Genomic DNA, 114,602 nt, shown 5'->3' with positions numbered 1-114,602 from the left:
CAACTCTTCCTGCGACTGTTGCTGCAGCAGGCTGGTTTCCGGCTTAAAGCCCGCAGTGACATCAGGGGTGAAGTGGTAGGCCGGTTTCTCGCCGGTGCCCAGCACTTTTTCGGCGATGATTTTACGATCGATAGCGTAAGACAAGGCTTTGCGCACCCGTACGTCATTGGTTGGCGCACGTTGGGTATTGAACGCGTAGTAATAAGTGCCGAGTTGATCCGGCGTGTAAACCTGGTCTGGGATATCCTTCAACAGCTTCTGGTACATGTTTTTCGGGAAGGATTCGGTAATATCGATATCACCAGCCTGATAACGCTTAGTGGCGTTAGATTCCTGGTTGATCGGTACAAAGGTCACCTTGGTCAACACCGTGTGTTTATGATCCCAATAATGGTTGTTCGGCACCAGTACCAGTTTCTCGTTAACCACTCGCTCTTGCAGTTTGAATGCGCCGTTGCCTACCAGATTACCCACTTTGGTCCAATCGTTGCCGTATTGCTCAACCACGGCTTTAGGGACTGGGAACAGGCTGAAGTTCGCCGTCAGGCTGACAAAATAGGGCACAGGCTTGTTCAACTGCACTTTTAGCGTATGGTCATCCACTGCCACCACGCCAAGCTTATCGATGGGGAGCTTACCGGCGATAATCTCTTCGGCATTCTGGATCCCGGCTAGCTGAGCAAACCAGGCAAACGGCGACAGGCTTTTCGGATCGACCAGCCGTTGCCAGCTATAAACGAAGTCTTTCGCCGTGACAGGGTCACCGTTGGACCAGCGGGCATCTTTGCGCAGCGTGAAGATATAGGTCTGGTTATCCGAGGTCTGCCAGCGGGTGGCGACACCGGGGATCACTTTGCCATGCGCGTCCTGATTCACCAGCCCTTCAAACAGATCGCGTGCCACCTGCGCTTCTGGTAGGCCCACGGCTTTAATCGGATCGAGCGACGCCGGCTCATCTTTGATGTGCCGCACGATCTCCTGTTTCTCCGCCAGAGCGGTACCAGGGGGAACCTGAGCTGCCATAGCACCACTAATACCCGCGCTGATGGTGACCGCGCAAAGCGTTAAACGAAAACTCGCCAGAATTTTTCTTCTCGTCATGTTAGATATGCCCCAGTTAACCCCATGAATTTTTTATCATATAGCACAAAGATGCCCGCCACCTATAGCCTGGCGTAACAAGAATGTAAAAAGTGGATGTTTGATCCAAAAAAAAGCCCGCAGCCATTATCGGCAATGCGGGCTGATTGCTTAGGCAGGATCAGTCGTAAAGATGAATACTGGCGATCTTATAGCTGAACTCTTCCCCTTCTTCTTCATCGAAGATGGTGAAATAGCCTTTCTCTACCAACGGGTTGAGATGGATATCGGTTTTTTGCAACTGGCGTGATTCGGCGTCGTCAAAACCATAATCGAGGAAAAACTCCCCTTTCTGATGATCCACGTGCAAGGTGAACGGATAGTTGGACTCGTCACCACGCCCATCGTCATTTTTCACTACGCCAAACCATTCACCCTGGCGGATCTGGTTTTCTGCATCCACGCCGCACAGTAGGGTGATGGTGTCTTTTTCGTTTTCGCTATAACGCGCGACTATTCTGGCAACTGGCATGTTAAATCCTCTTTATCGTTAGCACTTGCCGATAGTATAACAATAGACATCACTTTATTCGCTTAACAGACTGGGAAAGATGAGCGAAAGCGTAATACACTCAATAACATCGCATTTCTTTCTGACTTTGGCTTAAAGGGAAACCCCATGACCCAACACAGACCGCGCAGTGAGCGTGGCCAGCTGGCAGTTGCAGGTGAAACTTACGGTAAATCGATGTTAGGCGCCCCACTGCTGTATTTCCCGGCGGCCAGAAGCGGCCCGGATACCGGGTTGGTGATTGCAGGCACCCACGGGGACGAGACTGCCGCAGTGGTGACGTTATCCTGCGCATTGCGCAGTATCGCCCCCGCCCAACTGCGCCATCATGTGATCCTGGCGGTCAATCCGGATGGTTGCCAGCTTGGGCTGCGCTCCAATGCCAACGGCGTCGATCTGAACCGTAATTTCCCGTCGGCCAACTGGCGCTCAGGCGATACGGTCTACCGTTGGAACAGCGCGGCGGAGGCTCGTGACGTGCGGCTCTCCACCGGCGGCAGGCCAGGTTCCGAACCGGAAACCCAGGGATTATGCCATCTGATCCATCGCCTGAAGCCACGCTGGGTGGTGTCCTTCCATGAGCCATTGGCCTGTATAGAAGATCCGGAAAGCTCCGCGCTGGGCGTTTGGCTGGCGCATAAGTTTGCCCTGCCGCTGGTGACCAGCGTTGGCTATGAAACCCCGGGTTCATTCGGCAGTTGGTGCGCAGACTTGTCCTTGCCCTGCATCACCGCCGAGTTCCCGCCGATCTCAGCCGACGCCGCTAGTGAAGACTACCTTGCCGCCATGGTCGAGTTGCTGACCTATGCTGACTAGCGTGAAAGCTCAATAGCACCGCACTCAAAGGCCAAACCGGGCACTACGTCTTTTGCCAGCCAGGTTGGGCCATCGAGATCCACAAAACGGGCGCCAGGCACCAACGGCAACGCCGCCGTAATGGCTCTTGAGGTGCAGAGCATACAGCCAAGCATGATCTCGAAGCCCTGCGCGCGCGCCTGTGTGGCAAGCTGTAATCCTTCGGTCAGCCCACCGGTTTTATCCAGCTTGATATTGACCATCTGATAACGCCCCACCAACCGAGGCAGATCGCCGCTGGTATGGCAGCTCTCGTCAGCGCAAATCGGTAATGGATGGATGAAGTTTTCCAGGGCGCTGTCGTCGCTGGCCGGTAAGGGTTGCTCCAGCATCGCCACGCCTAAATCCGCCAGCAGTTGGCAACGCGATGCCAAACCTTCCGCCTGCCAGGATTCATTGGCATCGACGATCAACGTCATCTGCGGCACCGCCGTGCGGATCGCCACCAGCCTTTCGCTGATCAGGTGATCGTCGAGCTTGATTTTCAGCAGCGTCGCGCCCTGTTGTTCCAGCTCTTTAGCGGCAAACGCCATCGCTTCCGGCGAGCCAATGCTGAGCGTTTGCGCCATCACTACTCGTTCCGGCGCGGTAACTCCGCTCAATTGCCACAGATCTTTGCCCGCAAGGCGGCATTCCAAATCCCATAATGCCGAATCGACCGCGTTACGAGCCGCCCCTGCGGGCATCAGGCGCTGCAACTCCTGCCGGGTTACCCCTTGTGCGATGGCCGTGGACACTTCGGCCAGCTGCTCCATCACTGAGGTTTCGCTCTCGCCATAGCGCGGATAAGGGGTGCATTCACCGACACCGCACATCCCCTGCTGTTCAATCTCTACCACCACGACTTTGGCTTCGGTCCGGCTACCGCGTGCGATCACAAAGGCGGTATGCAATGGCCAGGCTTCAGGGTAAAAACGCATGCTTCTCATAACGGCTCCCGAGCGAAAAAACCACATAAAGTCAGTCCACTATACCTGCAGTTGATAAACTTTATCTATCCAAGGTGCGATTGTTGCCTTAAACTGCTTCGAGATTGTGAACCCGGTGTTAATCGGCTTCACATCTTTGTATAAACATCGTTGAAAGGAACCGAGCAATGACTCAGACCGTACATTTTCAAGGCAACCCTGTCACTGTAGCAGGCAAACTGCCACAGCAGGGCGAGCAGGCAAAAAGCTTTAACCTGGTTGCCAAAGACCTGTCAGACGTTGCCCTGAGCAGCTTCGTGGGTAAACGCAAAGTCCTGAACATCTTCCCAAGCATTGATACCGGCGTCTGTGCCGCATCGGTGCGTAAATTCAACCAGTTGGCGAGTGGCCTGGATAACACCATGGTCCTGTGTATCTCTTCCGACCTGCCGTTCGCCCAGTCACGCTTCTGCGGTGCAGAAGGCCTGAACAACGTGGTTACTCTGTCTACCCTGCGCGGCGGTGATTTCAAGCAGGCGTATGGTGTAGAGATTGCCGAAGGCCCGTTGGCCGGTCTGACCGCACGCGCCGTGGTGGTGCTGGATGGCCAGGACAACGTGCTGTATAGCGAGCTGGTAAACGAAATTACCACCGAGCCAGATTATGATGCCGCGCTTGCCGCGCTGAAATAAGCCTGCAAATACCAAAAAGCCCGGTTTATAAACCGGGCTTTTTTATACCTGAAATAAAGTAGCGCTATTCTTCGCTGTCGTCGGTCAGCTTGCGATTGCTCAGCCCGTATTCCCGCAGCTTATTGGCAATTGCCGTATGCGAGACGCCCAAGCGCTTGGCAAGTTTGCGGGTGCTGGGATAAGTGCGATACAGACGAGTCAGCACCGAGCGTTCAAAACGCTTGCTGATATCATCCAGCGAGCCTTCCATCACTTCATCCCCTAACGCTATCTCCACCTCAAAATCCGGCAGAATGATATCTTGCGGGCGCAGCTCGTAACCGTCCGTTTGGGTCAGAGCACGATAGATGGCGTTCTTCAACTGTCGCACGTTGCCCGGCCAGCCGTACTTGCAGAGGAAGCTACTGAGATCGTTGGCCAGTTTCGGCCTGGCGACCCCTTGTTCATCGGCAAAACGCGCCACAAACAGCTCGGTGAGCGGCATGATATCCTGCGGGCGTTCGCGCAGCGGTGGGATGGTGATGGTCAGCACGTTCAAGCGGTAATAGAGATCTTCACGGAATTCACCGCGCTGCACCAGTTCGGTCAGGTTTTTCTGCGTGGCACAGATCACCCGGACATCCACATGCACCTCATGCTCTTCCCCTACTCGACGGAAAGTACCATCGTTGAGGAAACGCAGCAGTTTGGTTTGCATGCGCGGCGACATTTCGCCAATCTCATCGAGCAGCACCGAACCACCGTTGGCCTGCTCAAAGAAGCCCTTCTTGCCTTCCAACGCATTCGGATAAGCGCCCGGCGCATGGCCAAACAGTTCGCTCTCCACCACATCGTCCGGCAAGGCGGCACAATTCAGCGCCAAGAACGGCTGTTTGCCACGTGGGCTGCGCAGGTGGCAGGCCCGCGCCAAAATATCTTTCCCCGTGCCGGTATCGCCCACAATCAGCAATGGGGCATCCAGCATGGCCAACTTGCGCGCCTGCTCCAGCACGTGGCGCATCTTCGGGCTGACGGCGACAATATGGTCAAACTCGGTATCATCATTGACCGACAGGTTCTGCAGTTGGCGGCCCATGCGGGCGGTGGATTTGAGCATGACCACGGCGCCCACAGGGGAATTCTGTTGTTGCTCATCTTCCAGATAGATCGGGGTGATATCCATCAGGAAATCCTGGCTGCGGATCACCACCCGCTCGGAATGCGGCTTAGTGTCTTCACTCTCCAGCCAGCGGCTGAAGTTATAGCCGCCAATCAGCTGGCTCGCCGTTTGATTGCGGATCTTGTCTTCGCTGAAGTTGAACAGCGTCTGGGCCGCCGGGTTAGTCAGCTCCACCTTGCCTTTCATATCGATGGAAAACACCGGTTCCGGCATCGACTCCAGCAACGCACGTAACGCACGGTGTTCACGTTCAGAAGGCATAAAGTTAACGGTGCGCACATCGGTCACACCGCTGATGCGCCGGATCTCCGCCATCAGCGCGCGGAAGGTATCAAAATCCAGCTGGGAAAAATTGAGGTAAATACGGCCGATAGGATCTATTTCGATGCCGCGCAGGTCGATACTGCGCGATACCAAAAGATCGAGTAATTCTCGAGTGAGACCGAGACGGTCTTCGCAAAATACTTCCAAACGCATCAGTATTGGCCTTATCTCTGCAGGTGCGGGGATGTCTGGTGATGATGATAACCTCTCCCCCCGGAAGGAAGAAGCGATCTGTCAGCAAAAGTTGACAGAGCTCCAGTTTATCACTGCTATTAGCGGTTTTAAACGCCAGCCAATAACACCATCGACGTAATTTTAGCTTATTTCTAGAGAGTTATTACATTCAGCATTATTTTGGCAGCGGATTATCACGCGATTACAGGCGGATGTTCTTTCGTCAATCTGTGGTTACAAACTAAAAAAAGCGACCTCACTGGTTACAAATGATAGTAATTCTCGTCTGACTATTTTATAGTTGCGCAGAGTAACTATTAACGGGAAATTGACCATGCTTAGAAAGCATACACTGGCAGCATTCTGCTGCACCACGCTGTTGTTGAGCGCCCCAACCCAGGCGCTGGACCTATCCTACAAGGCGCCGGAACCCAGCATTAAAGACGCCCCCGCCCCCAAGACGACACCAGGGCCCGCAGAAAAAACTGCCAAGGCACCAATGGTTTGGTCAGAATCAAAAGATGAAACCGGCTTCAGTGCCAATCTTGAATGCGACCATCCCAGCTGCAGCCGCCCACGCGACAAATCGTATTCTAGGCTTAATGGCCCGGTGAAAAAAACCGATCGCCTGCGCCAGTCCGATCCCTACTCCACCAATCAGGATCCTGATTACAGCGTGAACATGGGCTATAAATGGTAATGATGCTTTAAGCGTCCTGATAGAAGACCTGTTCAGCCGCATGATCGTGGGTGTCCAAGTAACCTTGCTTACCCAAAAGAGCAACCCCTCTCGCTCATTGAGAGGGTTGCAGGGGGAGGTCATTAATTGAGCGGCGTCTGGCTGGTTTCCTTGATGTACAGGAAGGCAAACAGCGATAAAACACAGCCAGCAATCACGTAAAACGCCGGAGCCGTAGTATTGCCGGTTAGCTTGATTAGATAGGAAGCCGCCGATAATGAGAAACCACCAAAGATCCCCACGGCAACGCTATACACCAACGATAACCCGGTGGTTCTTACCCGTCTTGGGAATATTTCCGGCAAAATGGTGATGGAAGGCGAAGCACCGATAATATTGATAATGCTCAGCACAATCATCACTGCAAACAGCATTTCAACACTGGGGTGAGTGCTGAGTAAATAAAAGGCAGGATAAATCAGTACAACAATCGCTATTCTCGCCCACGCAATCAACCGAACTCTGCCGACCTTATCTGACCACATCCCGGCCAGCGGGCCACCAATCAACGTAATCAAACCGGCGACGGCACCAATCAACATGCTATAGCTGGTATCCAGCTTTAATATGCTGATGGCGTAGTTGGGAATATAAAACATGATGATCATATGCGGAATGGTTCCCCCCATCGTCAGCAAAATTCCCGCCAAGGTTTCTTTATAGTAGGTAGTTATCACTTCCAGCAGGGGGATTTTGCTGACGCTTTCGCTGGCCGTTGGTAAGGTGTGAGTGGCGGTTTCTTCCAGCTTAAAGCGAATATACAGCCCGACCGGAACAATCACGATGCCAAACAGAAACGGAATACGCCAACCCCAGGCTTCCACACTCGCCTCTGGCATACAATTGACCAGGATCACCAACGTCATGGCGGCAAATACGTTGCCCGCACCTTGGCTCGCGACCTGCCATCCCCCGTAAAACCCGCGATTATGGGGTTTAGCATACTCCACCAGCAGGGTGGTTGATGCGCCTAACTCACCGCCTGCGGAGAAGCCTTGCATCAGCCTGGCCAGGGTAATAATGATCGGGGCCGCAGTCCCGATGCTCTCATATGACGGGGTGATACCAATCGTCAGGGTACTGAGCCCCATCAACAGGAACGTCAGCGTCATGGCGGGCTTGCGCCCTTTTTTATCGGCATAATGGCCGATGACCAGCGCCCCCAGCGGCCTGGCAAGATAACCCATCCCAAAGATCAGGAAGGTCATCGTCATGCTCACCAAAGGATCTGTCGCGGGGAAATAAGCTTTTGCAATGTAGGTCGCAAAAAATGCGTAAAGCACCAAATCAAAAAACTCTAAGCCATTGCCTAACGTGGTAGCCACAATGGCCCTAGCCGGGGACTTTCTTTCCTTGACGCTATCCATGGCCTGTCCTTTTATGTAGGAACGCCACATGCGGCGTCCGTCCAGATAATCGATGTTATGCCAGGATCAAACATGTTCGACCCCGACAAATTCAGTAGCATTAGCAAGTTATTAAAGGCCGAGGTTTATTCCTTCAGGAATTCCTGCGTCAACGCAGACCAATAGGCGATCCCTCTGAGTATAATTTCATCATTAAAATCATAGCCGGGGTTATGTACCATGCAGCTGTTTTCACCCTTGCCGTTACCTAATAGTAAATAACTGCCAGGGCACTGGTTCAGCATAAAGGCAAAGTCTTCGCTGCCCATCAACGGTTCTGGAATATCAATTACCTGCTGCGGATGGCTTTCACCCATTAAATTTTGCGCCACCTGCTTGGCAAAACGGGTCATCTCCGGTTGGTTAACCAACACGGGATAGGTGTGATCATAGTCAATATCGATCCTGGCACCATATGAGGCCGCCTGGGCCGCCACTAACGTCTTGATGCGCTCTTCCAACAGCTCCCTGACTTGCGGATCCAACGCGCGTACACTGAGTTTTAATACCGCAGAGTCGGCGATGACATTACTGGCCATGCCTGACTGGAATGAACCTACGGTGATCACGCCCGGCTCTTGCGCTCCCAAATTACGCGCGACGATCGTCTGCAATGCCATCACAATGCTAGCTCCGACGACCACGGCATCAACGGTGCCTTTCGGCATCGCTCCATGGCCCCCTTTGCCGTGAATGGTGATGGTGACCGTATCACTGGAAGCCATAAACGCCCCCTCACCAAAGACAAACTGCCCCTGCGGGAAGCCCGGCATGTTGTGCATGGCAAAAACGGCGTCACAGGGGAAGCGTTTAAACAGGCCATCGTCGATCATCTTCTGGGCACCTGCCAACCCCTCTTCTGCAGGTTGAAAAATGAGATGCAAGGTGCCATCGAAACAGGCGTGATCGGCCAGATAATGTGCCGCACCAAGCAACATCGCGGTGTGGCCGTCATGCCCACAGGCATGCATGATGCCTTCGTGCTGACTGCTGTAAGGGAGTTGCGTATTTTCCAGGATCGGCAAGGCATCCATATCTGCCCGAATACCTAACGTGCGGGGGCTGTTACCTCTTTTCAGCGTCCCAACCAGGCCGGTGATACCGAGCCCACGTGTCACCCGATACCCCCACGCCTCAAGCTTTCCCGCCACCAGATCGGCGGTTTGTCGTTCCTCAAATCCCAGTTCAGGGTATTGATGAATATGTCGACGGAGGGTTTGGCTTTCATCGGCATAGGGTTGGAAGGTCTCTAAATTCGGCTCACGGTGCGGCATGTTCATTACCTCCTGTCCTTGGGATTGATGTCTTGGTGCTGAAGCAGCAAGTGAATACGGCGGGATTACCCGCTGGCGTAGTCAGATATTCAGATTAATTGTTAGTCAAATATACCGTCTTCTTTGCCGCGGACCGTGGGATTTTTCGTGACCAAGACCGCAAAACAAACACTTGATTAACTTATCATTAACAATTAATGGGTGTTGCAGCGGTGTACAAAAAGAAGGGAGTTTTGGACGGTGCGGCCACCAGGCTGCGTCTGATTGACGCAGCCTGGTGGAGTCAGACCTTGCTTTGACCTTTTTTCATGGTGTCTTTCAGTTGGTTAATCAATTGACCACGGAAATCACCCAGTTTTGGCTTATCGCCTTCTAACCAGGGTAACGGGCGGCACAGTTCCATCGCCTTGATGCCCAATCGCGCCGTCAACAGACCTGCCCCAATCCCCTGCGCTGCCCGCGCAGACAACCGCGCCGCAATATCCTGCGACATCCAGTCCATGCCCACTTCCCGCACCAGTTCAGAAGCACCAGCAAAGGCGATATTCAGCAACACCAGACGGAACAGACGAATACGGCTGAAATAGCCCAGTTCGATGCCATACAGGGCCGCAATGCGGTTAATCAGGCGGATATTGCGCCAGGCGATAAAGGCCATGTCCACCAAGGCCAAAGGGCTGACGGCGATCATCAGCGTCGACTCTGCCGCCGAACGGCTGATTTCGCGCCGCGCCTGATTATCTAACACCGGCTGCACCAGCTTGGCATACAGCGCAACCACTTCGCGGTCGTTCTGGGTTTCATGTAATGAAGCCTGCCAGCGTTGCAATGCGGGGTGCCCTTGATCCAACCCGGCCTGACGCGCCAGCTTTTCACAAAACTCGCGCCCTCTCCCCAGGCCGTGACTGTGCAGCAGTTCCCGAGCTTCGTCACGCTCTTCTGCCCGTTGGCGTTGGCGGTATAGCCTGCGCCATTCCCCGACCACCGAACCGATACCGGCGAAGACGATCAACCCACCGGCGATCCCACCACCCAGCGCAATCCAATCCTGCTGCACCCAGGAGGTATGCACCCACTGGACACCTTGAGCTACTACGCTGACGCCAAACAGCATCAACCCGGCGTTAACCATTTTGCGCCACAGGCTGCGCTTGGGTTTCAACGCGGCGTTAACAATGCCTTCCGCGCGCCCTTCCTCCTCTTCCAGCTCCATCTCTGGCGCTGCCGGATAGAATTTCTCGGCTTGCTGTTCGTCAAATTCCAAGCCTGCGCGCAACACCGGTTCCTGTGGCGGCTGCAACGGCTCGGCAAAATCGATACGCGGTTTTAACGGCTCGCTCATCGTAATTTATCTCCCAATAAAAACTCCATCACCGCGTCCAGACGGATATGCGGTAACGGACTGTCAACGCTCATCATACGTGGGCGGAACTGGTCAAAATGGAACCCTTGTTGCTGCCAGAACGCCGGGCCAGGCAGGCGAGCAGGCACTTCGCCGGGGAAGACCGTCAGCGGTGCGCCATCGTCCAGACGGTGGCCTTTCAATGCCGGTATCGGCTGCCCATGATGATCGACAATGCCGCTTTCGGTCGCCTGTACCGAAGCCAGGCCGACGCAGTCCATGCTGATGCCTTCAAACGCAGCGTTCTGCCAGGCTTCCTGTACCAGTTGCTGTAACAGCGAAACCAGATTGGCATGCTGATCGGCGGTGATATGGTCCGCCTTGGTTGCCGCAAACATCAGTTTGTCGATGGTCGGTGAAAACAGGCGGCGGAACAGCGTGCGCTTGCCGTAGTGGAAACTTTGCATCAACTGAGTCAGCGCCAAACGCATATCATTAAACGCCTGCGGCCCGCTGTTGAGCGGTTGCAGGCAGTCCACCAGCACGATCTGGCGATCGAAACGCACAAAGTGCTCTTTATAAAACGCCTTGACGATCGACTGGCAGTAATAGTTAAAACGGGCGCGCAACATGCCCGCATTGGTATGTTTGTCCGCCTGTGCCAGGCGCGATTCCCCTGCCGCATCGACGTTCGGCCACGGGAAGAACTGCAGCGCAGGCGCTCCGGCCATATCGCCAGGCAGCACAAAGCGCCCAGGTTGGATAAAGTGCAATCCTTCGGCCTTACAGCGCAGCAGGTAGTCGGTATAAGCCTGGGCGATTGCCGCCAGCTTGTTTTCATCCGCCGGGGCCAACGGATCGAGATCTTTGCACAAGGCCAGCCAAGGCTCGGCCCAGCGCGCGCGGTCGCCCTGCAACAACCCAGCCATCTGACGTGACCAGGCCAGGTAGTCCTGTTCCAGCATCGGCAAATCCAGCAGCCATTCGCCCGGATAGTCGACGATCTCCAGATACAGCGTGGAGGTTTCTTTAAAATGGCGCAGTAGTGAATCATTGGAGCGATAGCGCAGCGCCAGGCGGATTTCGCTGACGCCACGGGTTGGCGTTGGCCAACTTGGCGGATTGCCATACAGCTGTGCCAGGCCTTCATCGTAGGTGAAACGTTGGATACCGAGGTCGCGTTGAGGAATGCGCTTCACCCCCAACAGCCTTTCTTCCCGCACAGGGGAAAACAGCGGCATACGTGCGCCGCTGTGAACATGGAGTAATTGATTGACCAATCCGGTGATAAACGCCGTCTTACCGCTGCGGCTCAAGCCGGTGACTGCCAGCCGCAGATGACGATCCATCCCGCGATTGACCAGCGAAGTTAACTCATTTTGCAGTCGTTTCATTGTTCTCCTTGGCATAGCGCCCGAACGCCTTGTTCAGCCCTTTGCGAACCAGCGGTTCCAGCAACAGGGCCAACACGTAACGCAGCGGTTTGCGGCTGACGGTTTTCAGCAACCACGCGGTTGCCCCCGCCGGGCCATAACTCATTAGCGCTATGATGATGACTTTCGACAAGGTCTTCAACAATGCACCTACTCCCCATTTTGGTGAAGCGGTTTTTGGGGCATTAATCGCATAGGTTTTACTCATGGTTGCTGCCCTCTGGCAAATGTTGGGGAAAAAGTCGGTGCAATGCCTGACCTGCGGCGTACGCAGGCCCGTGCATCGTTAAGAGTGGTTACAGTTGGCGAAAGCGGCTCTGCACGCCAAAGGTGTCAGACGTGACGTAGCGCTCAACCTTGCGCAACTGCTGCTCCCCGCTGCTCAATTCGTATTCCAGCTTATCGAGCAACTGGCGCGGTGTGGCCTGGTGTTCATCCTGATAACGGCTGGCTGGAGCCTCCTCAAGCACGAAGACCAAGGCGATATAGGCGACTACCGTAATGAAAAACAGCCCGAAGAACAGCGACAGCACGGCAATCACCCGGATCAAACGCACGGGCACGTCAAAATAGTGAGCAAGGCCAGCGCAAACGCCCTTCAGCATGCCTTCTTCAGGCACACGGTACAGTCTTTTACTGCCTAACGTGTTGCCCTTGTATGAACCGCTGTCGTCATTGTAGTAAGAACGATCGCGACGATCGCCAAACTTTCCTCTGTCCTGGTCTCTACGCATTACGACTGCCTCCAATTCGGGTGTTCCGCATCAAGAATGTCTTCCAACGCCTGAATACGATCGCGCATGCGTGAGGCCTGCTCCGCCAGCTGCGTCAGACGTTGCATCTCCTGATGACTCAGTTGAACGCCGCTCTGTTGCCGGTTGCTGTAATGCAACCAAAGCCAAATCGGTGCGACAAACAACACAAAGATTGTCAACGGGATGGCAAGTAATAGAGCACTCATCTCAATTCCTTCTTATTTGGCCGTAGTGTGGCGGCCACGCTGGGTGGCCGCTTAAGCATTATTCCGGGCGGTTCATCTTGGCTTTCATTGCCGCCAGTTGCTCACTGATGGCATCGTCCGCCTGCAGTTCGGCAAACTCCTGATGCAGGCTTTTCTTTTTGCCAATGCTGACGCTTTCCGCTTCGGCTTCCATATGGTCGATACGGCGCTCAAACTGTTCAAAACGCGCCATCGCCTCATCCAGTTTACCGCTGTCCAGTTGGCGACGCACATCCCGTGAAGAAGAAGCCGCCTGATGGCGCAGCGTTAATGCCTGCTGACGCGCGCGAGTTTCGGTCAGCTTGTTTTCCAGCTCGCCAATTTCACTCTTCATGCGGGCCAGCGTCTCTTCTACGGTAGCCACTTCCTGGCTCAGTGTAGCAAGCAGATCGGCCACTTTCTGTTTTTCGATCAGCGCCGCACGGGCCAGGTCTTCTTTATCTTTACGCAGCGCCAGTTCGGCTTTGTCCTGCCAGTCATTGATCTGGTTTTCACCCTGCTCAATGCGGCGCAGCAGCTGTTTTTTCTCCGCCAGGGCACGCGCTGAGGTGGAGCGCACTTCAACCAGCGTGTCTTCCATTTCCTGGATCATCAAACGCACCAGCTTTTGCGGGTCTTCTGCTTTATCGAGCAGAGTATTGATGTTGGCGTTCACGATGTCGGCAAAACGAGAAAAGATACCCATAATTTACTTCCTCTTGGTTCTGAAGGCGTCTGAAGCGCCGAGTTAAGTTATACAACTTGCCCAAAGAGTTAATCAAGAAGCGTGCCAACTTTTATTTTATTGAAATATAAAGATTATTTATTTTTGACTCTCGCTGCGCTTGCTGTAGAGTGAGTGTTTTCACCAAACATTGGCGAATTTCATCATGAGCGAACCGTTAGAGAACCTGTTGGGCGAGGCCAACGCCTTTGTGGAGGTGCTGGAGCAAGTTTCACAGTTAGCCAAGCTCAACAAACCGGTGCTGGTGATCGGTGAGCGCGGCACCGGTAAGGAGCTGATCGCCCACCGGTTGCACTATCTGTCCAACCGTTGGCAAGGACCGTTTATCTCCCTCAACTGTGCGGCGCTGAATGAAAATCTGCTGGACTCGGAGCTGTTTGGCCATGAGGCTGGCGCGTTTACCGGCGCACAAAAACGTCATCTTGGCCGTTTTGAACGTGCCGATGGCGGCACCCTGTTTCTGGATGAATTGGCAACCGCGCCAATGCTGGTGCAAGAAAAGCTGCTGCGGGTGATTGAATACGGCCATCTGGAGCGCGTGGGTGGCAGCCAACCGCTGCGGGTGGATGTCCGGCTGGTGTGCGCCACCAATGATGATTTGCCCGCGCTGGCCGCCGCCGGTAAATTCCGGGCCGATCTGCTGGACCGACTGGCGTTCGACGTGGTGCAACTGCCGCCACTGCGCCAACGCCAGCAAGACATCATGCTGTTGGCCGAGCATTTCGCCATTCAGATGTGCCGCGAGCTGTCACTGCCGTTGTTCCCTGGCTTCAGTGAACATGCTCGAGCGACGCTGCTCGGCTATTCCTGGCCGGGTAACGTGCGTGAGCTGAAAAACGTGGTGGAACGCTCCGTTTACCGCCATGGTTCAGGCCAGGATGAACTGGATGAGATCATCATTAACCCCTTTGCCAAGCGTTCAGCGCCGCTTGATGATGAGGCAACCGCGCCGACCAGTGAGTTACCTGCATTGCCGCTGGATTTTAAAAGTTGGCAGCATCAACAAGAGAAAACCCTGCTGGAAATGGCATTGAAACAGGGCCGTTTCAATCAGCGCAAAGCCGCCGATTTACTGGGGCTGACCTATCATCAGCTACGCGGCATGTTGAAAAAGCATGCGCTGCTGCAAGGTAGCGACCCTGAGGGAAGTTAAACCGACTGGGCGATCAATTCGCGTAACCATTGATGGGCGGGATCGCGATGCGAACGCTCATCCCATAGCATTGCCAGCTCATAGCCTGGGATCTCCACTGGTGGCTCGGCAATCTGTACTTCAGGGCTGTCTCGTACCAGGCGTTCGGGCAACATCGCCACCAGATCCGTCTTGGCGATCACCGATTTCACAAACAGAAAATGCGGGACGGAAAGCACCACCCGGCGCGAAAGCCCAACCTGATCCAGCGTGTGATCGGTGATGCCGCTAAATCCCCCGCCGTTTGGCGAAACCACTACGTGCTCCAGTTGGCTAAATTGCGCCAGCGTGGGGCGAGCCATCAACGCAGGATGACCGAAGCGGCCCACCAACACATACTTCTCCTTGAATAACACGCGTTGACGCATCCCCGCCGGTGCACTGTCCGGAGTGTGAAAGGCCAGATCGATCTCCCCCAACTCCGCCTGCCGGGCAATCCTGGTCGGTGCCAGTTCCAACACCGCCAATCGGCTGTTGGGGGCAGCCTGACGAAGCCGTGCCAATGTGGGTAACAGCACCGTGGATTCGCCATAATCGGATGCGGCAACGCGCCAGGTGATATTCGCGCTGGCCGCCTCAAAAGGGCTGATGGGTGAAACGGTGTGTTCGAGCACTTCCAACGCTTGCCGCAAAGGTTCACGTAATGCCTCCGCTCTGGCCGTTGGCCGCATTCCTCTTGGGCCAGGTAGCAGCAGCGGATCGTCGAAAAACGCTCTCAGTTTGGCCAGATGAGCACTTACCGAAGGTTGCGACAGCGACAACCGCTGCGCCGCGCGCGTAACATTCAATTCCATCAGCAACACATCCAACGTCACCAATAGATTGAGATCCAGTCTGCCGAAATTACTCATGCAAATACCTGTCATCATCTAAATCAATTTTAACTATACCTGGCGCTAACCTACTCTGTTGCTCTCTTTACAGCAATGGAACTTAATGATGAATATTCTGCTGGTCTACGCTCACCCGGAAGCTCAATCGCTTAATGGCTCACTAAAAAACTTTGCGGTCAAACATCTGCAGGACGCTGGGCATCAAGTACAGGTTTCCGATCTGTACGCCATGAAATGGAAAGCTTCTTTGGATGGCGAAGACCGTACGGATCGGGATAGCGCTGCCCGGTTTAATCCGGCGATGGATTCCCGGATCGCTCTGGAGCAAGGAACGCAAAGCGCAGATATTGCGTTGGAACAGGAGAAGTTACTCTGGGCGGATACAGTGATCCTCCAGTTTCCCCTGTGGTGGTTCTCCATGCCAGCCATCCTCAAGGGTTGGGTAGAACGCGTGTATGCCTATGGCTTCGCGTACGGCGTTGGCGAGCATTCCGATACGCATTGGGGAGATCGTTATGGCGAAGGTACGCTGGCAGGGAAACGGGCTATGCTGCTGGTCACTGCGGGCGGTTGGGAGTCTCATTACAGCCCACGCGGTATCAACGGCCCGATAGCGGATATTCTGTTCCCGATTCACCATGGCATTCTGTATTACCCCGGCTTTGACGTGCTGCCACCGTTTGTGGCGTACCGTACCGATCGCTTCGACGAGGCGAAATTTCCTGAGCTTTGTGCGGCGCTGGGGGAACGACTGGATACGCTGGCAAGCGCCGAGCCTTTGCCATTCCGTAAGCAAAACTTTGGCGATTATGCGATCCCACAGTTAACGCTGCGAGAAGACATTGCCCCTGGCCGCGCCGGTTTTGCCGTTCACCTGAAATAGAGGCAAAAAAAAAGCCAGCACCCGAGCTGGCTAAGTAAACACTGGAAGCAATGTGAGCAATGTCGTGCCTTCCACAAAGGGCCACAAGGTGTGGCCTTCCGTGAACTGCCAAATGATGATAATGGTTCTCAGTATCATCTGTAAAGCACTTTGTTGAGAATTTTTCTCATTACCACACTAAGCTTGGGTAATTATCCACCAGCACGGATTTCGGGCGGAGGCCGACACGCCAGAAAACAGCGGTAAGCTTAACCAAACCGCCGAAATTTCAGCCATTTTGCTCAAGGAATTGGGCTGTTGGTCAGAGTGCGATACACTAACGTTATTGCTTAATAACCCATGAAGCGTCTATGCGTGGTTTACCTCTTTGGATAATGTCGCTCGGCTGCCTGGCAACGTCTGCCATGGCCGCGACACCGGCTGTGCCCAGCGCAGCACCACCGCCAGCAGACATCCGCCAGAGCGGTTTTGTCTATTGCGTCAGCGGCATTCTGAACACCTTCAATCCGCAGATGGCCAGCAGCGGTCTGACGGTCGATACCCTGGCCGCCCAGCTTTACGATCGGCTGCTGGACGTCGACCCTTACACTTACCGTCTGATCCCGGAATTGGCGGAAAGCTGGGAAGTGCTGGACAACGGCGCCACCTACCGCTTCCACCTGCGCCGGGATGTGCCTTTCCAGACCACCGCCTGGTTCCAGCCCACCCGCAAAATGAACGCCGACGATGTGGTGTTCAGCTTTCAGCGGGTGTTTGACCAGAAGCATCCGTTCCACAACATCAACGGCGGTGAATACCCGTACTTCGACAGTTTGCAGTTTGCCGACTCCGTGCAAAGCGTGAAAAAGCTGGACCCATACACCGTCGAGTTCCGCTTGCAGGCGCCGGATGCGTCCTTCCTGTGGCATCTGGCGACCCATTATGCACCGGTGCTATCGGCAGAATATGCCGACAACCTGACGCTGGATGGTACCCAGGAAATGATCGATCGTGAGCCGGTCGGCACCGGTCCATTCTTGTTGAACGAATACCGTTCCGGGCAATATATTCGTCTGGCACGTAATGACGTTTACTGGAAAGGGAAACCGCGCATGCCGCAGGTGGTGATCGATATGGGCGCCGGAGGTACGGGCCGCCTGTCCAAATTGCTGACCGGCGAGTGTGATGTGCTGGCCTACCCCGCCGCCAGCCAGCTATCGATCCTGCGCGACGATCCGCGTTTACGCCTGACGCTGCGCCCTGGGATGAACATCGCCTATCTGGCCTTCAACACCCGCAAGCCACCGCTGGATAACCTGAAGGTGCGCCAGGCCATTGCGTTAGCCATTAATAACCAGCGCCTGATGCAATCGATCTATTACGGCACGGCAGAGACCGCCGCCTCGATCCTGCCACGCGCCTCCTGGGCCTATGATAATGATGCCCACGTCACCGAATACGATCCGGCCAAGGCACGAGAAATGCTGCGTGAAGCCGGTGTGGGGCCACTGGATCTGAAGCTCTGGGTGCCTACCGCATCACAATCCTATAACCCCAGCCCGTTGAAAACGGCGGAACTGCTACAGGCGGATTTGGCTCAGGTCGGCATTAATGTCACCATCGTGCCGGTAGAAGGCCGCTTCCAGGAAGCCCGGCTGATGGAAATGAACCACGATCTGACGCTCACCGGCTGGTCAACCGACAGTAACGATCCGGACAGCTTCTTCCGCCCGCTGCTGAGCTGTGCGGCAATCCGTTCGCAAACCAACTATGCTCACTGGTGTGATCCCGCTTTTGATGAACAGTTGCAGGACGCCTTGTTGTCACAGCAGTTATCACAGCGTATCGAGCATTATCAGCAGGCGCAGAAGATCCTCGAACAGCAGTTGCCGGTATTGCCGCTGGCCTCCTCTTTGCGTTTGCAGGCCTACCGTTATGATATTAAAGGACTGGTGTTGAGCCCGTTCGGCAACTCATCATTTGCCGGGGTATACCGTGAACCGGCGGAGGCCGCGAAAAAGTGATTATCTTTACCTTACGCCGCATCCTGTTGCTGCTGATCACGCTATTCTTCCTGACGCTGGTCAGCTTCAGCCTGAGCTACTTTACCCCGCGCGCGCCGTTAAACGGTGCCGCCTTGCTGGATGCCTACCAGTTCTATTTCGTCAGCCTGCTGCACTGGGACTTTGGCGTTTCCAGCATCAATGGCCAGGCGATCAGCGAACAGCTGCGCGAAGTGTTCCCGGCCACCATGGAACTGTGCATTTTAGCCTTTACGCTGGCCCTGTTTATCGGCATTCCGCTGGGCATTATTGCCGGTGTGATGCGCGGCAAGTGGCAGGATACCGCCATCAGTACCTTTGCCCTGCTGGGCTTTTCCATTCCGGTGTTCTGGCTGGCACTGCTGCTGATGCTCTATTTTTCACTGCATCTTGGCTGGCTGCCAGTGTCGGGCCGTTTCGATCTGCTGTATCAGGTCAAGCAGGTCACGGGTCTGGCGCTGGTTGACGCCTGGCTGTCTGACTCGCCTTATCGCAATGAGATGATTGCCAGTGCACTGCGCCATATGGTGCTGCCGATTGCCGCTCTGGCGGTGGCCCCAATCACCGAGGTGATCCGTTTGATGCGCATCAGCACCGACGATGTCCTCAGCCAGAACTACATCAAGGCTGCCGCAACCCGTGGCCTGTCACGCTTTACCATTATCCGCCGTCACGTGCTGCACAACGCGTTACCGCCGATCATCCCAAAACTCGGTCTGCAATTTTCTACCATGCTCACGCTGGCCATGATCACCGAGGTGGTGTTCAGTTGGCCAGGGCTGGGGCGCTGGCTGATTAACGCCATCCGCCAACAGGACTACGCGGCCATCTCCGCAGGGGTGATGGTGATCGGCACGCTGGTGATCACCATTAACGTGCTGGCCGACATTCTGGGCGCGGCGACCAACCCCCTGAAACATAAGGAATGGTATGCCCTTCGATAACGTATACCGCGAAAAGAAAATGCCTAGTCCGCTGCTCTATACCTGGCGGATTTTCTACGGCGACACTTTGGCGATGATTGGTTTTTATGGGGTGCTAGGCCTGCTGTTTCTCTCCCTGTTCGGCAGCCTGCTGGCACCTTATGCCCTCGATCAGCAGTTCCTGGGATATCAGTTGCTACCGCCGTCCTGGTCACGCTACGGTAATGTGTCGTTCTTCCTGGGCACCGACGATCTGGGCCGCGATATCCTCAGCCGCTTGCTGACCGGCGCCGCCGCTACCTATGGTTCGGCACTGATTGTGACCATTGCCGCCGCCATCTGTGGCGTGATCCTGGGCGTGTTTGCGGGGGTCACCCGTGGCCTGCTGTCTGCGATGCTCAACCATATTCTCGATACCCTGCTCTCCATCCCTTCACTGCTGCTGGCGATTATCGTGGTGGCCTTCCTCGGGCCGAAGCTGGAGCACGCCATGCTTGCCGTTTGGCTCGCACTGTTGCCACGGATGGTGCGTACCATCTACAGCGCAGTGCACGATGAGCTGGAAAAAGAGTACGTGGTCGCAGCCCGTCTGGATGGGGCTTCGACGATGCAGATCCTGTGGTACGCCGTGGTGCCGAACATTGCCGCCGTACTGATCACCGAATTCACCCGCGCGTTGTCGATGGCCATTCTCGATATCGCGGCGTTGGGCTTCCTCGATCTGGGGGCGCAGTTGCCTTCCCCGGAATGGGGAGCCATGTTAGGCGACTCGTTGGAGTTGGTCTATGTGGCACCTTGGACCGTGATGCTGCCCGGTGCGGCTATTCTGATCAGCGTATTGCTGGTTAACCTGTTGGGCGACGGAATACGCCGCGCGATCAATGCGGGAGTGGAATAATGCCGTTACTCGATATCCGCAATCTGACGATTGAATTTATGACCGCCGAAGGGCCGGTGAAGGCCGTCGATCGCGTCAGCATGACGCTGACCGAAGGTGAGGTGCGCGGCCTGGTAGGCGAATCCGGCTCAGGAAAAAGCCTGATTGCCAAAGCCATCTGCGGCGTGACCAAAGATAACTGGCGCGTCACCGCCGACCGTTTCCGCTTTGACGATATCGACCTGTTGCAGCTCAGCCCGCGTGAACGGCGCAAACTGGTGGGCCACAACGTTTCGATGATCTTCCAGGAGCCGCAATCCTGTCTTGATCCTTCCGAAAGTATTGGCCGCCAGTTGGCCCAGGCCATTCCCGGCTGGACTTACAAGGGCCGCTGGTGGCAGCGCTTTAACTGGCGCAAGCGGCGGGCGATTGAGCTGTTGCACCGCGTCGGTATCAAGGATCACCTCGATATCATGGGCAGCTTCCCTTACGAGCTCACCGAAGGGGAATGCCAGAAAGTGATGATCGCCATTGCGTTGGCCAATCAGCCAAGATTGTTGATTGCCGATGAGCCAACCAACGCCATGGAACCCACCACGCAGGCACAGATCTTCCGCTTGCTGGCGCGTCTGAACCAAAACAACAACACCACCATCCTGCTGATCAGCCACGATTTGCAGATGATGAGCAAATGGGCTGACAGGGTTAACGTGCTGTACTGCGGCCAGACGGTGGAGAGTGCGCAATGTGAAGACTTGCTTGCCGCTCCTCATCATCCTTATACCCAGGCGCTGATCCGCGCCATGCCGGACTTTGGCCGTTCACTGCCACATAAGAGCCGTCTGAATACGCTGCCGGGAGCGATCCCCTCATTGGAGCATCTGCCGATCGGTTGCCGCCTGGGGCCACGCTGCCCGTATGCGCAAAAGCAATGTATTGAAACCCCACGCCTGCGCCCGGTGAAGAATCATCTGTTCGCCTGCCACTTCCCGCTGAACATGGAGGAGCAATAACATGGAAACGCTGTTGGAAGTGCGCAACCTGACCAAAACCTACCGCTATCGTACCGGGCTGTTCCGCCGCCAGCATGTGGAAGCGGTCAAGTCAGTCAGTTTTACCCTGCGTGAAGGCCAGACGCTGGCGATCATCGGTGAGAACGGCTCGGGTAAGTCAACTCTGGCGAAGATGCTTTCCGGCATGGTGGAACCCTCTTCGGGTGAAGTGCTGATCGACGACCATGCGTTGGCCTATGGCGATTATCGCTACCGCAGCCAGCGCATTCGTATGATTTTCCAGGATCCGAGCACCTCACTCAACCCACGCCAGCGCATCGGTCAGTTGCTTGATGCACCGCTACGTTTGAACACCGATCTGGAAGCCGCAGAACGCGAGGTGCGGATCAACCAGACCCTGCGCCAGGTGGGGATGCTGCCGGACCATGCTTATTATTATCCGCACATGCTCGCCTCCGGGCAGAAACAGCGCGTGGCGCTGGCGCGGGCGTTGATCCTGCAACCCAAGGTGATTGTTGCCGACGAGGCGCTGGCTTCGCTGGATATGTCGATGCGTTCGCAGATCATCAACCTGATGCTGGAGCTCCAGGAAAAGCACGGTATCGCCTATATTTATGTGACGCAGCATCTGGGGATGATGAAGCATATCAGCGACCAGGTGATGGTGATGCATGAAGGGGAAATCGTGGAGCGTGGCAGCACCGCCGAAGTGCTGGCCGCACCGCTGCACGACCTCACCAAGCGGCTGATTGCCAGCCACTTTGGCGAAGCGCTCACTGCCGATGCCTGGCGACGTGACGGCGGCAGGTTTTAATTCCGCTAACACTCGATATCTTACTGTGCCGCAATTAGTTGCCAAAATCCGTGATAATTACCCATAACTGGCGCTAATCTAGCGCCATTACAACCATGGCACGGCGTAGTTATGCCGTGCCATGGTGCAAATCTTGAGCAAGGTTACATCATCTCAGTAAACGTTTAATTACCAGCCATGTTGTATGCTGCGGTAGTTGGAGCCTTGGGGATGCCATCTTGCTACTCATCGATCCGACCGCTAACTATTTTATTCCTTTACGTTATTAATTAGCACTTAACATTATTTTATCTCGCCAAACGAATCGGTGAGGATATCCGCTACGTTGAGCCATGCAAACAACAGGATATCGCGCTGATGAACAATGCTCGCCACCAACGCCTCTCACAACTGATGCTCATCTTCGCCGCCGGCTTTGCTATTTATGGTCATGGTCTATGCAGCCATGACTGACGCCTGCTCCGTGGTTTTTTACCCTGCCACCGTTGCCAACCGCAGCGGTGGCTTGTTGTATTGAAGAAGGATTTTATCCGATGGACCATCGCCTAACCCCTTTCCAGTGGTACCACGAAACCCAGCGTAGTTCAGGCGACAGTTCGCCACTCGAGCCTGCCGCCGCAAGCTTGCGGGAGCGTTTTTTGTTAGGCCTGGGTACGTTTACCGACGAGGGATTGAACGCCGCCCTCAGCCATCGCATTGACGTTTTTACTGCGTCTTCGGCCTGCTATTCAGTGCTGTTCCCCGAGCAAGTTATCGCTTCGCGAGAAGTGACATTGTCACCTTACGATCGTCTGTCGACGGCCCTGACGGTGGCGCAGGTCACCGGCGTACAATCGCTTTGTAGCCATTACGCCGCTCGCCTCGCCCCTCTGGACAGCCCGGATGCTACGCGGGAAAGCAATGTCCGCCTGGCACAAATCACCCAATACGCCCGCCAACTCGCCAGCCAGCCGACCCTGATTTGCTCCAAGGCTATACAACAGCTCGGCGAAGTTGGCCTGAGCACGCAAGATACTGTGACCTTTTCGCAAATCATCGGTTTCATTAGCTATCAAGCACGGGTGGTCGCCGGTATTGCAGCACTTGCAGGCAGACCCGCCGTGGTGTTACCCGGTTTTCCCCAAATCGAAGATGCCGCTCCGGCAGGATTTTCCTGTACGGAACGGTCATGGCAAGCTCGCCTGCCGGAGATCGTTGTCGAGCAGGCCCAGGCTCGGCAGCTCGACATTCTGGACCAAAGCCACCCGGACGCCCGCAGCGAGTCTTATTACCTGCTGTTGGCTCACGACGCGCCTGCCCTACATGAGCGCAATGCGGTATTTAACAGTATTAATCACCCAGTTAACGGACTATCTGCACGCCTGAAGGCTTTGGTTGCTCTGGTGACATCACGCATTAATGGCAGCCATTACTGTGCCGGCACGCTAGCCCATAACATTGCCGATCGGGAGTTGGCACTGGCATTAGTGGCTGGGATTGATAACGCGCTTGAGGTGGCCGACGACCCGGTGACCGCTGCCGTGATCGGCGTGACAGCCGATCTGACGCGAACACCTGAGAAATTCACGGCACAAAACGTGCAGCCGTTGCTTAACAGCGGATTGGATCGGTCGCAGGCGTTGGACGTAATTTTAACCGGCGCGCTGTACGCCTGGGAAAACCGGCTGCGTTACAGTCTTGGCGATGCAGTAGAAGTCGAGCTAGCGCAATAACCACGCCTGAGCCGCATCAAAAAAGTGCTGTGCCAGCGGCGTGGCCCTTGCTGGCTCGGCGATCACCAAGGCGGCATGACGTGACATCGGTGCAATGGCAACGCTGCGCCGTTGCAGCTGCGGCATCATTTCCATCTGCAAATTTCCGCTGGGGAATAACCCGCATCCCAAACCGACAAAAATCCCCTGTAGCAGTTGGAAGATCGAGGTGGTTTCCATCCGGGTATGCAACGTTAAGCCCTCCTCACGAAACTGCTGATCCAGGTAACGACGGAAGTAACGCGTTGGCTCAGCCAGGCATAATGGCAGCGCTGCCACGGTTGCCAGCGTTAGTGGACTTTCCCCCACCAGCTCGGGGAAATGCTGCGGATGAAACACCAGGTCAATGCCGCTGTCGGCCAAAGATTGGGACTGGAAATGCAGTTCCTTGAGCGTTGGTAGCTCAAAGAAACCGATGCCGATATCCACCGTGTGCGCGGTCAGCGCTTCCAGCAGTTGATCGGCGCTCAATACCGCTACGCGATAGTCCAACTGCGGGTAACGCTCGCTGACCGCCTTCAACATTTGCGCTAACGAAATGCTGCACTGCGGCACGGTGCCGATGCGCAACGTGCCGTTCAACCCGTGTTTCAGCGACTCTACTTCCAGCTTCAGCCCATGATAAACGGAAACAATTTCCCGCGCCCAAGCCAAGACCCGCTCACCTTCGGCGGTGAAGCCCTCAAAGTTGTTGCCACGGTTGATCAACGAGACACCCAGCTCTTTTTCCAGATTTTTCAGCCGCATGGATAAGGTCGGCTGGCTGACAAAGCTGGCCTCTGCGGCGCGGCCGAAGTGGCGTTCCCGCTCAAGATTACACAGGTAGATCAGTTGCTTAATATCCATGTATTGGCTCGGAAAATGGTTTCTGCACGAAGTATATCATTTGCTATGGCCTTGCTGGCAGTTGCGATAAGTGTCGTCTATCCCATCATTGCTCTATTCGATTAGACGCCAAGCCCTCACGCCCCTAGACTTGCCACATAAATACTCAAAATGCTTAAAAAGGCATTTACCTTTTAGCCACATTAATCACCTGCGAAGAAAATCATGAAATTTAAACCGTCAATCAAGCCTTATCGCGGCGCGGCGGGCGGCTGGGGCTCATTGGAAGCCACCACCCGCTATGTGTTCGACAGCAAACAGGCGCTGAAAAATCTGCGCAACCTGATGCGCGTTAACAAAGCGCGCGGTTTCGATTGCCCCGGCTGTGCCTGGGGCGATGACAACCACAGCACCTTCAGCTTCTGCGAGAACGGGGCCAAGGCGGTCAGTTGGGAAGCGACACGCAATGCGGTAGAACCAGCATTCTTTGCAACCCACAGCGTCAGCACCCTGCGCGAGCAAAGCGACTACTTCCTGGAGTATCAAGGCCGGTTGACACACCCAATGCGCTACGACGCCAAGACCGATCGCTATCAGCCCATCACCTGGCCGGATGCCTTCAAACTTATCGCCAGCCATATCCAGGCAATGGATAATCCCAACCAGATTGAGCTATACACCTCAGGCCGCGCCAGCAATGAAGCCTCCTACCTTTATCAGCTGTTTGGCCGGATGCTGGGCACCAGCAACTTCCCAGACTGTTCCAATATGTGCCACGAAGCCAGTGGCGTAGGCCTCAAGCAGAGCATTGGTGTCGGCAAAGGCACCATCCGTATGGATGACTTCGAGCAAGCCGACGCGATTTTTGTCTTTGGCCAAAATCCCGGCACCAACCATCCCCGCATGCTGCACAGCCTGAAACACGCAGCCAGCCGGGGGGCACGCATCGTCAGTTTCAATACCCTGCGCGAGCGCGGGCTGGAAAGGTTTGCCGATCCGCAAAACCCGATCCAGATGCTGACGCCCAAATCCTCCCCCATCAGTTCGGCCTACTTCCAGCCCAACCTGGGTGGCGATATGGCGGCAGTGCGCGGCATGGTGAAAGCACTGCTGGAAACCCATCGCCAGCGGATTGCCGCCAATAAACCAGGGCTGTTCGACCAGCCGTTTATCGATCGGCATTGCGTGGGCATCGAAGATTATCTGGCTCAGGTGGATGCCACCTCATGGCAACAGATCACCACGCAATCCGGGTTGAGCGAAACCCAACTACGTCATGCGGCGGCGATTTACCAAGGCGCAGAGCGTGTTATCTGCACCTGGGCGATGGGCGTGACGCAGCATAAGCACTCCGTACCGACGGTGCGCGAGATCACCAACCTGCAATTGCTGTTCGGCCAGTTGGGCAAGCCAGGTGCGGGCCTATGTCCGGTACGCGGCCACAGCAACGTGCAAGGCAACCGCACCATGGGCATCGATGAGAAAGCCCCCAAGGCGCTGTTGGATAGTTTGGAGCAGCATTTTGGCTTTAGCCCACGCCGCGAGATCGGTCACAATACGGTCGAGGCCATTGAAGCGATGCTGCGTGGTGAGGTCAAGGTGCTGATTGCGCTTGGAGGTAACCTTGCAGCAGCGGCACCGGATACCGAGCGTACCGCTCAAGCCCTGCGCCGTTGTGATTTGACGGTGCATATCAGCACCAAACTGAACCGCAGCCATCTGATCACCGGCAAAGATGCTTTGATCTTGCCGACGCTGGGGCGTACCGAGTTGGATATGCAGGCCAGCGGCCCGCAATACATCACGGTGGAAGATTCCTTCAGTATGGTGCACGCCTCCGAAGGCATCGGCAAACCGCTGGCAGACACCCAGCGTTCTGAAACCGCGATTGTTTGCGGCATTGCCGACGCGGTACTTGGCAACCAACAGTTGGACTGGCTGGAGCTGGCCGACGATTATTCACTGATCCGCCAGCATATCCAGGCCACCATTCCCGGCTTTGACGATTTTAACCAGCGCTGTGAGCAACCAGGAGGGTTCTATCTGGGCAACGCCGCTGCCGAATTGCGCTTTGCAACTCAGAGCGGCAAAGCTGAGTTCAGTGCCGCTCCACTACCCGATACGTTGTTCCCGCAAATCGGGGCAGAAAAAGCGCCGTTCGTGCTGCAAACCCTGCGTTCACACGATCAGTACAACACCACCATCTATGGACTGGACGATCGCTATCGCGGTGTTTACGGCCAGCGCGAAGTGCTGTTTATTCATCCCGAAGATTTAGCCGATCTTGGTCTGCAGGATGGGGAATTGGTGGAAATCGAAACCTTGTGGAACGATGGCGTAACCAGAAAGGTCAGCGGCTTCAAGCTGGTTAGCTACGATATCCCACGCGGTAATCTGGCAGCCTACTATCCCGAAACCAACCCGCTGGTGCCGCTGGCCAGTTTTGGTGATGGCACCGGCACGCCGACCTCCAAATCGGTTCCCGTCGCCATCCGCCGCTGCGCTCAAGCCCCTACGTTGCGTATCGTTTAGTTTGAACGGACGTGGCATGTCGCGTCCCTGGAGCAGTATTGCGTTAATAATCGCGAGCCTTCGTCGGAAAAGCGTGACGTTTGGCTTGCCCGCAAGGAGTGATTCGCGTAAAACTGTCAGCCGCAAATCTTGCCACTCACAACCCATTCACTGGACGATATGTTTCAAGATAACCCGCTGCTGGCGCAGCTTAAACAGCAACTTCACTCTCAAACCCCGCGTGTTGAAGGCGTAGTAAAAGGGACTGAGAAAGGTTTTGGCTTTTTAGAAGTCGACGGGCAGAAAAGTTACTTCATTCCGCCGCCGTACATGAAAAAAGTCATGCATGGGGATCGTATCGTCGCCACCCTGCATACCGAAAAAGAGCGCGAAATCGCTGAACCGGAAACCCTGGTTGAGCCTTTCCTGTCGCGCTTTGTTGGCCGGGTGCAGAAAAAAGACGATCGCCTGTCGATTATCCCCGATCATCCGTTGCTGAAAGACGCGATCCCATGCCGTCCGGCGCGTGAAGTCACCCATAACTTCCAGGCCGGTGACTGGGCCGTCGCAGAAATGCGCCGTCATCCACTGAACGGCGATCGCACTTTCAATGCCGATCTGACTCAGTTCATCACCGACGGTGAAGATCACTTCGCGCCGTGGTGGGTCACGCTGGCTCGTCATAATCTTGAAAAAGAAGCGCCAGACATGGTCGCGATCTCCGAACAAGAGACCGCTCTGATCCGTGAGGACCTGACCGCGCTGGACTTCGTCACCATCGATAGCGCCAGCACCGAAGATATGGACGATGCGCTGCACGTGCAAGACAACGGTGACGGCTCGCTGCTGTTGACCATCGCTATTGCCGATCCTACCGCCTACGTCGAGCAAGGCAGCAATCTGGATGAAATCGCCCGCAAGCGCGCGTTCACCAACTACCTGCCGGGCTTCAATATTCCGATGTTGCCGCGCGATCTGTCCGACAACCTGTGCTCGCTGCGCCCGAATGAGCGCCGCTCGGTGCTGGCTTGCCGCGTGACTATCGCCGCAGACGGTGCGCTGGGCAACGATATCCATTTCTTTGCCGCCGAAATCGAGTCCAAAGCCAAACTGGTTTATGACGAGGTTTCTGACTGGCTGGATGGCGTCGCAGGCTGGCAGCCACCGAGCGAGAGCATCGCACAGCAGATCACCTTGCTTAAACAGGTTTGCGATGCACGCAGCGCCTGGCGCCATCAGCATGCGCTGGTATTCAAGGATCGCCCGGACTATCGCTTTGTCCTCGGCGAGAAAGGCGAAGTGCTGGACATCGTGACCGAACAGCGCCGCACCGCCAACCGTATTGTTGAAGAGTGCATGATCGCCGCCAACGTCTGTGCCGCCCTGGTGCTGCGCGATCGTCTGGGCTTTGGCATCTATAACGTGCATAACGGCTTTGATCCGGCCCTGGTTGAGCAAGCGGTCGCCGTATTGCAGGCCAACGGCGTTGAAGCCGATGCCGAGAAGCTGCTGACCCTGGAAGGATTCTGCGAACTGCGCCGTCACCTCGACTCGCAGCCAACCCAGTTCCTGGACAGCCGCATCCGCCGCTTCCAGACCTTTGCCGAGATCAGCACCACGCCTGGCCCGCACTTCGGTCTGGGGCTGGAGGCGTACGCCACCTGGACCTCTCCGATCCGTAAGTATGGCGATATGGTCAACCATCGTCTGCTGAAAGCCATTATTAGCGAGCAGGCAGCGGAAAAACCGCAGGATGACGTCACCGTGCAACTGGCCGAGCGTCGCCGTTTGAACCGCATGGCAGAGCGCGACGTTGGTGACTGGTTGTATGCCCGTTTCCTCAAGGATAAGGCCGGAACCGATGAACGTTTCAACGCCGAGATCATCGACGTAACCCGTGGTGGCCTGCGCGTACGCCTGTTGGACAACGGCGCGATGGCCTTTATCCCTGCCCCGTTTATCCACGCGGTTCGCGACGAGATGGTGTGTAGCCAAGAGACCGGCACCGTGCAGGTGAAGGGCGAAGTGGTTTATCGCCAGAGCGATAGTCTGCAGGTGAACATTGCCGAAGTGCGTATGGAAACCCGCAGCGTAATTGCCAGACCGGTGGCCTAACGTTATCCGTGTTCGATCAAGGCGATACTTCGGTATCGCCTTTTTTTATGCCTGCAACAACCTATTCTGTCCCCGTATGGCACGCTTCTTTCAGCAAACTCCAACTGAGTTCACATTTCTGATCCGACCAGCCACCGTCCGCGTTCAAACCTCCTACGTTTAATGAGTCGTTAACGTTTTGACGGACTCACAAACTAAAAAAATCACCTTTCTACCTCTGCACAACAAGGAGTTGCGGAACATGAAAAACGTCAAGTCAGCCATAATCTGGCTCGCGGTGGCGCTGGTCGGTGCCTTCGCTTTCGGCATGCTTGCCTTGAGCCGTGGGGAACACGTCAACGCTGTCTGGCTGGTGGTGGCTTCCGTCGCCTGCTACAGCATTGCCTACCGCTTTTATAGCCGGTTTATTGCCAAGAACGTCTTTGAACTCGATGACCGTCGGTTAACGCCAGCGGAACGCCATAACGATGGCCTGGACTATGTACCCACCAACAAATGGGTGCTGTTTGGTCACCACTTTGCCGCGATTGCCGGTGCTGGCCCGCTGGTTGGGCCGATCCTGGCTGCGCAGATGGGCTTCCTGCCTGGTACCATCTGGATATTGGTTGGGGTGATGTTGGCTGGGGCGGTGCAAGATTTCCTGATCCTGTTTATCTCCACCCGCCGCGACGGACGCTCGCTGGGGGAAATGGCCAAGCAGGAGTTAGGCGCCTTTGCCGGTGTGGTAACCATGCTGGGCGCACTTGGGGTGATGATCATCATCCTCTCGGCGCTGGCGTTGGTGGTCGTTAAAGCGCTGGCAGACAGCCCTTGGGGTCTGTTCACCATTGCTGCCACCATCCCGATTGCGCTGTTTATGGGCGTTTACATGCGCTTTATCCGCCCAGGCAAGATTGCCGAGGTTTCGCTGATCGGCTTTGTGCTGATGATGATGGCGATCATCTACGGTGGCAACATCGCCATGCATCCATACTGGGGGCCGTTCTTTACCCTGCACGGCACCACCCTGACCTGGGTGCTGGTGATTTATGGTTTTGTCGCTTCGGTGCTGCCGGTGTGGTTGTTGCTTGCTCCGCGTGACTATCTTTCTACCTTCCTGAAAATCGGTGTGATCGTGGGGCTGGCGGTGGGCATTGTGTTCGCGATGCCGGAAATGAGAATGCCGGCGGTGTCACGCTTTATCGATGGCAGCGGCCCGGTGTTTGCCGGTTCACTGTTCCCGTTCCTGTTTATTACCATTGCCTGTGGCGCAATCTCCGGGTTCCACGCCCTGGTCTCCAGTGGCACCACACCGAAGCTGGTTGAGCGTGAGAGCCATATCCGCTTTATCGGCTACGGCGGCATGCTGATGGAGTCCTTCGTGGCCATCATGGCGCTGATTTGCGCTTCGGTGATCGACCCAGGCGTCTACTTTGCCATGAACTCACCGGCGGCGCTGATCGGCACCACGGTGGAAAGTGCTTCACAGGCAATTAACAGCTGGGGCTTTATGGTCACCCCGGAAACGCTGACGCAGATTGCCCATGATGTGGGCGAGAAGTCGGTGCTGTCCAGAGCCGGTGGCGCGCCAACCTTTGCCGTTGGCATGGCTCATATCATCAGCGAGGTGTTTAACAGCCGGGCGATGATGGCCTTCTGGTATCACTTTGCCATCCTGTTTGAAGCCCTGTTTATCCTCACTGCGGTGGATGCGGGCACCCGCGCCTGTCGCTTTATGGTGCAGGATCTGGTTGGCGTAGCCATTCCACGACTGGCGAACAACCGCTCCTGGCTCGGCAACCTGGCCGGTACCACCGTGGCCGTGGCCGGTTGGGGCTTCTTTGTTTATCAGGGCGTCGTGGATCCGTTAGGTGGGATCAATACGCTGTGGCCGCTGTTCGGCATTGGTAACCAGATGCTGGCTTCAATGGCGCTGATCCTGGGCACCGTAGTGCTGTTCAAGATGAAGAAACAGCGTTACGCCTGGGTGACCATTTTGCCGACCATCTGGCTGTTTATCACCTCAATGACGGCGGGCTGGCAAAAGATTTTCCATGAAAAACCAAGCATCGGCTTCCTGGCGCAGGCGAAGAAATTCTCTGCCGGGATTGAATCGAACACGGTTATCGCCCCGGCCAAATCCATTGCGGATATGCAGACCATCGTGTTTGCCAATCAGATTAACGCCGCGTTGTGCGCCTTCTTTATGCTGGTTGCGGTGACGATGCTGGTTTCGGCCTTCTTCGTGGTGCGCCGCGCGTTGGGTTCCAAAACGCCTACGGTACGTGAAAGCACTATTGTACTGCGTGAGGAAACCGGGCGCGTCTAACTGAACGGCCAGGCTACGGGATGAGCCAGTTGAAACAGTCTCATCGAATGCCTACAAGGGCGGCCAGGTGCCGCCCTTTTCAATGCACTTTAGCTTATCAACGTCGTGCCGAAAGCCCCCTGCCAATCCTGTTCAAACTTCTCTACCGCCGCCTGAACCGCCGGAGTGGAAATAAACTGTTCTGCCACATCCACCGGTAAAGTGATCGACTGGCAACCTGCCAACAGACACTCCAACGCCTGACGTGGCGTTTTAAAGCTGGCCGCCAGCACCTTGGCGTGCGGAGCATGCAGCGATAACAGCTGTTGCAACTCGTGTACCATTTCAACGCCGTCGCCACCCTGTGCGTCCTGACGGTTAACGTAAGGTGCCACATACTCTGCCCCGGCCAACGCCGCCAGCAGCCCCTGACCAGCGCCGTAAACGGCGGTACCCAAGGTGGGGATCGACATGGATTTCAGCTTCTTGATTGCCGCCAGCCCTTCTGCGGTGGTGGGGATCTTGACTACCAGGCCCGGCACGCGTTGACTCAGCAGGACGGCTTCGGCAACCATACGTTCTGCGTCGTTAGCCATCACCTGGGCAAACAGCTTACCGGTACCGCCTAACGCATCACGCAAGGCCGGCAGAACCTCCCAGATCGGCTTTCCTTCTTTGGCAACGATGCTGGGGTTGGTGGTCACGCCGTGCAGCGGCAAGACGCGCGCCAAACGTTTCACTGCGCTGACGTCGGCGGTATCGAGATACAGTTCCATAACCTTCTCCTGATTCTTTTGTGGGCAGATTCAAACTCTGAACATAATAAGCGAAAAAAGCCGCCATCATTTGATTAAAATCAAATCAACTTTCATTCGAAACCTATTTAATTTACGTAAGAAGATTTTAGACTTCACAGGTGACGAATGCTTTTCAATCTACAGCGCTACTCAACACATGACGGCCCAGGCATCCGCAGCGTGGTGTTCCTTAAGGGCTGCTCACTTGGCTGCCGCTGGTGCCAGAACCCGGAAAGCCGTTCCCGCCAGCAGGAGCTGCTGTTTGATGAGCGCCTGTGTCTGGCGGCCTGTACCCTGTGCAGTGAGAGTTGCCCGCACGCTATCACCCGCGTTGATGACAACACCCTAACCCTGCAACGTTCGTTACTGACTGCCGCCGATTATGACGCATTAAACGGCTGTTGCCCAACTGGCGCGCTGAGCGTCTGCGGCACGGCGCTCGACCTTGATGCGGTGATGGCCGAAGTGATGCGCGATAAACCTTACTATCTGCGCACCGGCGGTGGCCTGACGCTGTCCGGCGGCGAGCCGTTTATGCAGCCAGAGGTTGCGGCTGAACTGCTCAAACGCGGGCGCGAGGCTGGTATCAATACCGCCGTAGAATCTTGCCTGCATACGCCTTGGTCCTATATCGAGCCATCTCTGCCCTGGCTAGACCTGATGCTGGCCGATCTGAAACACGTCGACCAAGTTCGCTTCAAGCAATGGACCGAAGGCTCCGCCAAACGGGTGATGGATAACTTCCGCCGCTTAGCTACCGCTGGCACTCAGATCACCGTGCGAGTGCCGTTAATCCCCGAATTTAACGCCGATCGCGACTCAATCCGCGCCATTACCGACTTTGCCGCCGACGAGATCGGCGTCAAAGAGATCCATTTTTTACCGTACCACACGCTGGGGATGAATAAATACCATCTGCTCGGCGCGCCTTATTACGCTTCCCGTACCCCACTAGACGACCCCGAACTGCTGGCCTATGCCGAAGATTACGCCAGCGTCAAAGGTCTGACCGCCATTTTGCGAGGATAACACCATGACAACGCTGGATCTGACTACCCTGACCGAACGCACGCTAGCGCATAAGAACGCGCTGATCCATATCGTCAAGCCACCGGTCTGTACCGAACGCGCACAGCACTATACCGAAACGTACCAGCAGCATCAGGATAAGCCGCTGCCGGTAAGGCGTGCCATGGCGTTGGCCAACCATCTGGCCAAACGGAGCATCTGGATCAAGAATGATGAGCTGATTATCGGTAACCAGGCTAGTCAGCTACGTGCCGCGCCGATCTTCCCGGAATACACCGTCAGTTGGATCGAAAGCGAAATTGACGAGTTGGCCGATCGCCCCGGCGCTGGCTTCTCCGTCAGCGAACAGGATAAAAAGGTATTGCACACCCTGTGCCCATGGTGGCGTGGCCAGACCGTGCAGGATCGCTGCTACGGCATGTTCACCGATGAGCAAAAAGCCCTGCTGGCTACCGGTATCATCAAGGCGGAAGGCAACATGACGTCTGGGGATGCGCACCTGGCGGTCAACTTCCCGCTGTTACTGGAAAAAGGTCTGGATGGCCTGCGTGAGAAAGTGGCTGAGCGCCGTGAACGCCTGCACCTGACGGACTGGGACGACCTGCATAAGGAACAGTTCCTCAAGGCCATCGACATCTCGCTGGACGCTCTCAGCGAGCACATACTGCGCTTTGCCCAGTTGGCCCGTGAAATGGCCCAGGCAGAGCAACGCATCTGGCGGCGTGAAGAGCTGTTGACCATGGCAGCCAACTGCGAACTGATCGCCCATCAACCGCCACAGACCTTCTGGCAGGCGCTGCAACTGTGTTACTTCATTCAGCTGTTCCTGCAGATCGAATCCAACGGCCACTCGGTATCCTTCGGCCGCCTCGACCAATATCTGTATCCTTGGTATCGCCGTGACGTGGAGTTGGAGCAAAGCCTGCCGCGCGAAAAAGCCATCGAGATGCTGCACAGCTGCTGGTTGAAACTGCTGGAAGTGAACAAGATCCGTTCCGGCTCGCACTCCAAAGCCTCCGCCGGTAGCCCGCTGTATCAGAACGTCACCATCGGCGGCCAGAAACTGGTCAATGGCCAGCCTTGTGACGCGATCAACCCGCTCTCTTACACCATTCTGGAATCCTGTGGCCGTCTGCGTTCAACGCAGCCTAACCTCAGCGTGCGCTATCACGCCGGGATCAGTAATGATTTCCTTGACGCCTGCGTGCAGGTGATCCGCTGCGGCTTCGGCATGCCGGCGTTTAACAACGATGAGATCGTGATCCCCGAGTTTATCAAGCTGGGCGTCGAATCACAGGACGCCTATGATTACGCCGCGATCGGTTGCATCGAGACCGCCGTTGGCGGCAAATGGGGCTACCGCTGTACCGGGATGAGCTTTATCAACTTTGCCCGCGTGATGTTGGCAGCTCTGGAGCAAGGGCGCGACGCCACCTCCGGCAAGATTTTCCTGCCGCAGGAGCTGGGGCTGTCTCAGGGTAACTTTAGCCAGTTTGACCAAGTGCTGGATGCCTGGGATACGCAGATCCGCTATTACACCCGCAAATCGATTGAGATTGAGTGTGTAGTCGATACCGTGCTGGAAGAAAATGCCCACGACATTGTGTGCTCGGCTCTGGTGGATGATTGCATCGAGCGCGGCAAGAGTGTCAAACAAGGCGGTGCGAAATATGACTGGGTATCCGGTCTGCAGGTCGGGATCGCCAACCTGGGTAACAGCCTGGAAGCGGTACGCAAGCTGGTGTTCGATCAGGGGATTATTGGTCAGCAACAGCTGGCTCAGGCTCTTGCTAACGATTTTGCTGGCCTGGACGGCGAACAGCTGCGCCAACGCTTGATCAATGCGGCGCCAAAGTACGGCAACGACGTGGATGATGTCGATCAGCTGCTGGTACGTGCCTATCAGACCTATATCGACGAGCTGAAGCAGTATCACAACACCCGCTTTGGCCGTGGCCCGATCGGTGGTACCTACTATGCGGGCACCTCCTCCATTTCGGCCAACGTTCCGTTTGGTGCTGCCACCATGGCTACGCCAGACGGCCGTAAAGCGCATACGCCATTGGCGGAAGGGGCTAGCCCGGCTTCCGGCACCGACCATCTAGGCCCAACGGCAGTGTTCAACTCGCTGAGCAAACTGCCTACCGAGTCGATTCTGGGTGGCGTGTTGCTGAACCAGAAGCTGAACCCGTCCACGCTGGAGAACCCGCGTGATCGCGAAAAACTGATGCTGATGCTGCGCACTTTCTTCGAGGCTTACCATGGCTGGCACGTGCAGTATAATATCGTGTCACGGGAAACGCTGTTGGCCGCGAAGCAACATCCTGACCAATATCGCGATTTAGTGGTACGCGTAGCTGGATATTCTGCCTTCTTTACCGCATTATCCCCAGATGCGCAGGATGACATTATCGCGCGTACCGAACATACTCTTTAATCAGTGAATCGTTGCGGTCACCCTTTGGTGGCCGCCTATCAGGCCGCTATGAATTCAAGACAACAAACCATTTTGCAGTTGGTGAATGACCGCAGGCGCATCAGCGTTGGCGAACTGGCGCGCGCCTCTGGCGTTTCTGAGGTGACGATCCGTCAGGATCTCAATCTGTTAGAAAAACGCAGCTATCTGAAACGCGTTCACGGTTCTGCCGTTGCGCTGGAAAGCGACGACGTTGATGCCCGCATGATGTCCAACTTCACGCTTAAGCAGAAGCTGGCACAATATGCTGCATCGCTGGTCAACGATGGCGAAACCATCTTTATTGAGAGCGGTAGTGCCAACGCCTTACTGGCCCGCTATCTGGCCGAGCGCAAGCGCGTCACGCTGATCACCGTCAGCCATTACATCGCCCATCTGCTGAAAGAGACCGACTGCGATGTGATCGTTCTCGGCGGCATGTTCCAGAAGAAGAGTGAAACCGTGGTCGGCCCGTTAACCCGCATGTGTATCCAGCAGGTGCACTTCAGCAAGGCGTTTATCGGGGTGGATGGCTATCACGCGGAGACCGGCTTCACCGGCCGCGATATGATGCGTGCCGACGTGGTCAATGCGGTATTAGCCAAAGGCGTAGAGAACATAGTGCTGACCGACTCGTCAAAATTCGGCCAGATCCAACCTAATCCATTGGAACCCATGAGCCAGATTGGGCGGGTGATCACCGACTCGCGTATCGCCAACGACTACCAGCAGTTGCTTAAACGCCAGGGTATCAAGTTGGATCTGGTTAACGAATAACAGCTGCGGGGCCCTTCGGCCCCGTGATGAGATTACTGCCCATAATAGGCATGTGCTCCGTGCTTGCGCAGATAGTGCTTGTCCAACAGGCTCTGCTGCATATTGCCCAGCCCCGGTGCTAACTGACGCGAGAAGATCCCCATATAGGCCAACTCTTCCAACACCACGGCATTATGCACCGCGCCGTCAGCATCTTTGCCCCAGGCAAATGGACCGTGGGAATGTACCAGTACTGCCGGTATCTGAGCGGCATCCAACCCACGCTCTTTGAAGGTTTCGACGATCACCTGCCCGGTCTCCCACTCATAACGGCCGTTGATCTCTTCGTCGCGCATTAGCCTAGTACAGGGAATATCACCATAGAAGTAGTCCGCATGTGTCGTTCCCCACGCGGGGATGGCTAATCCGGCCTGTGCCCAAATGGTGGCATGGCGCGAGTGGGTATGAACGATCCCACCCGCTGCAGCAAAGTTCAGGTACAGCACCCGGTGGGTATCCGTATCGGAAGAAGGCTTTTTACTCCCCTCCACCACCTTGCCGCTCTCCAGTTCCACCACCACCATATCCTCACGGGTCATGGCATCATACTCAACGCCGGAAGGTTTGATCACCATCAGCCCCTGCTGGCGGTCTACGGCGCTGACATTGCCCCAGGTAAAGGTCACCAGATGATGGCGCGGAAGTTGAAGGTTGGCTTCCAGCACCTGTTGTTTTAGTTCGTTGAGCATGATCTTGTCCTTGTGGCTTGGTCTGCGACTATTGTCAGCAGGCATGCCACTGGGCGGTATGGGATAGATCGCTAAAGACCACGTAGATTTCTGCTGGATACACCAAGATGTGTGGCGGCGGATTCGGAATAATCGCCTGCCGACCCGGGCTAAATTAAGACTATTTCCCTATTTATCCCTCGTCAGAGATTTATACTGAAACAAGGCGAAAAAACCGCCCTGATTTTTTATTTGCCCTGTTTTGTGCAATAAATGCCATTTTTTATTTCAAGGTCGTCTGGAAGACAGTCTCAGGCCAGTTTGCTGATTACTGCCTATACTAAAGCTGTGCTATGCCAGTAAAGTAGTTCCATATAGCCGATGCTAAGGAGAATTCATTATGATCATTAATCAACGTTTGGCCACTGCCGCAGTGGTGATCACCCTGGCTCTGTCGCTGAGTGCCTGTTCGAATATGTCTAAACGTGACCGCAACACGGCGATTGGTGCAGGTGCAGGTGCGGTAGGCGGTGCGGTGCTGACTAACGGCAGCGCGTTGGGGACCGTCGGCGGTGCCGCTGTTGGTGGCATCATCGGTCACCAGGTGAGTAAATAAGCCACGGCTTGCTGATACCTCTGCCGATAGGCTGACAAAAGCGTTCACGCTTTGACGTCTAATTGAAAAAAACTTTCAGGTCTATTTTTACGTTTATCATTTCGATGAATGCAGCCGCAGTGACACACTGCGGCATATTTCATTTAGCTGCTCAACCGCCAGCCAGCTTAACCTTCATGCCCTTGGCTTCCAGTAATTGCTTTAGCAGGTCACGTTTGTCGCCCTGGATTTCGATCACACCATCCTTCACCGAGCCACCACAACCGCATTTCTTTTTCAGTTCGGCAGCCAGTTTATCCAGTGCCGCATCATCCAGATCGACACCGGTGATCAGGCAAACCCCCTTGCCTTTTCTGCCGCTGGTCTGGCGTTGAATACGCACGATGCCATCGCCTTTGACACGCTCTGGCTTGGCTTCTTCCTGCTTGATACGCCCGCTGTCGGTAGAGTACACCAGGCGGCTGTTATCATCATTCATGCTGGGTTCCTTAAACCAGTGAGGCTCGAATAGCGCTGAGCGCTGCCGCGGGATCGGCGGATTGCGTAATCGGACGGCCGATCACCATATAATCAACTCCGGCGGCCAGAGCCTGCACCGGTGTCATCACGCGGCGTTGATCGCCTGCGGCACTGCCTTCAGGGCGAATACCAGGAGTAACCAGTTGGAACTGGTCGCCACAAGCAGCTTTCAGGCGTGAAGCTTCCTGCGCAGAACAGACCACACCGTCCAGGCCACAGTCGCGCGTCAGGCGAGCCAGTCTTTCCGCCTGCTCTGCCGGGCTGAGTTCGATACCAATGGCGCGCAGATCTTCCGCCTCCATGCTGGTGAGCACGGTGACGGCAATCAATAGCGGTGCATCCGCGCCATAAGGCAGCAGCGCCTCTTTGGCTGCGTTCATCATGCGAGCACCACCGCTGGCATGTACGTTCACCATCCATACGCCCAACTCCGCCGCAGCGGCTACGGCATGCGCCGTGGTGTTAGGAATATCGTGGAATTTCAAATCGAGGAACACCTCAAATCCGCGCTGATGCAGATCGCGCACGATCTCAGGCCCGAACAGGGTGAACATCTCTTTACCCACTTTTAGCCGGCAATCTTGCGGATCGATACGGTCGGCAAAGGCCAATGCGGCGGAACGGTCGGCGTAATCCAATGCCACGATGATGGGCGATGATTTTAAGTCATTGTTATTTGAGTTATTTTCAGACTTCATAGCTTCTACCTTGTGTGAAATGGACGTGATGAGTGAGCCGCCAGCAAAACTGACCGCCGCATTCTACATGCCAGACAGCGGAAATCCCAGTCACGCAACCCGTTGCCGTTACGTAATGTTAACACAGCGTTGGTCATCGACTGTCAATAACGCCTTGCGCCCTTAACCCAGGGTGAGTAAAACGCGGTAAAGAAGCGTAAATTCTTAATCAAATAATTTGATTAACATGCTCAAGCCTATCCGATTTCATCCGTTTATAAATGCTATATCATTCAACACATCGAAAGCGGAAACACTTTCACCCTCAAAACCAAATTGGAGATACTCATGAAAGGCATCAAATATTTTGCAGCAGCTACCGTTCTGGTCCTAACCTCATTTGCCAGCGTTGCCGCTGAGCCAGTCAGCCAGCAACAGGCACAGAGCCTGACTGAAGTTGGCGTAGTATCTGCCGGTGGTGTTACCACGCTGAGCAGCCTGGAAGCCAAGCTGGCGGCTAAAGCCAAAGCCCAAGGCGCTAGCAGCTATCGCATTGTCGCCGCCGGTGGTAACAACATGCTGCATGGCAACGCGATCATCTATAAATAAGTTCGAGCCACCCTCTAGATTATCTGAACGGGCGCTGCATAAGGCGCCCATCCCCTACGACACCACAGCCCACCTGTTTTTATTCTGGTACCAACTTGCGACAGACATTCAGTACCAATTGCCGCAACCAACGATGAGCCGGATCCGCCTCGGCACGTGGGTGCCACAGCTGCGATATCGTAATCAGTCTGGTCGTAACCGGCAGTTCAAAAGCCCAGAGTGTCGCTACGCCCCCATCAATATTGGTCACTGGTTGATTGATAAGGAATGAGGCAGGCACCAACGCCACCAGATCGGACTCCTGAGCGACGGCCAAGGCTGCCGGGAAACTCGGTACCACGGCGGCAATGTTGCGCCGCAAACCTAGTTCAGCCAATGCTTCGTCTACCGGCCCGTAGGTACGCTCACGCCGGGAAGCGACAACATGGCCCAACGCGGCATACTGGCTGGCCTTCACCTCTGGTTCCCGCGCCAGCGGATGCCCCGCTCTTACCACACCAACGAAGCGATCCCTAAACAGCGCCTGCACGCGTATTTCCGGCCCCATGGTCCCCAAAACACCAATCTCAAGATCAACCAGACCTTCACGCAGAGGCTTTGAGGTTTTCTCTGGCTTGGGCGAAAAACGCAGGCGCACCAAAGGCGCAGCCTTGGCGGCTACCGCAATCAGTGAAGCTCCAAATGCCTCCACAAACCCCTCATTGGCACGAATGTTAAAGGTGCGTTCCAGCGTGGCGAGGTTCAATTCTGTGGCGGATGGGCGCAGCACCGAACGCGCCGCAAATACGGCATTTTGCGTACGTTCCCGCAGCTCCTCGGCATAAGGCGTCAGCACCATGTGGCGACCGGCACGCACCAATAAGGGATCTTCGGTAACGGTGCGTAGCCGGGTGAGCGTGCGGCTCATGGCAGAAGCGCTTAAACCAAGACGACGCGCAGCACCAGCCACGCTGACTTCAGCGAGCAGCGCATCAAGGGCGATAAGTAAATTGAGATCGGGTTCAGTCATGGCTCATAGTATCTCGGCCAAAAAAATGAGGAAAGCGTAGCGCATTGGTGTAGCCCATTTATGTTACAAAATTATTAAATTTTTATTACACACTGGACAGATCTGCACGGCTGACTTAGCTTGATGGTAACCTCCCGCGTAAAAGGCAGCAAAATGAGCGAGATATCGACACTAACCATCAAGATCCCTCTGGCACTGAAAGAGCAAATCAAGGCGATTGCCTTGGAGAACCAGCTTTCATTGAGTGCAGAGGTTTGCCAACGGCTGGAACATAGCTTCGAAGTCCCTGCCAAAGCCAGTAAGAAAGCGGCTCCGCTGCATCATGACGATATCGATAATCAGGGCACCGAAGAGGAGATTGAACAACCTCTTAGCCAGAAAGAGCTGAAGAAGCTGCGTCAACTGCTGAAAGGCGGCGCGAAAAGCGGCAAGAAAAAGTAACCCGGACAATCTTGGCGGGCGCCGCATGTGCAGCGCCCCTAGCTAACAAGCTTTTTTATTGCCCGTCCAGCCCGCGTATCGGTTTAACCGAAGACCAGGCCCGGCACGAAGGACAATGCCAGTAAAGTGAATGGGCGGTAAAACCGCATTTGTGGCAGCGGTAGCGCGGTTTGGTACGGATCTGCTCGCCTACCATATCCCGTAGTAACAGCAGGCTTTCTTTGGCGCGACCGTCTTCTGCATCAGCCAGATGATAATCCATCAGGCGATAAAACACGCGCATGGTCGGATGGCGCTGCAGCTGGCGATTGATGTACACCTGTACCACATCGCTCCCTTCCCGTTGCTCGATCACTTCCGCCAGCATCAATTCTGCCGTGGCTCCGGTATTCTCCGCCACACAACGTTTGAGAAAGTCCGCCCAGTCTTGCTCTTGTTGAGGCAAATGCTGGTAGCACTCCTGCAGCATCGGTAACGCTTCGCTGACCAGCTCTTTATCTTGATCCAATACGCGCTTCAGGGTTTCTACCGCCTTGGCATACTCCTCTTGCGCCATGAAGATACGCCCAACCATGATCGACACACGGGCGCACTGTTTATCCGCCGAGGCCGCGCGCTTGAGCAGGCCCATCGCCTTGTCCAGATCGTCACTGCCCATCGCCTGCAGGGCCAGCTCACAATAAAAATGCGCGATCTCGACGCGTTGCTTTTCCTTACCCAGCTTGACCAACTTCTCTGCCACTTCGATGGCTTTCTGCCAGTCGCTGGTGGCCTGGTGGATCACCAGTAATTGCTGCAGCGCGGAAACTCGGAAGTCTTCTTCATTGATCAACTGGCTGAACATGTCCTCGGCGCGGTCATACAACCCGGCGGCCATATAGTCACGCCCCAGTTGCTGTATCGCCAGCAGACGCTGTTCGAAGGTTAAAGAAGCGCTTTCCATCAAGGCCTGATGGATGCGGATAGCGCGATCGACTTCACCACGAGAGCGGAACAGATTGCCCAACGTCAGGTGAGCTTCAACGGTATTGCTGTCCTCTTTCAACATGTCGAGAAACAGATCGACCGCTTTATCCTGCTGGTTGGAAAGCAGGAAGTTAACCCCAGCCACGTATTCACGCGACAGGCGGTTGGCTTCCTGTTGTTTATCCTGCTGAGCACTTCTGCGCCCCATGTACCAACCGTACGCGGCAGCTACAGGCAGCAACAGAAACAGCAGCTCTAACATAACAGATTATTCCTTGCTGACTGCGGGCAACGATGCCGGCTCGACAGGTGCTTCGAGCTGCAGTTCCAGCCTTTTGATTTTCCGCTCTGCACGCCCAAGAGCGATACGTGTGCGCAGATAAAATAACCCACAAATAATCCAACCCAGCACAAAGCCAGCACCAAACAGGGTGGCCAACAGGGTTGATACCGGATATTCGCCCTGAGCAACCAAATAGTTAAACGTCACCACCTGGTCGTTATGCGCGCCCAGCGTGACTGAAGCCACGAAAATCACCAGAACCAGTAAAAAAATCAGTAAATATTTCACATTCTTTCCCGCAATGCCGAGTGAATCGGATGAACTCTACCCTCAAGGCCACAAACCGGAACCCAATACAGGGTTTGCCGCCCACGGGTAATTGCCGCTAAGTGGCGTCCCTATGACTTAAGTTAGCATTTCCCGTCGTAGCAGGGAAACCCTGGCAGACGATAAAACCGCAGATCTGCTGGGATATTCAGCAACAAATGCAGCGCCTGAGCAAATTAATGAGAAAGCTTCTCAAAATCACGAGTTTGATAAGATATGGGGACGAAAGGACAGATTGCAATGCAGGGTAAAAACCCGCGTTGATGCGGCCCCGGGTTGGAGCCGCCATTAGTGACAACGTCACACTAAGCTTTCATCACCTCTCCTGCTAAATTACTGCTCGCCTTCCCGCTCGCCGATTTCCTGCTGCTCCTGCGGTGGAATGGTGAGTGGCCCAAACCAACGCTGAGTCAACCAACTGGCCAGGGTAACCAGCAACCAGCTAATGACAATCGCCATCGCCAGATCCCGCGGCCAATGCATGCCGAGCATCAGGCGGCTCGCCATCACGCCAAATGCCCAAATCATCAACACCGCTACGGTTTTATAATGCCGCCGCGGCCACAACAGCCCACCCCCCAGCAATGCCCACATAGCGGCAAACATCGTGTGGCCTGAAGGGAACGAGAAGCCAGTTTCAAACTGCCAGTGTTTACTCAACCATTCAGGTACCAGCGCCTGGTCCAGCAACTGCTCTTTGACCAGCGCGCTACGCTGCTTCCTGTCCAGCGAGTAGAAGTATTTTTCATCAATCTGATGGGTCGACTCCAGCCACACGACAAACGGCCGCGGTGCCTGTACCTGCTCTTTGATGGAAGATTTGATCGCCTGCCCAATCCCGATTGCCGCAGACAACAGGATGAACAGCCCTACCGCCGCTTTCAGCCGAAAGCGTAGACACCACAGAAACCAGGCCGACAGGATCAGGCTGGTGAGAATACCCCAGGGCGCAGTGACGGTTTCCGTTACCCAGAACAGCGCTTTTAACAGACCGTCATTACCGCCGGGTTGCCAGTGCCAGCCAAACAACCAGACCGCCAGCGGCAACAACATCAGCACAATCGCTCCACCCGCCGTGCGTTTTGCTATCTTTAACATCCCGTTATCCTTCCACTGTGGTTAACCCGCAGTGTAACAATCTTGATAACTCAGCAAAACAAGAGAAATTAGATAGATAACTGACCTATTGCAACAATAGGAGCGGTAAAACACCATATGCTGCTTTGCTGAGCACCGCTCGGCCACAAGTTATGGCAAAATAGCTGACAATGAATGAAATAGCGATCGTCGCCGTCTGTTTTAATGCTGGTCAGTCCCCTGTTCCAGTCGTAGGATGCACGCAGCGATTTGACAGGTAGTGTTTTTGGAGAGTGACATGCAGCTTAAACGTGTGGCGGAAGCCAAACTGCCAACACCATGGGGTGATTTTCTGATGGTGGGGTTCGAAGAACTGGCCACCGGGCACGATCATCTGGCACTGGTTTTCGGCGATATTACCGGCGAAACACCGGTCCTCTCACGGGTTCATTCCGAATGTCTGACCGGTGATGCGCTGTTCAGCCTGCGCTGTGACTGCGGTTTTCAGCTGGAAGCCGCGTTGGAACAGATCGCCGAGGAAGGCCGCGGCATTCTGCTGTATCACCGCCAGGAAGGCCGTAATATCGGTCTGTTGAACAAGATACGCGCCTATGCCTTGCAGGATAAAGGAGCGGACACGGTGGAAGCCAACCATCAGCTAGGCTTTGCCGCCGATGAGCGAGACTTCACCCTGTGCGCCGATATGTTCAAACTGCTGGGGGTGGATGCGGTGCGCCTGCTGACCAATAACCCGAAGAAGGTCGAGATCCTGAGCGAAGCGGGCATTAATATCTCCGAGCGCGTGCCGTTGATCGTCGGCCGTAACCCGAAGAACGAACGTTATCTGGCCACCAAGGCCGCTAAAATGGGCCACTTGCTGGACAAAAAATAACAACAAGGGCGCCTTTGGGCGCCCTTGTTCTCTCTACAGCATTTTACGGATAACGTAGTGCAGGATGCCGTCGTTCTGGTAATAAGTCAGCTCATTGCCGGTATCAATACGGCAACGGGTATTCACCACCACCTGCCGGCCATCGGCATAGGTGATATTGACCGGTACCGTCTGGCCGGGTTGCAACGCCTGCAAACCACTCACGTCGATCAGTTCCTCCCCCGTCAAACCCAGCGTTTTGCGCGTTATACCCTGCGGAAATTCCAACGGCAAGATGCCCATACCGATCAGGTTGGAACGGTGGATGCGCTCAAAGGATTCCGCGATCACCACTCGCACCCCCAATAAACGCGGGCCTTTGGCTGCCCAGTCGCGGCTGGAGCCAGAGCCATACTCTTTACCCGCAATCACCGCCAGTGGTACCTGCTCCTGCTGATACTGCATGGCGGCATCATAGATCGCCATCTGATTCTGCGAAGGTAGATGGCGGGTATAACCGCCCTCCACGCCCGGAACCATTTCGTTACGGATACGGATGTTGGCGAAAGTGCCCCGCATCATTACTTCATGGTTACCGCGGCGCGAACCGTAAGAGTTGAACTCTTTCACCTCGACACCACGTTCGCTCAGGTAGCGTCCCGCCGGGCTGTCACGCTTGATGTTGCCCGCAGGCGAGATATGGTCAGTGGTCACCGAGTCTGCCAGGATTGCCAGAATACGCGCGCCGCGAATGTCCTGCACCGGATCCGGTTGCGCCTTCATGGTACTGAAAAATGGCGGATGGCGAATATAGGTAGAGTCGGCTTGCCATTCGTAGGTCGCGGAACCGGTCACCTGGATCGCTTGCCAACTGGCATCGCCATCAAACACTGCACCATATTCCTTATGGAACATTTCGGTGCTGACTTCGGCCACGGCCTGGGCAATCTCCTGGCTGGTAGGCCAGATATCCTTCAGATAGACCGGTTTCCCGTCGCGACCTACGCCCAACGCATCTTTGGTCAGGTCAACCTTCATGTTACCTGCCAGCGCATAGGCAACCACCAGTGGCGGCGAAGCCAGCCAGTTGGTTTTTACCAGCGGATGGATGCGCCCTTCAAAGTTACGGTTACCGGACAGCACGGCCCCTACGGTGAGATCCCCTTCCTTGATCGCCTGCTCAATCGGCTCGGGCAACGGGCCAGAGTTACCAATACAGGTCGTACAACCATAGCCAACCAGGTTAAAGCCCAATTGTTCCAGGTACGGCGTCAGTTTGGCGCGGTCGAAGTATTCGGTCACCACTTTGGAACCCGGTGCCAGTGAGGTTTTCACCCAAGGCTTGGTCTTCAAACCCTTTTCAACGGCCTTTTTGGCCAACAGGCCAGCGGCCATCATCACGCTCGGGTTGGAGGTGTTGGTACAGGAGGTAATGGCTGCGATCACCACCGCACCAGCATTTAGCTCCAGGTTTTTGCCACCCAGCGTGAAGCTTTTCACTTCCTGCTTATCTTTCTGACCGCCAATTTCCAGCTCGGTCGCGGCGGTGAATGCTGTTGGCACCTGCGGTAGCGCGACGCGATCCTGCGGGCGTTTTGGCCCTGCCAGGCTTGCCTCAACCGTCGACATATCCAGCGACAGCGTGCTGGTAAACACCGGTTCATCGCCTGGATTGCGCCACATCCCCTGAGCCTTGGCATAGGCTTCCACCAATGCGATCTGCTCAGCGCTACGACCACTTAACTGCAGGTAGCTCAGCGTCACGTCATCCACCGGGAAGAAGCCACAGGTTGCCCCAAACTCTGGCGACATGTTGGCAATGGTTGCCCGGTCCGCCAGAGGTAAATCGGCCAGCCCATCACCATAAAACTCAACAAACTTGCCGACGACGCCATGCTTACGCAGCATTTGGGTGACCGTCAACACCAGGTCGGTGGCCGTAATCCCCTCAGGTAACTTACCGCTGAGTTTAAAGCCCACCACATCCGGGATCAGCATCGAGACCGGCTGGCCCAACATGGCAGCTTCGGCCTCAATACCGCCAACGCCCCAACCGAGGATACCAAGGCCGTTAATCATGGTGGTGTGGGAGTCGGTCCCCACCAGGGTATCGGGGTAAGCAATGCGTTGGCCATTCTCTTCGGTATGCCAAACGGTTTGCCCCAGATACTCCAGGTTCACCTGATGGCAGATGCCGGTGCCGGGTGGCACCACGCGGAAGCGGTTGAAGGCCTTTTGCCCCCAGCGCAGGAAGGTGTAGCGTTCGTGGTTGCGCTCCATTTCGATACGCACGTTTTCGCCAAAGGCGTCATCGTCGCCAAACTCATCGACAGTGACGGAGTGGTCAATAACCAGATCGACCGGTGACAGCGGATTCACCTGATCGACTTTCCCGCCCAGGCGCAGAACGGCCTCACGCATTGCCGCCAAATCCACCACGGCAGGCACGCCGGTGAAGTCCTGCATCAGCACCCGCGCCGGGCGATAAGCAATTTCGCGATCGGCATGGCCGGTTTGCAACCAGCCTACGATCGCCTTCAGATCGTCAACCTGTACCGTATCACCATCCACATGGCGCAACAGGTTTTCCAGTAACACTTTCATCGATTTCGGCAGCCGGTCAATATCCCCTAACTGTCTGGCCGCCAGTGGCAAACTGTAATAGTGATACTCACTACCCAGTGCTACCAGCTTATCCATACTCGTTTTACGAAGATCGGACGACATAGCTCCTCCATTTTTTATTATGTCAAACCAGGGTGATTTCTGAGGTGTTATTTAAAGATAACACAAACGCCATGTAACGTTTTGATAACAACACGTATTGATCATAACGATAGGCAAGAGCAATCAAAGGCGGGAAGCTACTGGTAGGTCAATGAGTTAGCAGGTATCAGACAATGGAAAACCGCCCTTCGGCGGTTTAAATGGTGTAATGCGGCTCAAGTTAACGGCCTATTTGGTCGGCAGTTTGATGTCCTTGAACATGGCTTCGATCTCATCATTGGTGCGTAAAGCCACGGCGGTATCGACCACGTCGCGCGTCAGATGCGGAGCGAAACGCTGGATAAAATCGTACATATAGCTGCGCAGGAAGGTACTGCGACGGAAACCGATCTTGGTGGTGCTATAGGTAAAGATATCGCGGGCATCCACCATCACCAAATCCGGATCCTGCACCGGATCGACCGCCATGCTGGCGATCACGCCAACCCCCAGCCCCAGGCGTACATAAGTCTTGATCACGTCGGCATCGGTAGCGGTAAATACGATGCGCGGCGTCAACCCCGCCCGGTTAAACGCAGTATCCAGCTCTGAGCGCCCGGTAAAGCCGAAGGTGTAGGTAACGATAGGATACTCGGCCAGCTCTTCAATGGTGATGTGGCTCTTTCCCGCTAAAGGATGATCGGGCTTCACTACTACCGCCCGGTTCCAGTGGTAGCACGGCAGCATGATTAAGTCGTCATACAGATGCAGTGCTTCGGTAGCGATGGCAAAGTCTGCCGAGCCTTTGGAAACCGCTTCGGCAATCTGCGTTGGCGAGCCCTGGTGCATATGCAGCGACACGCGCGGGTAACGCTCGATAAAGCCTTTGATCACATTGGGCAAGGCGTAGCGTGCCTGGGTATGGGTGGTTGCCACATACAGCGAACCTTTGTCAGGGTAAGTATGTTCCCCGGCAACGGCCTTGATGGCCTCCACTTTGGACAGCACTTCGCGAGCAATACGGATAATTTCCTGGCCAGCAGGCGTCACCTGGGTAAGGTGCTTGCCGCTACGGGCGAAAATCTGGATGCCGAGCTCATCCTCCAGCATCCTCACCTGCTTGCTGATACCCGGTTGCGAGGTATAGAGACCCTCAGCCGTGGAAGAGACGTTGAGGTTATGATTCACCACTTCTACGATGTAACGAAGCTGCTGCAATTTCATATTTGAATACCATCCTAGGTTAAAACACTGCGGCTTGCCGCAGCCAGGTATCTCGGTGTTGCCCGGTATGCTTAATTCTCACAAGCCTTAAACACAGTGATTTCGCCCAGATGCTGATGAAAACGCCGTTGCTAATAAGCTTTAATCATAAAAAACGTTTTTATATAACCATTATATCATGTCGCGCTACCAAGTATAGAGCCGCTTCACAAGATGATAACGATCTTTTCGCATGATTATCAACGCCGAGCCTTGCCGATAAAAATAAGAAAAAGCAGAGAAGAATAGATCCGCCAGCCGATTTTCGCCAATAAAAAACCAGCTCAGTGAGCTGGTTTTTTGCTGTTGCCTTGCGTACAGGTTACTTCTTGCCTTCAACCCATTTGCCATCAACGAAGAATGCGGACCAGCCGGTGGCCTTACCGTCTTTCTCTGATGAGACATACTGTTGCTTGGTTTTACGGCTGAAGCGCACCATCGTCTTGTTGCCTTCCGGATCGGCCACCGGCGCATCGGCCAGATAGCGCAATTTCTCCGGCAAACGATCTTTGAAGCGCAGCAACTCTTCCACTAACGGCGCACGGGTTTCGCGCGATTTAGGGAAGGTGTTGGCCGCCAGGAACACGCCTGCCGCCCCATCACGCAACACAAAGTAGGCGTCCGATTTCTCGCACGGCAACTCTGGCAGCGGGACCGGATCCTCTTTCGGCGGCGCAACTTCACCGCTGCGCAGGATCTTACGGGTGTTCTTGCAGTTTTCGTTGGTGCAGCCCATGTACTTGCCAAAGCGCCCCATTTTCAGGTGCATTTCGGAACCACATTTTTCACACTCAACGATCGGGCCGTCGTAACCTTTCAGGCGGAATTCGCCTTGCTCGATTTCGTAGCCGTCACAGGCCGGGTTGTTACCACACACGTGCAGCTTGCGCTGGTTGTCGATCAGGTAGCTGTCCATCGCGGTGCCGCACTTCTGGCAACGCTTACGGGCACGCAGGGCGTTGGTTTCTGCATCATCCCCTTCCAGGATGTTCAGCACTTCCGCTTCCGGCACCAGATTGATGGTGGTTTTACAGCGCTCTTTCGGCGTCAACGCATAACCGGAGCAACCAAGGAACACGCCGGTACTGGCGGTGCGGATACCCATTTTGCGGCCACAGGTCGGACAGTCAATGCTGGTCATCACCATCTGGTTCGGCCGCATACCGCCCTCTTCAGGGTCTTTCTCGGCGGTTTCCAGCTGCTCACTGAATTCGGCAAAGAATTCGTCCAGCACCGCTTTCCATTCCGCCTGGTTGTTGGCGACCTGGTCCAGGCCATTTTCCATGCGCGCGGTGAAGTCGTAATTCATCAGCTCACGGAAGTTTTCTTCCAGGCGGTCGGTGACGATCTCACCCATTTTTTCCGCGTAGAACCGGCGGCTCTCTACCCTCACATAGCCACGATCCTGAATGGTCGAGATGATCGAGGCGTAAGTAGATGGACGGCCAATTCCGCGTTTTTCCAATTCTTTAACCAGTGAAGCTTCACTGTAACGCGCCGGTGGCTTGGTAAAGTGCTGGCTCGGGATCAGCTTTTGCAGATCCAGCTCGCTGCCCACTTCCACAAACGGCAAGGTGCGATCTTCATCGCCCTTACGCAGCGCAGGCATCACCTTGGTCCAGCCATCGAAACGCAGCGTACGGCCTTTGGCACGCAGCAGGAAGTCGTCCGCTTTCACCGTCAGCGTGGTGGAGTCGTATTGCGCTGGTGTCATCTGACAGGCGACAAACTGACGCCAGATCAGCTGATACAGTTTCTGCGCATCCGCTTCCATATCTTTCAGCTGTTCAGCCAATACGCTGACATCGGAAGGACGGATCGCTTCGTGCGCTTCCTGGGAGTTTTCTTTGCTGCTGTATTGGTTAGGCGCCTTCGGCAGGTACTTGTCGCCGAAGTTGTCACCGATATAACCACGCACCATGTTGACCGCGTCCTGGCTCAGGTTGGTGGAGTCGGTACGCATATAGGTGATATGACCGGCTTCATACAAACGCTGCGCCATCATCATGGTTTTCTTCACGCCGAAGCTCAGGCGGGTACTGGCAGCCTGTTGCAGCGTGGAGGTGATAAACGGTGCACCCGGTTTGCTGCTGGTTGGCTTGTCTTCACGATCCAGCACCGTATAACGGGCTTTTTCCAGCAGGTTAAGCGCGGCATGGGTCTGCTCACGGTTAACCGGTTTGAACGGCTTATCGTGGGCGTGGGTGACTTCCATCTGCAGTGCAATTTCGCCTTTCGCCAGCAGATCGGCATGCAGTTCCCAGTATTCTTCGGGTACGAACGCCTTGATGTCGCGCTCACGCTCCACCACCAGCCGTACCGCAACGGACTGCACCCGGCCAGCAGACAGGCCACGGGCAATTTTTTTCCACAGCAGTGGCGACACCATGTAGCCCACCACGCGGTCCATAAAGCGACGCGCCTGCTGTGCGTTGACACGATCGATATTCAGCTCGCCTGGCGCTTGGAACGCCTGCTGGATCGCGTTTTTGGTGATTTCGTTAAACACCACGCGGCTAAAGCGCTTGTCGTCCCCACCGATCACTTCCCGCAGGTGCCAGGCGATGGCTTCCCCTTCGCGGTCAAGGTCGGTTGCGAGGTAAATGTGGTCAGCATTTTCGGCTAACGACTTTAACTCGGCGACCACTTTTTCCTTACCGGGCAAAATCTCATATTGCGCTTCCCACCCGTGGTAAGGATCGACGCCCATGCGATTGACCAGCGCGGTCTTTTCATCTTTCTTGACTTTCTTTTTGGCTTTGTCTTTGGTTTTGTCTTCGGTTGACTCAGCGCTCTTTTTGCTAGCTGAGCCACTGGTCGGCAAATCACGGATATGACCGACGCTGGACTTCACCACGTAGTCATTACCTAAATATTTATTAATAGTTTTGGCTTTTGCCGGGGACTCAACTATTACGAGAGCTTTGCCCATAATTACCTTTACCTGAATTTAATACTTCTAAAAAGAAGCCATTTGTCTCGCCGTACCGCGGCAATTCGTATCTCTTATTTATATTGCGGTACTCTGGCAAGAGATCAACCTGTTTTTTTCTAATGGTTGCCTAACTGGTCAACCTGAACGCATTTCACCAGCCTGACCTGTTCACGCCAAACCCCAGAAGCCAGGCCAGCTATGACCTGCGTTGAGCGTAAACAAATCCTTCCACCGGAAGCCGCAAAATCCCACACTCTACCTGATAACAAACGCGACGCAACTTAATTAGCGCGGAAAACCTCATTTCGCCACGGACGGTCAAATCACTGGCCGTCCAGACGGCAATTAAACCTTAGCTGGTTTGCGGATAAACGCGAACCCGCGCTAGAATACGTTCAGAATTTTCGCTAGCAGGAGAAATAAATGCGTAACAACACTCAACCCATCGAACGAGCAGATCTGCTTACTGAAGCAAATAACATCATCCGCCAACATGAAGATTATATGCACGGCATGGTGGCCACCGACGTTGAGCAGAAAGGCAGCGTGTTGGTTTTCCGCGGCGAGTTCTTTTTAGATCCCGAGGGTCTGCCAACGGCAAAAACCACCGCCGTATTTAATATGTTTAAGCACCTGGCTCATGTGCTTTCCGAGAAATACCATCTGGTGGGTTAACCATTAAAAACGGGGCCATCAGGCCCCGTGCATTCACCGATTTACCGGCTTACAACAGCGGTTTCTCACCGCGCTGCCACCAGCGCAACAGCAGACGATCGACACTCTCTGCCGCACTGCCGGTAAAGCGATCGATCAGGCGTTTTCGGCGGGCATAGCGTACCCCCACCACTTCATGGTTTTCCATCTCGGCAATCAGCAGATCGTCACTGGTGCCGACCGCGTCAACCAGCCCTTTATCTTTTGCCTGAGTGCCATACCAATGCTCACCGGTCGCGACCTCTTCGATAGCCAATGAAGGGCGTTGCTGATGAACAAACTGTTTGAACAACTCGTGGGTTTCGTTGAGATCTTCACGGAACTTTTCCCGCCCTTGTTCGGTATTCTCACCAAACAGGGTCAAGGTGCGTTTGAACTGGCCCGCGGTGTGCAATTCCACATCGATATTGCTCTTTTGCAGCAAGCGATGGAAGTTGGGGATCTGCGCAACCACGCCGATCGAACCAATGATGGCGAACGGTGCTGCCACAATGCGGTCGGCCACACAGGCCATCATGTAACCGCCGCTAGCCGCGACCTTATCCACCGCCACCGTCAGGCGGATACCCCCCTTGCGCAGACGCTCCAGTTGCGACGCTGCCAGACCATAGCCGTGCACCACCCCACCAGGGCTCTCCAAACGCAGCAACACCTCGTCCTTAGCCGTAGCTACTGCCAACACGGCAGAGATCTCTTCACGCAGTGAGCTGACCTCATGGGCATCCATGCTGCCCTTGAAGTCCAGTACATACAGGCAAGGTTTGACGGCCTCTACCGCACCGGCCTTGGCGCGCTGTTTTTTCAGCTTGTCGTCGGCCTTGTTCTGTTTTTTGAACTGCTTGCTCCAGGCCTTCTGCTCTGCCGCCCCCATGCGGGCAAGGCGCATTTCCCGCTGCATTTCACGATATTGCTCACCCAGGTCGGTAAGCTGTAGTTCCCCTTTCTGCTGGCTCTTGCGCTGCCCGAGGCTTACCGCCAGCAACGCCAGCGCGGCAATAGCAATCACCACCGTGGCAACTTTGGCCAGGAAAAGGCCATAAACAGATATAAACTCCACAGATACCGCCTTTATTTACAGTTTGTTAGTTGAGCGGGCGCAGCATGCAGCGCCCCTACGTACTTTTTAGCAAATGGCACCACGGCTGTCGCGCCTAAATGAAAATTCAGATTGATGAGCATACGGCACACCTCCGTGCTATGGGGTTGCCCGCAGCGATAACCAAGCCACTATTGTACCGTTTTTGTTACAAAAGAATGCCGTTTCTGTCGGTTACTCATTGAAAATGCGATCCATTTCAGGCATATAACAGACATTATTCATTAAATTACTGACAAAAATTCGCAGCGGATCGCCATTGTGGTTGAGCAACCCTGCTACTGCCAGCGATCCGCAATCCACCCAAGCTCCCAGCCATAGCGCGGGAGCCGCCAAACAGGCGCGAGGAATTATTGTGCATTACCAACCTAAACAGGATCTGCTCGAACAACGCATTATTCTGGTCACCGGGGCGGGCGACGGCATTGGTCGAGAGGCGGCGCTGACTTACGCTCGCTACGGCGCACAGCTAGTGCTTCTTGGCCGCACGGAAAGCAAACTGCAGGCCGTCCAGGCCGAAATTGCCGCCATCTCCAGCACCCCGACGCATATCGTAACGCTGGATTTGTTACACACCACGCCAGAGCAGTGCCAAACCCTGGCGGAAGACTTGGCCACCAAGGTGCCACGTCTGGACGGCGTATTGCAAAACGCAGGTTTGTTGGGCGACATCGCCCCAATGGCCGAGCTTTCGATGACCATGTGGAACGAAGTGATGCAGGTCAACGTGAATGCCACCTTCATGCTTACCCAGGCGCTGCTGCCGTTGCTGCTGAAATCCAATGCGGGATCGTTGGTGTTCACCAGCTCCAGCGTCGGTCGCACCGGCCGTGCTGGCTGGGGGGCCTATGCCGTTTCCAAGTTTGCTACCGAAGGGATGATGCAGGTATTGGCCGATGAGTATAAAAACCGTAACTTGCGGGTAAATTGCATCAATCCTGGCGGAACTCGTACCAAAATGCGCGCATCTGCATTCCCACAGGAAGATAAAAACAAGCTGAAAACACCGGCCGATATCATGCCGCTCTATCTGTATTTGATGGGCGATGACAGCCGCCGTAAAACCGGCATGAGCTTCGATGCTCAGCCCAACCGTAAACCCGGCGCTGCCGAATAAGGAAGCATTTAACATGGCTGAAGATCGTCACCAACAACGCCAGCAACGGCTGAAAGAACAGGTGGATGCCCGCATTGCCGCCGCGCAGGAAACCCGCGGTCTGTTGCTGGTCTTTACCGGCAATGGCAAAGGCAAGACCACCGCTGCATTTGGCACCGTCACTCGTGCCGTCGGCCACGGGATGAAGGCCGGAGTGATCCAGTTTATCAAAGGCCAGTGGCCCAACGGCGAGAAAAACCTGCTGCAACAGCACGGCGTGGAATTTCAGGTCATGGCAACCGGCTTTACCTGGGAAACCCAGGATCGGGAAAGCGATACCGCCGCCTGCCAGGCCGTCTGGCAACACGGTAAGCGGATGCTGGCCGACAGCAGCCTGGATCTAGTGCTGATGGACGAGTTGACCTATATGGTCACCTACGGCTATTTAGAGCTGTCAGAGGTGCTGGAAGCCCTTGAGCAGCGTCCTGCACACCAGACGGTGATTATCACCGGGCGTGGCTGTCATCGCGATTTGCTGGAGCTGGCGGATACCGTGACGGAGATGCGGCCGGTGAAGCACGCGTTTGAAGCGGGGATCAAGGCTCAGCAGGGTATTGACTGGTAACTGAATAACCCGTGGCCAAGCCAGAAGGCAAGGCCACGGTGATAAATTTAGCTACGCTTGGAAGACTTGGCCGGTTTACCCGGTTTGCTGCTACCTGGTGCGCCACGACGGCTGCCGGGAGCAACCTGGCTGTGACGTTTTACCGCACGGCGGATCTGATTGGCCTTCACACGACGGCGATCGCGTTCCACCGGCAGTTTGCTGACGGTTTCCGGCTGCAGTTCCACCAGCTCACGCAGATAGTTGATCGCTTTAAGATCCAGCTCGGTATAGCCGCCACGAGGTAGGCCTTTTGGCAGATCGATATCGCCGTAACGCACGCGGATCAAGCGGCTTACCTGCACGCCAACGGCTTCCCACAGGCGACGCACCTCACGGTTACGGCCTTCGGTCAGCGTGACGTTGTACCACTGGTTGATCCCTTCGCCACCCTGGAAGGTGATGGTGCGGAATGCCGCCGGGCCATCTTCCAATTGGACACCTTTGCTCAGTTGCTTGAGCTTTTCGTCGTCGATCTGGCCGAACACGCGCACGGCGTATTCGCGTTCAACTTCGCGGCTTGGGTGCATCAGGCGGTTAGCCAGTTCACCGTCAGTGGTAAACAGCAGCAAGCCTGAGGTATTCACGTCCAAACGCCCTACCGCTACCCAGCGAGAACCACGCAGTTTTGGTAGGCGATCGAAGACCGTTGGGCGACCTTCTGGATCGCTACGGGTACAGAGTTCACCTTCCGGCTTGTAATAAGCCAGCACGCGGCAAACCGCTTCTTCGGATTCTTTGATCGAGACAACATGACCGTCCAGGCGAATTTTCATCCCGGCGACCACTTCAACGCGGTCGCCCAGTTTGGCGATCTTGCCGTCGACGCTGATGCGACCTGCCTCAATCATGGTTTCTATTTCACGACGCGAGCCATGGCCAGCATTCGCTAATACTTTCTGTAACTTTTCGCTCATTGAGCAACCTCTAATGTCGCCTTCACAGGCGTCGGGGGGACTTTGCCGCCACTCTCAGCAAGGAGAGACGGCCGCAAAGATTAGCACTTGGTCAAAACCAACCGCTTATTATACAGGCTTTATCCCTCCTTGGCACTGACTTCGTCCGGCAGTTTAGCGGAAAGGCGCTGGATCGCCCGCCCCTTCACGGATCACTTCCGGGGAGGATTCGGTCAGGTCGATAACCGTGGTTGGCTGCTGGCCCAGGAAACCGCCGTGGATCACCAGATCCACCTGCTTGCCAAGGTGTTCGCTGATCTCTTCCGGATCGGATTCAGCAAAATCATTTCCTGGCAGCATTAGCGTGGTCGACATCATTGGCTCATTGAGCACTTCCAGCAATGCCAGAGCGATCGGGTTGGATGGCACGCGCAAACCGATGGTTTTACGCTTGTCATTCATCAGGCGACGAGGCACTTCTTTGGTCGCTTTCAGGATGAAGGTGTAATTGCCGGGCGTATTGTTCTTGATCAGGCGAAACGACGAATTGTCCACATAAGCATAGGTCGACAGCTCGGACAAATCGCGGCACATCAGCGTGAAGTTGTGGTTACCGTCCAACTGGCGAATGCGGCAGATACGCTCCAACGCCGTCTTCTCTTCAAGTTTGCAGCCCAGCGCGTAGCCAGAGTCTGTTGGATAGACGATCACGCCACCCTTGCGCAGCACCTCTACGGCCTGATTGACCAGGCGCGGCTGCGGGTTGTCCGGGTGAATATAAAATAGCTGGCTCATCTCTAACTCCTGAAAATGATGCACGCGCAAAACAACGCCCGCGTTAAATCAATCGACTAAGTTCTGTTGGGGCTGTGGCCAATCACGCCAAACCGGTTCAACACCGCCGGGTAACCACAGTTTGCGCCCCAACTCAATCCACGAACAGGGCTGATGGAAATCCGAACCCTGAGACGCCAATAATTGGTAGTCCTGCGCATATTTAGCCAACACCGTACGCTCATGGAGGGCTTGTTGACACTGCGCCACCTCCATCGCATCACCGCCGTGTTCGGCAAAATAGGCCAACAGACGTTTCAGCCATTTTGCCGTCAGATCGTAACGGCCCGGATGCGCCATCACCGCTTGGCCACCGGATTGATGAATGACATCAATGGCTTGTTCTATTGTACACCACTGTGGCGGAACATAGCCGATTTTCCCTTTGGCGAGATACTTCTTGAACACCTGCGCCATGTTGCCAGCTATGCCCTGCTGCACCAGAAAACGGGCAAAATGCCCTCTGGTAACCGCCCCATCCCCCGCCAGCAGTTGCGCTCCGGCATAGGCATCGGGAATGCGCGCTTTTGCTAACCGAACGCCGATTTCTTGCGCCCGCAGATTACGGCGCTCGGTCTGTTCGACCAGCAGCTGTAACAGCGCCGGATGGGTGATATCGAGCCCCAGCCCAACAATGTGGATCTCATGGTTTTCCCACAGCGTAGAAATCTCCACGCCGTTAACCAACTGCAAGGGCAAGGCAAGATCGGCTATCGCGGCCGCGGCCTCTGCCAATCCGTTGGTGGTGTCGTGATCGGTAATAGCCAGCACGCCAACGCGCATCTCAACGGCTCGCTGCACCAGTTGAGTCGGCGTTAAGTAACCGTCCGAAGCGGTGGTGTGGCTGTGGAGATCGTACAGGGTAAAAGCGGAGGATTGTGGGCTGCTGTCTGTCAAAAGGGATATCCTGCGATGGCTTGGCTTTCTATCATACCCGTTATGGTTGGCCGGACGGAAATCTATTCTGCCGATGGCGCTCCCGCCAGATTAACGATTCCACGCTGGCCGCTAACATATTGTGCAAAAAGAGAGTTGACATTGCCTCCTTGTTCCAGTTAACTAGTACACAAGTTCACGGCAATAACCGTGTTGGATGAAAATACAGAGAGCAACATGATGACTAAGCACACTTCTCTTCTTCGCTGGTGGCGTACTTCCCAATCAAGGGTCGAGTAATCACGCATACCTGTCATCTGACACTGCAGATTCCCTAGGCCCGCTCATTACAGCGGGCTTTTTTATGGACAAGATTTGACTGGAACTACCGAAGATGAACATCAAACCACAGCTCAAACTCCTCACGGCACAGGCCGGTTACCGCAGCGATCCGACGGCGATTTTTCATCAGCTGTGCGGCGCGCGCCCTGCCACCCTGTTGCTGGACTCGGCGGAAATCAACAGCAAGCAAAACCTGAAAAGCCTGCTGATTGTCGACAGTGCCCTGCGCATTACCGCCTTGGGCCGTAAGGTCAGCCTTCAGGCGTTGACCGCTAACGGTGCAGCCCTGCTGCCACTGTTGGATGAAGCCTTGCCTGCCGACGTTCAAATCCAGGCTCGGCCTAACGGCCGTGAGCTAACCTTCCCAGCAATTGATACGGTACAAGACGAAGATGCACGCCTGCGTTCACTGTCGGTGTTTGATGCATTGCGCACGATGCTGACGCTGGTCGACGCCCCAGCCGATGAGCGTGAAGCTATGCTGCTCGGTGGCCTGTTTGCCTATGACCTGGTGGCCGGGTTTGAAGACCTGCCAGAGCTGCGCCAAGACCAACGCTGCCCGGACTTCTGTTTCTACCTGGCGGAAACGCTGCTGGTGCTGGATCACCAGCGCGGTGTGGCCCGTTTGCAAGCCAGCGTATTTACCGGTGACCACGCTGAAACTCTGCGTTTGCAGCAGCGTCTCCAACAGCTTCAGGTGCAATTGCAACAAACTCCAATCGCCATTCCTCATCAAAAACTGGAAGACATGCAGCTAAGCTGCAATCAGAGCGATGAAGAGTACGGCGCGGTGGTCAGCCAGTTGCAGCAGGCGATCCGTCACGGCGAGATTTTCCAGGTAGTGCCTTCTCGTCGCTTCTCCCTGCCTTGCCCTAACCCGCTGGCGGCTTACCAGACGCTGAAGGAAAACAATCCAAGCCCTTACATGTTCTTTATGCAGGACGACGAGTTCACGCTGTTCGGTGCCTCGCCGGAAAGCGCGCTGAAATATGAAGCTACCAGCCGTCAAATCGAAATTTACCCGATCGCCGGTACTCGTCCTCGCGGACGCCGCGCCGACGGTTCGCTGGATCTGGATCTCGACAGCCGTATCGAACTGGAAATGCGTACCGACCATAAAGAGCTGGCGGAACACCTGATGCTGGTCGATCTGGCCCGCAACGATCTGGCCCGTATTTGTGAGGCTGGCAGCCGCTACGTTGCCGACCTGACCAAAGTAGACCGTTACTCATTCGTGATGCACCTGGTTTCCCGCGTGGTCGGCAAGCTGCGTGGCGATCTCGACGTGCTGCATGCCTATCAGGCCTGTATGAATATGGGCACGCTGAGCGGCGCCCCGAAAGTACGCGCCATGCAGCTGATTGCCGCCTCTGAAGGCACCCGTCGTGGCAGCTACGGCGGTGCCGTGGGCTACTTTACCGCTCACGGCGATCTCGATACCTGTATTGTCATTCGTTCCGCGTATGTTGAGGACGGTATTGCCACCGTGCAGGCCGGTGCCGGTGTGGTGCTGGACTCCGTTCCGCAGGCAGAAGCCGATGAAACCCGTAACAAGGCACGTGCCGTGCTGCGTGCCATCGCCAGCGCGCACCAGGCCAAGGAGATTTTCTAATGGCCGATATCTTACTGCTCGACAACGTCGACTCCTTTACTTACAACCTGGTCGATCAACTGCGTGCCAGCGGTCATCAGGTAGTCATTTATCGTAACCAGATTGCCGCCGAGATCATCATCGCGCGCCTGCAACAGATGGAGCAGCCTATTTTAATGCTGTCCCCAGGCCCTGGTACTCCAGCCGACGCTGGTTGTATGCCAGAGCTGTTGCAACGCCTGCGCGGCCAGATGCCAATCATCGGGATCTGTCTCGGCCATCAGGCGATTGTGGAAGCCTATGGCGGCCACGTTGGCCAGGCCGGTGAGATTTTGCACGGCAAGGCTTCTTCCATTACTCACGATAACCAGGGGATGTTTGCCGGTATGGCCAACCCGCTGCCGGTCGCCCGCTATCACTCGCTGGTCGGCAGCAATATCCCTGAAGGGCTGACCGTCAATGCTCGCTTCGGCGACATGGTGATGGCAGTGCGTCACGATGAACACCGCGTATGTGGTTTCCAATTCCATCCAGAATCCATTCTGACCACCCAAGGCGCGCGTTTGCTTGAGCAGACGTTGGCCTGGGCGTTGGCGAAATAATCAAGGGGAACCGACTATGCAACCTATTCTTGAAAAACTGTATCGCTCGGAGTCGATGAGCCAGGAAGAAAGCCAGCAGTTATTCAGCGCTATCGTGCGCGGTGAGCTGGAACCTAGCCAACTGGCAGCGGCATTGATCAGCATGAAGATCCGCGGTGAGCACCCGGAAGAAATCGCCGGAGCTGCCAAGGCGCTCTTGGCCGATGCTCTACCGTTCCCACGCCCGGACTATGCCTTCGCGGATATCGTCGGCACCGGCGGTGACGGCACCAACAGCATCAATATCTCCACGGCCAGCGCTTTTGTTGCCGCAGCCTGTGGGGTCAAGGTGGCCAAGCACGGCAACCGCAGCGTCTCCAGCCGTTCCGGTTCATCCGATCTGTTGGCCGCCTTCGGGATCCGTCTGGATCTGCCTGCGGAAGAATCCCGCAAGGCTTTGGATGAACTGGGCGTATGTTTCCTGTTTGCGCCGCAGTATCACACCGGTTTTCGCCATGCGATGCCGGTACGCCAACAGTTGAAGACCCGCACGGTGTTCAACGTACTCGGGCCGTTGATTAACCCGGCTCGCCCACCGTTGGCGTTGATTGGGGTCTACAGCCCGGAGTTGGTGCTGCCAATCGCCCAAACCCTGCGCGTATTGGGTTATCAGCGCGCCGCCGTCGTGCACGGTGGCGGTATGGATGAAGTGGCGATCCACACCACCACTCACGTCGCCGAGCTGAATGACGGCGAAATTGAAAGTTATCAGCTGACACCTAAATCTTTTGGGTTGGACAGCTACCCGCTGGGCTCCCTGCTGGGAGGGTCGCCGGAAGAAAACCGTGACATTCTGGCAAGGTTGTTACAAGGTAAAGGTGAGCCAGCGCACGCCGCGGCGGTCGCCGCCAACGTCGCACTGTTGCTGAAACTATTCGGACAGGAAGACCTGCGCCAGAACGCGCAGCAGGCATTGGAAATGATCCACAGTGGGCAGGCTTACCAGCGTGTCACTGCTTTGGCAGCAAGAGGATAAATGATGCAGGAAACCGTGCTCAACAAGATTGTTCGTGACAAGGCGCAGTGGGTCGCGGCACGTAAGCAACAACAGCCATTAGCCAGCTTTCAAAACGAAATCGTGCCAAGCGAGCGTAGCTTTTATCATGCGCTACAAGGCGCCAGAACGGCATTTATTCTCGAATGCAAAAAAGCCTCTCCTTCCAAGGGGCTGATCCGCGAGAATTTTGACCCGGTGGAAATCGCCTCGGTGTATAAGGACTTCGCCTCGGCGATCTCGGTGCTGACCGATGAGCAATACTTCCAGGGCAGCTTCGATTTTCTGCCGCTGGTGAGTAAAACCGTGACCCAGCCGGTGCTGTGTAAGGACTTTATGATCGACCCTTACCAAATCTATCTGGCACGTCACTACCAGGCCGACGCCATTCTGTTGATGCTGTCAGTGCTCGATGACGAACAGTACCGCCAACTTGCTGCGGTGGCACACAGCCTGAATATGGGCGTGCTGACCGAAGTGATAAGCGAAGAAGAATTACAGCGTGCGGTACAGCTGGAAGCCAAAGTGATTGGCATCAACAACCGCGATCTGCGCGATCTGTCTATCGATCTGGATCGCACCCGCACCCTGGCTCCAAAAGTGCCACATGGCGTGACGGTGATCAGCGAGTCCGGCATCAATAACTATCGCCAGATCCGTGAACTCAGCCGCTATGCCAACGGTTTTCTGATCGGTAGCGCATTGATGTCGGAGGCCAACCTGCGCAGCGCGGTACGCCGCGTGATCCTCGGTGACAACAAAGTCTGTGGCCTGACCCGGCCGCAAGATGCCGCCGCCGCTTATCAGGCGGGTGCCAACTACGGCGGTCTGATCTTCGTTGGCCGTTCCCCACGTAACGTGGACATTGCCCGCGCCAGGGAAGTGATCGCCGGAGCGCCGTTGAAATACGTGGGTGTTTTCTGTGATGCGCCCATCGCTACGGTAGCGCAAACTGCTGAGCGCCTTGGTCTGTATGCGGTGCAACTGCACGGAGCGGAAGACCAAGCTTATATTAACGCCCTGCGCGCCGAGCTGCCTGCCACCTGTCAGATCTGGAAAGCCTTGAGCGTAAAAGACAGCCTGCCTGCTCGGGATCTGCAACAGGTCGATCGTTACCTGCTGGATAACGGCGCTGGCGGTACCGGAGTTCGCTTTGACTGGTCGGTGTTGCAGGGCCAAACGCTGGACAACGTGATGCTGGCTGGCGGCCTGAGTGCAGACAACTGCCTAGATGCGGCCCAACTGGGCTGTGCGGGCCTCGATTTCAACTCTGGCGTAGAGAGCCAACCCGGCATCAAAGATGCCGAGCGTCTCGCGGCGGTGTTCCAGACCCTGCGCGCCTACTGATTGCGAACCTCATTTAACGGATAATAACGGGAAAAATAATGACGCTGCTTAACCCTTACTTCGGCGAATTTGGCGGTCAGTACGTGCCGCAAATTTTGATGCCAGCCCTGAAACAACTGGAAGAAGCCTTCGTCAGCGCCCAGCGTGACCCTGAGTTCCAGGCAGAGTTTATCGATCTGCTAAAAAACTATGCGGGCCGCCCAACGGCACTGACGCTGTGCAAAAACCTGACTGCCGGTAGCAAAACCAAACTCTACCTAAAGCGTGAAGATCTGCTGCACGGCGGTGCCCATAAGACCAACCAGGTATTGGGCCAGGCGCTGCTTGCCAAACGCATGGGCAAAACCGAGATCATCGCGGAAACCGGCGCTGGCCAACACGGTGTGGCCTCTGCGCTGGCGTGCGCCCTGCTCGGTCTGAAATGCCGTATCTACATGGGTGCCAAGGACATTGAACGCCAGTCACCTAACGTATTCCGTATGCGCCTGATGGGGGCTGAAGTGATCCCGGTGCACAGCGGTTCTTCCACGCTGAAAGATGCCTGTAACGAAGCGCTGCGCGACTGGTCTGGCTCTTACGATAAGGCCCACTACATGCTGGGCACTGCCGCAGGCCCACACCCGTTCCCGACCATAGTGCGTGAATTCCAACGCATGATCGGTGAAGAAACCAAAGCTCAGGTGCTGGAGCGTGAAGGCCGTCTGCCGGATGCCGTATTGGCCTGCGTTGGCGGTGGTTCCAACGCCATCGGCATGTTTGCCGACTTTATCGATGATGACAGCGTTGGCCTGATCGGCGTTGAACCCGCTGGCCTGGGGATCGAAACCGGCCAGCATGGTGCGCCGCTGAAACATGGCAAGGTGGGGATTTACTTCGGGATGAAATCGCCGATGATGCAAACCTCTGAAGGCCAGATCGAGGAGTCTTACTCGATTTCCGCCGGTTTGGACTTCCCTTCCGTTGGCCCGCAACACGCCTATCTGAACAGCATCGGCCGCGCAGAATACGTGTCGATCACCGATGATGAAGCGCTGGAGGCTTTCAAAGCGCTTTCCCGCCACGAAGGAATTATCCCGGCGTTGGAGTCTTCCCATGCCCTCGCACACGCGCTGAAAATGATCCGTGAAGAGCCGCAGAAAGAACAGATCCTGGTGGTTAACCTGTCCGGCCGCGGCGACAAAGACATATTTACCGTTCACGACATTCTGAAAGCACGGGGAGAAATCTGATGGAACGTTATCAGCAACTGTTCAAACGGTTGGAAAATAATAAAGAAGGCGCCTTCGTGCCGTTTGTCACCCTCGGCGACCCAAACCCGACGCTATCGTTACAGATTATCGATACGCTGGTGGAGAACGGTGCAGATGCCTTGGAGTTAGGGATCCCCTTCTCTGATCCGTTGGCCGATGGCCCAACCATTCAAAGTGCAGCACTGCGTGCTTTCGCTTCTGGCGTTACGCCAACGCACTGTTTTGAAATGCTGACGGCAATCCGCCAGAAGCACCCTGATATTCCGATTGGCCTGCTGATGTACGCCAACCTGGTGTTCCACGGCGGCATTGACGCATTTTATCAGCGCTGCGCGCAGGCCGGTGTAGATTCGGTATTGATCGCGGACGTACCTTTCGAGGAGTCCGCACCTTTCCGCGCGGCAGCAACTCGCCACGGCATCGCGCCAATCTATATCTGCCCACCAAATGCGGATGAGGATTTACTGCGTGAAATCTCGTCCCACGGCCGGGGTTACACTTACCTGCTGTCACGCGCAGGAGTAACCGGGACGGAAAGCCGGGCGCAGTTACCGCTGCACCACCTGGTCAATAAGCTGCGCGAGTATCATGCGGCGCCACCGCTGCAAGGCTTTGGCATCTCTGAACCTTCACAGGTCAAGGATGCGTTGCAAGCCGGGGCCGCCGGGGCAATCTCCGGTTCGGCAATTGTTAAGATCATCGAACAGAATCAGGCACAACCGGCAGAAATGCTGGCCAAGCTGGGCAAGTTTGTACGTGAAATGAAAGCCGCTACCCGCGTTTAATCTCCCGCTCTCAATCACCGGATACTACGAAAGTATCCGGTGATAACACATTGTTTAGCCTCATTCTTGCCAAAGATATTTTTGCAAACAATTTGAACAAACCAGCAACCTGCCCCACAATCATATTTGCCGCTAAATATTCAGTGGCTCAGTGCATACGATTTCGTTAGCTGATTGAAATCAGCGTTTAATTTCAACAATAACATTTGCAAGGAGAGTCATTTATGAAGCTATTTAAAACCCTTTCGGCGCTGTGCATGGCAGCTATTTTGGCGATGGCAGTTTCTGCCTGTGCTCCAACGGCAAAATCAGAAGGGACTGGCGGTTATATTGACGATACGGTCATCACTACCAAGGTGAAGTCAGCACTGCTGGCGGATAAAACCATCAAATCCACCGAGATTAGCGTCGAGACCTTTAAAGGCAAGGTTCAGTTAAGCGGTTTCGTCAGCTCTAGCGCCGATGCCAATCGCGCCGTTCAGGTGACTCGCGGCGTGGCAGGGGTTAAATCTGTCGAAAATGATATGCGCATTAAATAACTAAAGAGGGAGGCGCCGAACAGCGCCTCCTTTACTGCTGGCTTAGAAGCGGTAGCCTGCACCAAACATAAAGACAAATGGGTCCAGACGAGTGTCAATACTCTGATGTTGATCGCCAGCGTCGAAGCGTACCTTGGTTTCGATATTCATCCACCAAAGCGACATGTTCAACATCCAGTGCTCATCCAGGTTGTAATCCAGACCCGCCTGCCCGGCTACGCCCCAGGAATTTTTCAGATCCAGGTTGCTTAAACCCGCATCCTTGCCGTTGTCGTTGAATTTCTCGTCGAAGAACATGGTGTAGTTCACACCGATCCCCAGGTATGGACGCAGCTTGTCTTGCTTGTCGCCAAAGTAGTACTGCGCCATCAGCGTTGGTGGCAGTTGACGAACGGTTGCAATATCCCCGTTGACCGCTGGGCCACCCAGAGAAACTTTATGGCGGAACGGCGTTGCAGCCAGTAACTCGACGCCGATATTGTCCGTCACCATATAGCCAAAAGTCAGACCCAATTGGGTGTTGTTATTGGCGTTGAACGATCCTTGGCCTAAAACGTTGTCCGAACCTGCATTAGGACGAACTGTTGCAGTCCCTGCACGGAACAGGAAATCACCCGCTTGATGCGCGCTTGCTACCATAGGAGCCATCAGAGCCCCTAACACCACCAGAGTTGTCTTTTTCATTATCCATTCCATTTGTGTGGTTTACAGTCCCGATGAATATACCTATTAACAGGTATTTATGATCCCATCGAGATCACATCTTAAGTGTAAAAATTTAAAATCCCACCAAAAACAAAGCCACCTAAGGTGTTAATAAATCGATAATTGATCTGAATCAATAAACGCCCTTTGTTGCAAATATGATGCATGTTTGAATTTCTGTTACCGAAAAAAGTTGCTAAAAAAAATGCCACTGCGTAATTTCATTATTCCTGTTGGTTTTGGTTGGGCCGGTAAGGAGTCGGTGGCAATCAAGATGAGCGAAATTCAAAATCCCTGCACCAGCTGCGGCGCCTGCTGCGGCTATTTTCGAGTATCATTCTATTGGGCCGAAGCGGAAGATGGCGGCGGCGTGGTACCTATATCCTTAACTGAACCCTTGAGCCCCTTTCTGCGCTGTATGCAAGGGACCAACAGCAAGTCACCACGCTGCACCTCGCTGGTAGGTGAGATTGGTCAGGCGGTGTCCTGTTCGATCTACCCCAATCGCCCCAGCCCCTGCCGCGAATTCGATCAATCCGGGGAAAACGGCCTACGCAATGAAGCCTGCGATCGTGCCCGTGAGCGCTACGGCCTGCCGCCCTTGCCGGTTCCCCTGCCATTATCATTGTCAGAGACCATAATCGCCCAAGAAATCAGCACAGTGCCATTCGCGGGGTGCCACAGCGGCGCGGAACAGGGTACAATCGCCCACTGATTTAACTACGTTCCCGACGCCAAGGAGTCTGCATGCCAAGCATGCCAATTACGGCCAACACGTTGTACCGTGACAGTTTTAACTTTTTCCGTAATCAGGTTGCCAGCATTGTGCTGTTGGCACTGCTGACCGCATTCATTTCTGTGCTGCTTAATCAGGCATTTAGCCCCGATATTGAGCAGTTGAAGATCCTGACCGCGACGGAAAGTGATCTGGCCTCCAACGCCGGTGCCGGCATGGGGATCCAGGAAATCATTCAGCAAATGACGCCTGAACAGCAGATGGTGCTGTTGAAAGTGTCCGCCGCCGCGACGATTTCCGCTTTAGTGGGTAACGTGCTGCTGGTGGGGGGCATGTTGACGCTGATCCGCCTGGTTTCTGAAGGCCAGCGTACCAGTGCGCTACGGGCTATCGGGATATCTGCCCCGCTATTGCCGCGTTTACTGCTGCTGCTGTTTGTCTGCACCTTGCTGACCCAGCTTGGCCTGACGCTGTTTGTCGTGCCCGGTGTGATCATGGCGATCTCGTTCTCGTTGGCCCCGGTGATTTCCGTAGCCGATGGGAAAGGCATGTTTGCCTCACTGAAACTGAGCTGCAAGCTGGCCTTTGCTAACGCGCGGGTGATCGTACCGGCGATGATGCTGTGGTTGGCGGCCAAACTACTGGTGCTGTTTATGGTCAGCCACTTGTCGGTGTTGACGCCACACGTTGCCAGCATCGTTCTGACTGCATTAAGCAACCTGGTTTCTGCCTTACTGCTGATTTATCTGTTCCGGCTGTATATGCTGCTGCGGGACACAGCGCCCACTTCTGGCGTGTCCTTAGATAAAAGATAAATAGGGTCGGTTGACGTTTAAGGGCACGCTTTTAGCGTGCCCTTTTTATTTACTGTGCCGTGCCCGGTTCGGCCTGTTCCTTACTTTGTATCAGCTTGAGTGCCAGATAAAGGTCGGGCACCAGGATCAGATCCTTATCGCGCCCCACCTGATTGATACGGAACCAGCGCGTTAACTCGGTGCGCCGTCCGGCCAACACCAGCTTAACGTTACGCTGTAACAAGTCACGCTTTAACTCGTCAATGGCCGCCAGCACGCTGATATCCGCATGGGTAAAACTGGCCACCGCATCCACTACCACCCAACGTGGTTGGAACGGCGTACTGTCGACCAGATTGAGGATGCGCCGTTTGAAGTAAGCCACGTTAAAATAGGTCAGCGGGGAGTTAAAGCGGTACATCATCACGCCCTGCACCGCCTTCACCCCGTTGTTGTTGCCCATTGAGTGGATCATGCCTTCCTCATTGACCCCCAGCAGTTGCTCCGTGGGGCGGAACACGGTGCGCAGAAACTGCATCAGGCCAAGCAATACCGCCAAGCCAATGCCGCTGATCACCCCCACCAGCAGCACGCTGACGAAGGTGAAGGCTGCCAGCCTGAACGCCTGGGCATTGCGCTTGCGCAGGATCCAGATGCCGCGAATGTCGATCAACGACCAGGCGGCGTACATCAGCACCACGCCTAATCCGGCTACCGGAATAAATTGCAGTGGAGAAGTCAGGAACAGCAGCACAATGCCGATGACGATGGCGGCAATAATTGATACCAGTTGGCTCTTGCCGCCGTTGGCATCGTTTACCGCCGTACGCGAATCGGCCCCGCTGATGGCAAACCCTTGCGACAGCGCAGAAACAATGTTGACCAGCCCCAGCGCACGGAACTCCGCATCGGCATTGACCTCGTAGCCATTTTTCGCCGCAAAGCTGCGCGCCGTTAGCATCATGCTGACAAAGCTGACCACCGCCAGGTTGAGCGCCGGTATCACCATGTCACGCAGTAAGCCCGGCTGAAAATCCGGCCACTGAACGATAGGCAGCATGCCGCTGAAGCCCCCTACGGTAATAATACCGTGCTGCTGCAAATTAGCCGCCCAGGTGATGAAGGCGACCAGCACGATGGCAAACAACGGCGCAGGCCAGTTAGGCCGCAATTTTTTAACCCCCACCAGCATTGTCAGCGTAAGCAATGAAATGCCCATCGTCGGCCAATCGCTATGCAGAATGTTACCGGGCAAGGCATAAATACGTTCAATCAGCTGCGCCGGTGGCGTACCGAACCCCAGCACTTTGCCGATCTGATCGACAATGATGGTCACCGCTACGCCGTTCAGCAATCCGCTGAGGATCGGGCGCGAAAGCAGGTCTGCCAAGGCCCCGAGCCGGAAGCGGCTGGCCAACAGACACCAAGCCCCCGTCATGGCGGTCATCATGATGGTGAGCTGCCAGTGCAGTTCCATACTTCCTGCGGCCAGCGGAGTCACCACGGCGGCGATCACCGCACAAGTGGCCGCATCCGGCCCAACAATCAACTGCCGGGACGAGCCAAAAATGGCATAGGCGATCATCGGTAAAATACAGGAGTAAAGCCCGACAACCGGGCTGACACCGGCCAATTCGGCATAGGCGATCGCCACCGGCAAAGCTACTGCTGCGACCGATAAGCCCGCTCGAATATCCGGCTTCAACCAACTGCGTTCATATCCTAACAAATGCGTCAAACCGGGCGTCCACGCCCGCAGAGACTTCCACTGCATAGCTATTTTCCAGGGTAAATTATGCGGCTATTATTATGCTTAATATGCGTGGTACACCCAGCGCTTGCAAATAACCGAGGGTAACAATCGTAAGTTTATGCAAATTCTGGCGTTTACAGCAGCAATCTACCGGACGAACACCGATAATCTGCCCTTTAGTGCGATACACAGAGCGCGCCAAATCCGGTATAGTCGCCCGATGAACCTATGATGGATTGATTTATGAAGCAGTTTCTTGATTTTTTACCCCTGATTGTCTTTTTTGCCTTTTATAAGCTTTACGATATCTACGTCGCCTCGGGTGCCTTGATCGTCGCCACCGCCCTGGCATTGGTCTTTACCTGGCTGAAATATCGCAAGGTTGAGAAGATGACGCTGATCACCTTTGCCATGGTCGCCGTATTCGGCACCTTGACTCTGGTGTTTCACAACGACCTGTTTATCAAATGGAAGGTCACTGTCATCTACACCTTGTTCGCCCTGGCGCTGCTGATCAGCCAGCTGATCCTGAAAAAGCCGCTGATCCAACGCATGCTGGGTAAAGAGCTGACCCTGCCGGACAGCGTCTGGAACCACCTTAACATTGCCTGGGCCCTGTTCTTCCTGGCCTGCGGCTTGGCCAATATCTATGTGGCATTCTGGATGCCGCAGGACGTTTGGGTTAACTTCAAGGTATTCGGCCTGACCGTGCTGACGCTGGTCTTCACCCTGTTGAGCGGTATCTATATTTACCGTCATATGCCAGAAGAGCAGAAGAAATAATGACCGAACAACGACCTTTGCCTAGCGGTGAGCTGGTGCTGCGCACGCTGGCCATGCCGGCAGATACCAATGCCAACGGCGATATCTTTGGCGGCTGGCTGATGTCGCAAATGGACATCGGCGGCGCGATCCTGGCCAAAGAGATTGCCGAAGGGCGCGTGGTTACCGTGCGGGTAGACGGCATGACCTTTCTCAAGCCGGTCGCTGTGGGTGACGTGGTGTGCTGCTATGCTAACTGTATCCGCAGTGGCCGCAGCTCCATTACCATCAATGTGGAAGTTTGGGTCAAGAAGGTGTCTTCTGCCCCGATCGGCCAGCGCTACCGTGCCACGGAAGCGGTCTTTACCTATGTAGCGGTAGATGATGGCGGCAGCCCTCGTGCCCTGCCAGACGGTAAGATGAACTTCCGCGTTGGCGAATAAGCCTACGTCAGATAGCAAAAAGGTCGCAAATGCGACCTTTTTTATTGCTTACTCAACCGTCGAACCTTCCATTTTGAAGACGATGGTCTTCGTCAGGTTCTGCGCGGTTTTGGCTTCATAGCGCCATTTACGCATTGCCTGCTTCACTTCACGTTCGAACATATTACGTGGTTCCGCAGACAGAATACGCACGTTTGTGACCCGCCCGTCGCTATCGACATCGAACTGAACCTTGACCTTGCCTTCGATCTGCAATGCCCGGGCGCGCGGTGGATACATCGGCTTGCCGATACTCAGAGCTTTCGGCCCCAACTCACGGGAAGTTCCCGGCGCGGGTGCTGATGGTGCCTGTTTAACCGGTGCCTTGTCGATCGGCTTGGCTTCGGATTGATTGTCGAACGGCGAAGGTTCACGCGGTTCGGTCTTCTTCACTTCACGCTTGACCGGCTTCTCTACCTTCGGCTTAGGTTTTGGCTTCGGCTTGGGTTTCTCCGGCTCCGGTTTAGGGATGGCTACCGGTACCGGCGGTGGCGGCTCTGGCTCCGGGATTGGTTCTGGCTCAGGCTCAGGTTCTACCTGTGGCTCCGGTTCCGCCGCAGCCGGCGGTGGCGGTTCTGCCAGCGCGGTCATATTCACCATCATTACGCTGATAGGGGCATCTTCCTGCTTCGGCAGCTCCAACACTTCGTTGACGGAAGCGTAGAGCAAGGCGGCCACCAGGGCACTGTGCAAACCAACGGAGAGGACAATTGGCACGGAAATTCGGCGAATAAGGAACATTTTGTTTAGCGGCATAATGATTCTGTTTCCTCTGGTGCGCCAAGTTTAAATGCAAATAGCAATCATATTCAATAACGAAAGACAAACTATCGCTTTAATCGGCATCATTAGGCGCTAAAACCAGCAAACTCATAGGGATATTAACGTTTAATTAGCCTTTTATTGAGCTTTCATACGGATTGTTAACCAATGTGTTCCCTCACTCGTCAATCGCAGCACACGCAGCTATCCTCAACACGGTAATGAATTTTTATCTGGATTGGCATTCCCTTGTCACAGGTTTTGCGCTACTTTGTGATTACCGTTGTATGGCAATGATTTTAAAGGTGAAATATGCTTTATCTGATCTACGCACAAGACGTACCTGGCACGCTGGAACAGCGTATGGCGGTTCGCCCCGCCCATCTGGCTCGCCTGCAGGCACTGCGTGATGAAGGCCGGTTGGTAGTCGCTGGCCCTAACCCGGCTATCGATAGCAACGATCCAGGCCAGGCTGGATTTACCGGTTCTACCGTGATCGCCGAGTTCCCTTCGCTGGAGGCGGCAAAATCCTGGGCAGCACAAGACCCGTACGTGGACGCTGGCGTATACGGCGAAGTCACAGTGAAACCCTTCAAACAGGTATTTTAAGCAAAAAAAAAGCCAGCACGGAGGTGGCTGGCTAAAAGTGGGTTCTTCGAGGGAATATCTTTATTCGCTAAACATACTCGCCGAGCGAGGTGACCGCCATCTATCACTGCAATAGGTCAACCATTGTGAGCCGTATCGTTAAGAACCCACTTTTGCAGATCGGTAAACATCGCTTCCCATTCCTGCTGAGTGATATCCATAAAGCCGAAGAAGCGCAGCATGAAGGCTCCCTCGGTGGCCAGGAAGGCCAATCGCGCCTTTCTCCCCGCCTCGGTAGTCAGATCCAAACCTGCTATGCGGCTGCGATACCATTCTCGCGTACTGTCCAGGTGTTCTGGCGTCTGAATTAACGTCGCCATCAACCCGGCCGCCTTGGCGCTGGAAGCCTGATCGGAACTGCGGGTAGCCTGCATATGCGCCTGGACAATGGTTAATGGGTCCGGATCGCTGCCTGCGATATCGTCAAAAACCTGCTCATAAACCTTACCCCAACGGTCAAACATCGCATCGATGAGCGCATCTTTGCTACCAAAGCAATATTGCACTCCCCCCTTGGAGATCCCCATGGCTTTAGCCACCGAATCGATGGTCAACCCTGCCGCACCTTGGGTCGCCACAATCTCTTCTGCGGTATCCAGCACCTTGTCACGATCGATACTCCGTTGACGCCCCATTGAGAAAGCCCCTTTTCAATACATACGTATGGATTTATATTATAGCAGTATACCACCGGTACTACCGGGTGGTTACCGTAAGGTGACGCAGCCGCGTCATCGGTTTACTAGGATACTCTTTATGCACGCCCAAAACCGCTGGCTGATCCTGGCAATGATCTCCAGTGCGCTATTTTTAATCATTACCGATATGACGGTGCTTTACACCGCGTTGCCGCGCCTGACCCAGGCATTGGATGCCACAGCCTCACAAAAGCTATGGATCGTTAACGCCTACCCGTTGGTGGTTGCTGGCCTGCTGCCCGGCGCTGGCATGTTAAGCGACCGTCTTGGCCACAAGAAAATGTTTATCGCCGGTTTGCCGGTCTTTGCCTTGGCCTCACTGTGCGCCGCGTTCTCCCCCAGTGCCGAGCTGCTCATTGCGTCACGGGCTTTCCTGGCCATCGGGGCTGCGATGATGATGCCAGCCACGCTATCCATTGTGCGCCACGTCTTTACCGATGAGCGTGAACGTGCGCTGGCGATTGGCATCTGGGCCGCCGTGGCCTCCGGCGCCGCCGCACTTGGCCCGGTGGTAGGCGGCGTTCTGCTGTCCTATTTCTGGTGGGGCTCGGTATTTCTGATCAACGTGCCGGTGGTGATGCTGGTTCTGCCGCTGGCGGTCTATCTGATCCCTCGTTGCGGTGGAGACAGTCAACGCCCCTGCGACTTTATCAGTTCGCTACAGATCATGTTCGGCCTGGTGGCGTCGATCTATGCGCTGAAAGAGCTGAGCAAACCCGCGTTCTCCCTGAGTGACTTCGCCATTGCGGCGGCGCTCGGTATGCTGTTCCTGACGCTGTTTGTCCGCCGTCAGCAGCGGTCGCAATACCCCATGATCGATTTCTCACTGTTCCGCAATCGGCTGTTTGCCAGCGGTGTCGGTGTGGCGATCGTTTCAATGATCGCGCTGATAGGGGTCGAGCTGGTGTTAAGCCAGCGGTTACAGTTGGTGCTAGGCATGACGCCGCTGCTGGCCGCGTTGTTTATTTTACCCATTCCAGTAGCCTCGGCTCTGGCTGGCCCGTTGGCTGGGGCCTTGCTACCGCGTTATGGCGAGCGATCCATGTTGGTAGGCGGCTTTATTCTCACCGCCTTAGGCATTGCGGGTGTCGCGCTGTGGTATCAAGGCAACGTCATTATGCAGTTGGTCTGCCTGTTTGTGGTGGGCTTTGGCCTCGGCGGTGCCATCACAGCCGCCTCAACGGCCATTATGCTCAACGCCCCGGAAGACAAGGCGGGCATGGTCGCCGCCATTGAAGACGTCTCGTGGGAGTTGGGTGGCGTGTTAGGCGTCACGCTGCTGGGCGGGTTGATGACGGCGGTCTATAGTCACAGCCTGATATTGCCTGCCAATCTTCCTGCAGGCGATCTCGCATATGACAGCATTGATGAGGCGCTACGGTTAGCCGGAAATATGGGCGCAGACAGCGCAGAAAGGCTGATCCAGCTGGCTAGAGGCGCCTTTGATCAGGCCTTTATTGCCGTGCTGATCGCCGCCGCATTGCTCACCAGCCTGAGCGCCGGTGTGCTAAAATTTGCTTTGCGCAAAAGGGCGCAGGTGTAATTTAATCGATGAGGTTAAGTGGGCGCAGCATGCAGCGCCCCTACCCGATTAGCAAATTGATGAATGTAAGCAGCTTGAAAGATGGCGGGTAAATTGGTTTGAACGATTGAATTGATGCTTAGTAGCAACTTTAACCTTATGATAGATGCGGTTAACCTGTTTTGTATGGATATCAATCTAGATAATCGAAACAAATAATCAGGAGAAGATTATTATGGCAACGGCAAAGAAAGCGACCAAGACTCATATCGGCCTGGACACCAAACAATCAGCAAAACTCTCTGAAGCACTGAACGCCCTACTGGCTAACTACCAGGTGCTGTACATGAACGTGCGCGGCTACCATTGGAATATTTCCGGCCCGCACTTCTTTGAACTGCACGTCAAGTTTGAAGAAACCTACAATGACCTGCTGACCAAGGTGGATGAACTGGCAGAGCGTATTCTGACTCTGGGTTCACAGCCTCGCCACGCCTTCAGTGACTATCTGAAAACGGCGGATATCAAGGAAGACACCAATGTCACCGACGATAAAGGCACCCTGCGCGGCTTGCTGGAAGGTTACGCCATTTTGTTGCAACAGCAGCGCGAACTGCTGACGCTGGCCGCAGAGGCCGGTGACGAGGGTACCTCTTCGCTGATGAGCGATTACATCAAAGAGCAGGAAAAACAGGTGTGGATGTTGAACGCCTATCTGGGTAAATAACCCAGGTCCAGCCAATAGCAGAACAGCCCATAACGGGCTGTTCTTGTTTTACCACTCGTAAGCCACAACGAACAATAAGGCTCTGCGGTGTTGATCGTCCAAACGACGGCGAACACGAATGATATGCCGATTACTGCACGACTGGCGCTCTAACCAACGGTGCCTGCGCCGCTGGCTCTGCCGTAACATCCTCCAGCGGCCCACTTCATTTCTACTGCGTCTCATTTTACGTTACCCATCAATGCCAACCGCGGGCATTATATCCCTTTCAACGTACGATCCAAGTCGCCCTTTCACCACATTAGCTCTATCAGAGACGACAAAAAGTACGGTTTTTATTTTCAGCAAGTTCCTTTGGTCAATCATTTTTATGTAACTTAACTACCGAGAAAAGGTTTCACCTTTGTTGTTCTGTGCGTACACTCATTATTGGTGGCTTACCAACGGAAATTTTTGCCTTTATGACAACCTTTTATACCGTAATTAGTTGGCTTTTGGTGTTTGGCTACTGGCTGCTTATCGCCGGGGTCACATTGCGTATTCTGATGAAACGACGCACCGTGCCTTCGGCCATGGCCTGGCTGCTGGTGATCTATATTCTGCCCTTGGTCGGTATCGTCGCTTATTTATCCTTTGGCGAACTGCACCTGGGCAAGCGCCGCGCAGAGAGAGCCAAAGCCATGTGGCCCTCAACCGCTCGCTGGCTGAATGAGCTTAAAGGAAGCAGCCGGATTTTTGCTACCGAGTACAGTGAAGTGGCCCGCCCGCTGTTCCAGCTTTGCCACCACCGCCAAGGGATTGATGGCGTCAAAGGCAACCAGCTACAGTTGCTGACGACCACCGATTCAACGATGAATGCCCTGGTGCGGGATATCGAACTGGCACGCCATAATATCGAGATGGTGTTTTACATCTGGCAGCCAGGTGGGCTGGTCGATCAGGTCGCCGAATCATTGATGGCCGCCGCACGCCGTGGCGTACATTGCCGTTTGATGCTGGACTCGGCTGGCAGCGTACAGTTCTTCCGCAGCCCTTATCCCAGCATGATGCGTAACGCCGGTATTGAGGTGGTTGAGTCACTCAAGGTGAACCTGTTCCGCGTATTCCTGCGGCGTATGGACCTGAGGCAACATCGCAAAGTGGTGCTGATCGACAATTACATCGCCTACACCGGCAGTATGAATATGGTCGATCCACGCTTCTTCAAGCAAGATGCCGGGGTTGGTCAATGGATCGACCTGATGGCACGCATGGAAGGCCCGGTGGCAACCACGATGGGTATCGTTTACGCCTGTGACTGGGAGATTGAGACCGGCAAACGCATTTTGCCACCGCCACCAGACGTGAATATCATGCCGTTTGAGCAGGAAAGCGGCCACACCATCCAGGTTATTGCCTCTGGCCCGGGATTCCCGGAAGAGATGATCCATCAGGCGCTGTTGACGGCGGTCTATTCCGCGCGTGAGCAGTTGATCATGACCACTCCCTACCTGGTACCAAGCGACGATCTGCTGCATGCCATCTGCACGGCTGCGCTGCGTGGCGTTGACGTCAGCATTATCGTTCCACGCGACAACGATTCAATGATGGTGCGCTGGGCCAGCCGTGCCTTCTTCTCGGAGCTGCTGGAAGCGGGCGTGAAGATTTATCAGTTTGAAGGCGGGCTGTTGCACACCAAGAGCGTGTTGGTCGATGGCCAGCTCAGCCTGGTCGGCACGGTCAATCTGGATATGCGCAGCCTGTGGCTGAACTTTGAGATCACCCTGGTGATTGACGACAGCGGCTTTGGTGCCGATCTGGCCTGTGTGCAAGATGATTACATCGCCCGCTCGCAGCTGCTGGATGCCGAGCAATGGTTGAAGCGCCCGTACTGGCACCGTCTGGTCGAACGCCTGTTTTACTTTTTCAGCCCGTTGCTGTAAAAGCGGCAACGAGCATGGTTTAATAGCCTCAAATCATTTGTTATCAGGATTTTTATATGGACTTGAATAATCGCCTTACCGAAGATGAAACGCTGGAACAAGCCTACGACATCTTCCTTGAGCTGGCAGGCGACAATCTGGATCCCGCGGATATTCTGCTGTTCAATTTACAGTTTGAAGAGCGCGGCGGTGCCGAGCTGTACGATCCGGCAGAAGACTGGCAGGAACACGTGGATTACGATCTGAATCCGGACTTCTTTGCCGAGGTGGTGATCGGCCTGGCGGACAGCGATGGCGAGCCTATCAACGATGTCTTTGCCCGCGTGCTGATCTGCCGCGAGAAAGATAACAAGCTGTGCCACATTTTGTGGAAAGAATAAGCCGGTGAACGGTACAAAAAAACCTGCCAAATGGCAGGTTTTTTATTATTAATCAATACATTACAACGGATCGACTTTCAAGCACGATACCGCATGACGGAAGCTGCCTTCCAGCAATGGGCGAGTTTTAGCGCACTCCGGCCCGGCAATCGGGCAACGAGTGCGGAACACACAGCCCGAAGGCGGATTGATCGGTGATGGCAGTTCCCCTTCCAGCAGTTGGATCTGCTTTTCCTTCTCCTTGTCAGGATCCGGCACCGGAACCGCCGACATCAGCGCCTTGGTGTAAGGATGCTGCGGGTTATGATAGACCTCATCATAGGTTCCCAGCTCCACCGCATGGCCCAGATACATCACCAGCACCCGATCGGAAATGTGTTTGACCACTGCCAGATCGTGGGCGATAAAGATTAGCGATAACCCCATCTCACGCTGCAACTGCTGCAGCAGATTCACCACCTGCGCCTGGATAGACACGTCCAGGGCGGAGACCGGCTCATCACAAATCACCAGTTTCGGCTCCAGGATCAAGGCGCGGGCGATGCCAATACGCTGGCACTGCCCGCCGGAGAATTCATGCGGATAACGGTTGATCAGGTTCGGCAGCAGGCCCACCTTCAACATCATCGCTTTGACCTTATCCTTCACTTCCTGACGCGGCATTTTCGGATTATAGGTACGCAGCGGTTCGGCGATGATCTCACCGATGGTCATACGCGGGTTCAGCGAGGCCAACGGATCCTGGAAAATCATCTGAATATCGCTGCGCGTCTTGCGCCAGTCGGCATCGCTCATGCCCAGCAGATCTTTGCCCAACCAGGCAACGCGGCCACTGGTCGCCTTCACCAGGCCGATAATTGCCCGTGCGAAGGTGGATTTACCGCAGCCTGACTCCCCTACCACCCCTAGCGTTTCGCCTTCAAACAGGCGCACGGTGACACCGTCAACCGCCTTCAGGGTTTCCGGTGCCTGCCAGAACCACTGCTTGTCATCATGAATATCGAAGTGAACTTTCAGGTCTGCGACTTCCAGCAGCACTCTTTTATCGGTTGCGGTCATACCAACGCCTCCACCGGCTTGAAACAGGCGCGCAGGCGCCCCTCACCAAACTGCTCCAATGGCGGAGCACTCGCGCACTGCTCCATCGCATGCGGACAACGCGGCTGGAACGGACAGCCTTTCGGCAAACGCAGCAGGTTCGGCGGATTACCAGGGATGGTCATCAACGCTTCACCTTCAGCATCCAGACGCGGCACCGCATTGAGCAGCCCGATAGAATATGGGTGGCTCGGATGATAAAACACATCGCGGGCGCTGCCGTATTCCATGGTGCGGCCAGCGTACATCACCAAGACTTTGTTACAGATCCCGGCAACCACGCCCAAATCATGGGTGATCATGATGATCGCCGTATTGAATTCACGCTTCAGTTCGTTAAGCAGCGTCATGATCTGTGCCTGCACGGTAACGTCCAGCGCGGTGGTTGGCTCATCGGCAATCAGCAGTTTTGGCCGACACAGTAACGCCATGGCGATCATCACGCGCTGGCGCATCCCGCCGGAGAACTCATGCGGATACATCCGCATACGCTTACGGGCTTCCGGCATTTTGACCGCATCCAGCATGCGTACCGATTCTTCAAACGCCTCGCTTTTGCTCATTTTTTTATGCAGCATCAGCACTTCCATCAGCTGCTCACCAACCCGCATATAAGGGTTCAATGAAGTCATCGGGTCCTGGAAGATCATCGAGATCTCTTCGGCCCGCAGCTTGTTGAGCTGGCTTTCTGGCAGATTGAGAATTTCACGGCCGTTGAATTTTGCCGAGCCACCGATGCGGCCATTGCTGGCCAGCAGGCCCATCAACGCAAATGCCGTCTGTGACTTGCCGGAACCCGACTCCCCGACGATGCCCAGGGTTTCACCCGCGCGCAGATCGAAGTTGAGATCGTTCACCGCGGTAACATCGCCGTCTGGCGTACCGAACGTCACTCGCAGATCTTTGACGTCCAGCAGCAGTCCGTCTTGTGGTTGAGAATTAATGCTCATGGTTGCACTCCTTAACGATCTTTCGGGTCGAGGGCATCACGCAGGCCATCGCCGATAAAGTTGAAACAAAACAGAGTGATAACCAGGAAACAGGCTGGGAACAGCAGCAACCACGGTGATACTTCCATTGAGTTGGCGCCATCGCTCAACAATGCGCCCCAACTGCTCAACGGCTCCTGAGTACCTAGCCCCAGGAAGCTGAGGAAGGATTCAAACAGGATCATGCTCGGCACCAGCAGCGAGGCGTATACCACCACCACGCCCAGTACATTTGGCACGATATGCCGCAGGACGATATTGCGAGTCGATACGCCGCACACCAGCGCTGCTTCGATAAACTCTTTACGTTTCAGGCTGAGCGTCTGCCCGCGCACAATACGCGCCATATCCAGCCACGACACCATGCCGATCGCCACAAAGATCAGCAGGATGTTTTGCCCAAAGAAGGTCACCAGCAGGATCACAAAGAACATAAACGGGAAGGAGTTCAGGATCTCCAGCAAACGCATCATCACCGAGTCGGTCTTGCCGCCCAGATAGCCAGAAAGTGAACCGTACAAGGTGCCCAATACCACGGCCACCAGCGCCGCAGCAACCCCCACCATCAGCGAGATACGCCCACCAATGGCCACGCGCACCAGCAGGTCACGCCCTGAGGAATCGGTACCGAAATAGTGCCCGGACTCCAGGTTAGGCGCGGCAGACATCATGGCCCAATCGGTGTCATCATAAGCAAACTGCGACAGCCAGGGGGCACAGATCACAAACAGGGTGATCAGCGCTAACACAAACAGGCTGGTCACCGCCGCACGGTTGTGCATAAAGCGGCGGCGAGCGTCCTGCCAAAGACTGCGCCCTTCAACTTCCAGCTGTTCGCTGAAGTTTTCCAGAGCTTCGCTGTTCTTTTTCGTCAACATCTTGCGTGCTCCAGCTTAGTAACGGATTTTCGGATCGATCACGGCATATAGCACGTCGACGATCGCGTTAAACAGGATGGTCAAGCCGCCGACCAGAATGGTCAGGCTCAACACCAGCGAATAGTCACGGTTCAATGCACCGTTAACGAACAGTTGACCAATTCCTGGCAGGCCGTAAATAGTCTCAATCACCATCGAACCGGTGATAATCCCAACAAACGCTGGCCCCATATACGACAGCACCGGCAGCAGCGCAGGTTTTAATGCGTGGCGCAGAATGATGCGGCGCATCGGCAAACCTTTGGCACGGGCGGTACGGATAAAGTTGGAGTGCAGCACCTCAATCATCGAGCCACGGGTGATACGCGCGATGCTGGCGATATATGCCAAAGACAGCGCCACCATCGGCAGGATCATGAACTTCAGCGCCCCACCGTTCCAGCCCCCACCGGGCAACCACTTCAAGGTAATGGCGAAAATCAGCACCAGTAAGGGGGCCACGACAAAGCTGGGGATCACCACACCGGTCATGGCGAACCCCATCACCGTATAGTCCCACTTGGTGTTCTGATTCAACGCGGCAATAACCCCTGCGCTCACTCCCAGCACCACCGCCAGAACAAAAGCGGCAAAACCCAGTTTGGCTGAAACGGGGAACGAGGCCTTGACCAGGTCATTAACCGAATAATCTTTGTATTTGAATGAAGGGCCAAAATCGCCCTGCGACAGCTGCACCAAATAGTGCCCGTATTGTTTCCAGATCGGATCGTTAAGGTGATATTTGGCTTCAATGTTGGCCAACACTTCGGGTGGCAGCGCGCGCTCACCGGTAAACGGGCTGCCGGGTGCGAGGCGCATCATAAAGAAAGAGATGGTGATGAGTATAAATAGTGTCGGGATCGCCTCTAACAGGCGACGAAAGATAAATTTAAGCATTGCCCTAGCCCTGTGCTTCAGCCTGATAACGGCTTATTGTCTTGAAATGGGCCGACGACCTGTGCCGCCAGCCCTTGCCGCATCAATGTTTGATGATGTACAGGTTTTTGTCGTAAACGTTATCCAGTGGATCTTTGCCTGAGTAACCACCCACGTAAGGTTTCACCAGGCGAGCATTCACATAGTAATAAAGCGGAACGATGGCAGAGTCTTTATCCAGCTGAACTTCGGCTTTCTGATACAGATCGGCACGCTCTTCTTTGGTTTTCGCCGTCAAGACGTTGCCCATCAGCTTGTCGAATTCTGCGCTCTTATAGTGCGGGGTGTTACTGCTGCTGTCGGACAGCATCATGTTCAGGAAGGAGCTTGGTTCGTTGTAGTCCGCACACCAGCCAGCACGTGACACGTCATAGGTGCCCTGATGGCGGGTATCCAGGAAGGTTTTCCACTCCTGGTTTACCAGCTTCACGTCCGCACCCAGGTTTTTCTTCCAGATAGACGCAGCGGCTATGGCCAGTTTCTTGTGCAGATCGGAAGTGTTGTACAGCAGCGAGAAGGTCAGCGGTTTACCTGGGCCATAACCCGCTTCAGCCAGCAGTTTCTTGGCTTCTTCGTTACGCTTTTCCTGCGTCCAGCCAAACCACTCTGGCGGGGTCAACTTGGCACCGTCGGTGTAAGGAGGAGTAAAGCTGTAAGCTGGCAGGTCGCCCTGGTTCTTCACCTTGTTGACGATGATATCGCGATCCATCCCCAGCTTCAGCGCTTCACGTACGCGAGCATCGGTGAACGGTGCTTTCTGGTTGTTGATTTCATAGTAATAAGTACACAGGTAAGGATCGACGTGCACTTCGTTCGGGATCTCTTTCTTCAGCTTCTGGAACAGTTCGATCGGCATGTTGTTATAGGTCATGTCGATTTCACCGGTGCGGTAGCGGTTGACGTCGGTGACTTCTGACGCGATCGGCAAGAAGGTGACTTTGTTAATGATGGTTTTGGCGTTATCCCAGTATTGCGGGTTACGTTCCAGCACGATACGTTCGTTAACTACCCAGTCTTTCAGCTTGTATGCGCCGTTGCTGACGTAGTTCTCTGGCAGGGTCCATTTCTCACCAAACTTCTCTACCGCTTCTTTATTCACCGGCTTCATGGCGTAGTGCGGAGTCATCTCTACCAGATACGGCACCGGCTCGGTCAGCGTCACCTGGAAGGTATGATCGTCGATGGCCTTGACGCCCAACGTCGATTTGTCTTTCTTACCCGCGATGATGTCATCCACGTTTTCTACATGAGCATATTGCAGATAGCTGGCATAAGGTGAGGCGGTTTTCGGGTCAACCAAACGCTGCCAGCTATACACGAAATCTTGTGCCGTTACCGGCTCACCGTTCGACCATTTGGCGTCTTTACGCAGGTGGAAGGTCCACACTTTAAAATCTTTGTTATCCCAGCTTTCTGCGACACCCGGCACCACTGAACCGTCCAGGCTGTTATTTGCCAGACCTTCAATCAGATCGCGAGTGACGTTGTTTTCAGGCACGCCTTCGATCTTGTGCGGGTCAAGGGATTGTACTTCGGAACCGTTGTTCTTGACGATTTCCTGCTTGTCTGCCAGCTGAACGCCCGCTGGCACATCGGCCGCAAAAGCAGTTCCTGCCACCGTCAAGCCTAGCGCCGCAATAATGCCTGCTGCCAGCAGGGACTTCTTCGTGATGTTGGTCATGTGGTTAAACTCCAGTTTTTATTATCACAACTCCGTCGTGGGAGCTGCGTTGCCCGTTAACCGGGGGTTGCTTTGGCTGGACGTCGTGGAACGAAACGACGCTGCCTTTCCTTTGTATTACCGGCTGCTATCACCGCCGGTAACACCCTTCATTACTGTTTGATGATGTAAAAGTTTTTCAGATCGATATAGTCTTGCGGATCTTTGCCGGTGAAACCGCCAACCGTAGGTTTGACCAGCCGCGCACTGACCCGATAATAAACCGGGACCAACGCAGAATCTTTGTCCAGCAAGGTCTCCGCCTGCTGATAAATGGCCCCTCGTGCAGCGGCGTCCGGTGCTTGCAGGGTGCTGGCCATCAGCGCATCGAACGCCGAGCTTTTATAGAAGAATGTGTTATTGCTGCTGTTGGAAAGCAGCATATTCAGAAACGCGCTCGGTTCGTTGTAATCGCCGCACCAGGTGGCACGGGCCACATCAAACTGCCCTTCATGGCGGCTCTGCAGCGAGGTTTTCCATTCCTGATTTTGCAATGTGACCTGTGCGCCGAGGTTCTTCTTCCACATTGAGGCAGCAGCGATGGCCTGCTGTTTATTTTGATCGGAGGTGTTGTACAACAAGGTAAACTTGAGCGGTTTCTCAGCGGTGAACCCGGCCTGCGCCAGCAGTTTCTTCGCTTCTTCGTTGCGTTTTTCCTGCGTCCACCCAGCCCATTCTGGCTGGCTGAAGTTGCCCCCCTCGGTAAAGGTTGGCGTAAAGCTGTAGGCCGGGATTTGGCCCTGGCCCATGATCTTGTTGGCAATAATGTCGCGATCCAGCGTCAACTTGACTGCCGCACGTACGCGCTCGTCGGTAAACGGCGCACGCTGATTGTTGATCTCGTAATAGAAGGTGCACAGGTAAGGGTTAACGTGCAACTGTTCCGGGATCTCACGCTTCATTTTGGCATACAGATTCGGCGGGATGGCACTATTGGTAATATCGATTTCACCGCTGCGGTAGCGGTTAATATCGCTGACTTCTGAAGACAACGGCAGGAACGTGGCCTGCTCGATTACCGTCTTGCTGTTATTCCAGTAGCTCGGGCTGCGTTCGAGCATGATGTGTTCATTGACGACCCACTCGGATAAGCGATATGCCCCGTTGCCCACGTAGTTTTGTGGCAGTGTCCACTTATCGCCAAATTTCTCAACCACGGACTGTTTCACCGGTTTCATTGAGGTATGGGACAGCATGCTGACAAAATAGGGCACCGGCTCGCTGAGCGTCACCCTCAACGTTTTATCATCAATTGCGCTTACGCCAAGCGATTCAGGCGGTTTTTTACCGGCAAGAATAGCGTCAATATTCTCAATTCGGGCGTATTGCAGATAGCTGGCATAAGGGGAACCGGTCTTGGGATCCGCCAGCCGCTGCCAGCTGTATACGAAGTCCTGCGCGGTGACCGGAGAGCCATCACTCCATACCGCCCCTGGACGCAGGTGGAACGTCCACGTCTGGTAATCGGTATTTTCCCAGTTTTCCGCCACTGCAGGGGCCAGATGACCATTGGCATCGGTGCTGACCAACCCTTCAAGCAGGTTGAGGATAATATTGCTTTCAGGCGTTCCTTCGACCTTATGCGGATCCAATGAAGCGACTTCTGAACCGTTGTTGATCACCATGCGCTGCAGTGGTGCCAATTGCACCCCGGCCGGAACCTCAACGGCCTGCAGGTTTTGGCTGGCGCTCATCCCCAACACGGCGGCGATGATAACGGCCAACGGTTGATGCTTCGTGGTTTGCGGCATACTACAGGCTCCTTTTCACGGCTAAGCAATAATTGTGAAATAGTTATCAAGCGGGCTAAATATACGGATACCAGCAAAAATCATTCCTACTTGGCGCGCCAAAGATAAGATTTTTCTTTCCAACGAGTTGCTCGGAAATTAGCAGAAGCAAAAATTCATAGCTAATAATTTTTACAGAAATGTTAAGCATTTCTCTTTTATTATCCCATGGCCCTACAGACACCTAGCCTTCCCACCTGCCCGCAAACCGATTAACACCATGATTTTACTGGATAAGTAACAGTTTCATTTTTAACCTTTTCTTCACGGATGAAAAAAACCACTCAAAAGAAACATTCAGTTAACAAAAATGCCGTTCAGAGAATAAACACCTGCCTATCCGTGGTTAATCACTAATAACACCTGTGTGAAACGGAGACAAGCCCTACAGAATGATGTGATTAAATTAACAACAATTTTACCCATAGGGAGACAAAAACCCCCGTCACGTGGTTTTTAAAAGTGGAGAAAATAACATCTTGGTGCTTTATCAACCGATAAAGTGAGATTTGTGCCACAGGGTGGGGCAATAGAATAAAAAGCAGGCAGGTTATGCACTTTAATAATGCATCAGCTGGGATAATTTGAAAAATTAAAAATAACTTAAGCCGCAAACAGGATTATCCGCGGCTTTATTAAGGTTATAACAACCCAGGAAAAATGGCTTTGATGCCGGTGACAATAAATTCGATCCCCAGCGCCATCAACAACAACCCCATGATACGGGTAATGACGTTGATGCCGGTTTGCCCCAGCAGACGCACCAGCAGCGGAGCTGCCCGGAACAATAGCCAACAACAGAAAGCGAACAAGGCGATTGCCACGGTAAAACCTAACAGGTTCTGCCAGCTGTGGTAACGAGAGCTCCAGACTATGGTGGAACTGATGGCTCCCGGCCCGGCCATCAGCGGCAGCGCCAAGGGAACGACCCCGATGCTTTCACGGATCGCACTCTCTGACTTTTCCTGCTTGTTCTGTTTGTCTTCACCCAGCTTGCCGCTGATCATCGACATGGCGATGGTCACCACCAGAATGCCGCCAGCAATACGGAAAGAATCGATGGAGATACCAAACATACGCAATATACCCTCGCCCAGGAACAGCGAGGTCCACAAAATAATCGCCACCGACAGGTTAGCCGTCAGGTTGGTTTTGTTACGCCCGACCTCGGCCTGATAGCTGGTCATACTGATAAACACCGGCAGAATACCTACCGGGTTGACCAGCGCAAACAGGCCGACAAAGAACTTGATGTAGCCGGAAAAATCCAACAGAGATTGGCCCACGAAAAACTCCGCATAAATAGCTGTATAAAGAGACACTGCCGATGCGCGCTAATGTAATGGAATTGCGCCAGCTAATCCATCCACTCGACCAGCATTTTTCCCTACCCCAACAGAATGTTACAAAACAATTCGCTATTGTTAATGCTTTGTGTGTTGCATGCTGTTATCAAGTATCATCGCGTCATCGTCAAGCACATTGTTGATAATTACTCTCAACAAACACCAGCTGAAAGGTGTCAGCTTGCGATTTTTATGATGTACATCACAAAATATCTACTCAGGAATAGTTAAGCTCTTAGTCGTAGTCAAAAGGGAGTACGAGGTATGGATACCGATTTCTGTCTCGCTTGCCTACTACCAACTTGCACTTGGTAAAGCTCTTTAAGTAAATCAGCAGTATGGGTCGCTAACTGCGGGAAAAGTCTCATGATCTAACAGACGCCTTCCTGACAGATGTCTATACTAGTTCCTCGAACGGCTTATTTACTGAAAGAGTTTAACATTTATCAGGAGAGCATCATGGCTGTAACGAATGTCGCTGAATTGAACGAGCTAGTTGCACGTGTCAAAAAAGCCCAGCGCGAGTATGCCAACTTCTCACAAGAGCAAGTTGATAAGATCTTCCGCGCCGCTGCCCTCGCCGCCGCAGATGCCCGTATTCCTCTGGCTAAAATGGCCGTTGAAGAATCAGGCATGGGTATCGTTGAAGACAAAGTCATCAAAAACCACTTCGCTTCCGAATACATCTATAACGCCTATAAAGACGAAAAGACCTGCGGGATCCTCTCCGAAGACGACACTTTCGGTACCATCACCATTGCAGAGCCAATTGGCCTGATTTGCGGTATCGTGCCAACCACCAACCCAACTTCTACCGCGATCTTCAAAGCGCTGATCAGCCTGAAAACCCGTAACGGCATTATCTTCTCTCCGCACCCACGTGCCAAGAACGCCACCAACAAAGCCGCAGATATCGTGTTGCAGGCTGCCATTGCTGCTGGCGCGCCGAAAGACATCGTCGGTTGGATCGACCAGCCAACGGTGGAACTGTCCAATCAGTTGATGCATCACCCAGACATCAACCTGATCCTGGCAACCGGTGGCCCAGGCATGGTTAAAGCTGCTTACAGCTCTGGTAAACCCGCTATCGGTGTTGGTGCCGGTAACACTCCAGTTGTCGTCGATGAAACTGCCGACATCAAACGCGTTGTTGCTTCTATCCTGATGTCAAAAACCTTTGACAGCGGTGTGATCTGTGCGTCTGAACAGTCCGTGATTGTGGTAGATTCCGCATACGATGCAGTGCGCGCACGCTTCGCTTCCCACGGCGGCTACATGCTGCAGGGCAAAGAGCTGAAAGCCGTTCAGGACATCATCCTGAAAAACGGTGGTCTGAACGCCGCTATCGTTGGCCAGTCTGCACCAAAAATCGCTGAAATGGCCGGTATCAAAGTGCCAGCCAACACCAAAATCCTGATTGGTGAAGTGAAGCTGGTTGACGAATCTGAGCCGTTTGCTCACGAAAAACTGTCGCCTACCCTGGCGATGTACCGGGCCAAAGACTTTGAAGACGCCGTCAGCAAAGCCGAGAAACTGGTCGCCATGGGCGGTATCGGTCACACCTCTTGTCTGTACACCGATCAAGATAACCAGACTGCACGCGTGGAATATTTTGGCGACAAAATGAAAACCGCACGTATTCTGATCAACACCCCGGCTTCTCAGGGGGGTATCGGTGACCTGTACAACTTTAAACTCGCTCCGTCACTGACGTTGGGCTGCGGTTCCTGGGGTGGTAACTCCATCTCTGAAAACGTCGGTCCAAAACATTTGATCAACAAGAAAACTGTAGCGAAGCGAGCAGAAAACATGTTGTGGCACAAACTTCCGAAATCAATCTACTTCCGCCGTGGCTCACTGCCAATCGCGCTGGAAGAAGTGGCTACCGACGGGGCAAAACGTGCCTTCATCGTTACCGACCGCTACCTGTTCAATAACGGCTATGCCGATCAGATCACCAAGGTTCTGAAATCGCACGGTATTGAAACTGAAGTGTTCTTTGAGGTTGAAGCTGACCCAACGCTGAGCATCGTACGTAAAGGTGCCGAGCAGATGAACTCCTTCAAACCAGACGTGATCATCGCGCTGGGTGGCGGTTCACCAATGGACGCCGCGAAAATCATGTGGGTGCTGTACGAACATCCTGAAACCCACTTCGAAGATCTGGCGCTGCGCTTTATGGACATCCGTAAGCGTATCTACAAGTTCCCGAAAATGGGCGTGAAAGCGAAAATGATCGCCGTCACCACCACTTCAGGTACCGGTTCAGAAGTCACGCCGTTTGCGGTAGTAACCGATGACGCCACCGGCCAGAAATACCCACTGGCTGACTATGCTCTGACCCCGGACATGGCGATTGTCGATGCCAACCTGGTGATGAACATGCCTAAATCCCTGTGCGCCTTCGGCGGGCTGGATGCGGTCACTCACGCCCTGGAAGCCTACGTTTCCGTACTGGCTAACGAATATTCCGACGGTCAGGCGCTGCAAGCGCTGAAACTGCTGAAAGAATATCTGCCAGCCAGCTATCACGAAGGGGCGAAAAACCCGGTTGCTCGTGAGCGTGTACACAACGCCGCTACCATCGCCGGTATCGCGTTTGCCAACGCCTTCCTGGGTGTCTGTCACTCAATGGCCCACAAACTGGGTTCTGAGTTCCACATCCCGCACGGCCTGGCTAACGCCATGTTGATCTCTAACGTTATCCGTTATAACGCCAACGACAACCCGACCAAGCAGACCGCCTTCAGCCAGTATGACCGCCCTCAGGCTCGTCGTCGCTACGCGGAAATCGCAGACCACCTCGGCCTGAGCGCTGCCGGTGACCGTACCGCGCAGAAGATCGAAAAACTGCTGAAATGGCTGGACGAAATCAAGGCAGAGCTGGGTATTCCAACCTCGATCCGCGAAGCTGGCGTACAGGAAGCCGACTTCCTGGCCAAGGTCGACAAACTGTCTGAAGATGCGTTTGATGACCAATGTACCGGTGCTAACCCACGTTATCCGCTGATTGCCGAACTCAAGCAAATCTTGATGGATACCTTCTACGGTCGTGAATTCAGCGAAGCGACTGAAGAAGAGGCGGTAGTTGCGGCACCAGTTGCAGCCAAAGCGGAAAAAAAGTCCAAGAAATAACCGTTCTCTGAATGGTCAAAACCCGCCGAAAGGCGGGTTTTTTTATGCGTGAGACAAATTGTTCCCAATGAGCACCACACGATTTTGACAACGATACTACCCTACCCCACAGGGCCGCATTCAAAAACGCCGCATAGGCCTTCTGCGGCGCTTCTGGCGCAATATCACTCTGGGGTCTTGATCGCTTCCTTGTAGTGTTTGCGGCATACCGAAACATAGCTTTCGTTACCCCCGATCACCACCTGCTCCCCCATATGCATCGCCTTGCCATCGTCCCCCAGGCGTAGCACCATATTGGCCTTACGCCCGCAATGACAAATGGTCTTCAGTTCGACCAGTTTATCGGCCCAGGCCAGCAGATGATGGCTGCCAACAAACAGTTCCCCAAGAAAATCCGTACGTAAGCCATAACACAGCACAGGAATATCCAGTTGGTCGACCACCTCGCAAAGTTCTTCAACCTGCTCTTTGGTCAGAAACTGGCTCTCATCCACCAGCACGCAATGCACGGGCTGCTGCTGATGTTCCTGATTAATCATGGCATACAGCTGGGTGGCGTTATTATAAAGCTGTGCCTGCGACGACAACCCAATCCGCGAACTCACTTTGCCCACGCCGAAGCGGTGGTCGATTTCCGCGGTGAACACCAGCGTGCGCATACCACGTTCTTGATAATTATATGAAGATTGTAACAGTGCCGTCGATTTCCCCGCGTTCATAGCGGAATAATAAAAATAAAGCTGAGCCATGTGGCCGCGACTCCAATGGTTTAAAATATATACCCTAAGACTTTCTGGTTGTAGCTGAGCCCCCCGCTGACTCATCATCTGGTCTAGCTGGCGCGCTTCACTGCGCCCTTGCCAATAAGGGAGAATATATTCGCCCCCGGTTGATGAGTCTGTTGCGGTTAACAACGCTGCGGCCTGAAAGACGACGGGTATATACTGTCGGAAGGTGCAGGTTGACAGTGTAGCATAGACCCTGGTCAGACTCAGCAAGCGGGCTGACATTATCTTGACCTAAGAAAATAGCCATAAGCCAAGTTTCATGTGAAACATTTTACACGCGCAACGGACACTTTTACATCTATTTACAGATTACTGTGGTTTATCAAGCACAATTAATTTTTGTTAATGATTAACTAAATTCATTAATGCTCAAACGGATATGTCCTGCCAGCGAGCAAACAGCCTGCCCAGCCCCTCCCGCCAACAATGCAATTAAATGTGTTTTGAGCGATGACTACCCGGTTAATTGGAACGCTTAACAACTTACTCTCTCCTGTCAGGCTGTTTACCGCTATACCCCCATTCTTTACAGTACTAGTCCTTTTGGGGAAGTGATTATGAACACAAATCCTTCCCGATACTGTTATAGAGCATAATTATGACGAGAGGACCAAAATGACTTTAAGCTCGACGATTATGCCATCCGGTTGGACAATTTGGCATAAAAACCAGGGGGGATTAAAGCCTGATCCCCCTATGTTATTAGTCGGACAGTTCTCAATATCGGTTTTTTAAAGATAAATTTAGTCACTCTTTCAATTTGGCTATTGCAGAAAAGAAAGGAGCACTCTATTATTATCGTCACGCCCCCCCACCAATATAATTTGAGAGCTAGAACAATGAGCGAAGCATTGAAGATTTTGAACAACATCCGTACTCTACGTGCACAGGCAAGAGAATGCAGCCTGGAAACACTGGAAGAGATGCTGGAGAAGCTGGAAGTTGTTGTTAACGAACGCCGCGAAGAAGACAGCCAGGCTCAAGCAGAAATTGAAGAGCGCACTCGTAAACTGCAACAATACCGCGAAATGCTGATTGCAGACGGTATTGATCCAAACGAACTGCTGCAAACTATGGCTGCTACCAAAGCCGCTGGTAAAGCAAAGCGTGCTGCACGCCCAGCTAAATACCAGTATAAAGACGAAAACGGCGAAATGAAAACCTGGACTGGCCAGGGCCGTACTCCAGCCGTGATTAAAAAAGCTATCGAAGAGCAAGGCAAATCTCTGGACGATTTCCTGCTGTAATAGCATTTTAGTTACCTTCAAAAGGCTCCCTATGGGAGCCTTTTTGCTTTGCAGCCACGGTAATCCCCCTGACCTTCACACGCGTTATTCCGGTTGACTAGCAAAATTCTCATGTACAGGAAAAGAAAAAGGGGCCAAAGCCCCTTTATTCTACCCTTCTATCGTTCGGTTACTGAACGTTATAAAACGCCCGATACCAATCAACAAACCGTTTAACCCCTTCATCAACGCTAGTCTCAGGTTTAAACGCGATAGTCTGGTACAGCTCCTCGGTATCCGCGCTGGTATCCAAAACGTCACCAGGCTGCATCGGCAGCATATTTTTGCGCGCCGTGATACCTAACGCAGCCTCCAGGGCATGAATATATTCCATTAACTTAATAGGGCTACTATTGCCGATATTATAGACATGGTAAGGCGCAGAACTGCTGGCTGGAGACCCTTGTTCCACCGTCCAATTGGCATTGGGTTGAGGAACAATGGCCTGCAAGCGCACTACCGCCTCGGCAATATCATCAATGTAAGTAAAATCACGATGCATCTCACCGTGGTTATATACATCAATGCTCTGACCGGCCAATATCGCCTTGGTGAATTTAAACAGCGCCATGTCAGGACGCCCCCAAGGGCCATATACGGTGAAAAAGCGCAGGCCAGTGGTTGGCAGACCATATAAATGCGAATAGCTGTGCGACATAAGCTCATTGGCTTTTTTCGTCGCAGCATACAGGGATATTGGGTGATCGACAGAGTCATCCGTCGAAAACGGTAGCTTGCGATTCAGGCCATAAACCGAACTGGAGGACGCGTACAGCAAATGCCCAACCTTATTATGCCGACACCCTTCAAGAATGTTCAAATGGCCAATCAGGTTGGAATCCGCATAAGCCAAGGGGTGATCCAGCGAATAACGCACCCCGGCCTGGGCGCCGAGGTGAATGACCCGCTCAAACTGATGTTCAGCGAACAGCTCGGCAATTCCATTGCGATCGGCCAAATCCAGTTTGATAAACTGAAATGCTGGCTGATTAGCCAGCATGTCGAGCCGTGCCTGTTTCAGGCTGACAGCGTAATAATCATTCAGGTTGTCGATACCGACAACCTGATACCCCATGGCTAGCAGGCGCTCCGTTACGTGATAACCAATAAACCCTGCAGCGCCTGTAACCAGGAATTTCATGCTCACCTCTTAAATGACCGGCTTAATCGATGAGCCACGACCAATACCATAATAAGTAAAACCGCGAGCTTGCAGTCGTTCTGGATCATACAGGTTACGGCCATCAAAAATGACAGGCTGCTTCAAGGCTGACTTAATCGCATCAAAATCCGGAGCACGGAAATTCTGCCATTCGGTACAGATCACCAACGCATCGGCTCCCTGTAACGCCGCCTCCTTGGTACCCATCAGTTTCAGATCGGCACGTTGCCCATAGATACGCTGCGCTTCAGCCATGGCTTCAGGGTCATAGGCTTGCACGCTGGCGCCTAACTCCCACAAGGTTTCCATCAGCACGCGGCTTGAAGCTTCACGCATATCGTCAGTATTAGGTTTAAACGCCAGGCCCCACAGCGCGAAGGTTTTCCCTTTTATATCATCAGCAAAATGATGCTTGATGAACTGGGTCAGCTTATATTTCTGCTGGTTGTTCACCTGCTCTACCGCTTGCAACAGTTTCGGTTGATAACCGATATGCTCTGCGGTGCGGATTAACGCCTGAACGTCTTTCGGGAAGCAGGAGCCGCCGTAGCCACAGCCTGGATAAATGAAGTGATAGCCAATACGTGAATCCGAACCGATCCCCTGACGCACTTTTTCAATGTCCGCACCCAGCATCTCTGCCAGATTGGAGATTTCGTTCATAAAGCTGATTTTGGTCGCCAGCATGCAGTTGGCGGCATATTTGGTCAGCTCTGCGCTGCGGATATCCATCAGGATCATGCGGTCGTGATTGCGGTTGAACGGCTCATACAGCTCACGCAACGGCTCAATGACGTCTTTGTTGTCTGTGCCCAACACAATACGCTCAGGGCGCATACAATCGGCAACAGCGGCCCCTTCCTTGAGGAACTCTGGGTTTGAGACGACATCAAACGCCAAGTCGCTGCCGCGCTTGCGCAGCGTTTCGGTCATCACTTCACGAACTTTATCAGCGGTACCTACCGGTACGGTTGACTTATCGATCACCACTTTGCGGTCTGTCATATGTTCGGCGATGGTGCGTGCCACGGCGGTGACATATTTCAGATCGGCAGAACCATCTTCGTCCGGTGGCGTTCCCACGGCGATAAACTGGATAGCGCCATGAGCAACACCGGCTTTTGCATCGGTAGTGAAATGTAGACGACCGGCTTCATAGTTTTGCTGTACCAACGAGGTCAGGCCCGGTTCAAAGATCGGAATATTGCCTTTTTTGAGGTTTTCGACCTTCTGTTCATCGATGTCGATACACATGACATCATGACCCACGTCAGCCAACACGGCTGCCTGTACCAGGCCAACATAGCCAATACCGAAAACGGTTACTTTCATCGGGAAGTCCTAATTTTCAAATTTAACAAAAAGTTATCAAGCTATTTCTGTTTGTCCGCCGCCCTAGGCCGCAGCCAAACCAACAATTCTATACCCGTGTTGGGTGGTCTTTTCGTCTCGACACGCTATGGGTCAAAGAGCTCACCAACGAGCTTATCACCCGCAAATGGCTACTGAAGTCCTGACGATCTTTCTAAGTAGCTCTCTTTTCGCTCTCAAATTGCGCACTTACTCCGCCATACGAAAAACCCGCAAAGTATACCAGCTTAAATCCGCTGAGTATTACCCCAAGCTCAAATAGCAATAAATTAAGACAACTACCTATGGAAACGACGTTAATGGAGAATAGGCAGAGGCAATTGCTGGAGTTCCATTGATGATTTATTCAGCACTCAGCATCAGACGTAACCGACCGCCGCTCCCCCAGACTTGGCACTGCCAGGCATCACAGCGTTGGCTTATTTGATTCATGTAAGTGGTGCCAAGCGTGCCCAAGGGTACTCCATTACTTAATTGAATCAGGTTATCCCCTGTATTTACATTGGCATGCAAACCGGCAGAGGCCAGCACCAGATTCTTATATTCGGCATGATAATAGCCCACCAACAGCGGAAATTGGCCTTCCAACTTGCCTTGGCGCAATAATTGGTTAACTTGTTTTAACAATGCAGACATTTGCGGCAGGCGATGCTGTTGATTGGCTAAATGATCTTGTAGTAAGCCGTTGAATAAAGCACGCAACAGCAAGGCAGCCATCACGCCATTATCTCCCGCACGGGTGACATCCAGGCAATAAAACGCCAGGTCTTTATCCGATAGCGCCGCGATATCCAGCACCAACCCCGGATTTTCGCTGGTGGTTAATTGCCGATAATTAATACGGCAACCGGCAATAGACTGCTGCACGGGTGGCTGTAACTGCTTGAGTAATCTCACGGCCTCGGAGGGGTTTTGGCTTAATGCCTGCCAATCCTGAAACAGCTCAGCCTCTTCGATCGCCTGCGAAGTAAACATATTAGGATAGAGGCAAGCCAGTACCGCTTCGCGCAGCCGATTGAGATCGCTCAACGGTTTCAGCAGCACATCCTGAACGCCGAGCCGCAGCACCTTGGCGATATCCGCCATTTTATCGGTCGCCGAGATCACCAATACCGGGATCTTTATCCCTTGCAAGCGCAGATGCTCAACAAACTCGATGCCGTCCATTTCCGGCATGGCGAGATCGCACAGGATGAGATCGGGAGCGAACTCTTCAACCGCACTCAACGCCACAAGGCCATTGGCCGCCTCGCTGGTTTGTGCTCCCAAGGATGCAAGATAACCTACAAGCACAGAACGGAAAACCTGTTCGTCCTCAACGATTAAGATGCGCTTGCTTATCAGTGGTAATGCCATCGACCCAGCCTCTTCCCTTTTGATGTTGTAATAGTGGCTCATAATGAGCACTTGTGCCTGTCGAAAACACGCCCAATAGCATCATTCCACCCTAACAAATGGTAATCATTTATTTTTTATCAATGGTGCCAAAACATCTATCTGTTTTTCGACTGCCAAGCGGCCCGCCTCTATCGCCTCGCTGGCGCGATGGAAATCCAGGGTAGATATCTGTGGGCAATACGGCTGGATCAGTACGTCCGGTGGGTCACTGGCCATACGGGTTCGCTTCACTCGATTCTCCAGCATCTGAATCGAGGTGCTCATGATTTCCATCGCCGTGGGGGTGAAGGTGGTTTTCTTCAGCATCATTTTATTCATGCGTTCCCGCAGGCGGTCGCGCCAGTTATTGGCATCGCTAATGCTTGTTTCACTCTGCTCGCCAGCATCATTGCGTACCGAAAACAGATCCTGCTGCATCAGGTGCGCGTCATGTTGCAAATCCACGGCAATCACGATGTCTGCCCCCATCGCCCTAGCCAATGAAATAGGAACCGGGTTGACCAAGGCACCATCCACCAACCAATATCCGTCAAACCAGACCGGTGCCAACAAACCCGGCATGCTACAGGAGGCACGAATGGCCTGGTGGATATCCCCTTTGGTCATCCACAGCTCACGGCCGGTACTGAGGTTGGTGGTCACCGCACCGAATTTCAATGAGCAGTCGGTAAAGTCGTTAATTTTTAGTATTTGGCCAACGACGTTAAATACGCGTTCGCCGCGTAATAAACCACCGCGCTGCCAGGACAGATCCATCAGTCTGATTACGTCCCAGTAGCTGAATGATCGTACCCACTTCTCCATCGCTGGCAACCGATGGCTGGCAAACGCCGCCCCAACCAGTGCTCCCACGGAACATCCTGCAACAATATCGGCTTCGATACCCAGCTTACGCAGTGCGTTAATCACGCCGATATGCGCCCACCCCTTGGCGGCACCGGCCCCTAATGCCAACCCGATTTTAACTTTCCGCATGCTTTGCCTATCCTTTGCTCGGTGAATTCACTCAACCCAATCGCAGGGTACATTGTCATCAACGAATGATGTTAGGTAACATATGCGTTAAATTGATTTTAGCCGCGGCTATACATCGTGCGAGCTAACTACTGAGAGGCGTTATTTTGACTGAGCTATGCCCCTGCGGCAGCGGGCAGGACTACAGCGCTTGCTGTGCGCCCTATATAACAGGTACTCAATACGCTATGTCGCCGGGCATATTAATGCGTTCGAGATATTCCGCCTATGTAAAACGGGATGTGGATTATCTAATTGCGACCTGGCACCCAGACTGCAACCCCGAAGAGTGGCGCAGCGCCATCAGCAGCAGCTTTGGCGATACCGAATGGCTTGGGCTGACGGTGGTAGCGGAAACCGCTGGCAATAGCGCCGATGAAGGGTTCGTGGAATTCATCGCCCGTTCGCGCGATGGAGAAAGCGAGAGTGCCATGCATGAGCGTTCCCGCTTCCTTCGCCTTGAACAACGCTGGTACTATATCGACGGAACCAAACCTCAACCGGGCAGAAATGCCGTTTGCCCCTGCGGTTCAGGCAAAAAATATAAAAAGTGCTGCGGGCAATAAGCCTGCGGGTTCAGAATCAGACGGAATCGACACACTCATGCCACAGCAAAACGTACAAAGAAAAATTTTACGCACTATCTGCCCCGATGCCAAAGGGCTGATCGCCAAGATCACCAACATTTGTTACAAGCACGAATTGAACATTGTGCAGAACAATGAGTTTGTCGATCACCTCACCGGTCGTTTCTTTATGCGTACCGAGCTGGAAGGGATCTTCAATGATACGACGCTGTTGGCCGATCTGGACGGCGCGTTACCAGAGGGTTCGGAGCGCGAACTGCACAGCGCAGGCCGCCGCCGTATTGTGGTGCTGGTCACCAAAGAAGCCCACTGCCTGGGCGATCTGCTGATGAAAAGCGCCTATGGTGGCCTGGACGTTGAGATTGCCGCCGTCATTGGCAACCACACCACGTTGCAGACGCTGGTTGAACGCTTTGACATTCCGTTCCATCTGGTCAGCCACGAAGGGCTGACGCGTGAGCAACATGATCAACAGATGATCGCGCAGATCGACCAATATCAGCCTGATTACGTAGTCTTGGCCAAGTATATGCGCGTGCTGACCCCGGCTTTTGTTCAGCATTACCCGAACCAGGTGATCAATATTCACCATTCGTTCCTGCCAGCCTTTATCGGTGCACGCCCTTATCACCAGGCTTATGAGCGTGGCGTGAAGATCATCGGGGCAACGGCGCACTACGTGAACGACAGCCTGGATGAAGGCCCAATCATTATGCAGGACGTTATTCATGTCGATCACACCTATTCGGCAGAAGATATGATGCGTGCCGGGCGTGACGTGGAGAAAAACGTGCTTAGCCGCGCACTGTATCGTGTACTGGCTCAACGCGTGTTCGTCTACGGTAACCGCACGGTGATCTTGTAATTGGTTAACAAAGCGGTGTCTTTCGTTCACGGAAGCACCGCTGAGAATAAAAAAGCGACAAACAATTCATTTTCTGCATTTCAATGCTTTACACAAGCGCTTCATTTGATATGATGCGCCCCGCTTACCGAGACAGACGTTTCGCAAGCAAAGGAAAGAGTTTCAGTTCTACCAGAAAGGGCTTGCCAACTTTCTGTTAAAAATTAGCAACCATGAATATCATGGTGGGGTTCCCGAGCGGCCAAAGGGAGCAGACTGTAAATCTGCCGTCACAGACTTCGAAGGTTCGAATCCTTCCCCCACCACCATTATTTTATGGCAATGAGCAAACAGAGAAATCTGAAGCCTCATGAATCACTCAAAGTAAAGTTGTTTCAGTAGTACCAGAGAGAATTTGCCAACTTTCTGTTCAAAATTAGCAACCATGAATACCATGGTGGGGTTCCCGAGCGGCCAAAGGGAGCAGACTGTAAATCTGCCGTCACAGACTTCGAAGGTTCGAATCCTTCCCCCACCACCATCTCTTTATATACCTCCCCAGTTTTAAATCATCATCTCACTCCCATACAGCACTAAGCAGGGAAGGATGAGAAGCTTCGACCAAGGTTCGAGTCCACGCAGTGGACAACGCGCTTGCGCGGTCATCCTCCCCACCACCATCTCTTTATATACCTCCCCAGTTTTAAATCATCATCTCATTCCCATACAGCACTGAGCAGGGAAGGATGAGAAGCTTCGACCAAGGTTCGAGTCCACGCAGTGGACAACGCGCTTGCGCGGTCATCCTCTCCGCCACCATCCTTGTATACCCCTCACAGACTAAATATTTCCGTCAAATCATCATGTACCACCGAACCAAATAGCTGCTCCTTATTGTGCTACAGGTGGAAGTCATGCAGAACGCCGACACGCCGTAAACCCGTCCCTGGGGGCTCGCAATCGCGCATCCATGCGCTCAACGGTCGGCTAACCTGCAATGACTCCCACCTGTCTCAAGCCTGGGTGTAGCGGTATAAAACACTACCTAGTTTCATCCCTACGAAGTTATCCTTCCCACCACCATCGCAATACCAATCCCCCTTGAACTAAACCCTACAATTCGCTATACCACTGACTTCGTTAAAAGCAGCAAGGGAAAGTCATGCGTAACAACATTTGTATCTTTTGTGGTGCCAGCGAGGGCAATAATCCAGCCTATGTCGAACATGCCCGCCAACTAGGTCATCTGCTTGCCACCCAAGGGCGGCGTCTGGTGTATGGCGGTGGTAAAAAAGGGTTAATGGGTGTGGTAGCGGACGCGGTGCTAGAGGCCGGTGGCGAAGCAATAGGCATCATTCCCCAGAGATTGGTCGAGGCCGAAACGGCACACCGTGGCCTGACCGAATTGGAAATCGTCCCTGACATGCACACCCGTAAAGCGCGGATGGCTGAACTGGCTGACGGCTTTATTGCCCTGCCTGGCGGTATCGGTACGCTGGAAGAGCTGTTCGAAATCTGGACCTGGGGGCAAATCGGTTACCACAGCAAGCCGGTCGGGCTGCTGGATGTTAACGGTTTTTACCACCCGCTAAGCCAGTTTTTACAGCACGTCGCCGATCAAGGCTTTATGCGACATGATTATCTCAAGACCCTGCATATCAGCGATTCTCCGGCAGCCTTAATCCAGCTGTTTGATGACTATCAGCCGCAGAATTATGACCGCTGGGCGAAATAATCCCTGGCCACCAGCGGCATACTGCCGCTGGTCCGCGTTACATTTTCGGCCAAACTCTGCTACTATCTGAACACATTTTTTCGGATAAAAACGGCAGCGCTCATGAAGTTTGTTTCTTTTAATATCAATGGACTGCGTGCACGTCCGCATCAGTTGGCAGCAATTATCGAGCAGCATCAGCCGGATGTGATCGGCCTGCAGGAAACCAAAGTCCACGACGATATGTTCCCGCTGGAAGAAGTCAGCCAACACGGCTATCACGTGTTCTATCATGGGCAGAAAGGCCATTACGGCGTGGCGTTGCTGACTAAAGATGAACCTCTTGCCGTACGCCGTGGTTTTCCTACTGATGAAGAAGATGCGCAGCGTCGCATCATCATGGCCGACCTGGCAACGCCACAAGGCACATTGACGGTGATTAATGGTTACTTCCCGCAAGGAGAAAGCCGCGACCACCCGATCAAATTCCCAGCCAAAACCCGCTTTTATCAAGATCTGCAAAATTATCTGCAACAACTGCCGGCAGAGTCGCAGGTATTGATCATGGGCGATATGAACATCAGTCCAACCGATCTGGACATCGGTATTGGTGAAGAGAGCCGCAAACGTTGGTTGCGCACCGGCAAATGCTCCTTCCTGCCGGAAGAGCGTGAGTGGATGGGCCGCCTGCTGGACTGGGGTCTGGTAGATACCTACCGGCATGCCAACCCTGAGCGTAACGATGAGTTCTCGTGGTTTGACTATCGTTCGCGAGGTTTCGATGAAAACCGTGGTCTGCGTATCGATCTACTGTTGGCTAACACCTCATTGGCTGCGCGCTGTACCGCCACCGGCATTGATTATCAGATCCGTGGTATGGAAAAACCCTCAGACCATGCTCCTGTCTGGGCCGAGTTTGCACTGTAATCCCCCTGCCCCGATGCACGTCGGGGCGATATAGAATCCAAGCTATGAAAATCATTGATGTCGTTGCCGCCATTATCGAACAAGACGGCAAGATCCTGCTCGCTCAACGCGATAGCAGCAGCGATCAGGCTGGCCTATGGGAGTTTCCCGGCGGTAAGGTCGAAATGGCTGAGAGCCAGCCCCATGCGCTCGCCCGTGAACTGAGGGAAGAGCTGGGCATTATCGCAAAAGTGGGGAGTTTTGTGGCCAGCAATCAGTGGCAACAAAGCGAGAGGGTCATTCGGCTACATGCCTGGCAAGTTAACTCCTTCAGCGGGGAGTTACAGCTACATTGCCATAGCGCATTTGCTTGGGTTACGCCCGAACAGGCCAGAAACTACCCGCTAGCCCCCGCCGATATTCCCCTACTGGAAAGCTATATCCGCTTACTATCCCTCTCACCCCAACCCTCTCCCGCAGGGAGAGGGAGCTGTAATAGTGCCGTTGTCAGGAAGTGAAATCGATTTGTGGCACGGTTACGGTGAGTACAGAAGTCAGGCAGTTGCAATCACCGCTTGAGGCGGATCCAGATTAACGGATTGGTGCCCGTGACGTTAGGGTCACGCGCGCACTGCATCATCTCGTCACCCACTTTCAGCAACGCACCTTCAGAATAGTTTTGATTCTGATAAATGCAGCAACGGTTGCAGGGCGGCGGCGTTGTCGCGGTACGTGCGGTGCCCCATATTTCAGGGGAAACCGGCACGACGACATCGACGTTACCACGATTGGCCAATACGCCGGTGGAAAACAATGCCAAACAACCAATCAACAAGGGTATGCGGCTCATTCACTTTTCTCCCGTGCCTTACCGGCACTTTTTTTACGCTTTTTCGCCCCGGCTGACGGTGCAGGCGACAAGCCACGAAACGCTATACTGGCCCGGCTCTGTTTAGCCTGATAGATCAGTTGTTGCAGTGTGCCCTCCAGCGGTTGCATAAAGTCCTGATAACGGCAGGTTTTTTCGCTGATTTGCGTCAACGTAGACTCCCACTGCGCCGTCATATCAGGGCGTGCCGCCAGGTCCGGCAATGAATGGATCAATGCCCGCCCGGTTTCGCTGGAATGAATGTAGCGTCCTTTCTTATAGAGAAACGCCCGCTTGAAGAGCAGTTCGATAATGCCTGCGCGCGTTGCCTCTGTCCCTAAACCATCGGTCGCTCGCAGGATTTTCTTTAGCGCTTTATCCTGCACAAAACGTGCAATTCCGGTCATGGCCGACAATAGGCTGGCATCGGTAAAGGGCCGCGGCGGTTGAGTTTGGCGTTCTACCACTTCACCACGCTCGCACAGCAACTCATCGCCTTTGGCGACAACGGGCAATGGTGCACCTTCGTTTTCCTCATCACGCTCTTTACTACCCAGCAGGGTGCGCCAGCCCGCCTCGGCCAGGAAACGCGCCTTGGCGATAAACTTGCCGCCGGCGATATCCAGCTCGATAACGCATTTGCGGAACATCGCATCCGGGCAAAACTGCATCAGATATTGCCGAGCCACCAAACCGTAAACGTTCAGTTCATCCTGGCTCAGGCTGGCCTTGCTGGCACGTGCTGTGGGAATAATCGCGTGGTGAGCATCGACCTTCTTATCGTCCCAACAGCGGTTACGGCGCTCGCTATCAATAATCGGCTGCGGATAAAGATCTGGCTGATGTACGCTGATGGCATTCAACACGGCATGACGCCCGGCAAAGTGTTCCTCTGGCAGATAACGGCAGTCAGAACGCGGGTAAGTGATCAGCTTGTGGGTTTCATACAGCCGTTGGCAAACGTCCAACACCTGCTGGGCGCTGAGGTTAAAGCGTTTCGACGCTTCAATCTGCAGCGTTGAAAGGGAAAACGGCAGCGGAGCGGTATCTGATTCCCGTTTATCATTATACGAGGTGACCAGCGCCGGTGCGCCTTCGATGCGTTTAACCACGTGTTCGGCCAACGGCCGGTGCAGTAAACGCCCCTCCTCATCCTGATAAGGCTCACAAGATTCACTCGGCTGCCACAGGGCGACAAAGCGTTCTTCCTTCGGCGTGACGATATGCGCTTTCACCTCAAAGAAGTCTTTCGAAACGAAGTTTTCGATCTCTTCATCGCGACGCACCACCAGCCCCAACACCGGCGTCTGTACCCGCCCCACCGACAACACGCCGTCGTAGCCCGCGTTACGCCCTAGCAGCGTATAAGCCCGGGTCATGTTGATGCCGTAAAGCCAGTCGGCACGCGCACGCGCCAACGCGGAAACGCACAGCGGGATAAAGTCACGGTTATCACGCAGACGCTGTACCGCACGCTCTACCGCCTGTGGGTTAAGATCGTTGATCAGGCAACGCCGCACGTTCTGGCGCTTCTCCTGAGTCAATGCCAGATAATCCAGCACCTCATCCACCAGCAACTGCCCTTCCCGATCCGGGTCACCCGCGTGGATCACTTCGTCGGCTTCTGCCAGCAGCTTTTTGATCGCGTTCAGCTGCTTGCTGACCGAAGGGCGCGGCTGCAACAACCACTTCTGCGGGATTATCGGTAAGTCGGCCAACGACCAGCGCGCGTAACGGCTGTCGTAAGCATCCGGCTGGGCCTGTTCTAACAGGTGCCCAACGCACCAGGTCACCACATCGTTGCTGCCACAGGCAATAAAGCCGTCACCCCGACGATGGGGCTTGGGTAAGACATCAGCAATGGCGCGGGCCAAACTCGGTTTTTCGGCTATAAACAGTCGCATTATTCACCGTTATTCTGGCTATACGTCATCAGGAACTCTCTGACTTGCGCGTAATTACCGCGAAAGATCACACGTTGGGTTTTCTTCTCTAATTGGTAGCGATACATCGGATCGTAATAGTGTTGCAGCAGCGGCACCAGCCATTGTTGATGCGCTTCGCTTTGGCCAGTGAGCCGTTGTACCTGCAGCGCCGATTCGAGACGCAGCGTCAACTGCTGGAACAGTTCCAGTCCCAGGCGGCGGCGGATGGCAAACAGGCCATGGTGCAAATATTCATCATATTGCCGCCAGCCGTCTTGCTCGCCATAGGCTTGCTCAAAGGCAATGCGCATCCGGTCGATATACTCATCTTGCAGGCGTGCCACTCTCACATCAAACGGATCGTCAATCACCACCAGGGCAGCCTGTTGCATACCATTGAACAGCCCTAATGGGAGATTATTCGAACCGATGATCCGGCTTTCATCCTCCAGCACCCAATGGCGGCAGCCACTGTGCTGTTTCTTCAACATGCACGTAGCCAGCTGATTCTCAAAATTGATTTGGGTGGGCTGTTTCACCAGCGTACGGCCAAAAGACGAACCGCGATGATGAGCGATCCCTTCCAGATCGATACCGGCCGCCAATTCATTAATCAGCAGCGTCTTGCCACAACCGGTGTTACCGCCAACGATCAGCATAGGCAACGCAGCGGCGGCCTCAAGCGCACCGAGCAAAAAATTGCGCAGCGCCTTGTAACCGCCTACCACGCGTGGATAGTCAACACCAGCCTCTCTCAGCCACTGTTGCACCAATTGCGAACGTAGACCACCGCGGAAACAGTAGATATAACCTTCAGGCTGCCGGGCACACTGTTCGATCCAGGCCTGCGTGCGCTGCTCACGCAGTTTACCATTGACCAGGCTGTGCCCAAGAGCGATCGCAGCTTGTTGACCATGCTGCTTGTAGCAGGTGCCCACCGCCTGACGTTCACTGTCGCTCATCAACGGCAGATTAACTGAACAGGGGAATGCCCCCTGCGTAAACTCTATCGGCGCGCGCACGTCAATCAGCGGCACATCCTGTAGAAAAAGGCGCTGGTAGTCTTGCGTATCCTGTCGAGTCTGCACCGTTGACACTAGACAACCTCGATCAGTGATTTACCCGCCTGTGCGGCCTGCAATTCACCAATCGCGTTCAGCGTGATGCCATGACGGGCCGCTATCGCCTGCACTTCGGCTTCGGCTTCCGGCAATACCGCCAGCAGCAAACCGCCGGAGGTTTGCGGATCGCACAGCAATTGACGTTGCAGATCGCTCATGGCGCCAACCAGGTGACCATAGCTTTCAAAGTTACGTCCGGTACCGCCCGGTACACAGCCTTCGCTGATATAACGTTCCACATCCGGTAGTTTCGGCACGCATTCGAACCATACGGTTGCCTGCAGATCGGAACCCTGGCACATCTCGCTAAGGTGGCCAAGCAGGCCAAAGCCGGTAACATCGGTCATCGCCGTCACGCCTGCCACTTCGGCAAAGTCTGCCCCAGGCTTGTTCAACTGGCACATGACCTCAGTAGCCAAGCCCTGGTGTTCGGCCAGCAGTTTGCTTTTCTTCTCTGCGGTGGTCAGCACGCCAATGCCCAGCGGTTTGGTCAGGAATAGCTTGGTGCCTGCCTGCGCCGCACTGTTTTTCTTCACCAGCTCGGTTTTGACGATGCCGGTTACCGCCAAGCCAAAAATCGGCTCTGGGGCATCAATAGAATGGCCACCCGCCAATGCAATCCCCGCCTGCTGGCAAGCATAGCGGCCACCGTCGATCACCTGTTGGGCAACCTCTGCGGGCAGCTTGGCAATCGGCCAGCCAAGAATAGCGATGGCCATGATCGGTTTACCGCCCATGGCATACACGTCGCTGATGGCGTTGGCTGCCGCAATACGGCCAAAATCAAACGGATCGTCGACGATCGGCATAAAGAAATCAGTGGTGCTGATAATGCCCACGCCGTTACCGATGTCATACACTGCGGCATCATCACGCGTTTCATTACCCACCAGCAGATGGGGATCGATAAACTTTTCCTGCTCGCTGTGCAGTATCGTTTCAAGCACTTTGGGTGAGATTTTACAGCCGCAGCCAGCGCCGTGGCTGTACTGGGTCAAACGAATGGCCGGCGATGTCATAGTCCACTCCCTCTGGGTAACAAACGAACGTAAGGATATCACAATGGGATATAGGGTAGCGCTTGCCGAGGGGATTGATAAGAGCAGGTTGGCATTATGCGTGCGACCTGCTCAGAAACAGTACAAAACTGCGGGTTATCGCGCATTCTCGGCGAGCTCCCGCATGGCGGATCAGAAGTAGCGGACGAAAGGCGTACTGTCCGGAGCGACCACTTTAGTGGCACCTTTTAACTGCGGCGTGCCTAGATAGAGGAAACCGACGATCTCGTCCTGCTCGCGGCAGGCGAAGGCTTCGCGCACCAACGGATGCTCTGTCCAGGCACCGCTGCGCCAGATGCCATTAAAGCCCTGCGCCAAAGCCGCCATTTGCATCGCCTGCACCGCGCAACCGGCAGAAACAACCTGCTCCCAGCGCGGCACTTTCGGATTTTCACTGCAATGAGCAACCACCGTGATAATCAATGGCGCACGAAAAGGTGCCTGTTTGGCCTTTTCTACCGCACTCTCATCCAGTTCATCTTGTCTGGCGGCGGCTTGCAGCAATTCACTGAAACGTTGCAGACCCTGATCCTCGATCAGGATAAAACGCCACGGCTGTAACGTACCGTGATCCGGCGCGCGCAGCCCGGCGTTGATGATATTCTGACGCACTTCACCTGCGGGTGCCGGTGCGGTCAGGCGTGACGCAGAACGGCGATTGAGTAAAAGATCCAGAGCATCCATCATTAACTCCTGATAACAATTTTCGTTTAAATCACGTTAACATAGCTCTACATAGAGTTACAGCCTCTGTAATACTGTCTATACCCGTTGCCACTCAGGCTGCAGGGGGATAAATGGCAGATGATTTAAAGCTGACATTTCTTCGGCCGCTCATTAGGATAGCGGAACATTCTAGACTCTTGTTGGAGAGCACATGCGCACATTGGGGCGAATTATTGCTGGTATTTTCAGATGGACATGGCGTCTGCTGAATTTCGTCAGGGAACTTATCCTGAACTTGTTCCTGATTTTCTTGATCCTGGTCGGGGTCGGTATTTATCTTTCACTCCAAGGCAATTCTTCGGCAGTAACACCGCATGGCGCACTGCTGGTCGATCTCAGCGGCGTGGTGGTCGATCAACCTTCGGTAAACAACCGGGTTCGTCAGTGGGGACGCGAACTGTTGGGCGCCTCCAGCAACCGTCTGCAGGAAAACTCACTGTTTGACGTGGTGGATACCATTCGCAAGGCCAAAGAGGATAAAAACATCACCGGTATGGTGTTGCAGCTGAATGATTTTGCCGGGGCGGATCAGCCTTCCCTGCAATACATCGGCAAGGCACTACGTGAGTTCCGCGACAGTGGTAAACCGATCTTTGCCATCGGCGACAGTTATAACCAAACGCAATACTATCTGGCCAGCTACGCCAACAAGATCTACCTGTCACCACAGGGTGCCGTCGATCTGCATGGTTTCGCCACCAACAACCTTTATTACAAATCCCTGTTGGAGAAGCTGAAGGTCACCACCAATATTTTCCGCGTGGGCACCTATAAATCGGCCGTAGAACCGCTGATCCGTGATGATATGTCACCGGCTGCGCGGGAAGCCGATAGCCGCTGGGTTGGCGGGCTGTGGCAAAACTATCTGGATACGGTGGCGGCTAACCGTCAACTTACGCCAGATCAGTTGTTCCCAGGCGCAGCAGATATTCTCAGTGGTTTAAAGGCGACGGGTGGCGACACCGCGCAGTTCGCCTTGAACAGCAAACTGGTCGATGAGCTGGCCTCTCGCACTGCGATAGAAACACAGTTGGTGAAAACCTTCGGTTGGGACAAGCAGAGCAATGATTTCAATGCGGTCAGCATCTACGATTACCAGCCGCAGCCGTCACCGGATCAGGGCGGTGAGATCGCCGTCATCTTTGTCAATGGCGCGATCATGGATGGCCCGCAGACGCCAGGATCGGTCGGTGGCGACACCACGGCCTCACAACTGCGTCAGGCGCGTCTGGATCCGAAAATCAAAGCCGTTATCCTACGCGTCAATAGCCCTGGAGGTAGCGTCAGCGCTTCAGAAGTGATCCGCTCCGAGCTGGCCGCGGTTCGCGCCGCAGGTAAACCGGTGGTGGTTTCCATGGGTGGAATGGCCGCGTCTGGCGGTTACTGGGTGTCGACCCCGGCAGATTACATCATTGCCAGCCCGAGCACCCTCACCGGCTCCATCGGTATCTTCGGTGTGATCAACACCTATGAGAACACCTTGGACAGCGTTGGGGTACATACCGACGGCGTCGCGACGTCACCACTGGCCGACCTGGCCGTGACGAAAGCATTGCCGCCAGAGTTCTCGCAGATGATGCAGTTGAACATCGAGAACGGTTATAAAAACTTCATCGACCTGGTGGCAACCGCCCGGAAGATGACGCCAGAGCAGGTCGATCAAATTGCTCAAGGTCACGTCTGGATCGGTAGCGACGCCAAGAAAAATGGCCTGATCGACCAACTGGGCGACTTTGACGACGCCGTGAAGAAGGCGGCAGAGCTGGCCAAGCTGCCACAGTGGCAACTCAACTGGTTTATCGATGCCCCTAGTATGACGGATATGCTGCTCAGCCAGTTTGGCGTTTCTATCCACGCCATGCTGCCTGAGGCGATCCAGTCAATGCTGCCAGCCCCGTTGGCATCGGTGGCGCTGGCGGTGAAAGAACAGCCTGGCCTGTTTAATAACCTGAACGATCCGCAGCATCGTTATGCCATATGCCTGACTTGCGGAGAGGTCCGTTAACAAATAAATCTCTAGCCCGGCACCCGCCGGGCTTTTTTTCTCCTGCTATCTCCCTATAATTCAGCCTATCTGACAGCCACAAGATCGAACCCATGCAAAAGAAATCCATTTACGTCGCCTATACCGGCGGCACTATCGGTATGCAGCGTTCCGAACAGGGATACATCCCGGTTTCCGGCCACCTACAGCGCCAGTTGGCACTGATGCCCGAGTTCCATCGCCCAGAGATGCCGGATTTCACCATTCATGAATATGCCCCGTTGATCGACTCTTCGGATATGACCCCCGAAGACTGGCAGCATATCGCCGACGACATCAAACAGAATTACTCTCGCTATGACGGCTTTGTTATTCTGCACGGCACCGACACCATGGCGTTTACCGCTTCAGCCCTGTCTTTCATGCTGGAGAACCTGGATAAGCCGGTGATCGTCACCGGGTCGCAAATCCCGCTGGCAGAATTGCGCTCCGACGGCCAAACCAACCTGTTGAATGCCCTCTATCTGGCCGCCAATCACCCGGTGAACGAGGTCAGCCTGTTTTTCAACAACAAGCTGTTTCGTGGCAACCGCACCACCAAAGCACATGCCGACGGCTTTGATGCTTTTGCCTCCCCCAATCTGCCCCCCTTGCTGGAAGCAGGTATCCACATACGTCGCCAGACCGGCATCGCCTCTCCGGTATGCAACGGGGAATTGATCGTGCATAGCATCACGCCACAGCCCATCGGCGTGGTGACGATTTATCCGGGAATTTCCGGTGCCGTGGTGCGTAACTTCCTGCTGCAACCGGTCAAAGCCTTGATCCTGCGCTCTTACGGCGTCGGTAACGCGCCCCAAAAGGCCGAACTGGTGGATGAATTGCGTGATGCCTCCGAGCGTGGCATCGTAGTGGTCAACCTGACACAATGCATCTCTGGCCGGGTCAATATGGAGGGCTATGCGACCGGTAATGCCCTGGCTCATGCCGGCGTCATCAGCGGTTTTGATATGACGGTGGAAGCCGCGCTGACCAAGCTGCATTACCTGTTGAGCCAGCCGTTAACCCCAGAAGAGATCCGCAGCCTGATGCAACAAGACCTGCGTGGCGAATTAAGCGCTGCGGGCTAATCCGAAGTGGGAACTCTGATGAAAACTGCTCTGTTGCTGATTGATTTACAAAACGACTTTTGCCCCGGCGGCGCCTTAGGCGTGGCAGAAGGTGATGCCACCATTGACGTCGCCAATCAGGCTATCGCAGCCAGCCTGGCCCGTAACGAAACGGTGATTGCCAGCCAGGACTGGCACCCGGCGGATCATCGCAGTTTTGCGATTAACTCCAACGCGCAGATTGGTACGCTTGGAGAACTGGAAGGCCTGCCTCAAGTTTGGTGGCCGGAGCACTGCGTTCAGGGTACCCCTGGCGCAGAACTTCATCCTCAGCTTGATAAGCAACCCGTCGCAGCGATATTCCGTAAGGGCGAGAACCCGGATATCGATAGCTATAGTGCTTTCTTTGATAATGGCCACCGGGCACAAACGGCGCTCGATGGCTGGCTGAAGGAACGAGGCATCACTCATCTCGCCGTGATGGGGCTGGCCACCGATTATTGCGTCAAGTTCAGCGTGTTAGATGCCTTGCGTTTAGGTTATCAGACCCAGGTCATCATCGATGGCTGCCGCGGTGTCAATTTAAGCCCCGATGACAGCGAGCAGGCGTTGGCAGAAATGCAGTCAGCTGGCGCACAGTTAGTTACACTGTCACAGTTTACTCAACGCTAACGGTTTTTGGGGCTGCTTGACCTCAGCGCCCCATATCCTCTGCCAACCGCTTTATTTTCGACGCTGCTCACATTCTCACCATTCTTCTGCGCGCTCACCTTGTCCCCTCCCGTCTCTTTTGCTGTTATGGCTTCTGATGCATAGGCATCAATAAGTTATACGCATCCGGGGCCTACCGAGCCCGGCTTTATTGATACCGCCCCAGGCGGTTCAGGTCGGCCTTGCTGACCAAAGGAGACAACATGGCTTTAACCCGTAAACTGCTACCCTTGCTGGTAGCGGTGCAACTCGGTGTGGCTGGCGTGGGCATGGCTCACGCGGCACCTTATCTCTCTGTCGGCTACTTCAACGGCGGTGGCGACGTAACCGCCGGGCCGGGCGGTGATATCAACCAGCTTGACGTCAGCCAGATCACCCACCTCAACTACTCTTTTGGCCTGATTTATAACGCTGAAAAAGAGGAAACCAACCCAGCACTGAAAGATCCCTCCCGCCTACACCAAATCTATCTCTCCCCTAAAGTCGAAGCAGACTTAAAGCTATTACCCGTATTGCGCCTGCAAAATCCGGCGCTGAAGGTTTTGCTGTCCGTTGGCGGATGGGGAGCTCGTGGGTTCTCCGGCGCGGCAGCCACACCGGAAAGCCGGGCGGTGTTTATTCGTTCGGTGCAGGAGGTGATTGCCAAGTATCAGCTAGATGGTATCGATCTGGATTGGGAATACCCGGTTAACGGTGCCTGGGGATTGGTGGAAAGCCAGCCCACTGACAGAGCCAATTTCACCGCCCTACTGAGCGAACTGCATCAGGCGTTGGGTAAAGAAAAACTGCTGACCATCGCCGTCGGGGCTAACGTCAAAAGTCCGCAGGAATGGGTAGACGTTAAGGCTATCGCGCCCTATCTGAACTACATCAATCTGATGACCTACGACATGGCGTACGGTACCCAGTATTTCAACTCCAATCTCTATGACTCCAAACAATGGCCAACCGTGGCCGCCGCCGACAACTACAGCGCCGACTTTGTGGTCAACAACTATCTGGCCGCCGGGCTGAAGCCAACTCAGCTCAATCTGGGGATCGGTTTCTATGGCCGGGTACCTAAACGCGCCACCGAGCCGGGTATTGATTGGGATGTGGCAGATGCGGCCAAGCATCCCGTCACCCAGCCCTATTTCACCACACGTGAAAAAGACGTCTTCAAGTCGCTGGGCGTGGATTTGGATAAAGACAGTTACATCAAGTACAACGATATTGTGAACAAGATGCTGAAAGACCCACAACGGCGCTTCACCGCGCATTGGGATAGCGAGGCCAAGGTGCCCTATCTGATGATGAAGTCATCCGCAGGCAAACCGCTGTTCGCGATAAGCTATGAAAACCCGCGCTCGGTAGCCATCAAGGCCGAGTACATCAAGAGCAAAGGATTGGGAGGGGCGATGTTCTGGGAGTATGGCGCGGACGATAACAACCGCCTGGCCCACCAGTTAGCCGAAAGCTTAGGCTTGAGCCAGCAGAAGCAGTAAAACCTTCAGGGCGATGGCAACATCGCCCTGCCAGCAACAGATTACTGCGGCTTCAGCTTGGCCAACGGCTCGGCCATAAACTGCTGCTTCAGCTCCTGTTTGCTTTTCATCACGATTTGCCCGTCGGTGCCAATGCTCATGTGTTGCGGGTCCGCATTGTTCATCGACTGCCACAGCATCACCGCCTGCAAGCTGTGTTCTTTCTGCTCTGGCGTCAGTGCCACACCATCAGGCCATTTGCCCAGTTCCACAGCCAGCACCAGCCGCTGGTAGATTTCCGGCGTCATGGCCGCAATCAGATCTTTTACTTCCATCAGAGCATGTCCTCACCCGGGAATGAATAATTAGCTGAATCGATTTTGTTGGTTTAGTTACAGCTTAACCTGCCGTCTGCTCGCCATTCTCGTCGTCGGTGAAATTCAGTGACGCGGAGTTGACACAGTAGCGTTCGCCAGTCGGCTGCGGACCATCGGGGAATACGTGCCCCAAATGCGCGTCGCAGTTACCACAGCGGATCTCGACTCGATGCATATTATGTGAATTATCATCAAGATAACGAATAGCATCGTCCGAAACGGGCTGATAGAAGCTGGGCCAGCCGCAGCCCGAATCAAACTTGCTGGCGGAGAAGAACAGCGGCGCGTTACAGCACAGGCAGTGGTACACGCCCTCACGCTGGTTATGCAGTAATTTACCGCTATAGGGGGCTTCGGTGCCACGCTCTTGCGTCACATAACGTTGGATTTCATTCAGTTCCGTGAGCGGTGTCTTAGGGGTTGTCTCTTTAGCCATTTGTGCTATTCCCGCAATGTGGATAATGTCAACGAAAACAATGAGTAATAATAACAAAAAATTAACAACGCTGCAGGCCTTTTTAGCCTAAACTGTACGGCATAAAGGTTACGCTGCCACCATATGTGACTTCGATCACATATCTTGCACGTACTGACTTTATACTTGGCGGTTTGCCCCCATATCGATGGAAGGACAAACGTAAATGGAATGTGCGATTTGTGTGCAAAACCGGGCCTCTGGTTTGACTTGCAGCAAGAATTGACACGATTCCGCTTGACGCTCGGTAAGGTTTTTGTAATTTTACAACCAACCTTTTATTCACTAACAAATAGCTGGTGGAATATATGACTATCAAAGTAGGTATCAACGGTTTTGGCCGTATCGGTCGCATTGTTTTCCGTGCTGCTCAGGAACGTTCTGACATCGAAATCGTTGCAATCAACGACCTGTTAGACGCAGAGTACATGGCTTACATGCTGAAGTATGACTCTACTCACGGCCGTTTCGACGGTACTGTAGAAGTTAAAGACGGCCACCTGGTTGTTAACGGCAAAACCATCCGTTGTACCTCAGAAAGAGATCCGGCTAACCTGAAGTGGAACGAAGTCAACGTTGACATCGTTGCTGAAGCAACTGGCCTGTTCCTGACTGACGAAACTGCACGTAAACACATCGCTGCAGGTGCTAAGAAAGTTGTTCTGACTGGCCCATCTAAAGATGACACCCCAATGTTCGTTATGGGCGTGAACCACAAGTCTTACGCTGGCCAAGAAATCGTTTCCAACGCTTCTTGTACCACCAACTGCCTGGCACCACTGGCTAAAGTAATCAACGACAAGTTCGGCATCGTTGAAGCTCTGATGACCACCGTGCATGCGACTACCGCAACTCAGAAAACCGTTGATGGCCCGTCTCACAAAGACTGGCGCGGCGGCCGCGGCGCATCCCAGAACATCATTCCTTCTTCTACCGGTGCTGCTAAAGCTGTAGGTAAAGTCATCCCAGAACTGAACGGCAAACTGACCGGTATGGCGTTCCGCGTTCCTACTCCGAACGTGTCTGTGGTTGACCTGACTGCCCGTCTGGCAAAACCAGCTTCTTACAAAGAAATCTGTGCTGCTATCAAAGCCGCTTCAGAAGGCGAGCTGAAAGGCGTGCTGGGCTATACCGAAGACGAAGTGGTTTCTACCGATTTCAACGGCGAGAAACTGACTTCTGTATTCGATGCTAAAGCCGGTATCGCGCTGAGCGACACCTTTGTGAAACTGGTTTCTTGGTACGATAACGAAACTGGCTACTCAAACAAAGTACTGGACCTGATCGCTCACATCTCCAAGTAATGGCTTGATGCGCAGTTGATTATCAAGGGCGACACTAGTGTCGCCCTTTTTATTTGTTTTTTGCGGCGAAAAGAAGGCAACAACATGAACGAAAAAATCTTCACCCTACCCGTTAGCGAACAAATCACCCCTTTTATCAGCCAACGCCAACTGGACGAACTGCCCGTGGTGGTGGTTTCTCACCCGAAAGTCCGTGCGGCCATTACTCTGCAAGGGGCTCATCTGCTGGCCTGGCAGCCAAGCGGTGATAAACCGGTGCTTTGGCTGAGCAACAATACGCCATTCAAAAACGGCGTGGCGATCCGCGGCGGCGTACCGATCTGCTGGCCTTGGTTTGGCCCGGCAGGTAGCCCATCCCACGGCTTTGCCCGTAATCAGCCGTGGCAGCTTACCGCGCACGATGAAGATGAAAACGGCGTGATCCTGACCTTCACGCTGCAAGATAACGAACAAACCCGCAAATTGTGGCCACATGCTTTCACCCTGATCGCCCGCTTCAAGCTGGGTGAAGAATGCGAGATGGAGCTGGAATCACACGGTGACTACCAGGCTACCGCCGCTCTGCACAGCTATTTCCAGATCGGCGACATCGACAAGGTGAAAGTTGCCGGTTTGGGCGAGCATTATATCGATAAGGTAGCGAAGGGGATCGAGGAACGTCAGGTTGGCGAGCTGGAGTTTACCGGGCAAACCGATCGCGTTTACACGCAGGCCACGCCTTGCAGTCTGATCAAAGACCCGGTATTGCAACGCACCATCGAGGTCAATCATCACTATATGAGTGATGTGATCGCCTGGAACCCAGGCGTCGAGCTTTCCTGCAGCATGGCCGACATGCCAAACGACGGTTACAAAACCATGGTGTGTGTGGAAACCGGGCGCGTAAGCAAGCCGCTGATCGCCTCTGGGGAGCAACCTGCCCGCTTGGCGATGAAAATCCGCAGCATTAAAAATAGCTGATCAAACTGGGGCGAATCATTTCGCCCCTCTTCTCTTCATCCACCGCTCGCCCCATTCCCACTCGAAACGCAACAAAACCCAGGGGGCTTATGCCGCCTGTAAGTGTGTTAAAAATACCTCATTGGGGGAGCGATAGCCCAGAGATTTTCTCCCTCGTGTGTTGAGTATGTGTTC

The 114,602-nt window shown here is 54.3% G+C and carries 106 protein-coding genes, 2 tRNA genes and 1 other annotated feature (1 of these 109 running past the window's edge); of the genes, 55 read left to right on the top strand and 53 right to left on the bottom strand.

Annotated elements, in window-relative coordinates:
* On the bottom strand, positions 1-1,101 hold the 5' portion of the coding sequence (locus ACMV5H_RS13875) for a peptide ABC transporter substrate-binding protein (RefSeq protein ID WP_414821985.1). The gene continues 534 nt to the left of window position 1, outside the view; only the first 1,101 of its 1,635 coding nucleotides appear in the window; the start codon lies at positions 1,099-1,101; its stop codon lies beyond the left edge, outside the window.
* Between the two features lie 160 nt (positions 1,102-1,261).
* Positions 1,262-1,612 (bottom strand): hypothetical protein, encoded by a 351-nt coding sequence (locus tag ACMV5H_RS13870; RefSeq protein ID WP_021182239.1) that lies wholly within the window; start codon positions 1,610-1,612, stop codon positions 1,262-1,264.
* Between the two features lie 147 nt (positions 1,613-1,759).
* Here ACMV5H_RS13870 and mpaA point away from each other — a divergent pair, with 147 nt between their 5' ends.
* On the top strand, positions 1,760-2,467 hold the full coding sequence (gene mpaA / locus ACMV5H_RS13865; RefSeq protein ID WP_021806537.1) for a murein tripeptide amidase MpaA: 708 nt from the start codon (positions 1,760-1,762) through the stop codon (positions 2,465-2,467).
* Here mpaA and ycjG read toward each other — a convergent pair.
* Complete coding sequence (gene ycjG / locus ACMV5H_RS13860; protein ID WP_209527162.1) at positions 2,464-3,435, bottom strand: L-Ala-D/L-Glu epimerase; 972 nt, start codon at positions 3,433-3,435, stop codon at positions 2,464-2,466. The genes mpaA and ycjG overlap by 4 nt on opposite strands.
* 167 nt (positions 3,436-3,602) lie before the next feature.
* Here ycjG and tpx point away from each other — a divergent pair, with 167 nt between their 5' ends.
* Complete coding sequence (gene tpx / locus ACMV5H_RS13855) at positions 3,603-4,106, top strand: thiol peroxidase (RefSeq protein ID WP_414821984.1); 504 nt, start codon at positions 3,603-3,605, stop codon at positions 4,104-4,106.
* A 64-nt stretch (positions 4,107-4,170) separates the two neighbouring features.
* Here the strand turns inward: tpx and tyrR are convergent, their stop codons facing one another.
* The gene (tyrR, locus tag ACMV5H_RS13850) at positions 4,171-5,742 is read right to left on the bottom strand and encodes a transcriptional regulator TyrR (RefSeq protein WP_021806540.1); all 1,572 of its coding nucleotides are present in this window, start codon (positions 5,740-5,742) and stop codon (positions 4,171-4,173) included.
* 355 nt (positions 5,743-6,097) lie between these two features.
* Here tyrR and ACMV5H_RS13845 point away from each other — a divergent pair, with 355 nt between their 5' ends.
* Positions 6,098-6,463: a hypothetical protein gene (locus ACMV5H_RS13845; RefSeq protein ID WP_179251646.1), complete on the top strand. Its 366-nt coding sequence runs from the start codon at positions 6,098-6,100 to the stop codon at positions 6,461-6,463.
* A 122-nt stretch (positions 6,464-6,585) separates the two neighbouring features.
* Here ACMV5H_RS13845 and ACMV5H_RS13840 read toward each other — a convergent pair whose 3' ends face one another.
* The 8 genes from ACMV5H_RS13840 to pspA form a co-directional block, all read right to left on the bottom strand.
* Entirely contained in the window at positions 6,586-7,869 is a 1,284-nt protein-coding gene (locus tag ACMV5H_RS13840) for an MFS transporter (RefSeq protein ID WP_037375979.1), read from the bottom strand.
* Positions 7,870-7,994: 125 nt separating this feature from the next.
* Positions 7,995-9,188: a M20 aminoacylase family protein gene (locus tag ACMV5H_RS13835; protein WP_414821983.1), complete on the bottom strand. Its 1,194-nt coding sequence runs from the start codon at positions 9,186-9,188 to the stop codon at positions 7,995-7,997.
* Positions 9,189-9,465: 277 nt separating this feature from the next.
* On the bottom strand, positions 9,466-10,524 hold the full coding sequence (locus tag ACMV5H_RS13830; protein ID WP_414821982.1) for a TIGR01620 family protein: 1,059 nt from the start codon (positions 10,522-10,524) through the stop codon (positions 9,466-9,468).
* Entirely contained in the window at positions 10,521-11,918 is a 1,398-nt protein-coding gene (locus ACMV5H_RS13825; RefSeq protein WP_021806545.1) for a YcjX family protein, read from the bottom strand. The genes ACMV5H_RS13830 and ACMV5H_RS13825 overlap by 4 nt, the downstream gene beginning before the upstream one ends.
* On the bottom strand, positions 11,899-12,165 hold the full coding sequence (gene pspD / locus ACMV5H_RS13820) for a phage shock protein PspD (protein WP_021182062.1): 267 nt from the start codon (positions 12,163-12,165) through the stop codon (positions 11,899-11,901). Before pspD ends, ACMV5H_RS13825 begins: the two co-directional genes overlap by 20 nt.
* An 88-nt stretch (positions 12,166-12,253) precedes the next feature.
* Entirely contained in the window at positions 12,254-12,691 is a 438-nt protein-coding gene (gene pspC, locus ACMV5H_RS13815; RefSeq protein WP_218519284.1) for an envelope stress response membrane protein PspC, read from the bottom strand.
* The gene (gene pspB / locus ACMV5H_RS13810; RefSeq protein WP_021182064.1) at positions 12,691-12,918 is read right to left on the bottom strand and encodes an envelope stress response membrane protein PspB; all 228 of its coding nucleotides are present in this window, start codon (positions 12,916-12,918) and stop codon (positions 12,691-12,693) included. Before pspB ends, pspC begins: the two co-directional genes overlap by 1 nt.
* Positions 12,919-12,976: 58 nt before the next feature.
* A complete protein-coding gene (gene pspA / locus ACMV5H_RS13805; protein ID WP_021182065.1) occupies positions 12,977-13,642 on the bottom strand; it encodes a phage shock protein PspA in 666 nt (221 codons plus the stop codon).
* 184 nt (positions 13,643-13,826) lie between these two features.
* Between pspA and pspF the strand changes: the two genes are divergently transcribed.
* Entirely contained in the window at positions 13,827-14,834 is a 1,008-nt protein-coding gene (gene pspF, locus ACMV5H_RS13800) for a phage shock protein operon transcriptional activator (RefSeq protein WP_179247535.1), read from the top strand.
* On the opposite strand, the gene ACMV5H_RS13795 is transcribed toward pspF, so the two are convergent.
* On the bottom strand, positions 14,831-15,724 hold the full coding sequence (locus ACMV5H_RS13795) for a LysR family transcriptional regulator (RefSeq protein ID WP_179247536.1): 894 nt from the start codon (positions 15,722-15,724) through the stop codon (positions 14,831-14,833). The two genes, pspF and ACMV5H_RS13795, sit on opposite strands and share 4 nt — an antisense overlap.
* Before the next feature lie 88 nt (positions 15,725-15,812).
* Here ACMV5H_RS13795 and ACMV5H_RS13790 point away from each other — a divergent pair, with 88 nt between their 5' ends.
* From ACMV5H_RS13790 to ACMV5H_RS13760, 7 genes are all read left to right on the top strand, one after another.
* Complete coding sequence (locus ACMV5H_RS13790; protein WP_414821988.1) at positions 15,813-16,589, top strand: NAD(P)H-dependent oxidoreductase; 777 nt, start codon at positions 15,813-15,815, stop codon at positions 16,587-16,589.
* Positions 16,590-16,939: 350 nt separating this feature from the next.
* A complete protein-coding gene (gene sapA, locus ACMV5H_RS13785; protein WP_037375982.1) occupies positions 16,940-18,592 on the top strand; it encodes an ABC transporter substrate-binding protein SapA in 1,653 nt (550 codons plus the stop codon).
* Positions 18,589-19,554 (top strand): putrescine export ABC transporter permease SapB, encoded by a 966-nt coding sequence (gene sapB / locus ACMV5H_RS13780; RefSeq protein ID WP_021806550.1) that lies wholly within the window; start codon positions 18,589-18,591, stop codon positions 19,552-19,554. Before sapA ends, sapB begins: the two co-directional genes overlap by 4 nt.
* A complete protein-coding gene (sapC, locus tag ACMV5H_RS13775; protein ID WP_166732647.1) occupies positions 19,541-20,431 on the top strand; it encodes a putrescine export ABC transporter permease SapC in 891 nt (296 codons plus the stop codon). Before sapB ends, sapC begins: the two co-directional genes overlap by 14 nt.
* Positions 20,431-21,423, top strand: a complete 993-nt coding sequence (gene sapD, locus ACMV5H_RS13770) for a putrescine export ABC transporter ATP-binding protein SapD (protein ID WP_021806551.1) — start codon at positions 20,431-20,433, stop codon at positions 21,421-21,423. Before sapC ends, sapD begins: the two co-directional genes overlap by 1 nt.
* Position 21,424: 1 nt before the next feature.
* Entirely contained in the window at positions 21,425-22,237 is an 813-nt protein-coding gene (gene sapF, locus ACMV5H_RS13765; RefSeq protein WP_021182072.1) for a putrescine export ABC transporter ATP-binding protein SapF, read from the top strand.
* A gap of 533 nt (positions 22,238-22,770) precedes the next feature.
* Positions 22,771-23,949: a CMD domain-containing protein gene (locus tag ACMV5H_RS13760; protein WP_021806553.1), complete on the top strand. Its 1,179-nt coding sequence runs from the start codon at positions 22,771-22,773 to the stop codon at positions 23,947-23,949.
* Here the strand turns inward: ACMV5H_RS13760 and ACMV5H_RS13755 are convergent.
* Complete coding sequence (locus ACMV5H_RS13755) at positions 23,938-24,834, bottom strand: LysR family transcriptional regulator (RefSeq protein WP_414821981.1); 897 nt, start codon at positions 24,832-24,834, stop codon at positions 23,938-23,940. The two genes, ACMV5H_RS13760 and ACMV5H_RS13755, sit on opposite strands and share 12 nt — an antisense overlap.
* 204 nt (positions 24,835-25,038) lie before the next feature.
* Here ACMV5H_RS13755 and ACMV5H_RS13750 point away from each other — a divergent pair, with 204 nt between their 5' ends.
* The 3 genes from ACMV5H_RS13750 to ACMV5H_RS13740 all read left to right on the top strand — a co-directional run bounded on the left by ACMV5H_RS13750 (position 25,039) and on the right by ACMV5H_RS13740 (position 31,747).
* Entirely contained in the window at positions 25,039-27,345 is a 2,307-nt protein-coding gene (locus tag ACMV5H_RS13750; RefSeq protein WP_209522869.1) for an FdhF/YdeP family oxidoreductase, read from the top strand.
* Between the two features lie 159 nt (positions 27,346-27,504).
* The gene (locus ACMV5H_RS13745) at positions 27,505-29,439 is read left to right on the top strand and encodes an exoribonuclease II (RefSeq protein WP_071683698.1); all 1,935 of its coding nucleotides are present in this window, start codon (positions 27,505-27,507) and stop codon (positions 29,437-29,439) included.
* Positions 29,440-29,680: 241 nt separating this feature from the next.
* The gene (locus ACMV5H_RS13740) at positions 29,681-31,747 is read left to right on the top strand and encodes a carbon starvation CstA family protein (protein ID WP_071683430.1); all 2,067 of its coding nucleotides are present in this window, start codon (positions 29,681-29,683) and stop codon (positions 31,745-31,747) included.
* Positions 31,748-31,836: 89 nt separating this feature from the next.
* Here the strand turns inward: ACMV5H_RS13740 and fsa are convergent, their stop codons facing one another.
* A complete protein-coding gene (fsa, locus tag ACMV5H_RS13735; RefSeq protein ID WP_414821980.1) occupies positions 31,837-32,502 on the bottom strand; it encodes a fructose-6-phosphate aldolase in 666 nt (221 codons plus the stop codon).
* Positions 32,503-32,649: 147 nt separating this feature from the next.
* Here fsa and ACMV5H_RS13730 point away from each other — a divergent pair, with 147 nt between their 5' ends.
* The 3 genes from ACMV5H_RS13730 to ACMV5H_RS13720 are packed head-to-tail and all read left to right on the top strand — an operon-like array spanning position 32,650 to position 36,784.
* Positions 32,650-33,552, top strand: coding sequence for a glycyl-radical enzyme activating protein (locus ACMV5H_RS13730; RefSeq protein WP_414821979.1), 903 nt, complete (start codon positions 32,650-32,652; stop codon positions 33,550-33,552).
* A gap of 4 nt (positions 33,553-33,556) precedes the next feature.
* The gene (locus ACMV5H_RS13725) at positions 33,557-35,989 is read left to right on the top strand and encodes a formate C-acetyltransferase/glycerol dehydratase family glycyl radical enzyme (protein ID WP_414821978.1); all 2,433 of its coding nucleotides are present in this window, start codon (positions 33,557-33,559) and stop codon (positions 35,987-35,989) included.
* Positions 35,990-36,037: 48 nt separating this feature from the next.
* The gene (locus tag ACMV5H_RS13720) at positions 36,038-36,784 is read left to right on the top strand and encodes a DNA-binding transcriptional regulator YciT (RefSeq protein WP_037376111.1); all 747 of its coding nucleotides are present in this window, start codon (positions 36,038-36,040) and stop codon (positions 36,782-36,784) included.
* 32 nt (positions 36,785-36,816) lie between these two features.
* Here the strand turns inward: ACMV5H_RS13720 and araD are convergent, their stop codons facing one another.
* Positions 36,817-37,512: an L-ribulose-5-phosphate 4-epimerase gene (gene araD / locus ACMV5H_RS13715; RefSeq protein WP_059200935.1), complete on the bottom strand. Its 696-nt coding sequence runs from the start codon at positions 37,510-37,512 to the stop codon at positions 36,817-36,819.
* A gap of 376 nt (positions 37,513-37,888) precedes the next feature.
* Between araD and osmB the strand changes: the two genes are divergently transcribed.
* Complete coding sequence (osmB, locus tag ACMV5H_RS13710; protein WP_037375983.1) at positions 37,889-38,107, top strand: osmotically-inducible lipoprotein OsmB; 219 nt, start codon at positions 37,889-37,891, stop codon at positions 38,105-38,107.
* 151 nt (positions 38,108-38,258) lie between these two features.
* Here osmB and yciH read toward each other — a convergent pair whose 3' ends face one another.
* Together yciH and pyrF are read right to left on the bottom strand one after the other, a co-directional pair.
* A complete protein-coding gene (gene yciH / locus ACMV5H_RS13705) occupies positions 38,259-38,585 on the bottom strand; it encodes a stress response translation initiation inhibitor YciH (RefSeq protein WP_021806564.1) in 327 nt (108 codons plus the stop codon).
* A 10-nt stretch (positions 38,586-38,595) separates the two neighbouring features.
* Entirely contained in the window at positions 38,596-39,324 is a 729-nt protein-coding gene (gene pyrF, locus ACMV5H_RS13700) for an orotidine-5'-phosphate decarboxylase (RefSeq protein WP_021182086.1), read from the bottom strand.
* Positions 39,325-39,651: 327 nt separating this feature from the next.
* Between pyrF and bhsA the strand changes: the two genes are divergently transcribed.
* Complete coding sequence (gene bhsA, locus ACMV5H_RS13695; RefSeq protein ID WP_059200936.1) at positions 39,652-39,912, top strand: multiple stress resistance protein BhsA; 261 nt, start codon at positions 39,652-39,654, stop codon at positions 39,910-39,912.
* 79 nt (positions 39,913-39,991) lie between these two features.
* Here bhsA and ACMV5H_RS13690 read toward each other — a convergent pair whose 3' ends face one another.
* Positions 39,992-40,921: a LysR family transcriptional regulator gene (locus tag ACMV5H_RS13690; protein ID WP_115158870.1), complete on the bottom strand. Its 930-nt coding sequence runs from the start codon at positions 40,919-40,921 to the stop codon at positions 39,992-39,994.
* A 153-nt stretch (positions 40,922-41,074) separates the two neighbouring features.
* Here ACMV5H_RS13690 and ACMV5H_RS13685 point away from each other — a divergent pair, with 153 nt between their 5' ends.
* A complete protein-coding gene (locus ACMV5H_RS13685) occupies positions 41,075-41,362 on the top strand; it encodes an Arc family DNA-binding protein (protein ID WP_021806568.1) in 288 nt (95 codons plus the stop codon).
* A gap of 55 nt (positions 41,363-41,417) precedes the next feature.
* Here ACMV5H_RS13685 and lapB read toward each other — a convergent pair whose 3' ends face one another.
* The 3 genes from lapB to pgpB all read right to left on the bottom strand — a co-directional run bounded on the left by lapB (position 41,418) and on the right by pgpB (position 44,036).
* Positions 41,418-42,590, bottom strand: coding sequence for a lipopolysaccharide assembly protein LapB (gene lapB, locus ACMV5H_RS13680; RefSeq protein ID WP_115158869.1), 1,173 nt, complete (start codon positions 42,588-42,590; stop codon positions 41,418-41,420).
* A gap of 6 nt (positions 42,591-42,596) precedes the next feature.
* Complete coding sequence (locus ACMV5H_RS13675; protein WP_059200939.1) at positions 42,597-42,899, bottom strand: LapA family protein; 303 nt, start codon at positions 42,897-42,899, stop codon at positions 42,597-42,599.
* A gap of 372 nt (positions 42,900-43,271) precedes the next feature.
* The gene (gene pgpB, locus ACMV5H_RS13670; protein WP_414821977.1) at positions 43,272-44,036 is read right to left on the bottom strand and encodes a phosphatidylglycerophosphatase B; all 765 of its coding nucleotides are present in this window, start codon (positions 44,034-44,036) and stop codon (positions 43,272-43,274) included.
* A 277-nt stretch (positions 44,037-44,313) separates the two neighbouring features.
* Between pgpB and ribA the strand changes: the two genes are divergently transcribed.
* Positions 44,314-44,907, top strand: coding sequence for a GTP cyclohydrolase II (ribA, locus tag ACMV5H_RS13665; RefSeq protein ID WP_021182092.1), 594 nt, complete (start codon positions 44,314-44,316; stop codon positions 44,905-44,907).
* A gap of 33 nt (positions 44,908-44,940) precedes the next feature.
* On the opposite strand, the gene acnA is transcribed toward ribA, so the two are convergent.
* From acnA to topA, 3 genes are all read right to left on the bottom strand, one after another.
* Complete coding sequence (gene acnA, locus ACMV5H_RS13660) at positions 44,941-47,613, bottom strand: aconitate hydratase AcnA (protein WP_414821976.1); 2,673 nt, start codon at positions 47,611-47,613, stop codon at positions 44,941-44,943.
* A 228-nt stretch (positions 47,614-47,841) separates the two neighbouring features.
* The gene (cysB, locus tag ACMV5H_RS13655) at positions 47,842-48,816 is read right to left on the bottom strand and encodes an HTH-type transcriptional regulator CysB (protein ID WP_021181263.1); all 975 of its coding nucleotides are present in this window, start codon (positions 48,814-48,816) and stop codon (positions 47,842-47,844) included.
* 361 nt (positions 48,817-49,177) lie between these two features.
* On the bottom strand, positions 49,178-51,787 hold the full coding sequence (topA, locus tag ACMV5H_RS13650) for a type I DNA topoisomerase (protein ID WP_021181262.1): 2,610 nt from the start codon (positions 51,785-51,787) through the stop codon (positions 49,178-49,180).
* A 426-nt stretch (positions 51,788-52,213) separates the two neighbouring features.
* On the opposite strand from topA, the gene ACMV5H_RS13645 reads away from it, so the two are divergent.
* Positions 52,214-52,465, top strand: coding sequence for a YciN family protein (locus ACMV5H_RS13645; RefSeq protein WP_021806572.1), 252 nt, complete (start codon positions 52,214-52,216; stop codon positions 52,463-52,465).
* 49 nt (positions 52,466-52,514) lie between these two features.
* On the opposite strand, the gene sohB is transcribed toward ACMV5H_RS13645, so the two are convergent.
* Positions 52,515-53,561 carry a protease SohB gene (sohB, locus tag ACMV5H_RS13640; protein WP_021806573.1) on the bottom strand — a complete coding sequence of 349 codons (1,047 nt, stop codon included), beginning with the start codon at positions 53,559-53,561 and terminating at the stop codon, positions 52,515-52,517.
* 394 nt (positions 53,562-53,955) lie between these two features.
* Between sohB and ACMV5H_RS13635 the strand changes: the two genes are divergently transcribed.
* Both ACMV5H_RS13635 and cobO read left to right on the top strand, forming a co-directional pair.
* Complete coding sequence (locus tag ACMV5H_RS13635) at positions 53,956-54,717, top strand: YciK family oxidoreductase (RefSeq protein ID WP_115158868.1); 762 nt, start codon at positions 53,956-53,958, stop codon at positions 54,715-54,717.
* A 13-nt stretch (positions 54,718-54,730) separates the two neighbouring features.
* A complete protein-coding gene (gene cobO, locus ACMV5H_RS13630) occupies positions 54,731-55,321 on the top strand; it encodes a cob(I)yrinic acid a,c-diamide adenosyltransferase (RefSeq protein ID WP_021806577.1) in 591 nt (196 codons plus the stop codon).
* Positions 55,322-55,368: 47 nt separating this feature from the next.
* Here the strand turns inward: cobO and rluB are convergent, their stop codons facing one another.
* From rluB to rnm, 3 genes are all read right to left on the bottom strand, one after another.
* The gene (gene rluB / locus ACMV5H_RS13625) at positions 55,369-56,277 is read right to left on the bottom strand and encodes a 23S rRNA pseudouridine(2605) synthase RluB (protein ID WP_024486388.1); all 909 of its coding nucleotides are present in this window, start codon (positions 56,275-56,277) and stop codon (positions 55,369-55,371) included.
* Between the two features lie 153 nt (positions 56,278-56,430).
* Entirely contained in the window at positions 56,431-57,051 is a 621-nt protein-coding gene (locus tag ACMV5H_RS13620) for an L-threonylcarbamoyladenylate synthase (RefSeq protein ID WP_021181255.1), read from the bottom strand.
* A gap of 48 nt (positions 57,052-57,099) precedes the next feature.
* The gene (gene rnm, locus ACMV5H_RS13615) at positions 57,100-57,987 is read right to left on the bottom strand and encodes an RNase RNM (protein ID WP_179251665.1); all 888 of its coding nucleotides are present in this window, start codon (positions 57,985-57,987) and stop codon (positions 57,100-57,102) included.
* A 240-nt stretch (positions 57,988-58,227) separates the two neighbouring features.
* Positions 58,228-58,332, top strand: a sequence feature (Trp leader region).
* Between the two features lie 28 nt (positions 58,333-58,360).
* Here rnm and ACMV5H_RS13610 point away from each other — a divergent pair.
* The 7 genes from ACMV5H_RS13610 (at position 58,361) to ACMV5H_RS13580 (ending at position 65,455) form a co-directional block, all read left to right on the top strand.
* Positions 58,361-59,920, top strand: coding sequence for an anthranilate synthase component 1 (locus ACMV5H_RS13610; RefSeq protein WP_209527069.1), 1,560 nt, complete (start codon positions 58,361-58,363; stop codon positions 59,918-59,920).
* On the top strand, positions 59,920-60,501 hold the full coding sequence (locus ACMV5H_RS13605; protein WP_021806581.1) for a glutamine amidotransferase-related protein: 582 nt from the start codon (positions 59,920-59,922) through the stop codon (positions 60,499-60,501). Before ACMV5H_RS13610 ends, ACMV5H_RS13605 begins: the two co-directional genes overlap by 1 nt.
* A 16-nt stretch (positions 60,502-60,517) precedes the next feature.
* Positions 60,518-61,516 carry an anthranilate phosphoribosyltransferase gene (gene trpD, locus ACMV5H_RS13600; protein WP_021181251.1) on the top strand — a complete coding sequence of 333 codons (999 nt, stop codon included), beginning with the start codon at positions 60,518-60,520 and terminating at the stop codon, positions 61,514-61,516.
* Between the two features lie 3 nt (positions 61,517-61,519).
* On the top strand, positions 61,520-62,881 hold the full coding sequence (trpCF, locus tag ACMV5H_RS13595) for a bifunctional indole-3-glycerol-phosphate synthase TrpC/phosphoribosylanthranilate isomerase TrpF (protein WP_179247624.1): 1,362 nt from the start codon (positions 61,520-61,522) through the stop codon (positions 62,879-62,881).
* A gap of 38 nt (positions 62,882-62,919) precedes the next feature.
* On the top strand, positions 62,920-64,110 hold the full coding sequence (gene trpB, locus ACMV5H_RS13590) for a tryptophan synthase subunit beta (RefSeq protein WP_021806583.1): 1,191 nt from the start codon (positions 62,920-62,922) through the stop codon (positions 64,108-64,110).
* Positions 64,110-64,916, top strand: a complete 807-nt coding sequence (gene trpA, locus ACMV5H_RS13585) for a tryptophan synthase subunit alpha (protein ID WP_059200957.1) — start codon at positions 64,110-64,112, stop codon at positions 64,914-64,916. Before trpB ends, trpA begins: the two co-directional genes overlap by 1 nt.
* Before the next feature lie 224 nt (positions 64,917-65,140).
* Entirely contained in the window at positions 65,141-65,455 is a 315-nt protein-coding gene (locus ACMV5H_RS13580; protein WP_021806585.1) for a BON domain-containing protein, read from the top strand.
* 42 nt (positions 65,456-65,497) lie between these two features.
* Here ACMV5H_RS13580 and ompW read toward each other — a convergent pair whose 3' ends face one another.
* Positions 65,498-66,139, bottom strand: coding sequence for an outer membrane protein OmpW (ompW, locus tag ACMV5H_RS13575; RefSeq protein ID WP_021806586.1), 642 nt, complete (start codon positions 66,137-66,139; stop codon positions 65,498-65,500).
* A 295-nt stretch (positions 66,140-66,434) separates the two neighbouring features.
* Here ompW and ACMV5H_RS13570 point away from each other — a divergent pair, with 295 nt between their 5' ends.
* Both ACMV5H_RS13570 and ACMV5H_RS13565 read left to right on the top strand, forming a co-directional pair.
* Positions 66,435-66,875, top strand: a complete 441-nt coding sequence (locus ACMV5H_RS13570; protein WP_024529249.1) for a YkgJ family cysteine cluster protein — start codon at positions 66,435-66,437, stop codon at positions 66,873-66,875.
* A 41-nt stretch (positions 66,876-66,916) separates the two neighbouring features.
* Positions 66,917-67,711 carry a YciC family protein gene (locus tag ACMV5H_RS13565; RefSeq protein ID WP_039996069.1) on the top strand — a complete coding sequence of 265 codons (795 nt, stop codon included), beginning with the start codon at positions 66,917-66,919 and terminating at the stop codon, positions 67,709-67,711.
* A gap of 49 nt (positions 67,712-67,760) precedes the next feature.
* On the opposite strand, the gene ACMV5H_RS13560 is transcribed toward ACMV5H_RS13565, so the two are convergent.
* The gene (locus tag ACMV5H_RS13560) at positions 67,761-69,464 is read right to left on the bottom strand and encodes a SulP family inorganic anion transporter (RefSeq protein ID WP_059200958.1); all 1,704 of its coding nucleotides are present in this window, start codon (positions 69,462-69,464) and stop codon (positions 67,761-67,763) included.
* 222 nt (positions 69,465-69,686) lie between these two features.
* Here ACMV5H_RS13560 and ACMV5H_RS13555 point away from each other — a divergent pair, with 222 nt between their 5' ends.
* Together ACMV5H_RS13555 and yciA are read left to right on the top strand one after the other, a co-directional pair.
* On the top strand, positions 69,687-70,226 hold the full coding sequence (locus ACMV5H_RS13555; protein ID WP_021181242.1) for a septation protein A: 540 nt from the start codon (positions 69,687-69,689) through the stop codon (positions 70,224-70,226).
* Positions 70,226-70,648, top strand: a complete 423-nt coding sequence (yciA, locus tag ACMV5H_RS13550; protein ID WP_021181241.1) for an acyl-CoA thioester hydrolase YciA — start codon at positions 70,226-70,228, stop codon at positions 70,646-70,648. The genes ACMV5H_RS13555 and yciA overlap by 1 nt, the downstream gene beginning before the upstream one ends.
* Positions 70,649-70,696: 48 nt before the next feature.
* Here the strand turns inward: yciA and tonB are convergent, their stop codons facing one another.
* Complete coding sequence (gene tonB, locus ACMV5H_RS13545; RefSeq protein ID WP_115158861.1) at positions 70,697-71,443, bottom strand: TonB system transport protein TonB; 747 nt, start codon at positions 71,441-71,443, stop codon at positions 70,697-70,699.
* 318 nt (positions 71,444-71,761) lie between these two features.
* Between tonB and ACMV5H_RS13540 the strand changes: the two genes are divergently transcribed.
* Complete coding sequence (locus tag ACMV5H_RS13540) at positions 71,762-72,058, top strand: YciI family protein (protein WP_021806591.1); 297 nt, start codon at positions 71,762-71,764, stop codon at positions 72,056-72,058.
* 116 nt (positions 72,059-72,174) lie between these two features.
* On the opposite strand, the gene ACMV5H_RS13535 is transcribed toward ACMV5H_RS13540, so the two are convergent.
* A complete protein-coding gene (locus tag ACMV5H_RS13535) occupies positions 72,175-72,732 on the bottom strand; it encodes a TetR/AcrR family transcriptional regulator (protein ID WP_115158860.1) in 558 nt (185 codons plus the stop codon).
* Between the two features lie 121 nt (positions 72,733-72,853).
* On the opposite strand from ACMV5H_RS13535, the gene ACMV5H_RS13530 reads away from it, so the two are divergent.
* Together ACMV5H_RS13530 and ACMV5H_RS13525 are read left to right on the top strand one after the other, a co-directional pair.
* Positions 72,854-74,338, top strand: coding sequence for an MFS transporter (locus ACMV5H_RS13530; RefSeq protein WP_414821975.1), 1,485 nt, complete (start codon positions 72,854-72,856; stop codon positions 74,336-74,338).
* 214 nt (positions 74,339-74,552) lie between these two features.
* The gene (locus ACMV5H_RS13525) at positions 74,553-75,044 is read left to right on the top strand and encodes a Dps family protein (RefSeq protein ID WP_021181236.1); all 492 of its coding nucleotides are present in this window, start codon (positions 74,553-74,555) and stop codon (positions 75,042-75,044) included.
* 48 nt (positions 75,045-75,092) lie between these two features.
* Here the strand turns inward: ACMV5H_RS13525 and ACMV5H_RS13520 are convergent, their stop codons facing one another.
* Complete coding sequence (locus tag ACMV5H_RS13520; RefSeq protein WP_004945296.1) at positions 75,093-75,269, bottom strand: YciY family protein; 177 nt, start codon at positions 75,267-75,269, stop codon at positions 75,093-75,095.
* 236 nt (positions 75,270-75,505) lie between these two features.
* Between ACMV5H_RS13520 and cls the strand changes: the two genes are divergently transcribed.
* A complete protein-coding gene (gene cls, locus ACMV5H_RS13515; RefSeq protein ID WP_021806594.1) occupies positions 75,506-76,966 on the top strand; it encodes a cardiolipin synthase in 1,461 nt (486 codons plus the stop codon).
* A gap of 56 nt (positions 76,967-77,022) precedes the next feature.
* The gene (locus ACMV5H_RS13510) at positions 77,023-77,346 is read left to right on the top strand and encodes an HI1450 family dsDNA-mimic protein (protein WP_021181235.1); all 324 of its coding nucleotides are present in this window, start codon (positions 77,023-77,025) and stop codon (positions 77,344-77,346) included.
* 60 nt (positions 77,347-77,406) lie between these two features.
* On the opposite strand, the gene oppF is transcribed toward ACMV5H_RS13510, so the two are convergent.
* The 7 genes from oppF to ACMV5H_RS13475 form a co-directional block, all read right to left on the bottom strand.
* Positions 77,407-78,405 (bottom strand): murein tripeptide/oligopeptide ABC transporter ATP binding protein OppF, encoded by a 999-nt coding sequence (gene oppF / locus ACMV5H_RS13505; RefSeq protein WP_414821974.1) that lies wholly within the window; start codon positions 78,403-78,405, stop codon positions 77,407-77,409.
* Positions 78,402-79,394 (bottom strand): ABC transporter ATP-binding protein, encoded by a 993-nt coding sequence (locus ACMV5H_RS13500; protein ID WP_021806595.1) that lies wholly within the window; start codon positions 79,392-79,394, stop codon positions 78,402-78,404. The genes oppF and ACMV5H_RS13500 overlap by 4 nt, the downstream gene beginning before the upstream one ends.
* 11 nt (positions 79,395-79,405) lie before the next feature.
* A complete protein-coding gene (gene oppC, locus ACMV5H_RS13495; protein ID WP_021181232.1) occupies positions 79,406-80,311 on the bottom strand; it encodes an oligopeptide ABC transporter permease OppC in 906 nt (301 codons plus the stop codon).
* Positions 80,312-80,326: 15 nt separating this feature from the next.
* On the bottom strand, positions 80,327-81,247 hold the full coding sequence (gene oppB / locus ACMV5H_RS13490) for an oligopeptide ABC transporter permease OppB (protein WP_021181231.1): 921 nt from the start codon (positions 81,245-81,247) through the stop codon (positions 80,327-80,329).
* Positions 81,248-81,329: 82 nt separating this feature from the next.
* Positions 81,330-82,967: an oligopeptide ABC transporter substrate-binding protein OppA gene (gene oppA, locus ACMV5H_RS13485; RefSeq protein ID WP_414821973.1), complete on the bottom strand. Its 1,638-nt coding sequence runs from the start codon at positions 82,965-82,967 to the stop codon at positions 81,330-81,332.
* A gap of 152 nt (positions 82,968-83,119) precedes the next feature.
* Complete coding sequence (locus ACMV5H_RS13480) at positions 83,120-84,757, bottom strand: ABC transporter substrate-binding protein (protein WP_414821972.1); 1,638 nt, start codon at positions 84,755-84,757, stop codon at positions 83,120-83,122.
* A gap of 680 nt (positions 84,758-85,437) precedes the next feature.
* Positions 85,438-86,082, bottom strand: a complete 645-nt coding sequence (locus ACMV5H_RS13475; RefSeq protein ID WP_021181228.1) for a YchE family NAAT transporter — start codon at positions 86,080-86,082, stop codon at positions 85,438-85,440.
* A gap of 519 nt (positions 86,083-86,601) precedes the next feature.
* Here ACMV5H_RS13475 and adhE point away from each other — a divergent pair.
* On the top strand, positions 86,602-89,277 hold the full coding sequence (gene adhE / locus ACMV5H_RS13470) for a bifunctional acetaldehyde-CoA/alcohol dehydrogenase (RefSeq protein WP_021806599.1): 2,676 nt from the start codon (positions 86,602-86,604) through the stop codon (positions 89,275-89,277).
* 164 nt (positions 89,278-89,441) lie between these two features.
* Here the strand turns inward: adhE and ACMV5H_RS13465 are convergent, their stop codons facing one another.
* Positions 89,442-90,026: a thymidine kinase gene (locus ACMV5H_RS13465; protein WP_021806600.1), complete on the bottom strand. Its 585-nt coding sequence runs from the start codon at positions 90,024-90,026 to the stop codon at positions 89,442-89,444.
* Positions 90,027-90,904: 878 nt separating this feature from the next.
* On the opposite strand from ACMV5H_RS13465, the gene hns reads away from it, so the two are divergent.
* On the top strand, positions 90,905-91,312 hold the full coding sequence (hns, locus tag ACMV5H_RS13460) for a histone-like nucleoid-structuring protein H-NS (RefSeq protein WP_021181225.1): 408 nt from the start codon (positions 90,905-90,907) through the stop codon (positions 91,310-91,312).
* Between the two features lie 169 nt (positions 91,313-91,481).
* Here the strand turns inward: hns and ACMV5H_RS13455 are convergent, their stop codons facing one another.
* The 4 genes from ACMV5H_RS13455 to rssA form a co-directional block, all read right to left on the bottom strand.
* A complete protein-coding gene (locus ACMV5H_RS13455) occupies positions 91,482-92,492 on the bottom strand; it encodes an NAD-dependent epimerase (protein ID WP_218519276.1) in 1,011 nt (336 codons plus the stop codon).
* 9 nt (positions 92,493-92,501) lie between these two features.
* Positions 92,502-93,845, bottom strand: a complete 1,344-nt coding sequence (locus tag ACMV5H_RS13450) for a UDP-glucose dehydrogenase family protein (RefSeq protein ID WP_414821971.1) — start codon at positions 93,843-93,845, stop codon at positions 92,502-92,504.
* A 381-nt stretch (positions 93,846-94,226) separates the two neighbouring features.
* Positions 94,227-95,240: a two-component system response regulator RssB gene (gene rssB / locus ACMV5H_RS13445; protein WP_037376114.1), complete on the bottom strand. Its 1,014-nt coding sequence runs from the start codon at positions 95,238-95,240 to the stop codon at positions 94,227-94,229.
* Between the two features lie 105 nt (positions 95,241-95,345).
* On the bottom strand, positions 95,346-96,257 hold the full coding sequence (gene rssA / locus ACMV5H_RS13440) for a patatin-like phospholipase RssA (RefSeq protein ID WP_024486672.1): 912 nt from the start codon (positions 96,255-96,257) through the stop codon (positions 95,346-95,348).
* Positions 96,258-96,403: 146 nt separating this feature from the next.
* On the opposite strand from rssA, the gene ACMV5H_RS13435 reads away from it, so the two are divergent.
* From ACMV5H_RS13435 to ACMV5H_RS13405, 7 genes are all read left to right on the top strand, one after another.
* Entirely contained in the window at positions 96,404-96,862 is a 459-nt protein-coding gene (locus tag ACMV5H_RS13435; protein ID WP_059200970.1) for a YchJ family protein, read from the top strand.
* 37 nt (positions 96,863-96,899) lie between these two features.
* The gene (purU, locus tag ACMV5H_RS13430; RefSeq protein WP_021181219.1) at positions 96,900-97,748 is read left to right on the top strand and encodes a formyltetrahydrofolate deformylase; all 849 of its coding nucleotides are present in this window, start codon (positions 96,900-96,902) and stop codon (positions 97,746-97,748) included.
* A 223-nt stretch (positions 97,749-97,971) separates the two neighbouring features.
* Positions 97,972-98,056: transfer RNA gene (locus ACMV5H_RS13425), tRNA-Tyr, on the top strand.
* A 127-nt stretch (positions 98,057-98,183) separates the two neighbouring features.
* Positions 98,184-98,268 (top strand) — tRNA-Tyr (locus ACMV5H_RS13420).
* A 621-nt stretch (positions 98,269-98,889) separates the two neighbouring features.
* Complete coding sequence (locus ACMV5H_RS13415; RefSeq protein ID WP_024486669.1) at positions 98,890-99,462, top strand: TIGR00730 family Rossman fold protein; 573 nt, start codon at positions 98,890-98,892, stop codon at positions 99,460-99,462.
* Between the two features lie 102 nt (positions 99,463-99,564).
* Complete coding sequence (gene xthA, locus ACMV5H_RS13410) at positions 99,565-100,368, top strand: exodeoxyribonuclease III (protein WP_021806607.1); 804 nt, start codon at positions 99,565-99,567, stop codon at positions 100,366-100,368.
* A gap of 44 nt (positions 100,369-100,412) precedes the next feature.
* On the top strand, positions 100,413-100,865 hold the full coding sequence (locus ACMV5H_RS13405) for a pyrimidine (deoxy)nucleoside triphosphate diphosphatase (RefSeq protein WP_414821970.1): 453 nt from the start codon (positions 100,413-100,415) through the stop codon (positions 100,863-100,865).
* 50 nt (positions 100,866-100,915) lie between these two features.
* Here ACMV5H_RS13405 and ACMV5H_RS13400 read toward each other — a convergent pair whose 3' ends face one another.
* From ACMV5H_RS13400 to ACMV5H_RS13380, 5 genes are all read right to left on the bottom strand, one after another.
* A complete protein-coding gene (locus tag ACMV5H_RS13400; protein ID WP_209527058.1) occupies positions 100,916-101,197 on the bottom strand; it encodes a DUF1496 domain-containing protein in 282 nt (93 codons plus the stop codon).
* Positions 101,194-103,119 (bottom strand): DNA topoisomerase III, encoded by a 1,926-nt coding sequence (locus ACMV5H_RS13395; protein WP_414821969.1) that lies wholly within the window; start codon positions 103,117-103,119, stop codon positions 101,194-101,196. Before ACMV5H_RS13395 ends, ACMV5H_RS13400 begins: the two co-directional genes overlap by 4 nt.
* Positions 103,119-104,237: a tRNA 2-selenouridine(34) synthase MnmH gene (gene mnmH / locus ACMV5H_RS13390; RefSeq protein WP_021806610.1), complete on the bottom strand. Its 1,119-nt coding sequence runs from the start codon at positions 104,235-104,237 to the stop codon at positions 103,119-103,121. The genes ACMV5H_RS13395 and mnmH overlap by 1 nt, the downstream gene beginning before the upstream one ends.
* Complete coding sequence (gene selD / locus ACMV5H_RS13385) at positions 104,237-105,280, bottom strand: selenide, water dikinase SelD (RefSeq protein ID WP_179253495.1); 1,044 nt, start codon at positions 105,278-105,280, stop codon at positions 104,237-104,239. The genes mnmH and selD overlap by 1 nt, the downstream gene beginning before the upstream one ends.
* Positions 105,281-105,451: 171 nt before the next feature.
* Positions 105,452-106,003, bottom strand: a complete 552-nt coding sequence (locus ACMV5H_RS13380) for an NAD(P)H nitroreductase (RefSeq protein WP_094981335.1) — start codon at positions 106,001-106,003, stop codon at positions 105,452-105,454.
* A 193-nt stretch (positions 106,004-106,196) separates the two neighbouring features.
* Here ACMV5H_RS13380 and sppA point away from each other — a divergent pair, with 193 nt between their 5' ends.
* The 4 genes from sppA (at position 106,197) to ACMV5H_RS13360 (ending at position 111,333) form a co-directional block, all read left to right on the top strand.
* Entirely contained in the window at positions 106,197-108,050 is a 1,854-nt protein-coding gene (sppA, locus tag ACMV5H_RS13375; RefSeq protein ID WP_094981336.1) for a signal peptide peptidase SppA, read from the top strand.
* A gap of 92 nt (positions 108,051-108,142) precedes the next feature.
* Positions 108,143-109,159 carry an asparaginase gene (ansA, locus tag ACMV5H_RS13370; RefSeq protein ID WP_414821968.1) on the top strand — a complete coding sequence of 339 codons (1,017 nt, stop codon included), beginning with the start codon at positions 108,143-108,145 and terminating at the stop codon, positions 109,157-109,159.
* A gap of 18 nt (positions 109,160-109,177) precedes the next feature.
* Positions 109,178-109,810, top strand: coding sequence for a bifunctional nicotinamidase/pyrazinamidase (gene pncA / locus ACMV5H_RS13365; RefSeq protein ID WP_414821967.1), 633 nt, complete (start codon positions 109,178-109,180; stop codon positions 109,808-109,810).
* Between the two features lie 242 nt (positions 109,811-110,052).
* Positions 110,053-111,333 carry a glycoside hydrolase family 18 protein gene (locus ACMV5H_RS13360; protein WP_115158849.1) on the top strand — a complete coding sequence of 427 codons (1,281 nt, stop codon included), beginning with the start codon at positions 110,053-110,055 and terminating at the stop codon, positions 111,331-111,333.
* A gap of 41 nt (positions 111,334-111,374) precedes the next feature.
* Here ACMV5H_RS13360 and ACMV5H_RS13355 read toward each other — a convergent pair whose 3' ends face one another.
* Together ACMV5H_RS13355 and msrB are read right to left on the bottom strand one after the other, a co-directional pair.
* On the bottom strand, positions 111,375-111,647 hold the full coding sequence (locus ACMV5H_RS13355; RefSeq protein WP_021181206.1) for a YeaC family protein: 273 nt from the start codon (positions 111,645-111,647) through the stop codon (positions 111,375-111,377).
* Positions 111,648-111,711: 64 nt separating this feature from the next.
* Positions 111,712-112,125, bottom strand: coding sequence for a peptide-methionine (R)-S-oxide reductase MsrB (msrB, locus tag ACMV5H_RS13350; protein WP_021181205.1), 414 nt, complete (start codon positions 112,123-112,125; stop codon positions 111,712-111,714).
* Between the two features lie 347 nt (positions 112,126-112,472).
* Here msrB and gapA point away from each other — a divergent pair, with 347 nt between their 5' ends.
* A complete protein-coding gene (gene gapA, locus ACMV5H_RS13345) occupies positions 112,473-113,468 on the top strand; it encodes a glyceraldehyde-3-phosphate dehydrogenase (protein ID WP_029987603.1) in 996 nt (331 codons plus the stop codon).
* A gap of 84 nt (positions 113,469-113,552) precedes the next feature.
* Positions 113,553-114,428 carry a D-hexose-6-phosphate mutarotase gene (locus tag ACMV5H_RS13340; RefSeq protein WP_021806617.1) on the top strand — a complete coding sequence of 292 codons (876 nt, stop codon included), beginning with the start codon at positions 113,553-113,555 and terminating at the stop codon, positions 114,426-114,428.
* Positions 114,429-114,602 lie beyond the last annotated feature (174 nt).

The sequence above is a fragment of the Serratia sp. N21D137 genome (assembly GCF_047530005.1).
Taxonomy (GTDB): Bacteria; Pseudomonadota; Gammaproteobacteria; order Enterobacterales; family Enterobacteriaceae; genus Chania; species Chania fonticola_B.
This window is presented reverse-complemented; position numbering and strand designations above follow the sequence as displayed.

Excerpts from the sequence above, each read along its gene's own strand:
- ACMV5H_RS13870 (WP_021182239.1), bottom strand. The coding sequence starts at position 1,612 with ATGCCAGTTGCCAGAATAGTCGCGCGTTATAGCGAAAACGAAAAAGAC.
- mpaA (WP_021806537.1), top strand. The coding sequence starts at position 1,760 with ATGACCCAACACAGACCGCGCAGTGAGCGTGGCCAGCTGGCAGTTGCA.
- ycjG (WP_209527162.1), bottom strand. The coding sequence starts at position 3,435 with ATGAGAAGCATGCGTTTTTACCCTGAAGCCTGGCCATTGCATACCGCC.
- tpx (WP_414821984.1), top strand. The coding sequence starts at position 3,603 with ATGACTCAGACCGTACATTTTCAAGGCAACCCTGTCACTGTAGCAGGC.
- tyrR (WP_021806540.1), bottom strand. The coding sequence starts at position 5,742 with ATGCGTTTGGAAGTATTTTGCGAAGACCGTCTCGGTCTCACTCGAGAA.
- ACMV5H_RS13845 (WP_179251646.1), top strand. The coding sequence starts at position 6,098 with ATGCTTAGAAAGCATACACTGGCAGCATTCTGCTGCACCACGCTGTTG.
- ACMV5H_RS13840 (WP_037375979.1), bottom strand. The coding sequence starts at position 7,869 with ATGGATAGCGTCAAGGAAAGAAAGTCCCCGGCTAGGGCCATTGTGGCT.
- ACMV5H_RS13835 (WP_414821983.1), bottom strand. The coding sequence starts at position 9,188 with ATGAACATGCCGCACCGTGAGCCGAATTTAGAGACCTTCCAACCCTAT.
- ACMV5H_RS13830 (WP_414821982.1), bottom strand. The coding sequence starts at position 10,524 with ATGAGCGAGCCGTTAAAACCGCGTATCGATTTTGCCGAGCCGTTGCAG.
- ACMV5H_RS13825 (WP_021806545.1), bottom strand. The coding sequence starts at position 11,918 with ATGAAACGACTGCAAAATGAGTTAACTTCGCTGGTCAATCGCGGGATG.
- pspD (WP_021182062.1), bottom strand. The coding sequence starts at position 12,165 with ATGAGTAAAACCTATGCGATTAATGCCCCAAAAACCGCTTCACCAAAA.
- pspC (WP_218519284.1), bottom strand. The coding sequence starts at position 12,691 with ATGCGTAGAGACCAGGACAGAGGAAAGTTTGGCGATCGTCGCGATCGT.
- pspB (WP_021182064.1), bottom strand. The coding sequence starts at position 12,918 with ATGAGTGCTCTATTACTTGCCATCCCGTTGACAATCTTTGTGTTGTTT.
- pspA (WP_021182065.1), bottom strand. The coding sequence starts at position 13,642 with ATGGGTATCTTTTCTCGTTTTGCCGACATCGTGAACGCCAACATCAAT.
- pspF (WP_179247535.1), top strand. The coding sequence starts at position 13,827 with ATGAGCGAACCGTTAGAGAACCTGTTGGGCGAGGCCAACGCCTTTGTG.
- ACMV5H_RS13795 (WP_179247536.1), bottom strand. The coding sequence starts at position 15,724 with ATGAGTAATTTCGGCAGACTGGATCTCAATCTATTGGTGACGTTGGAT.
- ACMV5H_RS13790 (WP_414821988.1), top strand. The coding sequence starts at position 15,813 with ATGAATATTCTGCTGGTCTACGCTCACCCGGAAGCTCAATCGCTTAAT.
- sapA (WP_037375982.1), top strand. The coding sequence starts at position 16,940 with ATGCGTGGTTTACCTCTTTGGATAATGTCGCTCGGCTGCCTGGCAACG.
- sapC (WP_166732647.1), top strand. The coding sequence starts at position 19,541 with ATGCCCTTCGATAACGTATACCGCGAAAAGAAAATGCCTAGTCCGCTG.
- sapD (WP_021806551.1), top strand. The coding sequence starts at position 20,431 with ATGCCGTTACTCGATATCCGCAATCTGACGATTGAATTTATGACCGCC.
- sapF (WP_021182072.1), top strand. The coding sequence starts at position 21,425 with ATGGAAACGCTGTTGGAAGTGCGCAACCTGACCAAAACCTACCGCTAT.
- ACMV5H_RS13760 (WP_021806553.1), top strand. The coding sequence starts at position 22,771 with ATGGACCATCGCCTAACCCCTTTCCAGTGGTACCACGAAACCCAGCGT.
- ACMV5H_RS13755 (WP_414821981.1), bottom strand. The coding sequence starts at position 24,834 with ATGGATATTAAGCAACTGATCTACCTGTGTAATCTTGAGCGGGAACGC.
- ACMV5H_RS13750 (WP_209522869.1), top strand. The coding sequence starts at position 25,039 with ATGAAATTTAAACCGTCAATCAAGCCTTATCGCGGCGCGGCGGGCGGC.
- ACMV5H_RS13745 (WP_071683698.1), top strand. The coding sequence starts at position 27,505 with ATGTTTCAAGATAACCCGCTGCTGGCGCAGCTTAAACAGCAACTTCAC.
- ACMV5H_RS13740 (WP_071683430.1), top strand. The coding sequence starts at position 29,681 with ATGAAAAACGTCAAGTCAGCCATAATCTGGCTCGCGGTGGCGCTGGTC.
- fsa (WP_414821980.1), bottom strand. The coding sequence starts at position 32,502 with ATGGAACTGTATCTCGATACCGCCGACGTCAGCGCAGTGAAACGTTTG.
- ACMV5H_RS13730 (WP_414821979.1), top strand. The coding sequence starts at position 32,650 with ATGCTTTTCAATCTACAGCGCTACTCAACACATGACGGCCCAGGCATC.
- ACMV5H_RS13725 (WP_414821978.1), top strand. The coding sequence starts at position 33,557 with ATGACAACGCTGGATCTGACTACCCTGACCGAACGCACGCTAGCGCAT.
- ACMV5H_RS13720 (WP_037376111.1), top strand. The coding sequence starts at position 36,038 with ATGAATTCAAGACAACAAACCATTTTGCAGTTGGTGAATGACCGCAGG.
- araD (WP_059200935.1), bottom strand. The coding sequence starts at position 37,512 with ATGCTCAACGAACTAAAACAACAGGTGCTGGAAGCCAACCTTCAACTT.
- yciH (WP_021806564.1), bottom strand. The coding sequence starts at position 38,585 with ATGAATGATGATAACAGCCGCCTGGTGTACTCTACCGACAGCGGGCGT.
- pyrF (WP_021182086.1), bottom strand. The coding sequence starts at position 39,324 with ATGAAGTCTGAAAATAACTCAAATAACAATGACTTAAAATCATCGCCC.
- bhsA (WP_059200936.1), top strand. The coding sequence starts at position 39,652 with ATGAAAGGCATCAAATATTTTGCAGCAGCTACCGTTCTGGTCCTAACC.
- ACMV5H_RS13690 (WP_115158870.1), bottom strand. The coding sequence starts at position 40,921 with ATGACTGAACCCGATCTCAATTTACTTATCGCCCTTGATGCGCTGCTC.
- ACMV5H_RS13685 (WP_021806568.1), top strand. The coding sequence starts at position 41,075 with ATGAGCGAGATATCGACACTAACCATCAAGATCCCTCTGGCACTGAAA.
- lapB (WP_115158869.1), bottom strand. The coding sequence starts at position 42,590 with ATGTTAGAGCTGCTGTTTCTGTTGCTGCCTGTAGCTGCCGCGTACGGT.
- pgpB (WP_414821977.1), bottom strand. The coding sequence starts at position 44,036 with ATGTTAAAGATAGCAAAACGCACGGCGGGTGGAGCGATTGTGCTGATG.
- ribA (WP_021182092.1), top strand. The coding sequence starts at position 44,314 with ATGCAGCTTAAACGTGTGGCGGAAGCCAAACTGCCAACACCATGGGGT.
- acnA (WP_414821976.1), bottom strand. The coding sequence starts at position 47,613 with ATGTCGTCCGATCTTCGTAAAACGAGTATGGATAAGCTGGTAGCACTG.
- cysB (WP_021181263.1), bottom strand. The coding sequence starts at position 48,816 with ATGAAATTGCAGCAGCTTCGTTACATCGTAGAAGTGGTGAATCATAAC.
- topA (WP_021181262.1), bottom strand. The coding sequence starts at position 51,787 with ATGGGCAAAGCTCTCGTAATAGTTGAGTCCCCGGCAAAAGCCAAAACT.
- ACMV5H_RS13645 (WP_021806572.1), top strand. The coding sequence starts at position 52,214 with ATGCGTAACAACACTCAACCCATCGAACGAGCAGATCTGCTTACTGAA.
- cobO (WP_021806577.1), top strand. The coding sequence starts at position 54,731 with ATGGCTGAAGATCGTCACCAACAACGCCAGCAACGGCTGAAAGAACAG.
- rluB (WP_024486388.1), bottom strand. The coding sequence starts at position 56,277 with ATGAGCGAAAAGTTACAGAAAGTATTAGCGAATGCTGGCCATGGCTCG.
- ACMV5H_RS13620 (WP_021181255.1), bottom strand. The coding sequence starts at position 57,051 with ATGAGCCAGCTATTTTATATTCACCCGGACAACCCGCAGCCGCGCCTG.
- ACMV5H_RS13610 (WP_209527069.1), top strand. The coding sequence starts at position 58,361 with ATGAACATCAAACCACAGCTCAAACTCCTCACGGCACAGGCCGGTTAC.
- ACMV5H_RS13605 (WP_021806581.1), top strand. The coding sequence starts at position 59,920 with ATGGCCGATATCTTACTGCTCGACAACGTCGACTCCTTTACTTACAAC.
- trpD (WP_021181251.1), top strand. The coding sequence starts at position 60,518 with ATGCAACCTATTCTTGAAAAACTGTATCGCTCGGAGTCGATGAGCCAG.
- trpCF (WP_179247624.1), top strand. The coding sequence starts at position 61,520 with ATGCAGGAAACCGTGCTCAACAAGATTGTTCGTGACAAGGCGCAGTGG.
- trpB (WP_021806583.1), top strand. The coding sequence starts at position 62,920 with ATGACGCTGCTTAACCCTTACTTCGGCGAATTTGGCGGTCAGTACGTG.
- trpA (WP_059200957.1), top strand. The coding sequence starts at position 64,110 with ATGGAACGTTATCAGCAACTGTTCAAACGGTTGGAAAATAATAAAGAA.
- ACMV5H_RS13580 (WP_021806585.1), top strand. The coding sequence starts at position 65,141 with ATGAAGCTATTTAAAACCCTTTCGGCGCTGTGCATGGCAGCTATTTTG.
- ompW (WP_021806586.1), bottom strand. The coding sequence starts at position 66,139 with ATGAAAAAGACAACTCTGGTGGTGTTAGGGGCTCTGATGGCTCCTATG.
- ACMV5H_RS13570 (WP_024529249.1), top strand. The coding sequence starts at position 66,435 with ATGAGCGAAATTCAAAATCCCTGCACCAGCTGCGGCGCCTGCTGCGGC.
- ACMV5H_RS13565 (WP_039996069.1), top strand. The coding sequence starts at position 66,917 with ATGCCAATTACGGCCAACACGTTGTACCGTGACAGTTTTAACTTTTTC.
- ACMV5H_RS13560 (WP_059200958.1), bottom strand. The coding sequence starts at position 69,464 with ATGCAGTGGAAGTCTCTGCGGGCGTGGACGCCCGGTTTGACGCATTTG.
- ACMV5H_RS13555 (WP_021181242.1), top strand. The coding sequence starts at position 69,687 with ATGAAGCAGTTTCTTGATTTTTTACCCCTGATTGTCTTTTTTGCCTTT.
- yciA (WP_021181241.1), top strand. The coding sequence starts at position 70,226 with ATGACCGAACAACGACCTTTGCCTAGCGGTGAGCTGGTGCTGCGCACG.
- tonB (WP_115158861.1), bottom strand. The coding sequence starts at position 71,443 with ATGCCGCTAAACAAAATGTTCCTTATTCGCCGAATTTCCGTGCCAATT.
- ACMV5H_RS13540 (WP_021806591.1), top strand. The coding sequence starts at position 71,762 with ATGCTTTATCTGATCTACGCACAAGACGTACCTGGCACGCTGGAACAG.
- ACMV5H_RS13535 (WP_115158860.1), bottom strand. The coding sequence starts at position 72,732 with ATGGGGCGTCAACGGAGTATCGATCGTGACAAGGTGCTGGATACCGCA.
- ACMV5H_RS13530 (WP_414821975.1), top strand. The coding sequence starts at position 72,854 with ATGCACGCCCAAAACCGCTGGCTGATCCTGGCAATGATCTCCAGTGCG.
- ACMV5H_RS13525 (WP_021181236.1), top strand. The coding sequence starts at position 74,553 with ATGGCAACGGCAAAGAAAGCGACCAAGACTCATATCGGCCTGGACACC.
- ACMV5H_RS13520 (WP_004945296.1), bottom strand. The coding sequence starts at position 75,269 with ATGAGACGCAGTAGAAATGAAGTGGGCCGCTGGAGGATGTTACGGCAG.
- cls (WP_021806594.1), top strand. The coding sequence starts at position 75,506 with ATGACAACCTTTTATACCGTAATTAGTTGGCTTTTGGTGTTTGGCTAC.
- ACMV5H_RS13510 (WP_021181235.1), top strand. The coding sequence starts at position 77,023 with ATGGACTTGAATAATCGCCTTACCGAAGATGAAACGCTGGAACAAGCC.
- oppF (WP_414821974.1), bottom strand. The coding sequence starts at position 78,405 with ATGACCGCAACCGATAAAAGAGTGCTGCTGGAAGTCGCAGACCTGAAA.
- ACMV5H_RS13500 (WP_021806595.1), bottom strand. The coding sequence starts at position 79,394 with ATGAGCATTAATTCTCAACCACAAGACGGACTGCTGCTGGACGTCAAA.
- oppC (WP_021181232.1), bottom strand. The coding sequence starts at position 80,311 with ATGTTGACGAAAAAGAACAGCGAAGCTCTGGAAAACTTCAGCGAACAG.
- oppB (WP_021181231.1), bottom strand. The coding sequence starts at position 81,247 with ATGCTTAAATTTATCTTTCGTCGCCTGTTAGAGGCGATCCCGACACTA.
- oppA (WP_414821973.1), bottom strand. The coding sequence starts at position 82,967 with ATGACCAACATCACGAAGAAGTCCCTGCTGGCAGCAGGCATTATTGCG.
- ACMV5H_RS13480 (WP_414821972.1), bottom strand. The coding sequence starts at position 84,757 with ATGCCGCAAACCACGAAGCATCAACCGTTGGCCGTTATCATCGCCGCC.
- adhE (WP_021806599.1), top strand. The coding sequence starts at position 86,602 with ATGGCTGTAACGAATGTCGCTGAATTGAACGAGCTAGTTGCACGTGTC.
- ACMV5H_RS13465 (WP_021806600.1), bottom strand. The coding sequence starts at position 90,026 with ATGGCTCAGCTTTATTTTTATTATTCCGCTATGAACGCGGGGAAATCG.
- hns (WP_021181225.1), top strand. The coding sequence starts at position 90,905 with ATGAGCGAAGCATTGAAGATTTTGAACAACATCCGTACTCTACGTGCA.
- ACMV5H_RS13455 (WP_218519276.1), bottom strand. The coding sequence starts at position 92,492 with ATGAAATTCCTGGTTACAGGCGCTGCAGGGTTTATTGGTTATCACGTA.
- ACMV5H_RS13450 (WP_414821971.1), bottom strand. The coding sequence starts at position 93,845 with ATGAAAGTAACCGTTTTCGGTATTGGCTATGTTGGCCTGGTACAGGCA.
- rssB (WP_037376114.1), bottom strand. The coding sequence starts at position 95,240 with ATGGCATTACCACTGATAAGCAAGCGCATCTTAATCGTTGAGGACGAA.
- rssA (WP_024486672.1), bottom strand. The coding sequence starts at position 96,257 with ATGCGGAAAGTTAAAATCGGGTTGGCATTAGGGGCCGGTGCCGCCAAG.
- purU (WP_021181219.1), top strand. The coding sequence starts at position 96,900 with ATGCCACAGCAAAACGTACAAAGAAAAATTTTACGCACTATCTGCCCC.
- ACMV5H_RS13415 (WP_024486669.1), top strand. The coding sequence starts at position 98,890 with ATGCGTAACAACATTTGTATCTTTTGTGGTGCCAGCGAGGGCAATAAT.
- xthA (WP_021806607.1), top strand. The coding sequence starts at position 99,565 with ATGAAGTTTGTTTCTTTTAATATCAATGGACTGCGTGCACGTCCGCAT.
- ACMV5H_RS13405 (WP_414821970.1), top strand. The coding sequence starts at position 100,413 with ATGAAAATCATTGATGTCGTTGCCGCCATTATCGAACAAGACGGCAAG.
- ACMV5H_RS13400 (WP_209527058.1), bottom strand. The coding sequence starts at position 101,197 with ATGAGCCGCATACCCTTGTTGATTGGTTGTTTGGCATTGTTTTCCACC.
- ACMV5H_RS13395 (WP_414821969.1), bottom strand. The coding sequence starts at position 103,119 with ATGCGACTGTTTATAGCCGAAAAACCGAGTTTGGCCCGCGCCATTGCT.
- selD (WP_179253495.1), bottom strand. The coding sequence starts at position 105,280 with ATGACATCGCCGGCCATTCGTTTGACCCAGTACAGCCACGGCGCTGGC.
- ACMV5H_RS13380 (WP_094981335.1), bottom strand. The coding sequence starts at position 106,003 with ATGGATGCTCTGGATCTTTTACTCAATCGCCGTTCTGCGTCACGCCTG.
- sppA (WP_094981336.1), top strand. The coding sequence starts at position 106,197 with ATGCGCACATTGGGGCGAATTATTGCTGGTATTTTCAGATGGACATGG.
- ansA (WP_414821968.1), top strand. The coding sequence starts at position 108,143 with ATGCAAAAGAAATCCATTTACGTCGCCTATACCGGCGGCACTATCGGT.
- pncA (WP_414821967.1), top strand. The coding sequence starts at position 109,178 with ATGAAAACTGCTCTGTTGCTGATTGATTTACAAAACGACTTTTGCCCC.
- ACMV5H_RS13360 (WP_115158849.1), top strand. The coding sequence starts at position 110,053 with ATGGCTTTAACCCGTAAACTGCTACCCTTGCTGGTAGCGGTGCAACTC.
- ACMV5H_RS13355 (WP_021181206.1), bottom strand. The coding sequence starts at position 111,647 with ATGGAAGTAAAAGATCTGATTGCGGCCATGACGCCGGAAATCTACCAG.
- msrB (WP_021181205.1), bottom strand. The coding sequence starts at position 112,125 with ATGGCTAAAGAGACAACCCCTAAGACACCGCTCACGGAACTGAATGAA.
- gapA (WP_029987603.1), top strand. The coding sequence starts at position 112,473 with ATGACTATCAAAGTAGGTATCAACGGTTTTGGCCGTATCGGTCGCATT.
- ACMV5H_RS13340 (WP_021806617.1), top strand. The coding sequence starts at position 113,553 with ATGAACGAAAAAATCTTCACCCTACCCGTTAGCGAACAAATCACCCCT.